Raw genomic sequence first — 115,343 nt, forward strand, 5'->3', positions numbered from 1 at the left:
ACGGCCGGGGCAGTTTTTTGCATTGCTGGCGAATCAGCGATTGCTTCACGCCGAGTACCTCTTGGACAACTCCCTGTGCTTTCGAGACTGATATCGTTGCTGCGCCGCATTCCCGCGGTGAAATGGGCGTTCACCCGGCTTAGGCCCTTGCCTCACGGCGGCAGCATCGATGTCGCGCCGATCGCGGTAAGCGATTCGCCCGCAATCGTCGCCGACATCGCAGAAGCTGTTCCGGCTCCCGACAGCATCAGCACGAGCCCGCTGCGCAGTGACACCGAGATCGCCGTTGCGGCTCCGGTCGCCGAAGATGGCGCCGCTATCTCTGTCATCCCGGAGAGCTCGTCCGCGGCGCCAACTGATATCAGCGTCGCCGATGATCCATCCTTGGAAGCACCGACAGAGGTCGAGGCGGTCGTCGTCGAAGAGGTTTCGGTCTCGTCAGTCGAGGTGGAGAGCGCGGCCGTCGATGCTCATGAGCTCGTCACCAACGATCCGCCCGCGGAGCCTGAAACCAGCGTCGCACCCGTCGTCGTAGAAGAGACACCGGTCCCGGTTGTCGAGATCGAGAGCGAGCCGGTCGGTGCACCCGAGCTCGTCAGCAGCGACCCGTCTGTGGAACTTCCGGAGATCGCTGAACCCGTCATCGTTGAAGAGGCGCGGCTGTCGCCTGTCGAGGCCGAGAGCCGGCAGGCCAACGTTTCCGAGCCCGTCGTCAGCAACGATGCATCTCCCGAACTCGCGACCGAGGTGGAGCTTGTCGTCGCAGAGGAGGCGCTGGTCTCGTCTATCGACATCGAGATCGCACCGGTTGATGCCCCCGTTCTCGCCGTCAACGACGATACCTCCTCTGACGTCGCTGATGTGGAGCCGACTGTCGTAGAGGACACGTGCGTCGCGCTTGCGGACAGCGACGTCTCGGCGGGGGAGGTCTCCGAGAGCAGCATCGACAGCGCTGCCTTCGCTGTCGTCGCAATGGAGATCGAGCCGGTCCCGGCCAACGATCCCGCCCCGATCGCAACGATCGCCGCGGAGGATTCCTCCGCCGACACGGCAAGCGCCGTCACGCATGTCGCGCCGGAGCCGATCCTCGAGTCTCCCGCTCCGGTGATCCCCAGCGCGCCGAAGACGCGCGCAAAGGTCGTGGAACCCGTCGACCGCGCCACGTTGATCCGGCAGCGCTGGACGGAGACCGGGATCAGGATGTGGAATCCGCGGCTTCACGGCGCCGGCGACGCCACGCTGAACATCCAGGGCCGCGTCGAGCTGCTGCCGCCCGCGCCCGGCGAGACCATGCCACGCTACGACAAGCTCGAATTCAGGATGCTGGACGGGCAGATCGTCTGCGAGGGCGTCGTCGTCGAGGCGCCCGCGTCGGCGGGTCAGCGCAGCTTTACCCGGCTCGCCGAGCCGCGTAACCCCGACCGGCCCCGCGAACCGGTACGGGAGCGCCGGGCCGCTCTCGCCTGACCCTTGTCCTCTGCGACCATGCCCGCCATATGCTAGGCTGACGGCTTGGACATGGGAGGCCGCATGCCCGCAAGATCATTGCGCCTGGTCGTGATCGCCGCCCTCTGCATCTCGCAAGGGGCCTTTGCGGCGTCCGGCAAACGCCCGCACCATGCGCCCGCGACCGATCGGGCCGCGCCCTACAAGGCCGACCGGCTCTCGACCTCGCGCGGCCAGACGATCCTCAACACGCCCGGCCAGACCACCGTGCTGACACGTCAGATCCTTGACGACATGAACGCGACGACCCTCCGGGACGCCATGCGCTCGACCGCCGGCGTGACGATTGGGATTGGCCGCTAGATTTCGCGCGACTTCGCGTTCAGGGGATCGGATAGCCCTTCCAGACCCACTCCAGCGCCGACGGCAGCGTTTGCGCGATCGTCGGCCGGTCGACGTGCTTGGCGTTGCGCACGAACAGGAACTGGTAGTGGTAGCCCTTCTCCGCCAGCACCTTCGCCATCAGCGCGTTCGACAGGGTCCAGTCGTGCATGCCGTCGGGAATGGTGGGGTTCGGATAGAACAGGTCCTGGTCGCCGCCGAAGAACCAGAAGCGGATCGGCTTCGCCGGCGCGGCGACGATCAGCGGCACGCCGGGCGGCTCGGCCGGCGTGAGCACGCCGGCCTTTGATATGAGGTTGGGACCGCCCGGCCCCGTCCATGCGCTGTGATATTCCCAGGCGCCGCCACGCAGCGACGGATCGTGCGGCCATTGCTGGTTGACCATCGTCGGCGAGAAGGCCAGCACGCGGCGATAGAGATCGGGATAGAACCACGCCATGGTGAAGGCCGCCACACCGCTCGAGCTCAGGCCCATGGTCGCGCGCCCGTCGGGTTTTTTGGTCAACTTGACGTCGGCGTTCTTCTCGACCAGCGGCAGCACCTCGCGCTCGACGAACTGCGCATAGTCGCCTGACACCGCATCGTATTCGCGGCCGCGCTGGCTGCCCTGCGCATCCTGCCCGCCGTTGCCGATCTGGATCGCGATCATCGGTGGCACGCGGCGCTGCGCGATCAGATTATCGAGCGTCGTGGCGAGGTCCTTGTAGGCGTTGGAGCCGCCGTCGCCGACCACGATGAACGGCGCCTCGGTGCCGCGTACATATTGCGCCGGCACGTAGACGTCGATCGTGCGTGACCAGATTCCAGGATGGCTGGTGGTGACGATCATGTGCGACTTGTCATCCGGCGCGGTGACGGTCGTCATGATCGAGGAATTGGTGCAGCCGGCGACGTCGTCGCGGATCAGGCCGGGATTGTAGATCGTGCTCTCCTTCGACGTCAGCGTGAAGGATTTTGTCGTGCCGCGTGGTACGCCTTCCTTCGCAATCGTCTCCGGCGCGGGATTGTGGGTGGGCCCGATGATGAAATTGCCCTCGGCGCCGGACGGCGGCAGCGTTCCGTCGGGTAGCTCGGTCGCGCGCGGATAGTTGGGGTTCGAGGGATCGCGCGTCGGCGGCGCCGTCTTGAAATCGAGGCCCGTCGTGTCGATGAAGAACGGTGCCGCCTTGTCGGTGGTGTTGGCCCCGGGCGGCACGGCCATGTTCTGGGTGACGCAGGCCGGCTGCGACAGTGCAATTGAAGTGAAGGAGACGACGAAAATCAGCGTCCCCGCAAGGACGGACAACGAATTGGTCATTTCAGCTCCCGGTGTCGACAAGTCTTTCTGGCTCGCCTTGACGCAAAGTATGGCGGACCGCCTGCGCGCGGTCAAACAGCAAGCGGCCGCATTCCAGCGATAGCCGCCATGCTCAAACCGAACGGCGACCGCTATTCCGTGCATGCTCATGAATTATCGCGGACACGAGGCCGTTGCTGCTGCACCTCGCACGACGTAGCTTGCGCAAGCACGTGCGTCGGCTGATCGCGCGGCCACGCGCCGTCGCCGATGTGAAAGCCAAGGTCTCGCATGGTTAGCGGATCGTAGCTGCGGGTGGCTGCGGGCAAGGTGTGCCTGAGACACGCGCCTCGGCCGCCGGATATCCTTAACACGGCCTCACCAATACACGCGGCTGGAAAATCCCGCGGCCGCGCGCAACCTGCGCTGGCTTTTCGTGCAGCCCCACCTAACGCGACCTTTACCCCCGTCGTGCAAGATCGCCGCCGTTTTGAAGGGATCCGGGGCGCGTATTGCAATGCCTGTCGTCAATTTGAAGTCTCAGCTCGCCGCCGCGATGCGGCTGTTTCGCGTGCCGGCCGACAACCCGGACCTGACGCGCGCGCAGTTCGACGCCTTCTCGAAGCAGATCCCGCTGCTCTATTTCATCCTGATGAGCAACACGATCGCGGTCGCCTATACCTATGTCAACGTGGCGCCGGACTGGCTGACGATGATCGTGCCGAGCGTGCTCACCGTGCTCGCCGCGCTTCGGACCTTCTGGTGGCTGCGCCAGCGTCATCTCGTGCGCAGCGATGCCGATATCCTGCGCAATCTGCGCGCCACCAACTGGATGACATTGCCGATCGGCGCGGGCTTCACCGCCTGGTCCTTTGCGCTGTACCCTTACGGCGATGCCTTCGCCAAGAGCCAGGTCGCCTTCTACATGGCGGTGACCGTGATCGGCTGCATCTTTTCGCTGATGCATCTGCGTTCCGCGGCGTTGATCGTGACGCTCGTCGTCGACGTTCCCTATGTGCTGTTCTTCTGGGCCACCGGCGAACCGACGCTAAAGGCGATCGCGGTCAACAACCTTCTCGTCTCCGGCGCGATGGTGACGGTGCTGTTCATCTACTACCGCGACTTCGCCGATCTCGTCTCGAGCCGCAAATCGCTGCTGGCGCAGCAGGCGGCAACGCAAGCGCTCTCGGACGAGAACTTCCGCCTCGCCAATCTCGATTCCCTCACCGAGCTGCCGAACCGCCGCCGCTTCTTCGCCGAGCTGTCGAGCGCCTTCTGCGACGCCGAGCGCAGGCGCGTTCGCGTCGCGGTGGGGATCATCGACCTCGACGGCTTCAAGCCGATCAACGACAATTACGGCCACTCGGTCGGCGATCGCGTCCTGATCGAAGCGGGGCGCCGCATCCGCGAAGTTTGCGAGGGCTTCGGCCCGCAGCGGGTGGAATTTGCCCGGCTCGGCGGCGACGAGTTCGGCCTTGTGGTGTGCGGCGATCCCGAAGATGACGATTTGATGCGGCTCGGCCAGCGCATCGGCGAACAGGTCAAGCTGCCCTACCAGCTCGACACCGCCCATACTGGGCTGTCCTGCTCGATCGGCTTCGCGCTATTCCCAAGCTCGGCAACCAGCGCCGAAGCGCTCTATGAATGCGCTGATTATTCGCTCTATCACGCCAAGCGCCATCTGCGCGGCCGCACCGTGATCTTCTCGAGCGAGCTCGAGGCCGAGATCCGCAGCCGCGGCGTCATCGAGAACTTGCTCCGCACCGCCGATTTCAGCACCGAGATGGACCTGGTGTTCCAGCCGATCGTGGACGCCATGAGCGAGCACACCGCCGGCTTCGAAGTCCTGGCGCGCTGGCACAGCCCCCGCCTCGGCCTGGTCTCACCGGCCGACTTCATTCCGGCCGCAGAGCGCATCGGCCTGATCCGGCCGCTGACGCAGGCGCTGCTGGTCCGCGCGCTCGCGACGGCAAGGACCTGGCCCGACCACATCCGCCTGTCGTTCAACCTCTCCGCTCACGATGTCTGCGCAGCCGAGGGCATTTTGCCGCTGATCTCGATCATCGAGAGGAGCGGGTTGCCGCCGCACCGGATCGACTTCGAGATCACCGAGACTGCCGTCACCTTCGACTTCGTGCGCGCGCAGCAATCGATCGCGACGCTGAAGGCCATGGGCTGCGGCATTTCACTGGACGATTTCGGCACCGGCTATTCCTCGCTGAGCCACGTGCATCGGCTGCCGCTCGACAAGATCAAGATCGACCGCAGCTTCGTCGCCGACATCAACGAAAATCCGGTGAGTCACAAGATCATCAAGTCTCTCGCCGGCCTGTGCGACGACATGGAGATCGCCTGCGTCGCCGAGGGCGTCGAAACGCGCGCCCAGCTCGACGGCCTGCGCCGCCTGGGATGCGACTTCATCCAGGGCTACTACTTCGCAAAGCCGATGTCGGGTGATGCGATTGGCGATCATCTCGCAAAGGAACACCAGCGTCTCGGCGACGCCGGCGCCAAGGTCGTGGCCTGAGAGGCCAGATCTCAATCCGCACGCGCAGCGCTGATAAATTAAATTGCTGCCTGTCAATCGTCCGCTTCACATGCGTCGAAACGCCCCCGACATGTCGGGATGCCGTGTCGGTGCTTGTCAGCGACGTCAAAACGCGCGATACTCAATTTCAAGGGGAAATGTATTAAAGATACAACTTTTTGATCTTGGTGGCCTTCAACTGGGCGCGGCGGCAAACACGGTTGTGAGTTGGCAATCGGGAGGCAGGCATGTCGTCCAATGCGTCATTTTCGGCAGGGCGCCACGCCCCGCCGCATTCCCACCTCACCGCTTCGCATGCATCACCGCCGCCCGCCGAGCCGGACGCCGGCGGCCTCATACCCATCAGCCTCTTCATCCTCAGCGACGTGCGCCTGCTCTGCGAAGGCCTCAGTTCCTGCCTGGCCCGGCAGGAATGCTTACGCATCGCCGGACACGGTGATCTTGCGACCCCGCCTGAGAAAGTCGTCGACAGCGGCGCACAGGTGCTGCTGGTCGACATAGCGACGCCGCAGGGCTTGCAGCAATCGGCGGCCTGCCGCGCGCTGGCGCCGGCGTTGAAGGTCGTCGCCATCGCGGTCGCCGAAGCCGAGCAGGACATCCTGGCCTGCGCAGAGGCTGGCGTGTCCGGCTTCGTGCTGCGCGAAGGTTCGATCAGCGACGTCGTCGCCGCCGTCCATAACGCGATGCGCGACGAGCTCGTGTGCTCGCCCAAGGTCGCCGCCGCCCTGTTCGGCCGCCTCGCGCTACTCTCTGCGCGGACCGTCACGCGAGCGCCGGCCGCCGGCGTCGACACGCTGACACCACGCGAGCACGAGATCATTCGCTTCGTCGGCGAAGGGCTTTCGAACAAGGAGATCGCACGAGCCTTGCGGATCCGCAATTCGACCGTGAAGAACCACATGCACAACGTGCTCAGCAAATTGCAGATTCGCCGGCGCGGCGAGATCAGCAAGCATCTGCACGCGAACGGCGCGGCCGCGTCTGCACCGTCGCGGATCCAGACCCGCTAGACCTTTCGGCCTAGATCCTCCGAGCCGGCATCGCGCGCGAAGCCGCCATGTCGCGGTGCATTACGCGCCCGTTTGCGTCGTCGCGGTCTCACCGCCGCGGGCATGGTCCGGACCATCAACTCCATCCTCGCTAGACCTTTTGGCTCAATCGCGCCGTCGCGCCTTGTGCAAGGCTCACCGCAAAGGTGGCCATTGCGACAGAGACGCATCCTCATTGCGGGATTTCCGAGGCTGATGACCGATCTTCTCGAGCATGTCGTCGCGAAAGATCCGGCATTGTCCGTAGTCGGGACGAGTGACGACGCCAATCTGGCAACGGAGGCACGCCGCACCCGGGCCGACGTCCTCGTGGTGGCACAGAAGGCGCCGGACGAGCGCGACAGCCTCGCGAGCCTGCTGCACAGCCGGCCGCGGATGAAGGTCGTCACCATCGTCGCAAGCGGCGAAAGCGGCGCGCTCTACGAGCTGCGGCCGCACCGCACGGCCATCACCGAGATCACGACGCAATCCCTGTCGGAAGCCATTCGGGATCCGCCCGGCCCGAGGCGCAGGCCGCGCCAGCGGCGCGCCCGCCGGCCAGGCAAGACCATCGCCGCGGTCTGACCAAGCGAGACGGACCGCCAAATCACAGGAGCCGACATGCCCTCAGCCCTTCTGCAACCCGGCGTCTATATCGAGGAAATCTCCAGCGGCGTGCGCTCGATCTCGGGCGTGGCGACGTCGATCGCGCTGTTCATCGGCTGGGCGCCGCGCGGTCCCGTTGACCGTGCCGTGCGCATCTCCAGCTTTGCCGACTATGAGCGCGCCTATGGCGGGCTCGACCGCCGCGCCAATCTCGGCTACGCCGTGCGCCAATTCTTCGACAACGGCGGCAGCGACGCCTACGTCGTGCGGATCGCGCTGTTCAATTCGGGAACGCCCGCCAGCGACGCCAAGACCGCGACCTGCGCGATCAACGATCTCGGTATCGAGGCGAGTTCGCCGGGCCTGTGGGCCAACTCCTTCAGCGTCCGACTGACGCTGCGTGCGGACGACAGCACCCGCTTCCGGCTCGATGTCATCGGCCCGTCGCCGAGCACTGACATCGTGGAGACGTTCCAGGATCTGTCGATGAACAAGGCGGATCCGCGCTACGCGCCGAGCGTCGTCAACGGCCGCTCCGCCTTCATGGACAAGCTGACCACGGCGTCAACGACGGTACCGACCCCGGCCACGAAACCATTTGCGGGCGGAGCCGATGGCACGGTCCTCTCCGCCAATGACGGCCCGTTCGTCAGCGCGATCGATCCGCTGTTCGCGACCGGCGGGATCGTCGATCGTATCGACTTGTTCAACCTGGTCTGCGTCCCAGGTCTCACCAACGTCAATTCAACGACCCAGGGCGCACTCGCCAAGCTACAGCAACGCTGCCACGTCCGCCGTGCGTTCCTGATCATCGACAGCCTCCAGAACGAGACCGTCGCCAACATGAGCGGCGCCAACGGCGAGGCCGGCCTGACCGGCTCAGACGGCAATTTCTCCGCGCTGTACTACCCGTGGGTGATGCAGGCCGATCCGCTGCAATCCGGCGTCGTGCGCGACTTTCCACCTTGCGGCTTCGTCGCCGGCGTCTACGCCCGGACCGACGCCACGCGCGGGGTCTGGAAGGCGCCGGCCGGCACCGATGCCAGCGTCAACGGCGGCGTCGGCTTCGCGTTGAGCTTGAGCGACGCCGAGAACGGCCAGCTCAATCCGATCGGCGTCAACTGCCTGCGCACACTGCCGGTCTACGGCAACGTGGTCTGGGGCGCGCGCACGCTGCACGGCCAGAACGACCGCGGCTCGGAATGGAAATACGTTCCGGTACGGCGCATGGCACTGTTTCTGGAGGAGAGCCTCTACCGTGGCACGCAATGGGTGGTGTTCGAGCCAAATGACGAACCGCTCTGGGCGCAGATCAGGCTCAACATCGGCGCCTTCATGCAGGGCCTGTTCCGGCAGGGCGCGTTCCAGGGCCGCTCGCCGCGCGAGGCCTATTTCGTCAAATGCGACCGCGAGAGCACGACGCAGGCCGACATCAATCTCGGCATCGTCAACATCATCGTCGGCTTCGCGCCGCTGAAGCCCGCCGAGTTCGTCGTCATCAAGATCCAGCAGATCGCCGGCGACATCCCAACCTGAGGCAAAGACACCTGAGGCAAGCAAATGGCACAATTCTCGGTCAATCCGCAGCGCTTCGATCCCTACAAGAACTTCAAGTTCCGCGTGAAATGGGACGGCCGTTACGTCGCCGGCATCAGCAAGGTGTCGGCGTTGAAGCGTACCACCGAGGTGGTCGAGCACCGCGAAGGCGGCGATCCCTCGACGGGACGCAAGTCGCCCGGCCGCAGCAAGTTCGAGGCGATCACACTCGATCGCGGTGTCACCCACGACACCGAGTTCGAGAAATGGGCCAACAAGGTCTGGCATTTCGGCGCGGGTCTCGGCGCCGAGGTCTCGCTGAAGGACTTCCGCAAGGACATCATCCTCGAGGTCTACAACGAGGCCGGGCAGCTCGCGCTGGCCTACAAGCTATTCCGCTGCTGGGTCTCCGAATACCAGTCGCTGCCCGATCTCGACGCCAACGCCAATGCGGTGGCGATCCAGCACATCAAGCTGGAGAACGAGGGATGGGAGCGCGATCAAGCGGTCGCCGAGCCGTCCGAGCCCACTTTCACCGATCCAGCCTGAGGCCGCCCATGCTCTCCGCCACCGCACAACGCGAGCAGGACATCCTGACGCTGTGGGACCGGGCCGCCGGCCGCGCGCAGCGCCAGCGCGACGATGCCCTGTTCGCGGCGGCGGGAGCAGCGCCGACGGACTCGATCGGCACAGGCAATGCCGCGCTGCTGGCCTTGCGCACGCGACTGTTCGGCGCGTCGTGGCGGCTGCGCGCCGCCTGCCCCACCTGTCACACCGACTGCGAGTTCACAGCGGACAGCGCAGCGCTCGCGGACGGACTCGCACCACCGGCTGACGCCGTGCCGCCGCGTATCACGAACGGGGGCCGCGAGCTGGCGCTGCGGCTGCCGACGCTTTCCGATCTTGCAAGCCTCGCCGCGACCTGCGATTCCGCCGCCGCGGCAAAACTCTTGCTCGCGCGCTGCCTCGGTGAGGCGCCGCCGGCTACGCAGGACATCCTGCACAGGGTCGAGGCCGAGCTCGAACGTTGCGATCCCGGAGCGGTGCTCAGTTTCGCGCTCGACTGCCCCGATTGCGGCCACGCCTGGCAGGCCGTGATCGACATCGCGCCGGCGCTCTGGACCGAGGTGCAGGCGGCGGCCGAGCGTACCCTGCTCGAAGTCGACGCGCTCGCGCGCGAATATGGCTGGAGCGAAGCCGAGGTGCTGGCATTGCCGCACACCCGCCGCGCCGCCTACCTGCAACTTGCGGGCACGTCATGACGGGCCTCCTGCAAAATCTCGCACGCATCGGCCGCGGCGAACCGATTCCCGGCGCAGCACGCGTTGCCCTGCCGCCGCGTTTTGCCGCCGCGCCCCGGAATGACGATGCTCCGATGCACGAGCCAAGACAGAATGAAAGGCAGACACCGGCATCCTCGCCGGCGGCATTGCCGAACATCACCGGCGCAGACGATCCCGCCACCGGGGTGCAGGCGCCGCAGCGCAGACAAAGGGAGCCGGACAACGAAGCCGCACCGTTGCGTCTCGAAGCCAAGGTCGCAGCTAGCGCACAGCGGCTTCAATCGACCGACGCGCCGTCAAGATCGCCTGTCGATGCCCCTCTGCCTGCCGCCCCGCGCGATCCGCCACGCGGCACACAGCCGCGTGACACGGTCTTGCGCGACACGCCCCGCCCCCGAAACGAGGCTGCAACACCGCCGGCGCTTCCGCTCGGCCAGACCGTGCTCGCCGGCCAGGCGCAGCGCCGGCGCGAGACACCGCCGGTGATCAAGGTGACGATCGACCGCATCGACATCCGCTCGCCGGAGCCCCCACGCACGGCACGCACCGTCAAGCCCGCACCAAAGCCGTCGGTGTCGCTATCCGACTATCTGCGCCGCCCTGGACCCGGAGGCCGCGCATGAGCTCGCCGCTCGCAATCGGCGCGGTCAGCGCAGTCCTGCGCAACCTGCTCGACAACGGGCTGATCGAGGCCGGGCGCGCGGTCGGTGGGACGGTGAACGTCAGTGCTGTTGCGCCCGACACGATCGACCTCAGCAGCGCAGAAGAGCAGCCGCGGCTCAATCTGTTCCTGCATCAGGTGACGCCGAACCCGGGCTGGCGCAACCGTTCCCTGCCGTCGCGGTCCTCGACCAGCGGCGAGCGACTGACCAACGCGCCGCTCGCGCTCGACCTGCACTATCTGCTGACGGCCTATGCGCGGGTCGACTGCCAGGCCGAGATCCTGCTCGGCTATGGCATGCATCTGTTGCACGAGCGCCCGGTGCTCGACCGCGCTGCCGTGCAGCGCGCGCTCAATCCCAATCCGCTCGACGTCGCGATGCTGCCGCCGGCGTTCCAGGCGCTCGCTGCCGCCGACCTCGCCGATCAGGCCGAGTTGATCAAGATCACGCCGGCTGTGATGGGGCCGGAGGAGATGTCACGACTATGGGCGGCCATCCAGTCGCATTACCGGCCGACGGCCGCCTATGTGGTGTCGGTGGTGCTGATCGAAGCCACGAAGCCCGCAGTCTCGCCGCTGCCGGTGCTGTCGCGCGGGATCATCGATCCCGCGACCAAGCGCGACCGCGGCGTCGTCGTCAATCCCGACACGTTGCCTCCGCTGCCGACGCTGTTTGCGGCGACGCCGCAGAACAAGCAGGCCGGCGCACGGCTCGGCGAGCCCGTGGTGCTCTCCGGCATTCGCCTCAGCGGCAGCAATTTTCATGTGCGGTTGGCGCACCCGCTATTTCCAGCTCCTTTTGAACTGGTACCCGGCGCACCCAACGACGACGGCACCGAGCTCACCGTGACGCTGCCGAACGATGCTGCCGCGCAGGCCGCGCTCGCGCCGGGGCAATGGAGCCTCACGCTGCGCCTGCTGCCGACCGGTGAAGCCAATGAGCGCGAGACCAACGCGGTGGCCCTGGTCATCGCCCCAGCACTGGTCATTGCAGCCGATGCCGGACTTTCGCTGCCCGCGGCGACCGTGCTGCGCAAGACTGCGCCGCTGCGCGTCACGGCCACCTTGTTCTCGCGGCCGCAGGTGCAGCCGCGGCAGCGCGCGAGCCTCGTCCTCGGCACGGCGGAAGCCACCGCCAAACCGCGCAGCGCGGCCACCGATCCGCTGGTGTTCGACTTCCCCGCGACGCTTCCCGCTGGGGCCTATCCGGCGCGGTTGCGCATCGACGGCGTCGACAGCCTCCTGCTCGATCTCAGCGGCGATGCGCCCGCTTTCGATGCCTCGCAAACCCTGAGCGTGCCGCCATGAACATGCACGACAGACCGCAAGCGCAGCCGGGGCTCGATTGGGCCAGCCGCAACCAGCAATGGCTGGCGGCTCAGTTCGCTGCGCTGCGCCTGCGCCTCGCACAGCAGCTGCGCGATACATCGGCCAACGCCGAGCCGCCTCCGCCGGAATGCGCCGATGATTTCGAGCCCGCGCTCGACGCGCTGACAAAGCTGTTCGGCCTGTCAGCGTTCGAGCGCGACGTCGTGCTGCTCGCGGCCGGCGTCGAGCTCGACAGTGCGCTGCGTCGCCTCGTCGGCGTGGCGATGGCGCAAGCGCCCGAAGCCATCGCGAGCACGCAGCCGACGTTCAATTTCGCCATGCAGATGCTGACTGAGCCACATTGGGATGCGCTCTCGCCGCTCCGGCCGTTGCGGCGTTGGCGCCTGATCGCATGCGAGGGCCGCGAGGCGCCGCCGCGCCGTCCGATCCAAATCGACGAGCGCGTGCTGCACTACCTGACCGGCGTCCCCGCAATGGATGCCCGCCTGATCGGGCTCGTTCGCTGCGAGCCGATCGGATCCATCGAGCCCGATACACCACAGGCGAACACGATCGCGCAGGCGCTCGGCACCGGCGCGGCCGCTCTGGCCGCCCTGGGTCACGCTCGCGGCGAGATCGAGCCGCAGCGCGACCTCGCGCGCGCGGTGCTCGCCTGCCTCGGTGCGAACGGCCTGTGGCTGCACGCCCGCGACCTGCCGCACGATCCGCGCGAACTTGCCGAGACCGCCCGTCTGCTCGACCGCGAGGCCGCCCTCTCGGATGCCGTCATCGCGCTGGAGCTCGACCGCCCGATCGAGACGGCGGATTCCGAGGCGCATGCGATGACGCTGCTCGCCCATCTGATGGGACCCGCGATCGTGCTCAACGCGCCGGAACCGCCCCGCTTGTCGCGACTGCGGCAGCGCCGTATGCTGCGGCTCGAGGTCGCCGATGCCCCGGCCGCCGCGCGGCAGGTCGCGGCCTTGCGCGGGCTTTCGCGCGAGCAGGCCGCCGCGCTGCGTCCGGCGCTGCGGCAGTTCAACGTCCCCGCCGCCGACCTGCGCCTCGTGGTCACCGAAGCCCTCGCCGAGACACAGGCCGATCCCGCTCTGCTCGGGCCGGCGGTATGGCGGCTCTGCCGCGCCGCGGTGCGCGGCGGGCTTGACGCGTTGGCTCAGCGGATCGACAGCCGCGTTGGCTTCGACGACCTGGTCGCGCCACCGGTGGTGACCGCGCAGCTCCGCGCCATCGCGAGTGAATTGCAGCACCGGCCGCGCGTCCATGGCGACTGGGGCTTTGCCGCGCATAACGGCCGCGGGCTCGGAACCGCCGCGCTGTTCGCGGGCGAATCCGGCACCGGCAAGACCTACGCGGCCGAAGCGATCGCAAGCGCGGCCGCACTTGATCTCTACCGCATCGATCTTGCGAGCGTGGTCAGCAAATATATCGGCGAGACCGAGAAAAATCTGAGCCGGCTGTTCGAGGCCGCAGAGACCAGTGGCGCCATCCTGCTGTTCGACGAGGCCGATGCGCTGTTCGGCAAGCGCAGCGAGGTGCGCGACAGCCATGACCGCTTCGCCAATATCGAGATCGCCTACCTCTTGCAGCGGATCGAGACCTATCGCGGGCTCGCGATCCTCACCACCAACATGAAGAGCGCGCTCGACCGCGCCTTCCTGCGCCGCATCCGCTACGTGGTCCAGTTCCCCTACCCTGACGCCGCCGCGCGCGAAACATTGTGGCGCATGCAGTTCCCCGCCGATGCACCGCTCGGCGAGGTGGATTTCGCAGGCCTCGCCAGGCTGCAACTGACCGGCGGCAACATCCGCGCCATCGCGCTCAACGCCGCCTTCCTGGCCGCCGCCGGCGGCGGACGGATCGAGCAGGACGCGATCAACGCCGCGGTGCGTGCCGAGTTCTCCAAGCTCGAGCGGCCTTGGCCGGGAGTCGGGCCATGAAACATGCCTGCATCGATATCCGGATTGGACATCTCGTCGTCGATGCGTCGCGACACTCCGAAGCTGCGGGACTTGCCGACGCAATCGGACAGGCCTTGCAACAGCGGCTCACGGGGTCCGCCAACGAGGCGAGCGCCGTCCATGCCGAGGCGCCGCGCGCCGTCGCCGATCGGATCGCGGCACGATTGACCACGACATCCGGCGCCGGCGCTCCGCGAGGCAAGCCATGACCGTGCATGCCGCACCAAAGGCAGTGCCGAAGCAATCCTCGCCGGCCCATGCGCCTTCGCTCGAGCTTCGTCCGGCCCGCGACCGCTTCGAGAGCGAAGCCGAGCACGCGGCCGAGAACGCCCTGCGGCCATCGCAGCCGGCTGGCCCGGCCCCGGTGCTGTCGCCGCTTCCACGCTCCACTGGCACGACGGGACCGGCCACGCCGGCCGCGGTATCCGAGGTGGTCGGATCGGCCGGCTCGCCACTCGGCGCTCCAACGCGCGAGACGATGGAACGTCAATTCCGTTCCGACTTCAGCCGTGTGCGGATCCACACCGACGCGCAGGCCGCAGCCTCAGCCCGCGCGATCCGCGCAACCGCCTACACCGCGGGCGCCCACATCGTGTTCGGCGACGGCGCATACAATCCGCAAAGCCCGCGTGGCCGGCACATTCTGGCGCACGAGCTCGCCCATGTCGTGCAGCAGCGGGGCGCGACTGTGCCGCCGGCGGCGGTGCAGCGGCTCGCCTGGTACGAATCGATCGCCGTGTTTTTCGGCGCCGAGGGCAATTTCGGCGACAAGGAGCTGCTCGCCTATCTCGACAAGATCGCCAAGTCCGCAGCGATCGAAGGCAGCTTCGACAGCGACAACAAGGCGCGTGCGATCGTCCGTCGGTGGAAAGCCGGCCAGGCCGAGTTCAAGCTCGATCCACTGCAAAAGGCGCTGTTGATCCTGGAGATGCAGGACGGCCCCACACTTGATGACGACGAGAACGCGATCCTCGACCTGCTCGAGCTGAGCGATATCGCCGCACTGAGGATCATGTTCGGTTCAGGCAAACTCAGCGTCACCGAGCTCGAATCCGACATCGACGGCGCCGAGTACAAGAGGTTGAAGCGCTTCTTCGCAACCCGCTTTCGCGGCGGACGCGACGCGCTCGCCAAGGGCGACGTCGAACCGCAGGGCGAACCGGGCAAGGGCGCGCCGACCTTCGCCTACGATACCATGGCCATCAAGATCCGGATTGCGACGGCGACAAATGACGAGGAGATCGCCGCCGTCGCGGCCGAGGTGTTCGCTCTCGATCCGCCCGTGCGAGAGAAGGCGGCACAGGAGCTCGGCCGGGAGCGCAGCGATCTGGCCCGTCGGCTCGACGACATCGGCGAGCAGGCCGAAGCCGAAAGCGACCCGGCGAAGAAGGACGCACTGATGAAGAAGGCCGGAGCCACGAAGAGGATCCTCAAGAATTACGACGTCTTCCTTCAACGTGTTTTCCGCGACGTGACGCTCATCACCGGCGCCGGCGACTTGTCAAAGACGGCCGCTCCGGGTGCCGCGCAGAAAGCCCATATTCCAAAGGCGTTGAAGCCCGACGTCAAGGTGGACTCCGGCGGCGTCGCGCTGCCGTTCGACAACTCCCCCGCAGGAAAGACGGCATATGACAACGCCATCCGCGCCATGATGCCAGATCTGATCCAGCGCTATTGGGACGAGATGGTCAAGGACAAGGGTACCACCGAGCACGGCGACCCGACGAAGGTGCATGCGCTCGCTGAATTCGAACGGATCGGCAAGGCGAGCAAGGACGAAACCGACAAGGTCTTCGGCGCCTACTACGATAAATCGAAACATCCGGAACTGAAGGCCGATACAGCCTTCACACGCGGCAGCATCCATGATCTGTTCGCCGACACCGAAGCTGATCTCGCTGGCATGGATAGCATCGAAAAGAGGAAGATGGCGAAGGCCCTCGTACTCTACTTCTTCCAGTCGGACCGCGACATACGTGCGGCCAACCGGAAATTGAACGCTTCGCCGCAGTTCGATTCCAGCAATGATCCAGTAGGCGATGAGGCGATTATCCTCGACAAGATTGCTGACGACTTCACGAGCACCGACGCGCAGGTCGACAAGCTGAACGAGATAGACCGTGGCTGGGACGCGTCCGCCAGCTTCGGCAACATCAACATCCAGATCTTCAAGAAGGATGATCCTGTCGATGACCGGGACTTCCTGTGGGACATGTTCCAGACATTGATCCACGAATACATTCACACGCTGCGGACCACGGAATACGACACGTTCGCCAACACTTTCGGGGATGGTTCCAACGAGAACAACACGCTGATCGAAGGCGTCGATTCGCTGTTCGACGAGATCGTCTGGGAAAATGTCGCGCCGAGGGTCAACGACTCCAGGCTGCGCGAGGCGGTCGAGGGCCCCGCCTATGCAAAGCTGAAGCCAATTACGGTGAAACCAGCCTCGCGCCGACGCTACGCCTCGTATGCCGAGGCCGTGAAGCTCGTCAACATCGTCGGCATCCGCAATCTTTACGCCGCCTATTTCCAGGGCGACGTCGCGAAGATCGGAGGCTGAGTTATGCCGGCCACCCCCACCGCGGCACCCGCCCTGTCAGCGCTGCAGTCCTTGGCCCGCCGTGATCTGCGCGCTTTCGCGGGCCTCGCCGAGCAGACCTCCCTCAACGACGTCGCCGCCGTATTCGATGTCGATCGATCCGCTCACGGCCATGGTCTTCTTGGCAGCGCCAGGCACCGGACCAATTGGTTCAGTGCCGCGGCCGGAGGCTTTGCACGCGGCATGCGGGTATGGGCGGAAGGCGACGTCGTCATCTTGATCGACGCGACCAATGTCGATCTCCTCGAGCCGCTGTCATCGCTGCTTGGCTGGCTCGGCGAGCCGGAGGCGAAGCTTAACTCGTTCCAGGGAACGTTCGAAGTCGAGAGCAACGAGTATGTCTATGTAAAGCGGGGTCTTACGCTCTACGTCGACCGCGCCATCGAAACGCCGCTTCGGATCGCGGCATTCACGCCATGTGGCCTGGAGCGCTATCAGCGCGACCTTCGGCTCGATCTTCGACAGAAGCGGCTGCCGCCATCGCGTGGTCCGTCGCAGGACGATTCGCCATGACCGGCCTCACCTCGTCCCCAAAACTGATCAAGGGCGGCCTCGTGGTGCTGGCGCCGGGCGGCGGCACGGTGCGACGGCAGATCGCGCTCCAGTACAATCCGGACACGCTGAGCCGCAGCTACCAGGTGCAGGGCACCGGCGGCGACGGCGCGGCCGGCGGGCGGGCGCAACCGTTCCGGCTGAAAGGGCCCGCGATCGAGACCATCAAGCTCGACGCCGAAATCGACGCCACCGACCAGCTCGCCGATCCCGACGCGCACGCCAATGCGGTCGCCTTCGGCATCGCGCCGCAGCTCGCGGTGCTCGAAGCGCTCGTCAATCCGAGCGTCGACGATCTGCTCGGCATCGCAAGCCAGGCCGATGGCGGCACGCTCGAGATCCTGCCGCCGGAGGCGCCGCTCACCTTGTTCGTCTGGAGCAAGAACCGGGTCGCACCGGTGCGCGTCGCCGAGTTCTCCATCGTCGAGGAAGCGTTCGATCCCGCGCTCAACCCGATCCGCGCAAAGGTCTCGCTCGGGCTGCATGTGATGAGCACCGACGATCTCGGCTTCACGCATCGCGGCGGCACCATCTTCCTCAACTATCTGCGCAACCGCGAGACGCTCGCCGGCCTGACCGGCTGCGCCTCGCTGGCCTCGCTTGGTCTTTCCAGTCTGCCCTGACGGAGCACATGATGTCCTCGGATCCCGTCCAGATGCTGATCGATGCCGGTGCGTTTCCGGACAACAGTTTTCCGCCGAACAGCCGCTATCATGGCGCCGCGATCGGGCGGCTCAAGCGCAGCGCGGACGATCCCGGTGTCGCCTATGTGCTGCGCCGCTTCATCCCCCAGGCGCGCGGCATCGGCATCGCCGGCGAACACATCGTCAATGCCGGCGAGCGGCCCGACACGCTCGCCTCCGCAACGCTCGGCGACCCCGAACTGTATTGGCGCATCGCCGACGCCAATGTCGTGACCGATCCGCTCGAACTCACCGACACGCCCGGTGAGCGCGTGCAGATCCCGCGCCCGAACGGGCTTTAGGGAGACGATTTTCCGATGATGCAAGGCGGCGTCCAGCTCTCGCTCCAGATCGGCCCGGCGCCGGTGCCGGCGCCGCGCGAGGTGCTGGAGACGCTGACCCATGCCAAGATCGAGATCGGATCGGGCGATGCGCAGAGCGGATTCGAGCTGACTTTCGACCTGCCGGTGCGCTCGCCGCTGCGCACCATCTTCCTGCTTGCCGGCGGCGGCGCGCTGCCGCCGCTGCTGCGCGTGGTGCTGATCGTCACCATCAACGGCACGGCCGAATCCGTCATCGACGGCATGGTCACCAATGTCGAGACGCAGCCGGGCAGCGGCGGCGTCGGCAAGCTGGTGATCAAGGGCAAGGACATGTCGGCGCTGATGGACATCATCGAGCTGCCCGGCCTGCCCTTCCCGGCGATGCCGCCCTCGGTGCGCGTGCTGGCGATCCTTGCCAAATACGCAGCGCTCGGCGTGATCCCGATGGTGATCCCGAGCGTGCTCGACATCCCGCCGATCCCGGTTCAGCAGATCCCGCAGCAGAAGGGCAGCGACTACGCCTACGTCAAGAAGCTCGCGGGCGAAGCCGGCTACGTCTTCTATCTCGAGGCCGGTCCCGCGCCCGGCGCCTCGAAGGCCTATTGGGGACCGGAAATCCGCTTCGGCGCGCCGCAGCCGGCACTCACCACCAACATGGATGCGCTCACCAATGTCGAGGAGATCTCGTTCAACTTCGACAAGGAACGCAAGGTCATGCCGATCGTGTTCTTCCAGGAGGCCAACAGCAAGGCGCCGATCCCGGTGCCGATCCCCGACATCACGCCGATGAGCCCGCCGCTCGGCGCGGTGCCGCCGCTGCCGCCGAAGATCGAGAAGCTCTCCAACACCGCGCATCTATCCGCGCCGCAGGCGCTGATGGCGGGCCTTGCCTATGCCAGCCAGCACAGCGACAGCGTGTTCGGCAGCGGCAAGCTCGACGTCGCCAGATATGGCCGCGTCCTGAAGTCGCGGCAACTGGTCGGCGTACGCGGCGCCGGCCTGCCATTCGACGGGCTCTATTACGTCAAGAACGTCACGCATGAGATCGAGCGCGGCTCCTACAAGCAATCGTTCTCGCTCGCACGCAACGCGCTGATCTCGACCGTCCCGCAGGTGCCGACATGAGCGATGCGCCCCTGTTCGGAAAGTATCGCGCGGTGGTGATCAACAATGTCGATCCCCTCCAGATCGGCCGGATCCAGGTGATGGTGCCCGACGTCGGCGCCGTGATACCGACGAGCTGGGCGATGCCTTGCCTGCCGACCGCAGGCATCAATGCCGGCTTCTTCACGGTGCCGATCATCGGCGCCGGGGTCTGGATCGAGTTCGAGCGCGGCGACCCCGACTATCCGATCTGGGTCGGGTGCTACTGGGGCAGTGCCGCGGAGGTGCCGGTGCTGGCGCACGCAGTGCCGCCCGGCGTGCCCGGCATCACCCTGCAAACCCCCTTGAAGAACGGTCTCACCATCAGCGACGTACCGGGCCCGACCGGCGGCATCCTGATGCAGACCACGACAGGCGCGATGATCTCGGTCAGCGACGTCGGCATTACCATTTCCAACGGCAAAGGTGCGGTCATCACCATGACCGGGCCGACCGTCGACGTGAATCTCGGCGCGCTCACCGTGATCTAGGAGACGCACATGCCCGCTCCCGTCTTGCATCTCGGCGCCACCGTGTTGTGCAGCCATGCCGGACAGGCGACGCCGGTCGCGCCGTTCCCGCGTGTGATGCTGTCGGGCCAGCCAGCGGTCAATCTCACCAGCCCCTATGCGATCGCGGCCTGCTCGCTCACCGGCTCGGCGCCGCCTTGCGTCACGGCGCAGATGGTGGTGGGCGCCGCGCGGGTGATGATCGGCGGCGCACCGGCCGCGACCATGATGGGGCAATCCGTCTGCACGCCGACGGGCACGCCGATGCTGCCCGTCGTGGCGCAGACGCGCGTGCTGGCAACCTGAGGGGAGGACGGCGTGAGCAGCGAACTCGATTTCCCCTATCATTTCGACGACCAGGGCCGCACGGCCGCGACCGGCCGCCCCGATCACATCCGCGACCTGATCGAGCAGGTGCTGTTCACAATGCAGGGCGAGCGGGTGATGCGGCCGGATTTCGGCGCAGGACTGCTGGCGCTGGTGTTCGAGCCCAACTCGGTGACGCTCGCCGCGACGACGCAGATGCTGGCCCAGGCCGCGCTCCACCAGCACCTGTCGCATCTGATCGCCGTCACCTCGGTCGAGGTGATCAATGACGATGCGGTGCTGCGGGTCGAGATCCGCTACGTCGTGCTGGCCGACCGCACCAGCCACGTCACGAGCTTTGCGGTTCCGGGGGGCGCGGCATGAAGCAACATTGCTGCGATCCGCGCCGGCTCGAAGTGCTCGAGGCCAAGGGCAGCGCTAACGCCATCGCCTTCATCGAGGTGCTCGACCTCGCTTCTCCGCCCGGCGCGCCACGGCAACAGACCCTGCTGGTGCGGCTGCTGCATTCCGGCTTCACGCTCTCGCCGGACAATCTGCGCATCACCGGCGGCGAGCGGATCGCGACCGTCGGCGTGGTCTGGTGCGCGCCGGCCGACGCGCTGCCGGCCGAGGCCGAACCCGGCCTGGTCGACACCGTCGACGATCTCACCCGCACGCTGGTCGTCCGGACCGACAGCGCCGGGGACTATTCGATCTACAATTTCGGCATCTTTGCCAATTCCGGCTCGGCCCTGCCGCCGGCCGGTTTCGATCCCAAGCTGTCGGCGATCGACTTCACCTTCAAGGGCGAATGTCCCTCGGACTATGACTGCGCGGACACCGCGCCGTGCCCGCCCACGCCGCGCTTGAGGCCGGAGATCGACTATCTCGCGCGCGACTATCAGGGCTTTCGCCGGTTGATGCTTGACAGGCTGAGCCTGCTGGTGCCCGGCTGGCAGGAGCGTTCGGCGGCGGATCTCGGCGTGACCCTGGTCGAGCTGCTCGCTTATGCCGCCGACAACCTCGCCTATCGCCAGGATGCGGTCGCCAACGAAGCCTATCTCGCCACCGCGCGGCAGCGCATCTCGGTGCGGCGCCATGCGAGGCTGGTCGACTATCACCTGCACGAGGGCTGCAACGCCCGCGCCTTCGTGCATTTCGACGTGAATGGGCAGAAAATCGCGCTGCCGAAGGGCACGCAGCTGCTGACCCGTGTGCCGGGCCTCGGCGCGGCGCTGACGCCGGGCTCGCGCGCGCTCAGCGATGCGATCGAAGGTGGCGCCGAGGTGTTCGAAACGGTCGCGCCAGCCGAGTTCGACCAGCAACAGAACAGTCTCACCTTTTATGCCTGGGGCAACAACGGATGCTGCCTGCCGCGCGGCACCACGCGCGCGACGCTACGCGGCCACATTGATACGTTCGCCATCGGCGACATCCTGATCTTCGAGGAGGTGATCAGCCCAACGACGTTGTCTGCCGCCGATGCCGATCCTGGCCATCGCTGCGCGGTGCGGCTGACCGAGAGGACGCTTACGAGCGATCCGTCCGGCGGGCTGTTCGACGAGCCTCCGGTCGACGGCCCGGTCGACGTCACCGAGATCGCCTGGAGCGAGGCCGACGCGCTGCCTTTCCCGCTTTGCCTGACGGTGGAGGACCGCCCCGAGCTCGCGATCAGTGTTGCGCTCGGCAATATCGTGCTCGTCGATCACGGCCGCACGCTGCTGCCCGAACAGCTCGGCGTGATGCCGCGCGCCAGCCTGAAGCAGGCATCGCGCGCGCCGGGCAATTGCTGCACCTCGTCCCCGGACGTCATGCTGCCGCCGCGCTTCCGCCCGGTGCTGGCAAACAGCCCGTTGACGCAATCCTTCGATCTCGGCGCGCCGCTCGCCGTTCCCGTCAGCAACGACAAGCCGTGGTGGGCGGCCAGCGCATTTTCGCTCTTGTCGCCGCGCGACGCCACGCCTGCCATCGTCGATCTCACGGGACAAGTCGCCGGCATCACCGAGCACTGGCTGCCGCGACGCGACCTCATCGACAGCGCCGGCAACGCGCCGCATGTCGTGGTCGAGATCGACAACCACGGCGAGGCCTTGCTGCGGTTCGGTGACGGCCTGCTCGGCAAGCGCCCGGCCGAAGACACCGCATTCACGGCGACTTACCGGATCGGCAACGGCACATCCGGAAATGTCGGCGCCGAAGCCATCGCCCACATCGTCAGCACCACGGACGGCGTGTTCGAGGCCGTACGCAATCCGCTTCCCGCATCCGGCGGCGTCGAGCCCGAGGACATTGAAGCCGCCCGCCGCGACGCCCCACAGGCGTTCCGTACCCAGGAGCGCGCGGTGACGGCGGCCGATTACGCCGCCGCCATTGAACGACGCGCCGACGTGCAGCGCGCGGCCGCAACGTTCCGCTGGACCGGAAGCTGGCACACCGTGTTCGTGACGCCCGACCGCTTCGGCGGCGGCGTAGTCGACGTGCCCTTCGCTACGCAACTGCGCAACCATCTCGAGCGGTTCAGGATGGCCGGCTACGACCTCGACGTACGACCGCCGCGCTATGTGCCGCTCGACGTCACACTGCATGTCTGCGTCAAGCCGGACTATTTCCGCGCCGATGTCGCGCAGGCCGTGCGGACGGTGCTGTCGAGCGCGGTGCTGCCCGACGGCACGCTCGGCCTGTTCCATCCCGACAATTTCACCTTCGGCGATCCCGTCTATCTCAGCCGCATCATCGCAGCCGCACAAGCGGTCGAGGGCGTCGAGGCGGTTCAGGCGGAAAAATTCCAGCGGCTGATCTCGCCGCTCGCGACCTCGCTGGATGACGAGGTGATCCCGATCGGAAGCCTCGAGATCGCGCAGCTCGCCAACAATCCGAGTTTCCGCGAGCGCGGCCGGCTCATTATTGAGGCGGGAGGCGGCAAATGACCCTACCGGTTCCAACCGTCAAGCCTCATGCCCTGCCTGCCGGCAGCGAGAGCTGCGGCTGCTGCGCCGGCATTGAAGCCGAGACGCCGCAAGGCATCTCGAACCGCTACGGCCTCTCCGCCATCGCCTACCGCGTCGGCGACTACGCCCAGTTCCGCGACAGCCTGCACGCCGCGCTGTCCTCTGCCGCGTTCGCACCGCTCGGCAAGCTGCAAAGCCGCGCCGATGACGATTTCACCATCGGCCTGATCGATGCGTTCGCCTGCGCTGCCGACGTGCTCACCTTCTACCAGGAGCGCATCGCCAACGAATCCTATCTCCGCACTGCGCTGGAGCGCGTCTCGCTCCAGGAGATGGGCCGGCTGATCGGCTACCGCCTGCGGCCCGGCGTCGCCGCCGAGACCTGGCTCGCCTTCACGCTGGAAACGCCCCCTGCGCCGCCGCCAAAGCTGTCGCCCGAGCCGGGCAGCTTCGTCACCGGCGTGCCCGCTCAAGTGTCGATCGAGATCGGCACGAAAGTGCAGAGCGTACCGGGGCCGGACGAGAAGCCGCAGACCTTCGAAACGGTCGAGCGACTGGACGCCGCACGACCGGCCTGGAATGCGATCCGGCCGTGGCTGGCGGAGACACGCCGACCGGGCAAAGGCGACACGGTCATGTACCTCGCCGGCCAGCGCAACAATCTGAAGCCGGGTGATGCGTTGTTGATCGTCGGTGACGCCTTCAATCCCGGTACGAACGACAGCAATTGCGATTTCCGCTTCATCGACAGTGTCGAGCTGCAATCGGATTTCGATCGCACCAAAATTACCTGGCAAGCCGGCCTCTCCGGGGTCACGGCCACGCAAGATTCGAAGGTCTATGCGCTGCGCAAGCGGGCAGCACCCTTCGGCCACAACGCGCCGATGTGGAAGTCGATGTCGACGGACTTTCGCAACAACTATCCGAGCGGGAGTGACGCGCCGGAGTGGCCCGACTACACGATCTCGCCGATGGGCTCGGCCCAGGGCGGCGGTTTCATTGATCTCGATACGGTCTATTCCGAGGTCCGCGCCGGCGGTTACGTCGTGCTTTCGATGGCAGCCAAGGGCTCCATCCAGGTCATCATCAAGGCCTTCGGCAAGTCGGATGTCATCCTGGATCTTGGCCCGCATCTCGACGTCTACCAGATCGCCGATGCGGACGAGACGTCGCGCGCGGAGTTCGCGCTGGCCGGCAAGGTCACCCGGCTGCAATTGCGCGGCTCCCATTACGACCGCTATCAGGACCAAGTTCGTCGCATCACAGCGTTCGTGCAGTCCGAGCAACTCGCGCTCGCGCCCTACGCCGTCGATGATGCCGCGACCGGCAACAGCATCCCGGCGGCCGTCAGTGCCGATGGCCTCATTGCAGGGCGACGGCTGATCGTACGTGGCAATCGCGTCTCCGACGGCCAAGCCGTTGTTGTGCAGGCCAACCTCGTATCCGCCCAGGCTGTCGACGCCGGCCGCTGCATGCTTCAGATCGATCCGCCGCTCGCCGGCAGCCTCGACCGCGGCAGCGTCGTCGTTCATGGCAATGTGGTGCCGGCCTCGCATGGCGAGACGGTGACTCAGATCCTCGGCTCGGGCGATGCTGCCCAGCCGTTCCAGCAATTCGAGCTGAAACAGGTGCCGCTGACCTATCGCGCCGCCGCCAATGAGAGCGGTGCCGCGAGCGAATTGACGTTGCGGGTCGGCGAGATCGCATGGCACGAGCGCGCGACGCTGTTCGGCACAGCCGCGACCAATCGCGTCTTTGCGCTCGATATTGACGAGCAAGCGCGCAATCTCGTGAAGTTCGGCGACGGCGCCAGCGGTGCGCGGCTGCCGAGCGGGCTCAACAACGTCCGCGCCACCTACCGCAAGGGCATCGGGGTCGCCGGCAATGTCCGCGCCGAGACGCTGAGCCAACTGCTGTCGCGCCCGCTCGGCCTCAAGGGCGTGAGCAACCCGTTCGCGGCCGAAGGCGGCAACGATCCGGAGCCGGCGGACGCGGCGCGTCGGAGCATGCCGCTCGGCGCCCGCACGCTCGGCCGCGTCGTGTCCGTCCTCGACTATGAGGATTTTGCCCGCGCCTTCACCGGCATTGCCAAGGCGCAGGCGCAGGTGCTGCAACTGCCGCGCGGAAAGACCATCGCCATCACGATCGCGGGGCCGCCCGGCGCTCCCGTCAATTCGACGAGCCCGGTGTGGACCAATTTGCTCGCTGCGCTGAAGGCCGGCGGCGATCCGCATGTCGCCGTCGTGCTGCTGCCCTACCAGCCCGGCACCTTCCGGATCGGATTGAAGGTCAAGCGCGATCCCGATTTCGACGCCAAGGCCGTGCTCACCGCGGTCGAGGCGGCGCTGCGTGCGCACTTCGCCTCCGACGCGCGTGAGCTCGGCCAGCCAGTGCAGCAATCCGACGTGATCGCGGCGGCACAGTCGGTACCCGGCGTCGTCGCTGTCGACCTCGTCCAGCTCTATGGCGGCACGGCGCCCTTCGCGCAGACCATTCCCTCGCGCCAGGTCCGCCTGCTCGCCTCGCGGATGCATGTCGACCAGGGCGCGGCGAAGCCGAGCGAGCTGCTGACGCTGAACCCGGCGCCGTTCGACCTCCTGGAGGAGATGGCATGAACAGCCTCACCCCCGAACGGCTCTACAGCCTGCTGCCGACGCTGCACCGGTTGCGCGACGCCGCGCTTGCGGGCGATCCCGCAAAGGCCGGTCCGCTCCAGGCTCTATTGGCTGCATTTGCGCGCGAGTTCGCCACGCTGGAAGAGTCCGTCGACCAGCTCTACGACGACCAGTTCATCGAAACCTGCGCCGAGTGGGTCACGCCCTATATCGGCGACCTCATCGGCTACCGGCCGCTGCGCGGGCTCGGCACCGAGCTGACCTCGCCGCGTGCCGAAGTCGCCGACACCATCCCCTTCCGCCGCCGCAAGGGCACCGCGCTGATGCTGGAGGAGCTGGCGCAGGACGTCACCGGCTGGCCGGCACATGCGGTCGAATTTTTCGAACAGCTCGCCACCACGCAATACATAAAGCACATCCGCCTGCATGCGCCCGCGACCTGCAATCTGCGCGATACGGCGGCACTGTTCCGGCGCGACGGCGCCTTCAACAGCATCGCGCACACCGCCGAGATGCGGCGGCCGGAAACCGGCGCCGGCCGCTACAACATTCCCAACATCGGCATCTTCCTGTGGCGGTTGTTGTCGCTGTCGCTCACGGCGGTGCCGCTGACGCCTGACGCCGGCGACGCGACCGGCCGGAAATTCCGTCTCAACCCGCTCGGCGCGGACATGCGGCTGTTTCGATTCACGCAGGCTGAGTCCGACATCTCCCATCTCGCCGAGCCGATCAATGCGCCGGAGCCGCTGTCGGTGCGGCTGATGGCCATGGCCGTGCGCGCCGCGCAGGCAACCGCACAGCCGGACGCACAGCGCGAGGACGATTATGGCGACGGCGAGAGCCTGGTGTTTTTCACGCCGGGCACCCCGCCCATCCCGGTGCCGACGGCCAAGGTGCGGGTCTGCGATCTCCGCGACATTCTCGATGGCGGCGGCAATGTCATCGGCTGGGCTCATGAGGCGCAGGTGACGGCGGGCACGATCGGTTTCGATCCCGAGCGTGGCCGCGTGCTGCTCGGCGATCCCGCCGACGGACCGCTGCTTGCGACATTCCACTACGGCACTGCGCGGCAGATCGGCGGCGGCGAATATCCGCGCGTGCCCGCCGCGGGCGATATCGGCAACGAGCAGACCGTCGGTGCCGGAGGCGCGTGGCAGGCCAAGCTCAACCTGATCAGGACCGGTGGCCGCCTCATCATCGGCGACAGCCTGACCTACAAGGAGACGCCGACCTTTGTGGTCGACGACGTAATCGGCGATGCCACGCCGCACCATGTCGTGGTCGCCGCGCATGACCAGACCCGCCCGCTGCTGGCGGCGGGCGGCGAGATCACGCTCGACATCGGCGCGCGCGGTCGCCTCACGCTCGACGGGCTCGTGATATCGGGCGGCGCGTTGCGGCTGGCGGCCTTTGCCGATGTCGAGCCGCGGGAGCTGCTGCTGCGCGATTGCACGCTGGTGCCCGGACTGACCCTGAATGGGGACGGCAGTCCGACCTCGCCGGGCGAGCCGAGCCTGATCATCGAGCATCCCTTCGCCAAAGTGACATTGGAGCGCTGCGTCGTCGGCCCGATCCGCGCCGTCACTGATGCCGAGGTAACGCTGACCGACTGCATGATCGATGCCGGCGCGCCGGCGAACGTCGCCTTTGCCGCCGATGCCGCGGGCAGCCCCGGCGCCGAACTGACGGTCGCCCAATGCACCGTCATCGGCAAGGTTCACACGAAACTGTTGAAGCTCGCCTCCGACACCATCTTCTTCGCAGAGCTTGGTCCAAAGCCCGCGGAAAAGTGGATCGCGCCGCTGCTGGTCCAGCGCCGCCAGGAAGGTTGCGTCCGCTTTTGCTACGTGCCCGCGGGTTCGATCACGCCGCGGCGCTTCCATTGCGTGCCGAATGACACGGCGCCCACGGCGCTGCCGCTGTTCACCTCGCTGCGTTATGGCGATCCCGGTTACGGGCAGCTGCGCCGCGCCACGAGCCTCACGATCCGCGCCGGCGGCGACAATGACAGCGAGATCGGCGTTCTCAACGCATTATTCCAGCCGCAGCGCGAGGCCAATCTCAGGCTGCGGCTCGATGAATATCTACGTTTCGGGCTGCACGCGGGCCTGTTCTTCGCGAGTTGACCGAGTGCATCGGAGGCTATCATGGGTGCCGACTTCTCACGCGTTCGTCTCGACCCGCTGCTCGACTTCGCCGGCGTGGAGCTGAAACAGGGCGCGGTGCTGCTGGACGGCGACGCCAACGAGCTGATGGCGATTCTCGATCGCAGGCTGCGTGCACTCGCCAGCGACATTCTCGACCGCAATACGGTGTCCTCGACGACTCCGGATGCATTCAAGCTCGGCGTTGCCGGCAATACGCTCGAGATCGGCAAGGGGCGGCTCTATGTCGACGGCCTGCTCGCGGAAAACCACGGCCTTGCCGATCCCGACAAGCGCCTGTTCGACGAACTCATGGCCGAGACAGTCTTCACCGACAAGCTGACCTATGAGACCCAGCCCTATCCGCCGGATGCAGTGCGGCCGCCGTTGCCGACGGCCGGTCGCCATCTCGTCTATCTCGACGTCTGGGAGCGCGAGCTGACCTGGCTCGAGCGGCCGGAACTGTTCGAGATCGCCGTAGGCGTCGAGACCAGCTCGCGGCTCCAGACGGTGTGGCAGGTGCGCGTGCTCGACACCGATGCCGGCGCCAACACCAGCTGCGCGACGCCCGACGAGGACATGCCGGGTTGGACCACAGTGATCGCGCCATCGACCGGCGTGCTCACGACAGGCACGTTCGACGCAGCTCCGGTGACCGACCCCTGCGAGCTGCCACCGACCGGCGGCTTCCGCGGCCTCGAGAACCAGCTCTACCGGGTCGAGATCCACGACCCCGGCCAGCCCGGCGGCACCGCGACCTTCAAATGGTCGCGCGAAAATGCCAGCGTCGGCTCGCGCGTCGCCAGCATGATCTCAGCGACCGAGCTCGAGCTCGACAGCCTCGGGCGCGACGACGTGCTACGTTTCAACACCGGCGACTGGGTCGAGATCATCGACGACCCCAGAGAGTTCTCGCAGAAGGCCGGCGAGATGCGCCGCATCACCGTCACCGAGGCGACCCGCCGCATCAGCTTCACACCGGCACTGCCGGCCCTGATGCTGCCGCCGGGATTCCCCAACAGCGATTGGCCGAAGCAGACCAATTTGCGAGTGCGCCGCTGGGATCAGAAGGGAAAGGTGTTCCGGACCGATGCCAGCGGCACGCCGGTGCAGATCGGCGATCTCGATGCCGCCGGATCGACCGGCGTAATCAAGGTGCCCGCCGCGGGCACGACAGTCCTGCTCGAGGACGGCGTCACCGTGAGCTTCGATTCGACCGGGGCAGCGGGCTGTCGTGCCTGCGACTGGTGGGCCTTCGCCGCGCGCACGGCGGATGCCAGCGTCGAGTTGCTCGACCGCGCGCCGCCGCGCGGCATCCATCACCATTATGCACGGCTCGGCATCTGGGATGTCGACGCCCAGGGCGTCACCGACTGCCGCCACCCGTGGCCGCCGAAAGGCGAAGGCCACGACTGTGCCTGCACGGCCTGCGTCACCGTCGAGCAGCACGAGAGCGGCAGCTTCACCATTCAGGACGCCGTCAACAAGGTGCGCGAGACCGGCGGCACCATCTGCCTCGGCCCCGGCCGCTACGTGCTCAAAGAGGCCGTGGCGATCAACCAGGCGAAATCGGTCCGCATCGCCGGCAAGGGCCCGGCGACGCTGCTGGTGGCGCCGACCGGCGCCTTCGCCATCCAGGACTCTTTTGCGATCGCAATCGAGGACCTCGCGATCCTTTCGCTCGCACGCGATCCCACCATCGACGTCTCGACCTGCATCGGCCTCGGCCTGACCCGTCTCGCCATCGCGGCACTCGGCACCGAGAATGCACAGCTCCCCGCGGTGGTGCTGCGCGGTGTGGTTGGCGGTGCGAAGCTCGCCGAGAACGCGATCTTCGCGCCGGTTGGGATTGTGGGCGGCGCCCTCAAGGGCGTGGAGAACGGTGCCGGCTTCCTGCTGACGGCCGCGGTGACGATCGAGGAGAACGTCCTTCTGTGCCAGCGCGGCGCGATCGCCTTCGCCGACGAGGTGCTGCATCTGCTCGCTACGCGGATTGCGCACAACGAGATCATCGGCTGCACCGACACCGCCATCACCGCGCAGGGCCTTGCGCTTCCCGGCGCCGCGCTGGCGATCGACGGCAACAGTTGCAACGTCACGGCCAACGGCATCGCCTGTGCCGCGGCGGGGCTGTGGATCGAGCGCAACCAGCTGCGCAACTGGTCGCCCGGCGACCACGTCGGCATCGGGCTGATCCCTGGGCTCGACCGCCGCAGCACCGCCACCGCGCATATCCTCGCCAACCAGATCCACGGCTTCGGCACGGCCGGAATCAAGGTGATTGCCGGGGCACAGGACCTGATCATTAAGCTCAACGCAATCGACGCCTGCGGCGCCGGGATCATGCTCGGCGGCGCGACCGACGCCGCAGCCGTCTCGATCGAGAACAACCACATTCGCAACATCGAACCGGTCTCCGAGAGCGAGAACGGCACCGTGGTCGGCATCGAGGTGATCCGCGCCGACAGCGCGACGATTGCGGGCAATCTGGTTCGCGCGATCGGCCTGACGGCGGTCAAGTCGGCGCTGCGCGCCGGCGTCGTCACCTTCGGCGTCAACCGCCCGCGGGTGAGCGGCAACGAGATCGTCGAGGTCGCGCCCGCCAAGGGGTTCGTCGGCACCAGCGCCGGCATCATGCTGCGCGCGCCGCAGACCCAGATCGAGGTCAATCACAACAGCGTGCAGCGCGACCTCACGCCGGGCGTGGACAATTCGGACGGCAACTGGTTCGCGCTCACCACGGCGGAGGTCAATCCGAAGGTGCCGTTCGGACAGGCCGGCGACAAGGTCGCGATCCGGCTCGGCGACGGGCGGATCCTCGCGCTTGGCACCGACTATGCGTTCGTCAGGGCAAGCCTTGCCGCCAACGACACCGAGGGCGCGCGCGCCGGCATCATCGGCAACATGCTGGCCGCGCGCGGACCAGCCCCCGCCGTTCTGGTCGTTGCCGGCCAGGAATGCCTGTTCAACGACAACCGGGTGGAATCCGGCAGCAAAAGCGTCGCCGTTTCACTGGAGAGCGCGGTCGCCATCATCAGCGCGAACCGGGTGCGCGGCGGCGAAAGCTCGATCCGCCTCACCGGCGCGCGGGCAGTGACCGTGATCGGCAACATCACAACCAGCAACATCATCATCCCCGGCGGCATTGCCAACACGCCGTGGGCACCACTCAACGTGATCGGCTAATTCGCGGAGATTTCGATGCGCACCTTCATCGTTGGAGACGAGGCGAAACTCAAGGCTGTCAGCGAGAAGCTGCTGCATGCCAATCTGAGCCAGGTTCGCAGCGAGGCTGCGCTGAAAGCCTTGCAGGAGGCCAATCCGCATGCCGATCTGAACAGGCTCGCGCGCGGCACTGTGCTGTTCGTGCCGGATACGCCGGGCTTCAAGGTCAGCACCACAGGCTCCGCCACCGAGGGTCCGCTCGCAGCCTTGCACGAACTCCTGGATGAGGCGCTCGGCCTCGCGCTCGAGGAGACCGCAGCCGGCAGCAACGCGCGGCTCGCGGATCAGGAGCAGACCGTCAAGGCCTTCGACGACGGCGCGGTGAAGAAAGCGATCGGCGACCCCAATGTGGGCGGCCAGATCCGCGAAAGCGTCAATGCCGTCAGGAAAGGCTTCGAGGTCGATCGCGAGCTTGCCGCACGCGCGGAAAAGAACATCACTGAGGTCGGCAAGGCCGCGATCGCAAAGCTCAACGAACTCGGCAAGCTGCTTGGATGACCTGCTCGCGTGCGGCCCTCGGAGCCGTCACACCGCGCAGTAGCGCTCCTGGATGTCCTTGTCCGCCAGCAGCGCCGCGGCGCTGCTTTGATGCACGACCTCGCCCTGGTCGATGATCACCGCGCGGTCGGCCAGCCGCAGGGCCCATTCGACGTTCTGCTCGACCAGCAGCAGTGTCTTGCCCTCGTCGCGCAGGCGGCGGAACAGCACGCCCATCTCCTCGACCAGGACGGGCATGATGCCTTCCGAGGGTTCGTCGAGCAGGATCATCTTGGGCTTTGCGATCAGCGCGCGGGCGATCGCGAGCATCTGTTGCTCGCCGCCCGAAAGCGTGACGCCCTCCTGATCGAGGCGTTCCTTCAGGCGCGGAAAGGTTTCGGCGATCTCGTCGATCGCGGCGCGCTCCTCGATCTCGCTTCCGGCCGCGACCAGACCGAGCCGCAAGTTCTCGCGCACGGAGAGACCGGGAACGATGCGGCGCTCCTCCGGCACATAGGCCAAACCGAGATGGAATCGCTGATGAGCGCGGAGCGGCAGCAGCTCCCTGCCCGCAAAGCGCACGCGGCCGGTGGCCTTCGGCATCAGACCCATCATCGAGCGCAAGGTCGTGGTCTTGCCGGCGCCGTTGCGGCCGACGAGAGCAACCACCTCGCCCTCCTTCACGTGCAGGGAAATGCCGTGCAGGATATGGCTGGCGCCATACCAGGCGTGGAGATCATCGATTTCGAGCAGCGCGGTCTCAGCCATAGCCCTCACTCTGTCCGAGGTAAACCCGTCGGACTTCCGGGTTGCTCCTGATCTCGTCGGGCGCGCCGTCCGCCAGCAGACGGCCGTGATGCAGCACCACGACACGCTTGGACAGGCCGAGCACCATCTTCATCTTGTGCTCGACCAGCAGCACCGTGCGCTTCTCCGCGAGCCGCTCGAGCAGCGCCACCATGTCCTTGGTCTCTTCCGGCCCCATGCCGGCGGTGGGCTCGTCGAGCAGGAGCAGCTCGGGCTCGGAGACCAGCGCGATCGCGATCTCCAGCGCGCGCTGCTGGCCGTGCGAGAGGAATTTTGCCAAGTCAGCGCGCCTGCCGAGCAGTCCGACCGCCTCAAGCGCCGCGTCGGCGCGCGCGTTCAGCTCCGTCAGCCGGGCGCGGTTGCGCCAGATGTCGTAGCTCACGGTCAGCGCCTGCGCCGCCACGCGCACATTCTCGTGCACGGACAAGTCCGGAAAGATGTTCGTGATCTGGTAGGAGCGCGAGATGCCCTGATGCACGAAGCGGTGCTGCGGCAGGCCGTTCAGCTCGCGCCCCCTGAAGTGCAGCGTGCCCGACGTCGGGGTCAGCGCGCCGGAGAGGATGTTAAAGAAGGTGCTCTTGCCAGCGCCGTTCGGTCCGATGATCGAGGTGAGCTGTCCCGCCGCAAAGGACACGGTAATGTCTTCGAGCGCGACGAAGCCGCCAAAACGCTTGCCGACCCCCTCGACGCGAAGCAGTTCGCCGCTCATGGCCGCGCCTTTCCGATGCCGAGCGTGTCGAGCAGCGTTCCCCAGATGCCCTTGGGCAGGAACAGCACGAACAGCACGAAGATCGCGCCGACAAAAATCTGCCAATGCGGCGTCCAAAGCGAGATGACATCCTCCAGGATCAGGAAGCTCGCGGCCCCGACGAAGGGCCCGAAGAAGCTGCGCGCGCCGCCGAGCAGCACCATCATCACGATCATGCCCGATGTCTGGTAGTGCAGAAGGTCGAGCGGTACGATCGACAGGTGCAGCGCCAGCATGCAGCCGCCAAGCGAGGAGATCGCGCCCGACAGCATGAACACGATCAGCTTGCTGCGCTCTACGTCATAGCCGCACGCCCGCGCCCGCTGCTCGTTTTCGCGGATGGCCTCGATGACGGCGCCGAACGGCGAGTTCAGGATCCGCGACTGGAACCACATCGCGAGCGCCGCGAAGGCCATCAGCACGTAATATTTGTTGACGGGGTCGAGGAAATTGACGGGGAAGCCGAACAGGCTGATGCGGTCGACGGTGAAGCCGCGCAGGCCGTTCTCGCCGCCCGTGAAGGACGAGGCCTGCAGCGCGACGTAGTAGACGAGCTGGGCCAGCGCCAGCGTCACCATGGAAAAATAGATGCCGCGGGTGCGCGTCGAGACGATGCCGATTGCGGCGGCAAGGCCGGTGCTCAGGAGGACGGCGATCGGCACCGCGGCGAACCAGGGCACGCCGTAGCGGCCGATCGCAATCCCGGTGAAGTAGGCGCCCGCGCCGAAGAACGCCGCCTGCCCGAACGACAGCAGCCCGGTGTAGCCGAACAGCAGATTGTAGCCCATCACCACGACGCCGTAGATCAGGACGTTGACGGCCAGCGCCTGGGACGGCAGCAGCCATGGCAGCACGGCCAGCACCGCGATGGAGAGCAGGACGCGCTGCTCGAGGAGCCAGCCGAAGCCGTTGGACGAGGGTTTGGCGACCGCCTCGCCGTTCGATGGTGACGTCACGCGGTCCTCCCTCTCACGCCGAACAGGCCTTGCGGGCGGATCAGCAGCACCACCGCCATCAGCGCGAACATGACGATGGTCGCCATTTCAGGGGCGAACAGCGCCACCAGGCTGATGGAGATGCCGACCATGAGGCCGGCGACGACCGCGCCGACGATCGAGCCGAGCCCGCCGATCACTGTGACGACGAAGGCCTCCGCGAGCACCAGCGAGCCCATCTCAGGATTGACGCTGCGCATGGGACCCGCCAGCACACCGCCCAGCGCGGCAAGTCCGACGCCAAGGCCAAAAATCGCAAGCCAAACTCGGCCGATATCGACGCCGAGCACCTGCATGATTGTGGGATCGCGTGCGCCCGCGCGCACAATGAGGCCGATGCGGGTCTTCTCCAGCGTCAGCCAGAGCACCAGCAGCACCACCGCCACCAGTCCGATGACGAACAGGCGGTAGCGCGGGAAGAAGCCGATGCCGAGATCGAGCACCCCGATCAGCTGCGGCGGGGTCGGAAACGGAATGCCGTCGCTGCCGAACACGATGCGCACGCCCTCGACCAGGATGTAGCTGAGGCCGAAGGTGAGCAGCAGCGGATCGTCGATCGAGCGTCCATAGAGCCTCCGGATCAGGACGAACTCGATCAGCATGCCGAAGGCGCCGATCAAGATGGGAGCGAGCAGCAATCCCCACCAGAAGCTGCCGGTGAGCGACGCCAGATACAGCCCCGCATAGGCCCCGATCATGAACAGCGCGCCGTGGGCGAAATTGACCACCCCGAGCATGCCGAACACGATCGTCAGTCCAAGCGCAGTGATCACCAGGACCGCCCCAAGGGCGATCCCGGAAAGAAGCTGCATGATGATCAGCGACAGGTCCATCGGTTGAGGCTTACGTCGCGTGGCCGAGCTCGCTGCAACTGCGCAGCATATCGTCGGAGCCGGTCTCGTTAGCGAGAATGGCGAACAAATCGTTGTCGTTCGCCATCGCGGACTTCTTCTTGGACTCCAGTACCAGCACCGACTGCACCGATTGGTGGTCGCATTTGCGGTAGTGCTGCGGGCCCTTGGTCAGATCGTATTGCAGCTTCTCGAGGGCATCGACGACCTTGTCCGTGTCGGTGCCGCCGGCGGCCTGCATGGCTGCCAGCAACGATCCGACGCCTGAATAGCCATAAGCGCCGTAATCGGTCGGGATCGCACCGCTATTGGCGGCCTTGAACGCGGCGTTGAAGGCTGCTGCCGACTTGCTCTGCGGCTCGAGTCCCCAGTAATAGTTCGCACCGCCGACCACGCCCTCGAACACTTCAGGGCCGACCGCGAGCCGCTGGTTGTGCAGGATGACGGGCACGACGATCTTCATCTGCTGCTTGACACCGAAATCCACCGCCTGCTTGATCGCGTTGGCCTGGTCGCGGCCGAAATTGGAAATGCAGAGCACGTCCGGCCGCATCGACATCAGGCGCGGCATGAAGGTGGAATAGTCGGCCGCGCCGAACGGATGAAGAATTTCGCCGACGGTATCGGCGCCGATCGCCGTCTGCGCGCGCTTGAAGCCACGCAGCATCTCGTGACCATAGGCGTAGTCCGCAACGAGATGGGCGACCTTCATGCCCTTCTTCAGGGTCTGCCGCGCCACCGCAGCGGTCGTCATGTGCGGGTTCAGCGCCTCGTGGAACGTATACTTACTGAAATCCTTGGCCTCGTTGATGGTGTCGGACTGGCTGATCGACACGTAGATCACGCCGCGGGCGCGGGTGACCTCGTTGACGGCGAGCTGCACCGCGCTGGAAAGCGCGCCCACCACGGCGTGGACCTTGTCCTTCTCGATCAGCTCAAGCGTCCGGGTCGCGGCCTCGCCGGCATTGAGCTTGTCGTCGCGGACCAAAAGCTCGACCTTGCGGCCGCCGATGCCGCCCTTGTCGTTGACGAGCTTGACGGCAAGCTCGGCGCATTTGACCTGATCGCGCGCCTCAGCGGCGAACGGTCCGGTCAGCGGCGTCGGGAAGCCAATGCGAATCGTCTCCTCCGCGGCGCGGCCGAGCCGCGGCATGGCGAGCAGGGCGGCGCCGGCGGAGAGGCCAGCGAGCGCGGTGCGGCGGGATATTGTCGAGGTCGAACCGGACTTGGGCATGATTTCCTCCAACTGTCTTTTTTTAGAAGCGTTTCAGGGCTTTCAGGACTTTTATGGGCGTGATCGGGATCGAATTGATCGTCGCGCCGAACGGCGTGAGCGCGTCGTTGACGGCGTTGAGAACGCAGGCGGATGCCGCCGCCGTGCCGGCCTCGCCAACCCCCTTGGCTCCGAGCACGGTGTCGGCGGTCGGCGTCTCGACATGGCCGATGACGATGTCTGGCATCTCCATCGGCATCGGCACGAGGTAGTCGGCGAGCGAGCCGTTCATGAGCTGGCCGGTCTCGCTGTAGCGGCATTCCTCGAACAGCGCCGCACCCAGCCCCTGCACGATGCCGCCGCGAAGCTGCTCGTCCACCAGCATCGGATTGATGACGCGGCCGCAATCCTCGACGATGAAGTGCTTCAGCACCTTGATGAAGCCGGTCTCGACATCGACCTCCAGCGAACAGCCCTGGATGCCGTTGGTGAAGGCAAAGGGATAGCCCTGTGGCGCGAAATGATGGCTGACGGTGAGCTGCGCCTGCGTACCGGGCGGCAAGGTGTCGGAGCGGAAATAGGCGATCCGCGCGATCTCGGAGATAGGCAACCGCTTGTTCCGGGTCACGGCGTCGACGACCTCGCCATCAATGATGTCGAGTGCCGAGGACTGCTCCTGGAGGATCAGCGCGGCAATCTCCAGAATATTGCGCTTGAGCACGCGCGTGGCCTGCAGCGCGGTCTCACCGCCGATGCCGGCGCCACGGCAGGCCCAGGTCGCGCCGCCATGCGGCGTCACCTCGGTATCTCCCGTGATGACCTTGACGTGTTCCTGCGCAAGGCCGAGCTGATCGGCCACGATCTGGCTGATGATCGCCTCGGTACCCTGCCCCTGCTCGGTGACCGAGATCAGGCAGCGGACCTCGCCCGACGGCGTCAGGCTGAGGATCGCGCCGTCCTGCGACGAGATGCGCGCGCCGCCGACGCCGTAGAAGGCCGGGCTGGGATTGGTGATCTCGACGAAGGCCGCAATGCCGATGCCGCGATAGATGCCGCGCTTGCGCAAATCGGCCTGCTCGGCGCGCAACGCCTCATAACCCATCATCTCGTGCAGGCGCTTCAGGCAGGCCTGATGCGACAGCGCCTCGAAGCGATAGCCGGTCGGCGAGGTCTGCGGATAGGCATCGTCAGCGATAACGTTCTGCGCGCGGATGACGAAGGGATCGAGGCCGACCTTGGCCGCCGCCATGTCCACCAGCCGCTCGGTGACGGCGCAGGCGATGGGATGGCCGACGGCGCGGTACTGGCTGGTCTGCACCTTGTTCTGGAAGATCACCTCCAGTGTGGCGCGATAGTTCTTGAAACGATAGGGCGCGCCGATCAGGCGGATCACCTGGTTGCCCTCGACCACGCTGGTGCGCGGATAGGTCGAGAACGCCCCGATCGCGGTCAGGTCCAGCACGTCCATCGCCAGAATCTCGCCCTTGGCATCGAGCGCCATGCGGGCGCGGACGCGATGGTCGCGGGCGTGGATGTCGGAGACGAAGGACTCGATGCGGTCGGCGACGTATTTGACGGGACGGCCGAGCAGGATCGACAGGCCGACCACCGCCATGTCCTCGTGATAGACATGCAGCTTCATCCCGAAGGAGCCGCCGATGTCGGTCGCGATCACGCGAACGCGGGCCTCGGGGATACCGTAGTGGCGCGAATAGAGATCCTGGAACTGGTAGGGCGTTTGCGTCGCGTGATGCACGGTCAGCGCACCGGCGGCGGGATCGTAGTCGGCGACGATGGCGCGAGGCTCCAGCGTCACCGCAGTGTGGCGGCCGAAGGAGAACTCTTCTTCCACCACGTGCGCGGCCTGTGCAAATGCGTCATCGACCGTGCCGTTGTCGAGCTGGCTGCGGAAGCAGGTGTTATTTGCGGTGCCCGGATTGATCAGCGGTCCACCGGCCTCTCGCGCGCTGTCGATATCGACCACGACGGGAAGATCCTCATAGTCGATCTCGATCAGCTCCAGCGCATCTTCCGCGATTGCCCGGCTCTCGGCGACGACGGCCACCACAGCCTGCCCGGCCCAGACCACGCGGTCGAGCGGCAATGGCAATTGCGGAGCCGACGTCATGCCCTTGAAGTGATCGAGCGTGCCGGTCCAGGGCGTGCAGATCTTTGCGAGGTCCTCGCCGGTGGCAATGAGATGCACGCCTTCGAGTGCGCGTGCCTGCTCGGTATTGATGGCGACGATCTTCGCGTGCGCATGCGGACTGCGCAGGAAGGCGGCATGGAGCATACGCGGCAAGCGAAGGTCGCTGATATAGCGTCCGCGCCCGGCAAGCAGCCGCTTGGCGTTCGGGCGCGGCACGGAGCGGCCGATATAGGAATTCGGGCGGTCGAGCGAGGTCAGCGGCGCGCTCATGTCGCGCCTCCGCTTTCTTTGCGCGCTTTGGCCACCGCGTCGATGGCGTCCACGATCGCCTCATAGCCGGTGCAGCGGCAGTAATTACCAGACAGCGCGTCGCGGATTTCGTCGCGGCTGGGCCGCGCGATCTGCGAGAGCAACTCGTGCGCATTGACCAGCATACCCGGCGTGCAGAAGCCGCATTGCAGCGCGTTGCGGCGATGGAATTCGGCCTGGAGATCGGCAATCACGCCGCTCTCGGTAAGACCTTCGATGGTATTGATCTTGGCACCATCGGCCTGCACTGCAAAAATAAGGCAGGAGTGCACAGCGCGGCCGTCGAGCTGCACCAGGCAGGCGCCGCAGGCCCCCATCTCGCAGCCCGCATGCGTGCCGGTCAGTTCGAGCGCGTTGCGCAGGCAATCGACCAGCGTCTCGCGCGGCGCCACCTCGCAGGCGACCTTGCGGCGATTGACGACGAAGCGGACCCGCACGGTCTCGTCGGGGTCGTCCAAAAGGGTTTCGTCAAAACCGCTCATGCGCCCTCACCCAGACGTCCGAGCAGGCGGCCGAGCAACACGCGGGCGAGATGCAGCCGCATCGCCGGCGGCACCTCGTCGCTGTCGGGCGGGGCGAGATCGCTTTCGAGCGCCGCTTGCGCGGCGGCGATACGTTCAGGATCCAGGTTCGAGCCGATCAGGGTTGCCTCAGCGCCCTTCACCCGCGTCGGTGTATTGCCGACCGAGAAGAAGGAAATGCGGATGTCGTCGATGCGTTCGGCTGTGAAAGTCGCAAGCATGCCGCACCCGACCAGAGCATAGTCCCCGCGCCGGCGCGCCAGCTCGTCGAACGCAAAACGCTGATCGGCCTTGAACAGCGGAACGTAGATCGCGGTGATCAGCTCACCGGGCTGCAGTGCGGTCTCGAACAGCTCGACGAAGAAGTCGTCCGCTTTCACACGCCGGCTGCCGGAAGGGCCGGCGATCTCGATCTCGGCATCGAGCGCCAGGGTCATCGCCGGAAATTCGGAGGCAGGATCGGCGAGCGCGACGCTGCCGCCAATGGTGCCGCGGTTGCGGATCGCGGGATGGGCGACAAAAGGCGCAGCAGCATGCAGCAGCGGCGCGAACTCGGCGATTAGCGGCTCGCTCAGCATCTCGCAATGGCGCGTCAGCGCGCCGATGCGCAAGTAACCGCCTTCGCGCCGGACGCCGCGCAGCTCTTCGATGTGGGTGATATCGATCAGCAACCGCGGCGCCTGCAGACGCAGCGACAACGCCGGCACGAGGCTCTGGCCCCCGGCAATGAAGCGCGCGTCATCGCCGGCGCGGGCATGAGCATCCAGCGCCTGGTCGATCGTCGCAGCACGAAAATAGCTGAAAGCCCTCGCCTTCACCGCCGTTTCCTCGAGATCCGTCGGCTCATCAGCCGGGATGCCAGATTTGTAACCATCTGGTCTCAAAATCCTGACATGCCGCCGGAAGGCGGTCAACAGGAAATGACCATTTGGTCACAAATGCACCTTTAGGCTAAGAAGGCAGCCTGAGATTGCTAAACAGCGACGAAATGGCCCGAAAAGCGCAGAAACCAGCGAAGCGACCGGTCCGGAAGCGGACGGACACAGGCAGCAAGTCCGCGCCAAAGCGCCGCAACATGCGTGCGGCCGACCGCGAGCGTGCGATCGTGGACGAGGCGATCCGCTTCTTCGCCGAGCATGGCTTCGAGGGCCAGACCCGCGAACTCGCCAAACGCATGGGCATCACGCATTCGGCGATCTATCGCCACTTCCCGAGCAAGGAGGCGCTGATCGAACGGGTCTACCAGGAGGTCTATCTCAGCCGCTGGTCGCCCGATTGGGGGCCGATGATCCGCGACCGAACCTTGCCGCTCGAGGCGCGGCTGACGCGCTTCTATCTCGATTATGTCGAACGCGTGTTCGAGTACAATTGGGTCCGGATCTTCGTCTTCTCCGGCATGAAGTCGTTCGGAATCACCGGCCGTTATCTCGACATTGTCCGCCGCGAGATCATCGAGCCCGCGGCGGCCGAGCTGCGCCACGACCTGAAGCTGCCCGACGCGAAATCCCATCCGCTCAGCGAACGCGAGACCGAGCTGTTCTGGGGCCTGCACGGCCGCATCTTCTATCTCGCCATCCGCAAGTTCATCTACGAGACGCCGATCCCGCCCGATCTCGACGCGATCGTCCGCGACGCCGTCCAGACCTTCATGGACGGCGCGAAGATGACGATGCCGAAGCTGCTGGTGAGCGGCTAGTTACTTCGCAAGGCTTGGCAGATCGAGGCCCTTGTCACGGGCACAATCGATCGCAGTCTCATAGCCCGCATCGGCATGGCGCATGACGCCGCTGGCGGGATCGTTCCAGAGCACACGCTCAATGCGCTTCGCGGCTTCCGGCGTGCCGTCGGCGACGATCACCATGCCCGCATGCTGCGAGTAGCCGATGCCGACGCCGCCGCCATGATGCAGCGAGACCCAGGTCGCGCCGCTGGCGCAATTGAGCAGTGCGTTGAGCAGCGGCCAGTCGGACACAGCGTCCGATCCGTCCTTCATCGCCTCGGTCTCGCGGTTGGGGCTCGCCACCGAGCCGCTGTCGAGATGATCGCGGCCGATCACGATTGGCGCCTTCAGTTCGCCACGTGCCACCATCTCGTTGAAGGCAAGGCCCAGGCGATCTCGGTCGCCGAGGCCGACCCAGCAGATCCGCGCCGGCAGGCCCTGGAACTTGATCCGCTCCTTGGCCATATCGAGCCAGTTGTGCAGATGCTTGTCGTCAGGCATCAGCTCCTTGACCTTGGCGTCGGTCTTGAAGATGTCCTCGGGATCGCCCGACAGCGCAGCCCAGCGGAACGGCCCGACGCCTCGGCAGAACAAGGGACGGATATAGGCGGGAACGAAGCCCGGAAAATCGAAGGCGTTCTTCAGGCCCATGTCCTGCGCCATCTGGCGAATGTTGTTGCCGTAGTCGAGCGTCGGAATGCCCTGCGCATGGAAATCCAGCATGGCCTGGACATGCTCGACCATCGACGTTTTTGAGGCGCGCTCCACCGCCTTCGGATCGGAGGCGCGCTTGGTTTCCCAATCGGCGAGCGTCCAGCCCTTTGGCAAGTAGCCGTTGATCGGATCATGCGCGCTGGTCTGGTCGGTGACGATGTCAGGCTTGACGCCGCGGCGTACCAGCTCCGGAAAGATCTCCGCGGCGTTGCCAAGCAGGCCAACCGAGACCGCCTTCTTCGTCTTCGCGGCATCTTCCATGATCGCCAGCGCCTCGTCGAGCGTTGTAGCCTGTCGATCGAGATAGCCGGTACGCAGTCGCATCTCGATGCGGCTCGGCTGGCATTCGACCGCGAGCATCGAGGCGCCCGCCATGGTCGCGGCCAGCGGTTGCGCGCCGCCCATGCCGCCGAGACCGGCGGTGAGAATCCATCTTCCCGCGAGGCTGCCGCCATAGTGGCGCCGGCCGACCTCGACGAAGGTCTCGTAGGTGCCCTGCACGATGCCCTGGCTGCCGATATAGATCCAGGAGCCCGCCGTCATCTGGCCGTACATCATCAGGCCCTTGCGATCGAGCTCGTTGAAATGGTCGAGCGTCGCCCAATGCGGCACAATGTTGGAGTTCGCGATCAGGACACGCGGAGCGTCGGCATGGGTGCGGAACACGCCGACCGGCTTGCCGGACTGGATCAGCAGCGTCTCGTCATTCTCGAGCTTGCGCAAGGCCGCCGTGATGCGGTCAAAGCTCTCCCAGTCGCGCGCGGCGCGGCCAATGCCGCCGTAGACGACGAGCTCGCTCGGACGCTCCGCGACATCAGGATCGAGATTGTTCATCAGCATGCGCAGGGGCGCTTCCGTCAGCCAGCTCTTGGCGCTGATGTCGCTGCCGCGGGGGGCGCGGATGGTGCGGTCATTGTCCAGTCGGCGGTTCATGCGGAGCACCTCTTTAGTCAAGTCTCGGGAACGGATCGGTTGGAAGCGCCGCGATCGCCACGGCCGGTAGCGCATCGGCTTCGATCAGCGCAGCCGCCCTGGCGAGATCGCCGGCCATGTAGCGGTCGGCGGCGAGCGCGGGCACATGCTCGCGAAGCGCAGCGATGACGGCAACGAGTGGGGCGCTGGTCGCATGCGGCGCGCGCAGCGTGATTCCCTGCGCGGCAACCAGAAGTTCGATGCCGAGGATGGCGGCGAGATTGTCGGCCATATCCGAGAGGCGACGCGCGGCGTGCGCGGCCATCGAAACATGGTCTTCCTGGTTGGCGCTGGTCGGAGTCGAGTCGATCGAGCAGGCAGCCGCACGCTGCTTGTTCTCGGCGTAGAGCGCGGCGGCCGTGACCTCGGCGATCATGAAGCCGGAATTGATGCCGGGGTCGGGCGTCAGAAACGGCGGCAGACCGAAATTGAGCGCGGGATCGACCAGCGTCGCGATCCGCCGCTCGCTGATCGCACCGATTTCCGACAGCGCCAGCGCGATCGTATCGGCGGCAAAGGCGACCGGCTCGGCGTGGAAATTGCCACCGGAAACGATCTCGCCGGTCTCGACCAGGACGAGCGGATTGTCGGTGACGGCGTTGGCTTCGACGATCAGCGTGCGCGCGGCCTGCGTGATCAGGTCGAGCGCAGCGCCCGCGACCTGCGGCTGGCACCGCAGGCAATAGGGATCCTGCACGCGCTCGTCACCTTCGAGATGCGACAACCTGATATCGCTGCCGTCGAGCAACGCGGTCAACGTCGCGCCGGCAGCGATCTGCCCTGCGTGACCGCGCAACGCCTGAATCTCGGGACGGAACGGCGCCGTCGAGGCCATTGCCGCATCGACCGACAGCGCGCCGGTCACGAGCGCGGCGCGAGCCAGGCGAAACGCGCGCAGCACGCCGGAGATAGCGTAGGCGGTCGAGAACTGCGTCCCGTTGATCAGCGCGAGCCCCTCCTTGGGGCCCAGCGTCAGCGGCACAAGTCCCGCGACGGCGAGTGCCTCACGGCCGGAGACAGTCTTGCCATCGACGATCGCCTGCCCCTCGCCGATCATCACCGCCGTCATGTGCGCGAGCGGCGCAAGATCGCCGGAGGCGCCGACCGAGCCTTGCTGCGGCACCAGCGGATAGACGTCCTGCGCCAGCATGGCCTGCAACTGCTCGATCACCTCGCGGCGCACGCCGGAGGCACCACGCCCAAGCGAAACGATCTTCAGCGCCATCATCAGCCGTACGATCGGCTCCGGCGTGGCCGGGCCGACGCCGCAGCAATGCGAGACGATGAGATTGCGCTGGAGCAGCGCGGTCTGGTCGGGCGGAATGCGCTTCGAGGCCAGTTTTCCAAACCCGGTGTTGATGCCGTAGACCGGCGCGGCGCCGTGTGCTGCCTTTGCGACGATCTCCGCGGCCGCCTCGACGCGCGGCCAGAATGACGGATCGAGCACGACAGCGGCGCCTTTGAGCACGCGCGCGAGATCGTCGAGGCTGACCGTTCCCGGCTTGACGACGATCGCTGCGCCCTGTTCCGTCACTGTCCCCTCCACACCCGGCGATGCAGCGGATTGAAGCCGATGCGGTAGACGAGCTCTGCAGGCCGCTCGATGTCCCAGATCGCGAGATCGCACCACTTCCCAGCTTCCAGCGTGCCGGTTTCATTGAGCACGCCGAGCGCACGCGCGCCTTCGCGGGTAACACCAGCGAGGCATTCAGCCACCGTCATCCGGAACAGCGTCGCGCCCATGTTCATCGTGAGCAGGAGCGATGTCAGCGGCGAGCTCCCGGGATTGCAGTCGGTCGCGAGCGCAATGTGGACGCCGTGCTTGCGGAACGCCTCGACCGGCGGCTTTTGCGTCTCGCGAATGAAATAGAAGGCGCCGGGCAGCAGCACGGCGACCGTTCCGGCCTTCGCCATCGCGGCAGCGCCGGCCTCGTCGGTGTGCTCGAGATGATCGGCGGAGAGCGCCGAGAATTTTGCGGCGAGCGCAGCGCCGCCGAGATTCGACAGCTGGTCGGCATGGAGCTTGACCGGCAGCCCAAGCGCCCTCGCCGTCTCGAACACCCGCGCGGTCTGCTCGGCCGAAAACGCGATACCTTCCATGAAGGCGTCGACGGCATCGGCAAGACCGGCCTTTGCGACGGCCGGCAGCACCTCGTGACACACGAGATCGATGTAGCGATCCTTGTCACCGCCGGCCTCCACAGGCAGCGCATGCGCCCCGAGAAAGGAGGTGCGGATCGCAACCGGCCGCTGACGGCCGAGGATGCGGGCCGCTGAGAGCTGCCGCATCTCGGTCTCGACATCGAGGCCGTAACCGGACTTGATCTCGATGGTGGTGACGCCCTCGCCGATCAGCGCATCGAGTCGCGACAGCGCGCTGGCAACGAGCTCGGCCTCGCTCGCCTCGCGTGTCGCGGCGACTGTCGAGACAATGCCGCCACCGGCGCGCGCGATTTCCTCGTAGCTTGCGCCCTTCAGGCGCAGCTCGAATTCGTGCGCGCGGTTGCCGCCGTAGACGAGATGGGTATGGCAATCGACGAGGCCGGGCGTGATCCAACGCCCCTCGCAATCGATCCGCTTGATCGCGTCCGCATCACCAGGAAAATCCGCCGCCGCGCCCGCATAGACGATATGGCCGCCGCGCGTGGCGATCACGCCATGCTCGATCTCGCCGAGATCGGAACGGTCGGCCCGCATCGTGGCGAGCCGGGCGTTGTGCCAGATCCGGTCGAAGCGCTCTGCCATGCAATGGTCCCTTCGTGGGATGCTTGACTTATATGTCTAGACATATAATCGTGGGGCGGTTCTGTCCAGCCGGCGTGTAATCATGACCCGACTGCATTTCGCCTCCGCGCTCCTGCCTTCGGGCTGGGCCAATGACGTGCAGATGGTGATCACCGCCGGCGCGATCGCCGAGGTGACGCCCGGCGTGGCGCCGGCCGCCGGCGACGAGCGTCATGGAATTGCGCTTCCGGGGTTGGCGAGCCTGCACAGCCACGCATTCCAGCGCGGCATGGCGGGGCTGGCCGAACTGCGCGGCGATAGCACCGATACGTTCTGGACCTGGCGCGACACGATGTATCGCTTCGCGCTGGCGATGACGCCGGACGACGTCGCCGCCGTTGCGACGCTGCTGTATGTCGAGATGCTCGAACAGGGCTTTACCCGCGTCGGCGAATTCCACTACCTCCACCACGATCGCGACGGCTCTCCTTATGCCGACCTCGCGGAAATGGCGGCCCGCATTGCACAGGCCGCCGAAGCTTCCGGCATTGCGCTGACGCTGCTGCCGAGTTTTTATGCGCATGGCTCCTTCGGCGGCGCCGCACCGCATGCCGGACAACGCCGCTTCATCTGCTCGGTCGATCAGTTCGCCGCGCTGATGGCAGCGTCACGCAAGGCGATCGCAAGCTTACCGGGCGCCAATATCGGCATCGCGCCGCACAGCCTGCGTGCGGTGACGCCGGACGAACTCGCGGCGATCATTCCGCTCGCCGATGGCGGGCCGGTGCATATCCATGCCGCCGAGCAGGTGAAGGAAGTCGACGATTGCCTGGCCTGGTCGGGACGACGGCCGGTGCAATGGCTGCTGGAGCACGCGCCGGTCGATCAACGCTGGTGTCTCATCCACGCGACCCACACGACGGATGCGGAAGTGACCGCATTCGCCAGGACTGGCGCGGTGGCGGGTCTCTGCCCCATCACCGAGGCCAGTCTCGGCGACGGCATCTTTCCGGCGCGCGAATTCGTCGATGCCGGCGGTGCGTTCGGTGTGGGCACCGACTCCAACGTGCTGGTCGGCGCAGCCGACGAGCTGCGTCAGCTCGAATATGGCCAGCGTCTGAAGCATCGCGAGCGCAACGTGCTCTCCGGTGGTGCAGGCCGCTCGACGGGACGTACGCTGTTCGATCATACCCTCGCCGGCGGCGCGCGCGCGCTGGCACAGGCGACGGCTGGCCTCGGGCCCGGCGCACGCGCCGACATCGTCACGCTCGACACCGCACATCCCTCGCTCGCGGGACGTTTGCGCGACGCCGCCATCAACGGTTGGATTTTTGCCGGAGGGACAGGCGCGATCGATTGCGTCTGGGCTGGCGGCCACAAGGTTGTCGAAAGCGGACGTCACAGACTGCGACAGTCCGCGCGCGAGGGCTTCAACGCGGCAGTGCGGAGGCTCGTCGCATGAGCCTGGCCACCAATGCCGCCGACCAGCCGACGCTCTACAAGCGCATCCGCGCCGATATCGAGAAGCGCATCCTGACCGGCGAGTGGCCGCCCGGGCATCGCATCCCGTTCGAGCACGAACTGGTCGCACGTTACGGCTGCTCGCGCATGACGGTGAACAAGGCGCTGTCGGAGCTCGCGCAAGCAGATCTGATCGAACGGCGGCGGCGCGCCGGCTCCTTCGTACGCCGGCCGCAGCATCTGTCGGCGGTGCTGAAGATCGCAGATATTCGCGCCGAGATCACCGCGCTTGGCCGCGGCTACGGCTACGAGCTGATCGGGCGCAAGCTTCGCGCGGCGACCGCCGCCGACCGCGAGCGTCTTGGCGTCAAGAAGGCCGGAAAGGTGGTTGCGATCACCTGCCGGCACAGCGCCGACAAGGTGCCGTTTGCCGTCGAGGACCGACTGATCGATCTGTCCTCCGTACCGGATGCAGCGACCGCGGATTTCTCGCGCGAACCGCCCGGCTCGTGGCTGCTTCATCATGTCCCATGGACGGAAGCCGAGCATACGATCAGCGCCATCGTTGCGGACGACCGCACGGCGGCAGCGCTCGACATCGCCGTCGGCGCGCCTTGCCTCGTGATCGACCGCTATACCTGGCGCAGCGCGCGCACCATCACCGCAGTGCGCCTGCTCTATCCCGGTGACTCTCACCGCCTTGTCGCCCGATTCAAGGGAGGCTGAGAGAACGATGTCGGCACAAATCGTGCAACGCTTCGGGCAACGGTCCATCAGGACCGAATGATCAACAGGGACGTCAATCTATCGATCGGCAAGAGGACGACAATCATGCGTAGTTCGACAATTTTTGCGACAATCATTGCCCTCGCGGCCTCCACTCCCGTGCTCGCCGACGACGTCAAGGTCGGCATCGGCATCTCCGGATGGACCGGCTTCGCGCCGCTCACGCTGGCGAAGGAGGCTGGGATCTTCAAGAAGAACGGTCTTGACGTGACGATCAAAAAGATCCCGCAGAAGGACCGCCACCTCGCGATCGCCTCCGGCGACGTCCAGTGCGCGGCAACGACCGTTGAGACCTGGATCTCCTGGAACGCCAATGGCGTTGCGACCAAGCAGATCTTCCAGCTCGACAAGAGCTATGGCGCCGACGGCATGGCCGTGCGCAACGATCTCGCATCGATCAAGGACCTCAAGGGCAAGACCGTCGCGGCTTCCGCGCCCGGCACCTCGCCCTATTTCGCGCTGGCCTGGATGCTCAAGAAGAACGGACTCTCGGTGAAGGATGTCACCGTCGTGAACCTCGAGCCTGCTGCAGCCGCGCAGGCCTTCGTCTCCGGCCAGAACGACGCCGCAATGACCTATGAGCCCTATCTGTCGACGGTTCGCGCCGCGCCCGACAAGGGCAAGATCATTGCGACCACGCTCGACTATCCGATGGTCATGGACACCTTTGGCTGCACGCCGAAGTTCCTCACCGAGAACCCGAAGGCCGCCAAGGCGCTCGCCGACAGCTATTTCGAGGCGCTCGACATGATCGCCAAGGACCAGGCCAAGGCCTATGAGATCATGGGTGCCGATGTGAAGCAGACCGGCGAGGCGTTCGGCAACTCGGCAAAATATCTGCGCTGGCAGGACAAGGCCGCGAACCAGAAGTTCTTTGCCGGCGATTTCCTGACCTTCAACAAGGAGGCCGCCGACCTCCTGCTCGAGATCGGCATCATCAAGGCCGCGCCGAAGGTCGAGGACCTCTTCGACGCGAGCTACATCAAGTAAACCCTTCAGGAGCTGCCGGCCCCGTCTCGCGGCGGGGCCGGAAAACTCGTTCACCGCCCGGATAGATCGTTGATGCGTCCCCTGGATCCCGTGACATCGAAGCAGCGCGTGGCTTACGGCCTCGCGTTCTTCGTGCTGTTCGTCGCCCTCTGGTCGTGGGCAACGCTCGGCGGCCATGTGTCGAAGACCTTTCTCGCCAACCCGCTGACCATGATGCAGGAAGGCTATGACCTGCTCGCCAAGCAGGGCTTCCTGTTCGACATCGGCATGACGATCTGGCGCGTCGTCGGCGGCTTCGCGCTCGCTGCGATCATCGCGGTTCCGCTCGGCGTGCTGATGGGCGCCTACAAGCCGGTCGAAGCGTTCCTCGAACCGTTCGTCTCCTTTGCTCGCTATTTGCCTGCCTCGGCCTTTATCCCGCTGCTGATCCTGTGGGCCGGCATCGGCGAATTACAGAAGCTGCTCGTCATCTTCATCGGCGCGGTGTTCCAGATCATCCTGATGATCGCCGTCACCGTGGGCACCACGCGGCGCGATCTGGTCGAGGCGGCCTATACGCTCGGGGCCAGCGACCGCGGCATCATCCGCCGGGTGCTGCTGCCCTCCTCCGCACCCGAGATCGCGGAGATTCTGCGGCTGGTGCTGGGCTGGGCCTGGACCTATGTCATCGTCGCCGAGCTGATTGGCTCGTCCTCGGGCATCGGCCACATGATCACCGACAGCCAGGCGCTGCTCAACACCGGCCAGATCATCTTCGGCATCATCGTGATCGGAGTGATCGGTCTCCTCTCGGACTTCATGTTCAAGGCGTTCAACGCCTGGCTGTTTCCGTGGAGGCTCGCATGACCACGCTGAAGATCGAACAGGTCTCGCGAACCTTCCCCGCGCGCCACGGCAACGCGCCGACCAGGGCGCTGGAGCCGACCGATCTCACCATCGGCAACAACGATTTCGTCACCATCCTCGGCCCCTCCGGCTGCGGCAAGTCCACGCTGCTTCGCATCGTCGCCGGTCTCGACCGGCCGACCAGCGGGCGCGTCACGCTCGACGGGCGCGAGGTGACCGGCCCGGGCGCCGATCGCGGCATGGTGTTCCAGTCCTACACGCTGTTTCCCTGGCTGAGCGTGCGCGAGAACATCGCCTTCGGCCTGCGCGAGCGCGGCGTGCCCGAGGCGGAGCGCAACAAGATCGCCGATGCCTTCATCCGCCAGGTCGGGTTGTCCGGCTTCGAGAACCACTGGCCGAAGCAGCTCTCCGGCGGCATGCAGCAGCGCACCGCGATCGCCCGCGCGCTCGCCAACGATCCGAAGATTCTCTTGCTCGACGAGCCCTTCGGCGCGCTGGACAACCAGACCCGTGCCCTGATGCAGGAGATGCTGCTGGGCATCTGGGAGCGCGACCAGAAGACCGTGCTGTTCGTCACCCACGACATCGAGGAAGCTATCTTCCTCGGCAGCCGCGTCATCGTGATGAGCGCGCGCCCCGGCCGCATCAAGGCCGAGATCAATGTGGACCTGCCGCATCCGCGCTCCTACAAGATCAAGACCACGCCCGAATTCGTCCAGCTGAAGGAACGGCTGGTCGAGGAGATCCGCACCGAGGCGCTGAAGGTTGCCGAACATGCCTGACACCAAGCCGCGTGCCGATGGGCAACGCGTTCTCGCCGATCTCAATGCGCTCCGTGCCATCGGCGCCTACAAGACCGGCGTGCACAAGCCGACCTTCTCCGAGCCGCACAAGCAGTCGCTCGACTGGCTGGTGCAGAAGCTGCCCGACGCCGGCCTTACCGCCGCGATCGACGGCATCGGCAATGTGTTCGGCACCAGCACGAAGCCGGGGCCGAAGCTGCTGGCGGGATCGCATCTGGAAAGCCAGAACTACGCCGGCTGGCTGGATGGCCCGCTCGGCGTCATCTACGCGCTCGAAGCGGCCCGCGTGCTCAATGCCGACCCGTCCGTGAAGGGTGCGGTCGAAATTGCCGCCTGGTGCGACGAGGAAGGACACTTTGGGCACTTCCTCGGCTCGCGCTCCTATGTCGGACAGGTGACCGAGGCCGACATCGATGCCGCCCGCGACCGCACCAGCGGCCGCACCATGCGCGACGCACTCGCCGACATGGGGCTCTCGGGCCGCGCGCGCGTCGCCGCCGAGCCGGGACGCCACATCGGATATCTGGAGGCGCATATCGAGCAGGGCGACACGCTCGAAAGCGGCAAGCTCGCGATCGGCGTGGTGACCTCCATCGTCGGCATCTGGCAGTACCGGATCAATTTCGTCGGCGAGCAGAACCATGCCGGCACCACCCGCATGGCGGCGCGGAAAGATGCCGGCCTCGCGCTGGCCAAGTTCTGCGTCGCGATCGACGAGCGGTTCCCAGGCGCCTGTGGCACGCGCACGGTCTGGACCACCGGCCGCATCACGCTCGATCCCGGCGCGCCGAGCATCATTCCCGGCGGCGCCGAGATGCTGTTCCAGATCCGCGACGACAATCCGGCGGTCATCGCGCGGCTGGAGGAGCTGCTGCGCACCATGGCGGAAGAGGCCAACGCGAAGGGCCCTTGCACCGTCACCGTGGAGAAGATTCGCACCGGCGCGCCCGCGATGATGAACGCCGGCTTCCAGGACGCCATCGAAGCCGCGAGCAAGGCCATTGCCAGCGGACGATCCATTCGCATGCCCAGCGGCGCCGGCCACGATGCGCAGTTGCTTGCCACCGTCATGCCCGCGGGCATGCTGTTCGTGCCGTCGATCGGCGGCATCAGCCACCACTGGACCGAGAACACCGCCGACGCCGACATCGTCACGGGCGCGCAGGTCTTCGTCGACGCCTGCCGGCGGCTCCTCGGTGGTTAGAACGACGTGCCGCCGCATCTGAACTCCTGGACGATGTCGTACTTGCCCTTCGTGATCGGCACGGCATAGCCGAAGCGCAGCGTTCAACCACACCCGCCTCTGGAATGCTGGGTCGTCCGCCTTCGCGGGCGATGACAGCGCGTGTTGCAGACACACCTTCGCATCCTCGCAGCGCATTTCGCCCGAGCTTTGCTTGATCTCTCCACCCTCGAAGCCAAGAGGGCGCAGGGAAGGCCGGGTGCTGACCTCGCACCCGCGGTCCGCTGCGCGAAGATGTAGCGCAAGGAAACCGCACCGCAGCATACAGGTGGTGCCAATCACTCGGCCTTCCCTGCGCAGTGGTTGGACGGCTTATGCCGTGCTCTCCCGGGAGCCGAGTTCCTTCTGGCCTCCCTCGTCCTTGCGAAAGTCGCCGACACCGCGCCGGTTGACGCGACTGTCGCATCCGCAAAGGCTTGACCGTAGCAACGACGGCCAGGACCACACGGTTTTGCCGCACGCACGGCCCGCCATTTCGCCGCAGTTTTTCCAGCCCTGTCGACGGAGCCGGAAACTTGCAGACGAGACGAACCTGACAGCGCCGCTCATCCGGCACGAAGTTTTGGGCTCACGGAGAGCAATCCGCCCTGCCCTTGACCTCTCGCGCCCGACGCTGTCGCGTCCACCGCAAGCCCGGCTCGCGACAGTGACGACACAAGATCGCCCCTCTTGGTGAGCCAGGATGGACGACACATACGTCATTTCCGAATTTCGGTAAAGTGGAATATTCTTGCAGGCGCGGCTTGACACCGGCGCAACTCGGCATGACCCGGTGTTTTGCCCGACGGCCGGGCCCGGCGGCGCGCTCGCGAATATCGTCCCGAACGCGACACACTTCGGAACCCAGGTTGACGTCGCGCCGTTGTTGAGCACAGTCTGCGACAATTCGAGCATGCCTCGGACATAAAGGCGCGGCAATCTCAGGGCTTGTCGATCGCCCCGCCCCTGCTTCCCCGGAGTTCCCATGCATTCTGCCGACCGGCCGGCAACGCGCCTCGCGACGCGGCTCGCCTTTCTCGTCGCGGGCTTCGGCATCGCGTGCTGGGCGCCGCTGGTGCCGTTCGCAAAGACGCGGCTCGGCGTCGATGACGGCGTTCTTGGACTGCTCCTGCTCAGCCTCGGCATCGGCTCGGTCGTCGCGATGCTTCTGACCGGAGTCATGAGCGCGCGCTACGGCAGCAAGCCGATCATCATTGCGGGCGGGCTCGGTCTGGCGCTGGTGCTGCCCCTGCTGGCGATCGCGAGCTCGCCGGCAACGCTGGCGCTGGCCCTGTTCGCCTTCGGCGCCGCGCTCGGCTCCATCGACGTCGCCATGAACATCCACGCGGTCGAGGTGGAGCGCGACGCGGGCCGCCCGCTGATGTCCGGCTTCCACGCGCTGTTCAGCATCGGCGGCTTCGCGGGATCCGCCTTGATGACTGCGCTGCTCTCGTTGCAACTCGGCGCGCTCGCCTGCACGCTGATCTGCTCCGTGCTGATGCTGGTCGCGATGCTGGCGGCCTGGCCGCGCTTGCTTCGTTCGGTGCAGGTGCAGGACGGACCGCTCTTCGTGCTGCCGCATGGCTCCGTGCTCCTGCTGGCGCTGCTCGCCGCCATCACTTTCCTCGTCGAGGGCGCGATGCTCGATTGGGGCGCGCTGCTCGTCATCGGCGCCGGCCTCGTCTCGGAAGTGCAAGGCGGGATCGGCTACACCGTGTTCTCGATCGCGATGACCGCGGGGCGGCTCGGCGGCGACGCCGTCGTCGCACGCATCGGGGATCGCGCGACATTGTTCTGGGGCAGCATCATTGCGATCGCGGGCTTCGTAGTCCTGCTCAGGGCGCCCGTAGCGGCGGTCGCCATCGGCGGCTTCCTGCTGATCGGCCTCGGTGCATCGAACCTTGTGCCGGTGCTGTTCCGCCGGGCGGCCAGGCAGACCGTGATGCCCACGGGGCTCGCCGTCGCCGCCATCACGACCGCAGGCTACGCGGGCATCCTCATCGGTCCCGCCGGCGTCGGCTTCGTCGCACGGCTTGGCGGATTGCCGACAGCGTTCTGGCTGCTGGCCGCGCTGATGTGTCTCGTCGCGCTGTCGGCGCGCATGGTCACGGCGGAGGGCCGGCAGACGTCGCGCGTGGAGGCCTGAGCGGCCTCACAAATTGCTCAGCCCGATCGACTTGATCACGGGCGCCAGGCTTGCCGTCGTCGCGTCGATGATGCGCTGGAATTTGTCGGGACTCGAATCGATGTCGGGCTCGATGCCCTGGGCACGGTAGTTTGCCTGCATCGCCGGATCGGCCATCGCGACCAGCGTCGCCTGCGCGATCCGGTCGATGATCGCATCGTCGGTGTGCCTCGGTGCGAAGATGCCGAACCAGCCCTCATAGCGGAGATCCGGCATGCCGGATTCGACCGCGGTCGGAATCTCCGGCGCGCCGCTCAACCGCTTTTCGCTGGTGACCGCCAGCAGCCTGACCTTCCCGGCCTCGCCCAGTTGCTTCAACTGGTCGGACATGACGCCGATGACGAGCGATATCTGGCCACCGGCGAGGTCGTTGGTCGCCTGCGAAATGCCCCGATACGGCACGTGGACGATGTCCAGCGCGCCGGCCTGCTGCTTGAAGGATTCGCCGACCAGATGGTTGCCAGTGCCGATGCCTGGTGTCCCGTAGGACAGTTTTCCCGGATTGTCCCTAGCGTAGACGATCAGCTCACGCAGATCCGCGGCAGGCACCGACGGGTGGACCGCGAAAACCAGCGCGGTGCTGATCAAGCGATAGATGGCGCGAAAATCGTCGACCGAATAGCCGGGATTTTTCGAGGTCAGGGGAATGATGACCTGCGTGCTGCCGTTGCCGAGCAGCAACGAATAGCCGTCGGGCTCCTCGCGCGCGACCGTCGCAGCCCCGATCGCGCCGCCCGCACCACCGATATATTCCACGAAGGTCGGCCCAAGCAGCGATGACATCTTGTCCACCCAGGGACGTCCGATCTGGTCCCCCGCTCCGCCGGCTCCGTACGGAAGCACGAGGCGAATGGGACGAGACGGATAATCAGCGGTTTGTCCGCTGCGCGGGATGGCCGCCAGCGCCGCTGCGCCCGATAGCGCATGGACGAATCGTCGCCGCGAGAAGGAAGCCATGTTCGAATTCCGGAAGTCGGTGGTCACTGTCGAGGCGGGACCGGCTCCCGAACCATCCAGTCTCAGCAATCTGCTACCGCCGTCAATGCGCCATCCGGGTAAGAGCACCGGTGTCATTGCTTTGTCATGTCAACGTAACCCTTTACTTCTTAAGGGTTATTTCGGCAGACCGACCGATCGAAGCCATGCGCGCAGGGCTACCAGCTCTGCCCACTGCTTTCGGCCAGTTTACTGTACGCCTCGTTCTGATAGACCAAAAAGTAATACATTTTGACTCCCGTTGCGGGGGCAATGGCGCGTGCCAGATCGTACCGAAGACTCGGCCATTTCTTTTGGGCCATTTCGACTATTTCCGAAGTCGCGGCTCTTGGAGAAGGAGGGCTCGCCGCTTCACGTCGGCGGCCGCGCGCTCGATATTCTGATCTTCCTCGCCGAGCGCCCCGGCGAGGTCATCGACAAGAGAGAGCTGGTCAAGCGCATCTGGGCCGACGTCAATGTCGACGAGGGCAGCCTGCGCTTCCACGTCGCGGCACTGCGCAAGGCGCTGGGCGATACCGGCAAGTCGGCCCGTTATGTCGTCAATGTGCCCGGCCGCGGCTACTGCTTTGTCGCCTCGCTCGCTCACGCGGCCCTGCCGGCCGCTCAGCCCGCCGTGAATATCGCACCTCCCCGTTCCCTTCCCTCGCCGCTCTCGAAAATGGTCGGACGGGAGGAGATCGTCGAGAAGATATCGAACGGGCTTTCGCTGCATCGCTTCATGACGGTGGTCGGCCCCGGCGGCATCGGCAAGACCGCCGTCGCCGTCACCGTCGGGCATCGCAGATCGGCGGATTTCGGCGGGCGCGTATTCTTCGTCGACTTCGGTCCACTGAGGGATGCCAGCCACATCGCGACCACCATCGCCTCCGCACTGGGACTGACCATCAGCGCGGAGGATCCGACGCCGGCCCTGCTGACATTTCTGAAGACCGGCCCAGCCCTGCTGATCTTCGACAGCTGCGAGCATGTGCTGGATGCGTTGGCACCGCTCGTCGAGCGCATCGTTCGCGACGCACCGCAGCTTCGCGTTCTCGCTACCAGCCGCGAGTCGTTCCGGAGCGACGGCGAAAGGATTTTCCGCCTGTTCCCGCTGGATTGCCCGCCGGAGCGCGAGGACCTGGGTGTCGCCGAGGTCCTCGCTTACCCCGCGGCCCAGCTCTTCGTGGAGCGCATTGCGCAGAGCTCGGGTCCGTTCCAGCTCAGTGCGGAAGAAGCGCCGCTCGTCGCGAGCATTTGCCGGCGCCTCGACGGCATTGCGCTCGCAATCGAGCTCGCGGCCGGCCGTGTCAATGCGTACGGCATCGCCGGCACGGCGTCGCTGCTCGACAGCCGCTTCTCGTTGCAGTGGCGGGGTCGGCGCACCGCCGTGCCACGACACCAGACGCTCGCGGCGGCGCTCGACTGGAGCTACGATCTGCTACCTCCCGCCGAGAGTGCCACGCTGCGACGCCTGTCGGTCTTTGCCGGGCCCTTCGCGCCGGAGGCGGCTGCCGCGGTGGCTGCCGGCGACGGCCTCGGCACGTCCGAAACGCTGGAGGCGATCGACAGCCTCGTCACCAAATCGCTGATCTCGCCATCCGGCTCGCGAACGCTGCGCTACCGCCTGCTCGACACCACGCGCACCTATGCGCATGGAAAGCTGAACGAGCTCGGCGAGACCAGTCAGTTCGCGCGCCGTCATGGAGAGCATTTTCGCGACTTCTTCGAGCGCGCGGAGGCCGATACATCGACGCCGCTGCCGGAATGGCTGAGCATCTATGGCGCGGAGCTGGACAATGTGCGCGCCGCATTGAACTGGGCCTTCGGGCCCGACGGTGACGCTGCACTCGGGATCGCGCTGACGGCGGCTGCCGTCACGCTGTGGGTCCGCCTGTCCCTGTTCGCCGAATGCCGCGAGCGCGCCAAGACGGCGCTCACCGCGCTCGGCGACAGCGGCGGCGACGATCGCATTCGCATGCAACTCCTGTCGGCGCTCGGCTGGTCGCTGATGTATGGCGAGGGCCGCGCCCGCGAGGCGCGTCCGATCCTCGAGACGACCCTGGAGCTGGCTGACAGGCTCGACGACAAGGACTTCCGGCTGCGCGCGCTCTGGGGCTTGTGCATCGACCAGTTCAACAACGGACAGTTCGGCAAGGCCCGTGCGCTCGCCGACCGGTTTGCGAATGCAGCGGCGAACTCGTCGGACAGGACCGACCTCATGCTGGGCGACCGGCTGATGGCGGTGGCGCTGCATTATCTCGGCGATCAGAACGACGCACGGCTCCGCATCGAGCGCGTGAACGCGTCGCTGCACGTGCTGGCGGAGAAGCCGAAGATCTTCCCGCTCGACCTCAGGATATCGACGCAATATTTCCGGGCCCGCATCCTGTGGCTTCAGGGCCTCGCCGATCAGGCCCAGGCGCTCGCCGCCCGAAACATCGAGGAAGGTCGCGCCAACGGCCACGCGCTGACTTTCTGTAGCGTGCTGGGGCAAGCCGCCTGCCCGATCGCCTTCTGGTCCGGCGATTTCGAGGCCGCGGAGCGCCACGGCGCCGAGCTGCTCGAACACACCGAGCGCCACGCCATTCGGCTGTGGGGCCTGTGGGCACGGGCCTTCAACGCGGCGGTCGTCGTAAGGCGTGGCGACGTCGCAACCGGCCTGCCGCTGCTGCGCGAAGAGCTCAATCGCGCCGGCGATGCGCGTTTCCTGCCGCGCTTTCTTCCTCTGCTCGGCGAACTCGCCGCATGTTCCGGCGAGGCCCACCAGGTCGACCGTGGCCTCGACGTGATCGAGGACGTCCTGACGCGCTGCAACGACCGGCAGGAGCTGTGGTATCTGCCGGAACTGATGCGCATCAAGGGCGAGTTGTTGCTCAAGAGCCCGCGGCATGCGGGGGACGCCGAGGCGCGCTTTCGCGAGGCCATGGAGATTGCCAACCAGCAGGGCGCGCGATTCTGGGAGCTGCGCGGTGCGATCAGCCTCGCGCGGTTCATGATCGGAGCCGGCCAGAGTGCTGAGGCCCTGGCAATTCTCGAACGTGCATGCGGGGCGTTCAGCGAGGGCGCCGGCATCGCCGATATCCGCAGCGCACGCGATTTGATCGCGCAACTCCGGACTTGACGAGGCCGGCCGAAGGCCTTCGGCCTTCGTACCACACCGCTCGCTTCATCCTGCCCGCGGAATAAATCCGGGCACGCCGGTCTCTACCACGGTGTTGAACCGGACATTCGTCGTGATGTGGTCCCGCATCTCCCGCATGGCGTCTTCAGGCAGCGTCGAAATATCGAAGTTCTCCTCGATACGCCGAGGATTGGTCGAGGTCGTCAGGAAAGCCGTGCCGCGCTGGACGGCCCAGGCCAGGGCGACTTGAGCCGGCGTCTTGTGCAGGCGCTCCGCGATGGCGGTGATCACGGGGTCAGCGAGGAGGTTCGGCTTCATGGCGTGTCCCAGCGCGGCAAACGCCTGCAGGACAATTCCATGCTCGCGACAGAAGTCGAGCAGCTCCCATTCGGGCAGGTACGGATGCGATTCGACCTGCACCATGGCAGGCCTGATCCGCGCGACCTCGACGATCTCGCGCAGCTTCTCCAAGGTGATGTCCGATAGCCCGATCGACTTGCAGTGCCCCTCTTCGACGAGGCGCTCCAGCGCCCCCCATGTCTCCGCCAACGTCACGCCTGAATCGTAGATCACATGGCCACTCTCGTCCCTCGGGTCCTGCTCGTCGCCGGGTTGAAAGGCGAAGGGGGTATGGATGATGTAGCAATCGATCTCGTCGAGTTGCAGCCGCCGGCGACTGGCGTCGAAGGCAGGCCTGACCCGCTCCGGCCGATGATTGGTATTCCATAGCTTCGTCGTAACGAACAGGTCCTGGCGCCGAAGCGTGCCCGCCTTGAACGCATCCTGCATCGCCTCGCCGACGGCCGCTTCGTTGCGATAGCGCTCGGCACAATCGAGATGTCGAAATCCGGCCTCCAATGCAGCCCTGGTGGCCTGCCTCGTCACGAGCGGATCGGGAATGAGCGTGCCAAATCCGACTGCGGGAATCGTCACGGACTCATGCGTGGGAATTCTCGTGTAACGAAGTGAATCGGAGGTCGTCATGGTGATACTCCTTGTTGACTGCTAGCCGCGCGATGCGGACGAAGCGATCGAGGTTGCGGACACAACGTCATTTCACGACTCTCCGGCGCTAGCCGGCGGGGCGCGGCTTACGAAGAAAGAACACCAGCGGGATCACGACGAGCATGGCGAACATCAGGATCTCGAACTGATCGATGACCGCAACCGTGGCCGCCTGGCGCGTGACCATGCCGTTGAGGGCGGCGAGACCTGACTTCCCGATCGGGCCCGTGACATTCGCCGCGACACGATAAGGCGTGAGATGCTTGGCGAGCGCGATATGCACGGCCTGGGTGTTGGCATAGAAGAAGAGCTGGACCACCGCGATGCCGATGGTGCTACCGTAAAGGCGCGACAGGTTGATCAGCGCACTGCCTTCAGGGCGAAGCTTCGGATCGAGCGTTCCGAACGCGGCCCTCACCAGCGCCGGCAACAACATGCCGAGACCAGCGCCCTGGAGGAAACCTGCTTCGACGACCGGCCGCCAATCCATCGCCGGCGAATAGCCGAGCATCAGCCAGTTGGCATAGACCACCAGCGCCATGCCCCCCATGAGGAACGGCCGGTAGTCGACCTGTCCCGGAACCAGGCTCGTCAGCACCAGCGCTCCCACCAGCGCCACGCCGCGCGGAATGCTCATGTAGCCGGTGGTGTCGACAGGGTAGTTGAGCAACTCCTCCAGCATCGGGGACGTCAACGCCAATGTCGGCAGCAGGACGAAGCCGAGCGCAAAGGAGATCACCGTCGAGAGGACGAGATTGCGATCCCTGAACAGCGCCGTGCGGAGAAAATGCTCCTTCTTCGTCAGAACGTGCACGATGAAGAGATAGAAGCCCAGGACCGAGGCGATCGCTTCGACCCAGATCTCCGTCGAGGCGAACCATTCGAGGCGCTCGCCGCGATCCAGCAGCATCTGCAGCCCGATCATGCCGGCGGAGAAGGTCGTCAGGCCGAAGACGTCGAAGGGCTGGCTCCGCTCTGCCCGCTTCTCGCCCAGCAACAGGGCCATCGTCAGGGCGATGAAGGCCGTCATGGGCAGGCTGACATAGAAGATCGACGGCCAACCGTAATATTCGCTGAGCCAGCCACCAAGAGCGGGGCCGGTGCTGATGCCGAGCAGCGAGCAGACCGTCAATGCCAGGCCCATGCGCGCTTGCCGCACCGTCGGCGTCGCCTCGAGCAGAATCGCCAATGAGAGCGGCGCAAGTGGTCCGCTCGCCGCGCCCTGGAGAATCCGCGCCAGCACGAACTGGATCGACGTCGTCGCCAGCGTGTCGAGGACAAGACCAAGCGTGAAGACGGCAAGGGCTGCCTGATAGACCGCCTTGCGGCCAAAGCGTCCCGCGAGCCATTGGGTTATCGACATGGTCACGGCGCTTGCGGCGATATACGAGGAGAACACCCAGCCGACCTCGTCATTGGCCATCGAGAGCGTGGCCTGGATGTGCGGCAGCGCGGCGTTCGGTATCGAAATGTTGACGGCCTGCATGTAGGTCGCCATCAGGGCGGCCGCCGAGATTGCATGATGACCGCCGGTCGCGGTCGATCGGAGGGTCGTACTCATTTGACCTCCGTCGCAAGCGCAGGCTGGAGCAGATGCAGCCAGTTGCGACGATGGCCGGTGTCGACCCGCGCCGTCACGCTGATGCCGGAGAACAGTGGCCGGGCCGAATCGGGATCGTCGAGCTCGAGGCGCACCGGCAGCCGCTGGACGACCTTGACCCAGTTCCCGGTCGCATTCTCCGGTGGCAGGATCGAGAAGTCCGACCCGGTGCCGGGACTCATGCTGACGATATGCGCCCTGAATTTTCGATCCGGATAGGCGTCGACGTCGATCGTCGCCTCCTGGCCCGGCCGCATGTGGGTCAGGCCCGTCTCACGAAAATTCGCCTCGATCCAGACGTCCCGGCTCGACATCAGTGAGAACGTGGGCGCGCCTGCGTTGACGAAACCGCCGATCTGCAGATCGTCGACCTTGGTCACGATACCGTCGTCGGGTGCCCTCACCGTGGCGTAGGAGAGATCGAGCCGCGCGCGATCGAGCAGCGCCCTGGCCGCGCGGACTGTCGGGTGGCGGTTGACATCGATGTCGGGGTCGCCGTTGAGCGCGACGACCGTATTGGCGATCTGCTGTTCGATCGATGCCATCCGATGGCGCGCGACCTTGAGATCGGTCTCGGCCCGCTCGTAGACCGCACGCGGCGTGAAGTCGGAGGCGACCAGCATCCTCTTGCGGTCGAACTCGCGCTCGTCGAAAGAGGCCGAGTCCTTCGCCGATTGCAGTTCCGCCTGCTGCTGGCGGTAGGTTGCCTTGAGGGAGTCGATCTGGAGCCGCGCGCTGCCGAGCCGGGCTTCGGCCTGATCGACGGCGATCTGGTAGGGCTCCGGGTCAATTCGAAACAGGACCTGGCCCTGCCGGACGCGCTCATTGTCGCGCACGGCGATCTCGACCGCCTGGCCCGACACCCGCGCGTTGATGGTGACTTTCGCGGCGCGCACGAACGCATCGTCGGTCGAGACATATTGTTCCTGCGCCAGATACATGAAGGCGCCGAACACGGCAGCCGCGGCGGGCACCACGAGCATCAGGGGCCGGCGCAGCCGCCTGGCAATATCCGCTCCGAACAACGGCGCAGCAGCCTCGCTCCCGCGGAAGCTGCGATCGCCCAGCCAGCCGGCGATTGGCGCAAAGTTCAAACCCATCGTCCTCGTCCTATCTCATTTACTAACGTTCGTTACAAATATTGTACCTCGATGCGGCGATCAAGCCGCGCGGCCATTGATTTTTATAACGATCCATACAAATATACGTGTGGAACATGGCAACCAGGTTCGGACGACATGGCACGGAAAAAGAGCGAGACGGGGCCGGCGCGCCGGGGACGGCCACCCGCCTACGACACTGAGACGGCCCTCAAGCGGGCCACGGAAACGTTCTGGAGGACGGGCTATTCCGGCACGTCCCTGGACAAGGTCGCGGCCGCGACCGGCATGAGCCCACCGAGCCTCTACGCGGTGTTCGGCAACAAGCACGCGCTCTATCTCGAGGCGTTGGCGCGCTATTGGGAGATCAGCCTTGCGGCAACGCGCGAGGCTCTCGCAGGGGACCATCCCTTGGACGAAGCGCTGATGCTGGCCTATGACGCGGCGCTGTCGATCTACTTTTCCGGCAAGGGATCAGCGCGCGGCTGCTTCGTGGTCGGTACCGCGGTGACCGAAGTCGCCGAGGATGCGGCGATCCGCAGCAGCGTTGCGACGGGGCTGCGGGCGATCGATGCCGATTTCGAGGCCCGCTTCCGCCTGGCCCAAGACAAGGGCGAGCTGGATCGCGAGGCCGATCCGGCTGCGCTTGCGATCCTTGCAGCCGCCACGATGCAGACGATCGCCATTCGCGCACGGGCCGGCGCACGCCGCGCCGATCTGAGGGAGATTGCCCGCAAGGCGGTAGCTGTGATCTGCCGACGCCGGCCGGAGGCGCGTTGAGCCGCGAGGAATTCTCGTGATCGTACGATGAGGGGAGTTCGCACATTTGCACTCCTCGTCAAAAGGCCCTCGGCGGCCGTACGTGACAATCCGCCTAGCCTCCCACGGCGGCCGCGCGCCTTGGCAGCTTCCAGTCGGGCCGGATGAAGTGGCAGGTGTAGCCATCGGGATAGCGCTCGAGATAATCCTGATGCTCCGGCTCGGCTTCCCAGAACTCCGCTGCGGGCGCGACCTCGGTCACCACCTTGCCGGGCCAGAGACCTGACGCCTCGACATCGGCGATGGTGTCTTCGGCAACTCTCTTCTGCTCGTTACTCGTATAGAAGATTGCCGAGCGGTAACTCGTGCCCAGATCATTGCCCTGGCGATTGAGCGTGGTGGGATCGTGGATCTGGAAGAAGAACTCCAGCATGGTCCGGAAGCTCGTCTTGGCGGGATTGAAGATGATCTCGATCGCCTCGACGTGGCCCTCGTGATTGCGATAGGTGGCGTTCTTCACATGCCCGCCGGTGTAACCGACACGGGTGGAGATCACCCCCGGTTGCCTGCGGATCAGATCCTGCATGCCCCAGAAGCAGCCTCCGGCCAAAACTGCGCGTTCTGTCGTCATCTGATACTCCATTCGTTTCGTCGAGACAGTCAGCGCTTGTCCGCTGCCGGATGCAAGCGCGGGTCATCATGGTCATCGTGATATTCGAGGCCCAGCGGCCCGATGGCGGAGACCTGTGTGACGTATTCACCGGACTTCGCCCAGTGAAAATGCCAGGTCTCGCCGGGCAGCACGATGACGCTGCCCGGCGGATAGGCTTTCACCTGGTCGCCATCAAAACGTTCGCCGAGGCCGATGTAGAACACACCCGACATGACCGTGTAGATGCGATCTTCCGGATGCTTGTGCGGCATCAGCTTCGTGCCCCCGGGCACCTTCACCCGGACCACGTAAGGTCCGGGTTCGCTGGGATGGCCGACCATCACGGCCAGCCGCGCGCCCGGCGGGAACGCAGGGAACGGTTGCCAAGCGATATCCTCGGGCAAAATCGCCCGGAACCTGTCTTCATCCGGCTGATGCTGGCGAGGCGGATCTTGGCGAGACAGATCTTGGCGAGGCATGGCACCGCTCCCTGTGTTGGATCAGGTCAATTTGGCGTCGAGCGTGATCGCGGCGTTGAGCACCTTCGACACCGGACAGTTCTTCTCGGCCTCGCCGGCGATCTTGGCGAAACCTGCGTCGTCAAGGTTCGGCACCTTGGCGCGAAGTGTCAGTGCCGACTTGCTGATCTTGAAGCCTTTGCCTTCCGGCTCGAGCGTGATGGCGGCTTCCGTCGACAGCTCGTCCGGCGTGAAGCCGGCGAGCTGAAGGCCGAAGGCCAGTGCCATGGTAAAGCAACCGGCATGGGCCGCGGCGATCAACTCCTCGGGATTGGTGCCCTTCTCGTTCTCGAAGCGGGTCTTGAACGAATAGGGCGTCCCGGCGAGCACGCCGGATTCGCTCGACAGATGGCCGGTGCCGTCGCGACCGGTGCCCTTCCAGACTGCTGTTGCCTTGCGGATCATCTCAATTCTCCTTGCTGGTTTTCAGGTTGGTTTTTAGCACCGGCGCTCGGTAGCGGAGGAAAGCGACATTGGCACGACCGCCTGTCACCCCTCCAACCGGCCGAACGCCACAGCGGTTCCGTTAGCCGCTGATTTGACCCACATGGAAGCCAAGCCGGTTCTCGACGTCGCCAGCGCGGTGGAAACCGCGCGCCATCAGCGCCTTGATGCGGGTCTGGCTGGCGGGACGGCCGAGCGCGGCCAGGAATGCGTCCCACTCCGGCTTGATCTCGTCATCCGGCGGCAGGCTCGCAACATCGACGAGACGCTTGGTCTCTGCGATCGCCTCCTTGTCGAACGACGCAATGCGCATGGCGAGCGCCTCGACGAAGCCGTCGAGCTCGGCATCCGGCAGCGAACGGTTCACGTAGCCGTAACGCTCGGCGAGATCGCCGTGGATGTCATCGGCACCGAGCAACACTTCGAGCGCACGGCCTCGGCCCATCAACCGCGGCAACCGGGCCATCGGCCCGCCGCCGGGCACGAGTCCCGCGCCGACCTCCCATTGCGACAGGATCGCCTTCTCGCGGCTGGCAAAGCGCATGTCGCTCGCCAGCGCGAGCTCGCTGCCGACCCCGGTCGCACGGCCCCGGATCGAGGCAATGGAGACGACCGGCGCGCGGCTGAGGCGCACCAGCATGTCGGGCAGCGCCTGCAGGCCAGTCGGCCCGGGCGGAACGCGAAGCGAGTCCTCAAGCGGCGCCAGAAAGTCGTAATGCGTGATGAAGAAGCCTTCGACGGCGCTGTCGAATACGACGACCTTCACGTCCGGATCGGTCTCAATTGCGGTGATGATGTCGTTGAGCAGCGGAAGGTGCTTTGGGCCGAAGATGTTCACCGGCGGCATGTCGAAGGTGACGCGCCAGTATGTCGGCAGGCGACGCTCCAGGCGAATGTCCTCGGTGGTGAAGATCTGTACGGGGCGGTTCATTGTTGGCACTCCTGGTATGGTGTGTTCGAAAAGGGACGCACGGCAGCGCGCGTCCCCTGCTCGGTTCAGATCGACTGGCGCAGCGGGCGGAACGCGGTGCGCATTTCCGCAGAGAACAGTGCGGGCTGCTCCCAGGCTGCGAAGTGGCCGCCCTTGTCGAGGCGGTTGTAGTGCATCAGCTTCGGATAGGCCTTCTCGGCCCAGCTGCGCGGCGCGGCATAGATCTCGTCAGGGAACACGCTGACGGCGACCGGGATCCTGATGTGCTTGGGTTCGAAGAACACCAGCTTGTTCTCCCAGTAGAGCCGCGCCGACGACACCGCGGTGTTGGTGAGCCAGTAGAGCGTGATGTTGTCGATCACGTCGTCCCGTGACAGGCCTTCGGTCTTGCCGTCGAACACCCGCGCAATCATCGCAGCACTGCGTGCGTCGTGATCAAGCATCCAGGACGCAAGGCCGGCCGGCGAGTCGACCAGGCCATAGAGCGTCTGCGGCCGGTTCGACATCTCGATCGCATAGCCGAGGCCGTGCTTGTAGAAATCGTCGAGCTGGTCGTAGGCAATGCGCTCGTCGGCCGAGAGGTTTGACGGCCGCGTCCCGCCGGGCTGAAGCGCCTTGGCGATGTCGTCGGGAACGGTGGCGGGCATGTTGGTGTGAATGCCGAGCAGTTCCGGCGGTGCGATCACCGCCATCTGCTCGGTGACGGCATTGCCCCAATCGCCGCCCTGCGCCACGTAGCGGTTGTAGCCGAGGCGCTTCATCAGCACGATCCAGGCCCGCGCGATGCGCTGGGGATCCCAGCCGAGCTCCGTCGGCTTGCCGGAGAAGCCGTGGCCGGGAAGCGAGGGGATCACCAGGTCGAATGCATCCGCGGCCTTCGCGCCATGCGCGGTGGGGTCGGTGAGCGGGCCGACGATCTTCATCTGTTCGATGATCGAGCCCGGCCAGCCATGCGTGACGACCATCGGCAGCGCGTTCTCGCGGCGGGAGCGGATGTGAATGAAGTGGATGTCGACGCCGTCGATCTCGGTGACGAATTGCGGCAAGGCGTTCAGCCGCGCTTCCATCTTCCGCCAGTCGTAGTCGTTCTGCCAGTACCGCACGAGCTGCTGAAGCGTGGTGAGCTGCACGCCCTGTGATTGGTCAGCGACAATCTCGCGATCGGGCCAGCGTGTCGCCGCGAGGCGGCGGCGGAGGTCAAGCAGATCTTCCTCGGGCACGCTGACGCGGAACGGGCGGATGGGGCCGCTTGCAGCGGCCTTTGCCGGATGCAGCGGCAGCAGGCTCGCCACGCTGGCGGCAACCGCGGTCATTGCGGCCTGGCTCAGCAATTGACGGCGGTCGGGATTGAGAATGTCGGCTCGTGCTTGCGTTGTCATGGCAGATCTCCCCTGCTTTGGTCGGTGACGCCAACCGAATTCGAAATCGACGCGTCGTTTCGTCGTGAAGAGAGATTGGCGTAGGTCCTGGCAATTAGCTCGTTATCGGTTGTTAGGCCGCGTTAGCCGTTGCGAGTCCGCGGGATGCAAGAGAGCGAGCGACGATGACGATACGCGCGATGCAGAAGCAACACGGCGCGCGACGAGTTCAATCGGCGCGCGCCCTGGCTGTGAATTCAGGAGATAGGTTCACTACAACTCAGGAGGGCAGCGGTTGACCGGCCTGCTCGCGGACGATGTAGTCGGCGTACCAGTCCGCCCAGTTCTCGTCGTGTCCGCCGGTGCGCTTCTCGTGCTCACCATGCGCGACAGCGGCACGTCGCAGGGTTGCGGCCAGATCGGCCGTTGAGGCAAACGTCGTGCCGTCACCCGCGATGCGTCCAGGCAGTCGCGTCGTGACCTCCTGGAACAGCCAGCCATTGCCGTCGGGGTCGCTGAATGAGGCAAACGAGCTGTAGCTGCCGCGCTTCGGGTCAGCACCGCTGACCCGGACGCTGCCGAACAGATACGGCTCGTCCGGACCGGCGTGAACGTCGCCCGCACCATGGAATGGTGCGCTCACCGCGATGCCACGGTCGAGCAGATCCTGTCGCGCCGCCGCCAGATCGGAGACGATCAGGTACAGCCCGCGCGCCGAACCCGGCGCTGCCGGTGTGACGTTCTTGCCGAAGATCACAGAACAGGCCGAACCCGGCGGCGTGAACTGGATCACGCGCCATTCGTCACCTGAGGCAAAATCGGCGTCCAATCGCCAGCCGAGGCGCGTGTAGAACGCCTTGGCGCGGTCGACATCCGACACGGGGATGACGACGATCTCTAGCTTCAGATCAACGCCACGCGATGTCGAAGACGTGTTCGGAGACCTCGCCGCGGCGTCGGGGTCGATTTCGGTGGTGGCCATGTCGAACTCCCTGAGTTGAAATTGAAGCGAGCTTCAAGCGGCCGTGGGCATCACGATCGTCACGCGTGTGCCGCCCTGGCTCGCCTCGCCCTGCAACCGCGCGTCGATACTGCGTGCGAGCCCTTTAAGGATGCGGCTGCCGGTGCCCTGAAGCGGACCGGTCGCGCCGATGCCGTTGTCAGCCACCGTGCAGAGCCAGGCGCCGTCGCGGTTGGCCATTTCGATCCGGATCAGCGCATCGTTCCTGTTCGGGAAGGCATGTTTGGCGGCATTCGTGACCAGCTCCGTCAGCATCAACGCCAGCCGATGACACTGCGATGCCGGCAGCGCCCCGCTCTCGATCGCGGCCTCGCAGCGGATGCTGGCCGGTTCCAGCACTGCCTCGGAGAGCGCCTCGCACAGGTTTTCGAAGAAGGTCTCGACGGAGACGGCGGACAGACTGTCGCTGTCGGACAAGAGCTGATAGAGCCTGCCGAACGCGACGATGCGCTGCTCGAACCGGTCCACCGCGCCCGACATGTCCCTGGTGCCCGGTCGCGAGAAGTCGCGGCGGACTGACGCACCCAGCAGCGTCAGCGTGTTCTTCATCCGATGGTGGGATTCCCGCAGCACGAGTTCCCAATCACGCGACTGATCATCAAGGCTGGCAATGTGCTGAGAACGAACGAAATGGTCGCTCGTCTCCAAGCCGATAGCGGACATGATAGCCTCCCCGTTGGACCTAGGACCTAACTCGAAGCCTATACTGGATGCGTCGCGCGCGTTTTGCTCGTTAGACGTTGCAAGATTTTGTTATGATAGGCGGCATCACAAGTTGGCGGCCTGACCGTCCTCTCGACGGTCAAGCACGCTGACGGGTCGTCCCGATCGCTTCCCAAGCCGCTCGCGTTTAAGCGAAATTTGTCACGCATCATCCCGGTGCGGCCGAATGACTTGCCGCGCGATTTCGCCACTTTCGACCAGTTTACTCATGACCTCGTTCTGCTAGATCAGGATGCGGACAACAGCCCCTTCACTGGATTCATTGGCGCGTGGTGGACACTAACGACCAGGATGCGGCGATTTCCTTCGGGCCATTCCGGCTGTACGCAAGGTCGCGCCTGCTCGAGAAGGACGGCGCTCCGCTTCACCTCGGCGGCCGCGCACTCGATATTCTCATTTTTCTCGTCGAGCGCGCCGGCGAGGTCATCGACAAGCGTGAGTTGATCAAGCGCGTCTGGGCCGACGTGACGGTCGATGAAGGCAGCCTGCGCTTCCACATCACGACGCTACGCAAGGCCCTGGGGGATGCCGGTGAAGGCTCCCGCTATGTCGTCAACGTGCCCGGCCGTGGCTATTGCTTCGCGAGCCCGCTGGTCCGGTCCGAATCGTCGGAGACGCGGACAGGCCCGGCCGTCCCGTCGCCTCACATACTCCCGCCACCGCTTGCCAGGATGATCGGACGAGACGACGCGGTCGAGCGGATTTCCACCGAGCTTGCGCAGCATCGCTTCGTGACAATTGTCGGCCCCGGCGGGATTGGCAAGACTTCAGTCGCGCTCGCCGTCGCGCATCGCGAGCTCCAGGCCTTCGACGGTCAGGTCAACTTCGTTGATTTCGGCGCGCTGACGGATGCCAGGCTCGTTCCAAGCACCATCGCCGCCACGCTCGGCCTGACCGTCAATTCCGAGGACCCGATGCCGGGCCTGCTGACGGTGCTGCGCAACCGCCGGATGCTGCTGATCTTCGACAGCTGTGAGCACATCATCGACGAGCTCGCCCCGCTGGCCGAGCACATCGTCCAGGAAGCGCCCGAGCTGCACATTCTCGCCACCAGCCGCGAATCCTTTCGCACCGAAGGCGAACGCGTCCACCGGTTGTTTCCGCTGGACTGCCCGCCCCAGCGCGACGGGCTCGGCATCGCCGACATCCTTGCCTATCCCGCAAGCCAGCTCTTCGTAGAACGCATTGCCGAGAGCCTGGGCGAATTCGAACTGAGCGAGGAGGATGCACCGCTTGTCGCCGAGATCTGCCGGCGACTGGACGGCATCGCGCTCGCGATCGAGCTCGCCGCCGGACGCGTGAACGCCTATGGCATTGCCGGAACCGCCTCGCTGCTCGACAGCCGCTTCGCGCTGCTGTGGCGGGGACGCCGCACCGCGATCCCGCGGCACCAGACCCTGAGCGCGGCGCTCGCCTGGAGCTATGATCTGTTGCCGGCAGCCGAGAGCGCGACGCTGCGCGGTTTGTCGGTGTTCGTCGGGCCATTCACGATGGAGGCCGCGCTCGCCGTTGCGTTCAGCCAGGGCATCAGCGAGCCCGAGGCGGTCGAGGCGATCTCGAACCTGCTCTCCAAATCGCTGATCGCAACCTCACCCGCGGAGCGGCGGCTGCGCTATCGTCTGCTCGACACCACCCGCGCCTTCGTCGGCGCGAAGCTCGTCGAGAACGGCGAAGCGCCCCGTGTCGCGCGCGCTCACGCCGAATATTTCCGCGACTTCCTGCGCGACATCGCGCTCAAATCCTCGGGCATGCAGACCGCGGGCGGCTTCCTTCCCTATGCCGACCATTTGCCCAATGTCAGGGCCGCGCTGACCTGGAGCTTTTCGGATAGCGCCAACCGAACGATCGGCGTGGATCTGGCGGCTTCGGCGGCCCAGTTTTTCCTCGAACTGACATTGCTGACAGAGTGCTATCGCTGGACGAAGCAGGCGCTTGTCTCTCTCGATACGAATTCGATCGACCGCCGCCAGGAGATGACGTTGCAGGCCGCGCTCGGCGTCTCCGTGATGTTCACGCAGGGCAATACCGAAGCGGTCCGGTCGGCGTTCACACGCAGTCTTCAGCTTGCGCGGGATCTCGAGGATCTGCACTGGCAGCTCTGGCTGCTGCGCGGATTGCACATCTACCTGACCAGGGTCGGGGATTTTCATGGCGCGCTCGGCACCGGCGAGCAGGGCGAGAGCGTTGCGCGCAAGCTGAATGATCCGGCCGCCGCGCTGAACGTGGAATGGATGCTGGGCGTCGCGCACCATCTGATCGGCAATCAGGACAAGGCCGTGCAGTTCTGCGAGAGCGCAATGGTGCACAATCCCGGCTCGCAGCGGCTGAACATCGGGCATCTCGGTTATGACGACCGCATCGTCGCGCTGGTCGCTCTGGCGCGCGGGCTCTGGCTCACCGGCCGGCCCGATCGCGCGATTGAGGCGGCGAGATACACTGTTCGCGAGGCCGAACTGCTGGAACAACCGCTCACCCTCGGCATCTCCCTGATCTGGACGATCTACGTGTCCCTCTGGGTTGGCGACTGGGCCAATGCCGAAATCCTGATCGAGCGGCTGATCGACCATTCGGCGCGGCACTTCCTCGGTCCCTATCACGCCGTCGGCATCGGCCAGAAGGGCGAGCTCATGCTTCGCCGCGGCGACACCGCCGGCGGGATCGAGCATCTTCGCCGCAGCCAGGCCACGCTGTACGCGACGCGGCACCGGATCATGACGACGGTGTTTGCGACGGCGCTGGCGGAGGGCCTCGTGGCGGAGAACCAGCCGGACGAGGCCCTGCGCACGATCAATGATGCCATTGCGCAGATTCCAGATCATGGCGAATCCTTCGACATGCCGGAGATGCTCCGGGTCAAGGGCGACATCCTCGTCCGGTCGGGAAACACCGCGGAGGCCGAGCGCTGCTTCCGGAAATCGCTCGATCTGTCGCGCCGGCAGTGCGCGCTCGGCTGGGAGCTGCGGGGGGCGATCAGCCTCGGCCGGGTCTGGCGCCAGGCCGGACAAGCGGGCGAAGCACGCGCTCTGCTCGCCCCGCTCGTCGCGCGATACCAAGAAGGCCTCCAGACCCGCGATCTCGTGGCCGCGAGGGAGCTCCTGAGCGCGCTGAATTGACAGTATCTTCAACGGGATACCGTCCAAGCACCTGCTCGCAAGTCCTAACAACTTCTAACACGCCAAGCCGCATCCGCCCCGCCATGGTGGTGGCACTTCACGGTGGATATGGCGGGATATGGCGCTTCTTGACGATGTAATTGATGCCAGCGGCGGTATGGCCCGATGGAATAGCTTGACCCGATTCACGCTCCACCTTTCCGTCGGCGGCTCGTTGTTCTCCAGCGCCGGACATGCCAGCGAATTCAAGGACGTGACTGCGGAGGGCTCGACCCGCGCCCAGTCGGTCCGCTTCACCGGCATCACCGGGGGTGAACACTCCGGCTGCTTTCAGCCCGACGCGATCACGATCGAGAGCCTCGAGGGTGAGGTCCTGCGCACTTGGGATAATCCGAGCCCTGCATTTCCCGAGACCGGCTCTCCTGCGCTCGCGGACGAACTGCACCTCGTCTTCTTCTGCGGCGTTGCGATCTGGAATTATCTGACCAACCCATTTCTGCTCGCCCATCCCGACGTCGTCACGGAAGAGCTTCCGCCGTGGCGCGAAAACGCTGACACGTGGCGTCGGCTGCGCGCGCAGTTCCCGCCGAACCTGATCACGCTCGCGCCCGAGCAGATCTTCTACTTCGACGAGAACGCGCTGCAACGGCGGACGGATCACGATCTGTTCGGAAACAAGGTCGCACATTATTCCTGGGCCCATGACAGCTTCGGCGGCATCGTCGTGCCGACATTGCGGCGTGTGCAGACGCTGCGGCCTGATGGAAGCGTGATCGCCAGGCCCGTGCTGATGGACGTCGAGATCTTCGACGCCGTGTTCGAGTAGCGGTGGCGACGCGAGAGCTGGAACCGTTCACTGCTCTCAACGCCTAACAATACATAACGAGCTAACACGCGGCCTTGGGTGCAACATTGGGCTCACGAGCAACGAACAAGCGTCGTGCTCGAACGAGACCGAGGCCGGCGCACCTCCAGCACGAGGGAATGCGTCATTGCAGCGAACGCACTCAAGGAGATCGTCATGAAGATTCTTATGGTTATCACCTCCCACAACCAGCTCGGCAACACCGGACGCAAGACGGGGTTCTGGCTCGAGGAGCTCGCCGCCCCCTACTACGTGTTCAAGAATTCCGGCGCGGAGATCACGCTGGCTTCGCCCAAGGGCGGCCGGCCGCCACTCGATCCCAAGAGCAACGAGCCCGAGTTCCGCACTGACCTGACGCTACGCTTCGAGGCGGACGCTGCCGCTGAAGCCCAGCTCGACAAGACGGTGCGCCTCGACAGCGTCAAGCAGGAAGACTTCGACACGCTGTTCTATCCCGGCGGTCACGGCCCGATGTGGGACCTCGCCGAAGACAAGGACTCGGTCAAGCTGATCGAATCCTTCCTCGCCGCCGGCAAGACCATCGCGGTGGTGTGTCACTCGACCGGTGCGCTGCGCCACGTCAAGACGCCCGATGGGAAGCCTTTGGTCGAGGGCAAGGAGGTGACCGGCTTCACCAACGGCGAGGAAGAGGACGTGGGCCTGACCCATGTCGTGCCGTTCCTCGTAGAGGACGAGATGTTGAAGCTCGGCGCGGTCTTCTCGAAAACGGCGAACTGGGGCGTACACGTCGTCAGCGCGGGCCAGCTCATCACGGGACAGAATCCGCACTCCTCCGGCCCGGCCGCGCAGACGCTGCTCGCCGCCCTGGCCAAAAAGGCGAAGTCGGCCGCATAAGTCAGGCTCGCATCGGAGCGGTGCGCATCAATGAGCACCGCTCCGGCACTGACCGGACACATCGAGGACGATGACGAAAGCTTTACGCCGGAGCTTACGAATGTGATCCGGCGAGCGGAAGCTGCCGCGCACAACAGTGATCACGGTGGCAGCGTGCCGCTCAATCCCGTCAGAGCGGTTGCCGGCGCATGACGCGCCGGCACCTCTCGACGCGACACGCCCACATCGGAGCGATGACATGAACATTCCAGCCACCCTCGCCCTTGCAGCCGCCCTCGCCTGCACAACCGTGCAGGCCTCAGCACAGGATCTGCGGTCGAGCCGACGCTCGATCAGCTATCACACGATCGATATCGGGGGTCTCAATATCTTCTACCGCGAGGCCGGGCCCGCCGACGCGCCGACCGTGCTGCTGCTGCACGGCTTTCCCTCCTCGTCGCGGATGTGGGAACCCCTGCTGCCGCTGCTCGCCGACAAATATCACCTGATCGCGCCTGATTATCCCGGCTTCGGAAACAGCAGCGCGCCGCCGCCGTCCGATTTCACCTACACTTTTGACAACATCGCCGGCGTGATGGGCGAGCTGACGAACAAGCTCGGCCTGACCAACTACGTGCTGTTCATGCAGGACTATGGCGGCCCGGTCGGCTTCCGCATGGCGCTGGCGCATCCCGAGCGCGTTCGCGCCATCATGATCCAGAACGCAGTGTCCCATGAACAGGGACTGAGCCCGCTCTGGGAAGCGCGTCGCAAATACTGGGCTGATCCGGCGCATGAGCTCGAGGCGCTCAAGGCCAACTTCACATCCTTGGCCGCCACACGCCAGCGGCACCTCGGCTCCAGCCCGCACCCCGAGCGCTACGACCCCGATAGCTGGACCGACGAATACGCGTTCCTGACGCGTCCGGGCCAGGCCGAGATCCAGACCACGCTGTTCCTGGATTACCGGACCAACGTCGCCTCCTATCCGAAATGGCAGGAGTGGCTGCGCAAGACGCGGCCGCCGACGCTGGTGGTCTGGGGCAAATACGATCCGTCCTTCGCCGTCGCCGGCGCTTCGGCCTATCGCGACGATGTGCCGGATGCGGATGTCCACATCCTCGAAGCCGGCCATTTCGCGCTCGACGAGGCGACCGACGAGATCGCCACGCTGGTCCGCGACTTCCTTGCGCGTCTGGACGGGCACAAGGGCTGACGGCGACTTGCACAATGCACCGACCACAGGAGGCACACATGCCCGACAACATCAACCACGAACGACGTCGTTTCGTCGGCAGGGCTGCGATGACACTCGCCGCGACCCAGCTTGCGCTGAGCACGACGGCTACGGCGAAGCCGGCGAAGTCCGCCACCGTCGTCAAGCCCGGCGCCAACACGGCGTTCGCGTCCCTGAAGCAGATCGACGCCGGCCTCCTCAACGTCGGCTATGCCGAGGCGGGCCCCGCGGATGGCCCGCCCGTGATCCTGCTGCATGGCTGGCCCTATGACATCTACGCCTTCGTCGATATCGCACCGCTGCTCGCCGCGGCCGGGCGTCGCGTGATCGTGCCTTACCTGCGCGGCTACGGCAGCACGCGCTTCCTCTCCGACTCGACGATGCGGAACGGGCAGCCGGCGGCGATCGCGGCCGACATCGTCGCCCTGATGGACGCGCTCAGAATCGACAAGGCGACGATTGCCGGCTTCGACTGGGGTGCGCGCACCGCCAACATCATCGCGGCGCTCCGGCCGGAGCGGGTCAAGGCGATGGTGTCGGTGAGCGGCTACCTGATCGGCAGCCAGCAGGCCGGCAAGATGCCGCTGCCGCCGAACGCCGAGCTGCAATGGTGGTACCAGTTCTATTTCGCGACCGAGCGCGGCCGCGAGGGCTCCGACAAGTACCGCCACGATTTCTCGAAGCTGATCTGGCAGCTCGCTTCGCCCCAATGGCATTTCGACGATGCCACCTTCGACCGCAGCGCGAAGGCGTTCGACAATCCGGACCATGTGGCGATCGTGATCCACAACTACCGCTGGCGGCTGGGCCTCGCCGAAGGCGAAGCGAAATACGCCGACGACGAGGCGAGATTGGCGCAAGCCCCCGTGATCGCCGTGCCCACCATCACCATGGAGGGTGACGCCAACGGGGCACCGCATCCAGAACCGTCCGCTTACGCGAAGAAATTCTCCGGGCGCTATTCGCACCGGACCATCAAGGGCGGTATCGGCCACAATCTGCCGCAAGAGGCGCCGAAGGCCTTTGCCGACGCGGTGCTGGACGTCATGGCCGAAGCCTAGGCGCCGGGCCTGCCAACGGCACTTAACAACGCTTAACGGGCGGCCGTCTGCGCGCGGGGGTATCTCTATTAGGGCGACACCACCGATGCGAGAGGAAACGGCCGGATGATTCCGCTGCTGGCGAATGCGATCGAAGCCCATGGCGGGCTCGATCGATGGAATGCCCACGAGCGACTCACCGCCACGATCGTGACCGGCGGCGACCTCTGGATATTGAAGGGCGTCGATCAGGACCAGGCGCCGCGCACGATGCGGATCGAGCTGCATCGTGAGCGGGCATCCGTGGAGCCGTTCGGCAAGCCCGGCCAGCGCACCGACTTCAGCCCGGAGCGGATCGCCATCGTGGCTGCGGACGGCCGCATCGTCGCGGAGCGCAACAATCCGCGCGCCGCGTTCGCGCGGCACGATATGCGCACGCATTGGGATCCGCTGCATCGCGCCTATTTCAACGGCTACGCACTCTGGACCTACATGACTGCGCCGTTCCTGCTGGCGGCGGATGGGTTCGAGGTCCGGGAGATCGCGCCCTGGCGCGAGGGCGCGGAGGTCTGGCGCGGATTGCGGGCGACGTTCCCGGCCGTGATCGCAAGACACAGCGCCGAGCAGGATTTTTATTTTGGCCCCGACATGCTGATCCGCCGGCATGATTACCGGATCGAGATCGCCGGCAATTTTCCGGCAGCTCAGTACGTGTCCGATCCCGTCACCGTTGACGGCTTCAAGCTTCCGAGCCGCCGGCGCATCTATCTGCGCGGCGACGATCTGATGCCGCTGCGTGACGAGCTGATGGTGTCGATCGATCTCGCGAATTTCCGGTTCGACTGAGCCTTGTCAGGCAGATGCCTCGTCCAGCAGGAGCCGCGCTGCCTTCAAATCCGCCGTCTCGAATCCTTCCGAGAACCGCGCATAGGTTGCGGCGAGATCGTCGAGCGGATTCTTGATGCCCTGGCGAAGCCGAAGCGCCGCAAGCGACATCTCCGTCCGCAATCGCCAGGACAGCGCGCCCTGCTGCTCCGCCAGCGCGAGCGATGCGGCAAAGCTCGCTTCGGCGGCACCGAGATCACCGGTCCGCGCCTCGAGGTCGCCGCGCCGGCGCAGGAGCTCGGGCATGTCGAAACCTCCGCCGCCCTGCTCGACGCGGGCGATCGTCTCGTGCAGGACTTGCAGCCCTTCCGTCAATCGTCCCAGCGCCGCCAGTCCTTGCGACAGGTCTGCGGCGAACGCGGATGCGTAGAGCTCGTAGCGATCCGCATGCAGGCGCGGCAGCGCGCTCCGCAGCAGATCGACACCGCCGGCCAGCTCGCCGTGGGCGATCATGGTCTGCGCGCGAAAGCCGGTCGCGACGGCTTCGTACGGCGCGAGCCCGTGCAAATTCGTATGGGTCGCGAGGCGTCCCGTCATCGTCTCGACGGCGGCCCAGTCGCCGACCCAGCCGAACACCGAGGATGACCAGCACAGCGCGATGCAATGCATCACCACGTCGCGCGGCGCGGCGGCGCCGACGAGCGGGCGGACGCAATCGAGTGCGCGGTCGGGAAAGCCACGCAGCCACAGCACCCGCGCGAGCGGAATCTGCGGCGTGCGCGAATAGGCGAAATGCCCGGGCTCCGTCCCGCGCAGCGCGGCGTCGTCGCGCACGCCTTCGTCGAGATGGGCCTGCGCCTCGGCCTGGTCGCCGGCGAGATGATAGGACACGCCGAGCAGCGCCTTGCTGCCTGCGATCCCCGCGGTGTCGCCGATCTGGCGGGCGATGCGCTCGGCCTGGCGTGCGGTCGGCACGAGATGCCTGTAGTCGCCCGTGCGGCGATAGAACATGTTCAGCCGCGACAGCAGCCTGAACGCATTGGCGTGATCGTCGAGCGATTCCGCGATCTCCAGCCCGCGCCGGAGTGCGGCCTCGGCCTGCTCGCTGTTGCGCTCCGTGAACATGAAGGCGTGGCCGAGCGTCGACTGCAGCTCGAGTTCCCATTTGCCGCCCTGGTTGGCATCGTCGAGCATCGCGAGCGCGCGGCCCGACCAGATGCGCGCCTCGTTCAGCAGATTGAGCTCGACGAACAGCCTTGCGGCGCTGCCGGCGAGCGGCACGCGCAAGGCGGCACCGTCGTGGTTGGCAAAACTCCATTCCAACGCCGCACGGGCATCTGCGAGCAGGCTCGCGCGCCTCTGCAGGCGCGAAGCCGGATCGCCGCCCTGCTCCGCCATGCCGGCTTCGAGCGTGCGCTGAACATAGGCCGTGTGACGGCGCGCGATCGCCGCCGCTTCGCCTGCGTCGACCAGCTTCTGCATGGCATAGGCGCGCGTGGCATCCAGCAGGCGATAGCGCCGCGATGCGCCATCGGGCTGCGCCGACACCAGCGACTTGGCCACGAGCTGCTCCAGCGCATCGACGACGCGATCGGCCGCGGCACCCTCATCCGCGGCGACTGCGATCGCCCCCTTGAGCGTGAAGGGGCCGGCGAAGATGGCGAGTCGCTGAAGCACTGTGCGTTCGCTCTCGCCGATCAGGCCGAAGCTCCAGTCGAGCGTCGCGCCGAGCGTCTGCTGCCGTGGCGGCGCCGTTCGCCGTCCGCGCCATTCGAGCTTGAGCCTGGAGTCGAGCAGCGCGGCCATCTCCCGCAATCCGTAGACGCCGACGCGCACGGCGGCGAGCTCGATCGCGAGCGCGATGCCGTCGAGCTTGCCGCAGATCTCGGCCAGGACGTCGGCATCGTCGTCCGTGATATCGCCGCGATGGCCCGCGGCCGCGGCACGATCGATGAACAGCTGCGCGGCCGGATAATCCAGCACCTCGCCGGCGCTGAGGCGCACCCCTTGCGGCGGGCCGGCCAGCGGAACGAGCTCGAAGATCTGCTCGCCTTCCACCAGCAGCGACTCGCGGCTGGTGGCGAGAATGGCGATGCCCGGCGCCTCGCGATAGATGTTTTCGGCCAGACGCGCGACCTCGTCGATGACGTGCTCGCAGCTGTCGAGGATGAGAAGCAGCCGCCGTCCGCGCAGAAAATTGACGATGCTGCCTGAGGGATCATCGTGATGCACGACGAGGCCCAGAGCGGCGGCAACCGTGCTCGCGACCAGCGTGGCGTCCTTCAGTGGGCCGAATTCGAGGAAATGAACGTGGCCCTCGAATGCCTGCCACATGTCATGCGCGAGCGCGGTCGCAACCGTGGTCTTGCCGATGCCGCCCGGTCCTCGCAGCGTGACGAAGCGGTCGCTCAGCAGACGCGCCGACAACTCGGGCAACACGTCGTCCCGACCGATCATCCGGTCCAGCCGGTGTGGCAAGGCCGCAGGCGGCACCGTTCTTTCAGGTGCACGCGGCGCGAGTGCCGGAGCGGCGTTGCGCTCGCTACGTTGCACAGGCGCGACGAAGCAATAGCCGCGGCTCGGGACGTTGGTGATGTAGCGGGCCCCGTCCTTGCCGTCGCCAAGCACCTTGCGCAGCTCCGCGACATGGACGCGCAGGCTGATCTCCTCGACCGCGAGGCCGGACCACGCGTAGCTCAGAATCTCGTTCTTCGGCACCACTTCGCCGGCACGGCTGAGGAGCAGGCGCAGAATGTCCATCGCGCGGCTGCCGAGCTTGACCGGCGCTCCGTCCCTCTCGAGCAACCGCGACCGCAGCGAAAACGGTCCAAACGAGACTGCGTCGAAATCAAGGCTCGCCCCGGCGCCATTGCCGGGCGAGCGATGTCCTGCCGGGGGTTCGGTCACTTCTGACTCATCTTGACGGCCATTTCATTCAAATGCGCGGCGACTATACCCGCCGTCGATGCGCGGTCCAGCGAGGCACCGCGCCGGCCTCATACCGGCACATCGATCGCAGCACGATGTTCTGCAATGCCCTCACACCGCACCGATCTGCGCAAATAATTGAAAAGCTGGACAAAATCAAACGTCCTGCGGCGGGCTGTCACACTACAGGCGCTCGCACAAAATCTAACACCTCCTAATCATCACTAACGGGCTTCTTGCCTGGCTCACGCCTATCCTCTGATCGTGGAAAGCACTGAGAGTTGGCCGATCGCTGCAAGCGGCGACGAGGCCAGGAGAGGACGAGCGATGTTCAATGACTTGCAAGCAGCGCATGCCTGGATCGAATTTCCCACCAGCCGGTGTGATCGCGAGGCTTCGCACGGGATGCGAGCAATCGCGCAGGAAAGCGGATGGCGCAAGATCGACCGCGGCCTGGACGCGGACATCACGATTTCGCGATGGGAGGATTCTCGGACCACCTCGTCGCACGAAGCGACGACGCCGGCGGACCGCTATTTCGTCGCCATCGCCCTGAAGACCGCTCGGGTAAAGCTGACGCGGGACCGTCAGATCATCTTCGACGGCACCATGCCCGCGGGCACGCTGTACGTCAGTGCGCCATCGAAGCTTCTCGGCGTGCAATTCCAGTCGCCCAGCGCTTTCCTGCACTTCCACATCTCCACCGATCATTTTTCGGCGGCGCGACCGGCGACCGAGGGCCTCAACGACCTCGTCCTGCTGCGCGACCCGCTCGCAGCCGAGCTCGCGAAGGCACTGACCGAGCATGGCGATACCGCGGACCAGCAGTTCGCGCGCTGCATCGGCGAGACCCTTGCGATGCATCTGACTCGGCTCGAGCTGCCACGCTCAAAAGTCAATGCCTTGCCGAAATGGCGGCTACGCCGCGTCGAGCAATATATAGCCGATCACTTTGATCGCTGCATCAGCCTGTCAGAGCTCGCCAATGTCGCGGGCCTCTCGAGGATGCATTTCGCGGCACAGTTCCGCGCCGCGACCGGCTACCGTCCACGCGAATATCTGCTCAATCATCGCGTCGAGCATGCGAAGACCTTGCTCACGACGACCGAGCGGCCGCTGGCGGAGATCGCGCTTGCCGTCGGCTTCAGCACCCAGGCGCATTTCTCGACCGTGTTCAAGCGCATCAGTGGCGAGTCACCGGCACGCTGGCGTCTGGCCAGCAGGGCTGTTCTGCCTGCTACGGAGGCGCTTCCGCGGCGGCGACCTGCCGCGGACATGGACTGGATGGTCGGCGCTGCCGCGTAGTTCGTGCGCCGGCAGGTGAATTGGGATCGAGGAATCTGGAATCAGGGGACTTGGAATCAAGCGACTTAGGATCAAGCCACTTGGGATCACGCCACCTGCACTTCGACCGGTTTGCGATTTCTTTGGCGTGAGTGCCCTGCCACTCGCGCCGGCTCGAGCCCTTTCCCTCCCGGGTCTGCGAGCCACTCGGGGCCGTCCCTGCGCCCACACAGGACGGCCCCGTTTTCTTCCCGTCGGGAATCACCCATGCGCGCCGGTGTGGCACTCGTACAGGACCCAGACCCGTCGCTCGGCCTGCGGTTGCGATCTCGTCGTATTCATCGCAGAGCTCATGCACACGCCGCGCCTCGCGCGCGAGCTGCTTGTTGTCGTGCGAGTGTGTGCGTGGCCGCTGGATCGATTTTTCAGCTAACGAGCTAATTCGAAGGCTGCTTTGGGATCTCTGAATTTTCCCGAACCGTCCGAATAACATCCGCGAATTGCCGCGCGTTCGGAGCGAACAGCTTAAGGCCTTGTCGCTGCAGATCGGAGCCGGAGCTCGTGTCCAGGTACTTCTTGAACAGATGTACGTCCAGAACGAACTCAGGAATGGAACCGACCAAGGATATGATGCTCGAAGCAATAGGCGGCAAGGCCAGCGTACAACATAGCGACGGATCAGCCCGGCCGCCGCTCCGCGCCTCAATCTGAGCCCGCATACGTGCCGACAGCGTCCATGACAAAGGCGCCTGAAATTCATGATCGAAGAGTTGATAGCCGTGCACGAACTTGAATCCGGCCGCCAACGCGTCGGCCTGGCGGAGACTGCGCGCGGTCCTCACGGCTTCGAACGTCGTGATCGGCGCGACAAGCTCTGATTGGGCACCCCGCTCCCCCTCTAACTGCAATGCTGCATTCGAATGCCCGAACGAAATCAGATGAAGTTCGAGATTTGATACGAGGGTTTTGGTATCCTCGGCCGCCTGCAGCTGCTTGATGATCTCGATAGCCGTGGCGATGCCGCTGTTGTCCCAGAAGCCGCCGTCGATCAATTGAAGCCCGGTGGTCTCCCGCAATGTTGCGTCGGCGGCCACAATCCTCTTGTCTGCGTACAACACGCCGGGCGGCGTTACATAGGGAAACCGCGCGCTCAGTATTGCTGCCGTCAGAAGCGACAATTGAAGATTGGGGCGATATTCGAGAATGTTGAAATAGGCCGGCCGCGAATACTCGCTCGAACGAATCCCAGCGGTGACCATGCGCTGAACAAGCCTCAGCCGCTCCGGGTCTTTCTCGGTTTGTTGCGTGAGCCGGCCCCAAACGAGGGCGAACAGGTCGGAGAACGCACCCGCGGTACGCTTGTCTGTCATATATAGCTGCGAAATCAGGGTCGACTTTCCATAGTTCGCGCTGGTTGTGTTCAAGAACAGCGCTGGAGTGACGCCCGAGGCAGACCATGACGAATAGAACTGTGTTGAGCTGTCGTCTCCGTTCGAGCCCGTCACGGCATTGATCGCGTTCTTGACGGCAAGCTCGAGCGTGTTTGCCCGGTCCGGGGCAAGATGCAGTTGCGGAATGGCGAGAGTTGGCGCATCAAAGAAAACTCCGCTCGCAACGACCGGGGTCACCAAATCGTACTCAAAGAACTCGCGGACGGATTTCTCCAGCTTGCCGTCACTGACCGGAGCAGCGGAGCACCCGTCCCCGAGCGGTTCAGATCGACGCAACAGTTCGCTGAAGATGCTCGCCCCCAGACTTCCACCGGAGACGCCGCTGATCGCGAAGACGTGGTCCTTGAGTTTCGGACAGCTGTCATAGAGGCGAGCAAGAGAGAGTGCCGTGTGATAGGCTGCGTACTGACCGCCTCCCTGCGCTGCTACGATGAAGATCGGATATTTCCGCCCTTGCTCACTCGATCCTACCGAAACATGACGCTGTTCCAGCCAGCTGCGGAAAGCAGGAACAAGGCTCGGCACCTTACGATTTTGAACGGTGCTCTCGATTGCTGCGGGTGTTTCCGGCTTTGCGTCGCCGATGTCCACGACGCTGTAGGGAAATTCAGGAGATGAACCGCCAATGAATTGGCACAGCAGAACTATCACAAGGAGCCACGCAGTGGCCCCATAAACGATACCGTTCAACCAAACGAGGGCCTCACCAAGCAACAACAGACATACGAGAAGCAGCAGGATGATTCCGACGCCACCGATGAAGAGGGTTGCACCAATCACGTCGTACCAAAGCCAAAAATAGAGCGCGAGCGCACAACCGCCGGCCAACACCAGAATGGCCAGTGTTTTCCTGACGGAAGCAACTCGCTGCTTTTGATTTATCGGAATCAGGGCCATGATCGCCTGAATCACGGTGGTAACTATGACAACGGAGGCAGCCAGCCAGATTACCCACGACCCGCCAGCGGCCTGGCCCGCGGCATCGATCAGCAAATAGCCGAGAGCAAAGGCCGGCATGACGAGAATGATCAACCGCGCCAATCGTTCGATGACCGATGGTGCCGGAGAGAGCGCAGTGCCATTTGCACGTGAAATGACTCTCCGAAATAGCAGAATAGCGAAGATCAGATACAGCCCGATGCAGAGCAAGAATTGTGCGATCAATCGCCAACCGAGATTGTCGCGCGCAAACTCCGCCGTATACAGGAAGTAGTCCGAGAGCGGGGAGAATTTGACAAGATGGTAGCTGAAGTAAGCCGCCAAGCAAACCAAGCAGACGACAAACGGAAAGCTTCCTCGTGGCGGAGCCGCAGCTGCTGGAATCGACATGTTCAAAATCTGTATTTGTAATACGAAAGAAGTCTTCGTTCGCATCAGCCCCCGCGCAATTCGCAGGGATCAACGTGGAAACATATCAACGGAGCGCCGGATCAAAACGGGCGCAGTGTGACAGTGTACTCCTGTTCGACCTTACAATCCAGAGGTGCAGGGGCGCATCCTGGACGCTCTTGCGAAATGGTGGGCGTGCAAACAGATTTCGTGGAACCACGGCCGATGCGTTTTAAAGATGCGCTTCGGTGAGATCGCCACAAGTCTCGTCCTTGCAGGCATTTGCGTCGGCCCCGGACATTTGCGCTATCTTTTTTGATGCGGCGCATCAGCGGCCCTTCGGCAGGGCGCCTGGCAGAGTTACGCGTAGCCGGCGACAACGCCCTCCAAACGAGAGGGCGCCTTCCTCTACACCGGATCGAACGCGCGGATCGGCGGCAGATTGCCGGTGAACTTCTCCACCTCGACCGTCGTGAGCTGGCCGGTGCAGCCCTGCGCGAAGGACGAGGTGCCGATGTCGCGGGTGAGCACGTTGGGATTGCCGTGAACGCAGAGCGGCGCTTCGTCCTCGGGGTCCATCGGGTCGTACCACGCGCCGGTCGGAAGCTGCACGACGCCGGCCGCGATGCCGTCGGTGACGTGGACGGCGGCGAGACAGGCGCCGCGCTCGTTGAACAGGCGGATGATGTCGCCATCCCTGATGCCGCGCGCATCCGCATCGTGCGGGTTCATGCGCGCAACCTCGCGGCCGCGATGTTTTGCGGCAAGCGAGTGTCCACCGAAATCGAGCTGACTGTGCAGGCGCGTCACCGGCTGGTTGGCGACGAGGAAGCACGGCGCGCCGGGCTTCGGCATGTCGGTCTTGTCGAGCCAGACCGGATGGCCGGGGCAATCGGCATCGCCGTGCGCAGCGATCTTGGCTGAATAGATCTCGATGCGCCCGCTCGGCGTCGGCAGCGGATGATTGGCCGGATCCTCGCGAAAGCTGCGCAGCCGGCCGCCGTCGTCGGGCTGTTGCGGCACGACCAGGCTGCCGCGCCGCCAGAATTCGTCGAAATCAGGCGCCTCGAGGCCACGCGCTTGAAGCGAGGCGCGAGTCGGCTCGTACAGATGTTCGAGCCACTGCCGCGACGTGCGCCCTTCGGTGAAAGGTTCGCGCGCACCCAGGCGCTCGGCGAGATCGGCAAAGATGTCGTAATCGTCACGCGCAAGGCCGAAGGGTTCCGCGATCTGGTGCATCGCGACCATCAGGGGATCGTTGGTCGAATAGCCGATGTCCTCGCGCTCCAGCGTCATGGTCGAGGGCAGCACGATGTCCGCGTGCCGCGCCGTCGCGGTCCAGGCGAGCTCGTGCACGACGAACGTATCGAGCTGCGCAAAAGCCTTGCGCAAGCGGTTGATGTCCTGATGGTGATGGAAGGGATTGCCGCCGGCCCAGTAGACGAGGCGGATGTCCGGATAGGTACGCGTCTCGCCATTGTAGCGATAGTTCGTGCCGGGATTGAGCAGCATGTCGGCGATGCGCGCGACCGGAATGAAATCGCGCACGCCGTTGCGGCCCTGCCCCAGTGTCGGTCCCGGCACGTCGTTGACGCGGCGGCCGTAATAGCCGATCGCGCCGAGCGAATAGGCGTAGCCGCCGCCGGGCAGGCCGATCTGGCCGAGCGCCGCTGCGAGCACCATGCCCATCCACACCGGCTGCTCGCCATGCTCGGCGCGCTGGAGCGAATGCGAAACGGTGATCAGCGCACGCTTTCCGGCGGCGCGGCGCGCGAGCTTTCGGATCGCGTCCGCATCGACACCGCAAATCGCGGCGGCCCATTCGGCATGCTTGGCCTGCCCGTCGCTCTCGCCATTGAGATAGCGCAGGAACGCGGGCCAGCCTTCGGTGTAGCGATCGAGGAAGGCTTGGTCGTGCAGACCTTCGCTCACAAGTGTGTGGACGATGCCGAGCATCAGGGCGGTGTCGGTGCCGGGCCGGCACGTCATCCATTCGGCGCCGGCCTCGACGGGAAGATCGTCGCGCAGCGGGCTGACCAGGATGAACGCGCAGCCGCGCCGGCGCGCGGCTTCCATGGCGCCGCGCTCGACATGCTTGCTGATCGAGCCGCCGGCCACCATGGAGTTCTTCAGCGCCATGCCGCCGAACGCCAGCACGATGTCGGTGTTCTCGGCAATCTGCTCCCAGGTGACGTTGCGCTTGGTGATGTCCTCGTAGCCGGCGAGAATTTGCGGCAGCAGCACCGAGGATGCGCCCGAAGAGTAAGTGTTCACCGAGCGCACATAGCCGCCCATTGCGATGTTGAGGAAGCGATGCACCTGGCTCTGGGCATGATGGAATCGGCCCGCGCTCGACCAGCCGTAGGAGCCGCCGAACACGGCGCCGGGGCCGCGCGTGTCGCGGATGCGGCCGAGCTCGTCGCCGAGCAGATCGAGCGCCTTCTCCCAACTGACGGAGACGAACTCGTCGCGGCCGCGGCGATCGTCCGGGCCGGGTCCGCGCTCGAGCCAGCCGCGACGGATCGCCGGCTGGGCGATGCGCGCCTGATGCCGCAGCGCGCCGGGGAAATTGCCGATGATGCCGTTCGGATCGGGGTCGCCCGCATAGGCCCTGACCTCTAGCCCGGCTTCGCTTTGACGCGCGGAAAACACGCCCCAATGCGAGGTGTGGGGCTTGAAGCCGTCAGACAGGTCGAGGCCGGGGTCGGGAAAGCCAATCGTATCGTCCATCGTCTGATCCTTGTTCCGCGCGGCACGGGCCCAGCCGCTGCCGCGTCGATTCCGGTGGCAGTATACCGATCCGCTTCCCGATGTCGTCGGGATCAGGGCCGTCGGAAACGCCGGGCTCCCGCGCGCAAGTACAGCTTGGTCACCGTCCGACCGCACGACGAGCGGCGATTCTTAAGCCAATTTATCTTTTATTTTCAATATCTTGTTGGATGACCTTCGGGACGCCGGTCGCGAAATCTCTTCAAACGACATCGACATGGAAATGTGCGATATGCCGCCCATCCCCACAGCAGCATCGGTCTCATCATGATCCAGCGCGTCTTGCCCTACGAAGGACTCCTCCACGAAGTGGTCGAGCATAATGGCGTGCTCTACATCGGCGGGATCGTCCCCGAGGACACCAGCCTCGATATGTCGGGCCAGGCCAACGACGTCCTCGGGCAGCTGGCGCGCCTGTTGAAGACGCTCGGCTCCGATCTCGCCAACGTCTTGCAGGTGACCATCTTCATGACCAACCTGAAGGAGAAGGCGGAGTTCAATGCGGCCTGGAAGGCGCACTTTGCGGAAGCTCACCTGCCGGCGCGCGCTGCGATCGGCGTGGCCGATCTCGGTCCGGGCGTCAAACTCGAGATGACTGCCATCGCGGCCCGGTAACCCCAGGCTCGAGGCGCTCACTTCCAGGCGATCGTGATCGCACTGATGTTGGAGGCGAGCTCAAGTCCGGCCTTCGGGCCTTGCAGCACGATCGTCACGCCCTTTTCGTTGCGCAGATGGGCGCCGTTGACGCCGCCGACGAGTGCGAAGCCGCCGCCGACGGAGCTATAGCTGCCGACGAAGTCGCCGACATCGCGAATGCCTGATGCCCGGCCATCAAATCTGCCGACGGTCGCACCGGCCGTGATGCCGACGCTCAAGCCGGAGACCTTGAAGGGATAGTTCCGACCACGGTAGTTCAGCACACCACTGCCGGTGCCGCCTCCGACCAGCAGGCCAGCCTTGACGAACCTCACCTGGACATGGCCGCTCGCTTGCGCGAACGACGGCGTGGCCGGCATCGCGAGCAGGAGCACCACGAGCGCCGTAAAGCCGATTGCGATCGCGCGCCGCATGCGTTCCGGTTTATGGCTTCGCGGCATCGACCTTCTTCCAGGTCTGGTCGGGATCGAACAGCGTGGTGCGCTCGGCGATGACCGCCGTGCGGTTGCCGAGGTCCTTCTGGTAGACGGTGCCGGCATGATTGACGAGAAAGGTCATCACGCCGGAATTGCCGTATTCGGCGGGCCAGGCGATCAGTCCGAAGCCCCCGATCATCTTGCCTTTGACGACGTAGTTGAGCGCGCCACCGGGCGCGTCGGAACCCTGGCCTTTCAGTATTCGGAAGTAGTAGCCGTGATAAGGCGCGGGTCCCTCGCCTGTGCCTTGCTTGTAGCCTTCGGCCGAGGCCTCCGCGACCAGCGCGCCGAGCGGGCTCGGATCACTGTCGTCACGCCAGAACAGGCCGTCCTTCTTGCCGGGCGTGGAAAGGAAGCGTTGCGCGTAGACACCGGCGCCCTCGCCGCGATCCTTGTCGGCGTATTCATTCTGGGCATCGACATAGGCGAGCGCGGTCTGGATCGCGTCGAGCTCGTTGCGGCCGATGCGGCGGCGAAGCACCTCGATCCGCCCCTCGTCGGTGTCGAACGCCCAGCCTGTCTTGGTGTTGAGCAGCGGAATCGGGAACGGGAAATCGTCCGGCCCCAGTATCAAGGTCGCGGTCTTGTTGCCCTCCGCCTTGATGCCGTGCTTGGCGTCGTACATCGACGTGAAGCGCTGACGGATGTCGTTGTCGGCGACCTCGTCACCGGACGAGACGATATCCTCGGCGGCCCTGCCGAGCACCTTCAGAATGTCGCCCGGCCCGCTTTTGACTGCGGCCGCGAGCGCGGCGGCCGCATCCTCCGGTGTCTTGTAGGATTGCTGTGCCTGTGCCGCCGAGCCAAGCATGGCGAGCGCCACCACGCCCGCCAGGATCGCGCGATGGAGCGATTTCAGGCCGATCATGGCGTCACCTCCGCAGGGATCTTCGCGCCGTCGGCGAGCCAATCGCGGTAGGTGCGGAATGTCAGGCCAAGCTTTTCATAATAGACGCGCAGATAACCATCGCTGCCGCGCGTCACGGCGTCAGGCATCACCTGCTCCACCTCCTGCGCCATCACGCCGACATAGGCCTTGTCGCTGCCGATGTAGCTGAAGCGATAATAGCCGAGGCCGTTAGAGAGATGGCCGAGCAGCGTGATGTCGTGCTTCAGCGCGATGTCGGAGCGCCGGCCACCGCCGCCACCGCCGCGGCCTCCTCCTCCGCCTCCACCACGGAAGCCGCCACCACCACCACCATGCATGGCCATTCCGCCGCCGCCGCCGCGCCCGGCATAGCCCCCGCCGCCACCACCGCGCGGCATGCTCGCCATGCTGGAGCGTCCGCGCGCCGATGCTGCGGCCGCCGCCCGACCGGAGGAGACGTTCATCGCGCCGCCGCGATTGCCGCCACCGCCACGATTGGCGGCAGCGCCGCCGCCGGCACGGTTGGCAGCCTTTGCACGATCACCACCGCCCTTACCTGCATTCTTGCCTGCATTCTTGGCGCGATCTCCACCACCCTTGGCACGATCTCCCGCGCCAGCGCGATCGCCGCCGCCGGGCCGGTCGCCGCGATTGCCGGCACGATCACCGCGATCACCAGCACGATCTCCTGCACGATCACCCGGACCGCCACGATCACCGGCACGGTCGCCGGCGCGATCTCCCGCCCGATCTCCCGCACCCTGGTTCGGACGCAGCACCTGGTTTCCATCGCGGCCGCGGAAGTCCATCCGGTCCGACGCGCCAGCCCTGATATTGTTGTTCCCGAAGTGCTGCTGAACATTGACGTTGTTGTAGCGCACCCCCTGGCGATGCGCCGGATTGTGCTGCCAGCCGTTGTTGATGTTGGTGGTGCGACGGTTGACGTAGACGTTGCGGTTACCCCAGTTGGCGCCGCCGCCCCAGTAATTGCCCCAGCGCCCGATCGCCCAGGCCGTGCCGAAGGCGAGGCCAGCAGCGACCACGCCAGCACCGATATAGGATGGATAGCCGAAATAATACGGCTGATAGTCCGCATAGGGCCAGGTGCCATAGACCGTCGCCGGATCGTAATAGGGGACGTACATCGTCTCCGGATCGGCCTGCTGGATGACGACGACCTGCCTGCCTTCCTGGCTCTGGACGCTGACCTTCTGCTGCTTGGTGGTGACCAGCTTCTTGTTGTCATAGGCCTTGTTGCGCAGACGCTGGATCGCATCCATCACGTCGGGCTGCTGCGCAAGAAAGGCATCGCCGAGCTTCTGGGTCCAGTCGAGCTTGTCGCTCATCATGGAGAGAACATCGGCCGTGCTTGCGAGCGCCTTGACGCTGTCGTCCCAGCCCTGCTTGTCGACCTCCGCCTTCAGCGCGTCGCCCTTCAGGCTCTTGTGGTCCTTCAGCCAGCGGTCGGCCTGCACCACCTCGAGCGGATAGGTCGAGGCAGCCAGCAGATTGGCAAGCAGCTCATCGGGATAGAGTGCGATCGGCGCGACCAGGGCCTCGAGCTGCTCGGGCTTCAGAACCTCGGCGGCCGGTGCCGGCGGACTTGCCGGCTGCGCCTGCGTGCTCGGGGCCGCCGGCTTGTCGGCGGTCTGAGCAGTCGCGACGACCGGGATCGCAACCACGAGCGCAAGCGCCAACAGGGTCTTGCCGCAGCGAAACATGCCATCCTCCATCGAACTTTCCGACCACCAAGATCGGGCCGCGGTACTGGCGTTTATTGATCAAGATCAACGAAGGACGGCTTCGCCGCCTTGTTGCGGCGCGAGAGCAATGCCGGGCTGCCGGATCGCTCAACGTCCGCGCTAGTGGATGATCGGGAGCCTGATCGTGAACAGCGCGCCGCCCGACGGCTGGTTCTCGGCGGCTATGGTGCCGTGATGGGCCTCGACGATGGTCTTGACGATTGCAAGCCCCATACCCATGCCCTGAGGCTTGGTCGTGAAGAATGGATTGAAGATGTTCGCGAGGTCGCCGACCGCAATGCCCGAACCCGTGTCGGCGATCCGGATCTCGGCGTGGCCCCCGGCGCGCCCGGTCGATACGCTGACCTCGCGCTTCTTCATGTCCGCGTCGGAGACCGCATCCAACGCATTGATTATCAGATTGAGCACGACCTGCTGCAGCTGCACGGGATCGCCCTTGACGTGCAGCTCCGCAGCGGCCGGCGCGTAAGCCAGCGTGATCCGGCGCCCGTCGGCGAGCGCTGTCACCAGACCAATTGCTTCCCGCACCGTGTCGTTCAGTTCGGTGTCCTTGATTTCAAACGGCCGCTTCTTCAGGACGCTGCGAAGCCTGCGGATGACCTCGGACGCCCGCTGATCGTCGCGCCTGATGTCGGCTAGAATCTGGCGGATCTCGTTGATGTCGGGTGAAGTGGCTTTGAGCATGAGCTCCGCCGTCTCGGCATTGGTCAGAATGGACCCGAGCGGCTGGTTCAGCTCGTGGGCAATCGACGTCGTCAACTCGCCGACGGCCGAATAGCGATTGGCGTGGGCGAGTTCGGTCAGGCGCTGTCGCGACTCGATCTCGGCCAATTGACGGCGATGGCGCTCGTGCAGAAGCCCGCCGATGAAGCCGGCCTGTATCAGAATCACGGCCGCGATCAGCAGCATCTGCCAGCTATAGCGATCCCAGAGGGTCGGTTCACGAAACAGGATCTCGCTGCCCGGCGGCAGATTGCTCTCGCTGATCCCCCAGCGCTGCAACTCCCGCCAATCATATTTCGGCGTCCCGAATCCGATCGGCTCGTATTTGATGCGGGCCGGCTTCTCGCCGCCGAGGATACGGATCGCGGCACTGACGGTCTTCGAACTGGTTTCGGCGACGGAGTGCATGGGCCCGCCGACGCTGGCGTCGCCGAAGAAAGGTTCCTGATACGAGAAGATCGGCGCGTTCGCGACAGCATGCAGCCTGTGCAGCGCGATATCGCCCTCGTGGACAATGCCGGCGGCATCGACCAACATCAGCCCCCAGAACAGCGCGGAATGAGGCGGAAGCGCCGATGCGCGCTTCAGGATCTCCTCAAACGGCAGGTCCGAGTACCAGACGAGGTCGAGCCGGCCTTCCAGCGGCTTCAACTCCCGCTTCACCTCCTCAATCCAGAATTTCTCGAGGGGCGAGGCACCGACCACAATGGCAACCGTCTTGGTATCGGGCAAGAGCTTGAGAATGTTCTCGAAGGCCGCCACGAAATCATTGCGGACGGACACGACCACGTCATTGTCGGTGAGATCCAGGCGGTTCACCAGCCGCTGTTCGACCACGGTCAGCACCGTCGGCGCTTCCGGAAAGAGCTTCGCACGGTATCTCTGCACGAACCGCGCCGCGGGTGCACCGATGCTCAGCACGATGTCGGGCGGCTTGCCCTGGTAGAGCGAACCGAGATATTCGACGAAGGGCGCTTCGGGGCCCGCAGTGTTGAAGCGCGCGCTGAGCAACGCGTGCTCCTGGACGTCGAGCGGCCAGGGCGATTGCCGCTCGAGCTCGACCTTGATGCTCCGCGCGTATTCACTCCAGGGGCGAAACTCGCGGCCGAAGGAGTGCAGGATCAGCACGCGCTTTGGCTCGCTGCGCGCAGCCGAGCCGGGCTCAGCGGCTCGCGCGGGCCCGGACAGCATGCACGCGGCGAGCAACAAGCCGAGACCCAACAGCGTGGCAGCAACCAGCCACTGCTTGACCGACGCCATGGTCATGCGCCCGTTCCCCTTCGCCTCAACCGCTCTCCGGCGCCTCCGGACCACAATTCTAGCGGCAAATGGGCCGCTTCGACAGTGCCGAGGACGCAGTCAAGCTGCACGCAGGACGGGGCGAAACGATCCAATCTGGCACGTCAGTGCCCGCTCAGCACCAGCGTCTGGATCGGCAGCAGCAACGCCTGTATGCGCAGCAGCAGGGCATGGACCAGGCCGACGCCGTCGACGACGTGCAGCGCGATCTTCCGGCTGGTCGGCGTGTCCTTGGCGGAAATCTCTTCGTGATTGCTGGTGTAGGCGTTGACGATGCAGCTCGAGCCCGGCGTCACGCCCTCGAGGCCGCCTTTGTAGAGCGGCTCCAGGAACACCAGGATCGTGCCGGGCCGAACGGCGTTCTGCGCTTCCAGCAACTGCTCGCCGGAGCGGAACTGGCCGGTGGCGATGTAGTCCTGCACCGTCGTGATCACCATCGGGATGATGACCCACGGCTTCGAGATGCAGGTCGCCTCCGCCACCATGCCGGTCTTCATCACCTGGGCCTCGATCTGACCGAAGCCGGCCTGAAGGACCGATCGGCCGGCCTCCGTCGGAATCAGGATTCCCGCCGGCCGCATCAACTGGTTGACGACGTCGCCGGGGCGCACAAGGAACTGCTCGACGCGCCCGTCGACGCCGGCGCGGACTAGTGTCTTGTCGAGATCGACCTGGGCCTGATCAAGCGTCGCCTCGGCACTCGCCTTCTGCGCTGGAAGCGAGGTCGAAACCTGCAAGGCCGCCGACTGCCGCGCGGCCGTCGCGGCATCGATGCCGGACTGGCGCTGGTCGACCAGCACCTGGAGCTTTTCGATATCGCGCTGCGGCACGATGCCGGGATTGCGGCGCTGCAGCTCGGTCTTGACGTCGAGCTCGTCCTTGGCCTGCTGGTAATTCGCCTTCGCTTCGCCGATCTGCGCCTCGGCCTTGGCCACGTCAGCTTGTGCCGTCTGCATGGCGGCATCGACTTCGGCAATCTTGCGCCTGGCGGTCTCAAATGCGGCCTGCTGCTTCGAGGCGTCGAGCGTGAACAGCACGTCGCCCTTCTTCACCGGCGCGCTGAAGCCGAACTTGACCTCGGCCACGCGGCCCGAGCCTTCGGGCAAGATCGGCACGGTGCGGAAATAAAGCGTCGCGTTGGATGTCGACGGATGGAAATAGAAGATCATGGTGATCAGCGACACCGTCAGCATCAGGCAGCCGGTAATGCCCCAGCGCAGCTCGTACCAGATGGAGAAGAAGGTGATCTCCTTGCCAAAGCGCTTGCCCTGGACGTAGCGGCGGTAGAGATAGTCGGGCAGGATCGTCAGCAGCGAGCAGAACATCAGCTCAAACATGGCTGTGCTCCTTCTCCTTCGCGGGCCCCGGCTTTTCCGTTGGAGGCGGCGTCTCGCCACCTGTCGGTCGTGGGCTGGCCTGCTTGGCGGCGTCGCTGTCTTCGGGCGTCGCATCCGCGATCTTCTCCACGGAATCGGCGATGCTGCGCAGCGGACCGCCGAAGTCGGGAATGTCGATCATGGCCAGCAGCAGGCCTGCGATCCAGAAGATGTGCATGTGCGTGAAGAGCGAGATCAGGCCGAGCACGGCTACGAATTCGAATTGCAGTTTCTGCGACTTGTGCGCCATTCGCTCAGGCAGGCTGTGCAGTTTCCAATAAAGAGTACCGACCCAGAGCACGGTGCCGATCAGGAAAATTCCCATCACGACCATCAGCGGATCCGCCCCGCTTCCCGGTGCGAGATAGAACGGTAGATGATGCGGGGCCATCGGATGAAGCTGATCGCTCAACGTTCTCTCCTCGTCAGGCGCGTTTCCACTTGAATGCGTCGAATGCAGTGTCGGTATCGGGTGGCGCAATTGCTTGATTTGGATCAACGGGCCTGGAACGGCCCCACCTAGCCTCGCCTGAAAGTTGACGTGCAACAACAGGAGCCGCCTGCCATGCCCGGCATCGATGATCTCATCCCCAGCGCCACGCAGATCCGGAAAGAAGCAGCCCTCAAGGAGGCAGAGAAGGCCGACGAATATGCGCGCCTTGCCGCCGCCGCCGAAGCCGAGAAACACGCCCTCATTGAACGCCTCAGCAAGCCTTCTGGCAAGACCGAGGACGAGAAGATCAAGCTCGCCTCGACGATCATCCAGCGTGCGGTGCGGAACGGCTTGACCGAAGTTCTGGTCTATCGCTTCCCCAACACGCTGTGCACCGACAAGGGTCGCGCCATCAATCAGATGGAAGCGGGCTGGGAGAACACCCTGACCGGGATTCCGAAGGAAATCTTCCAGCTCTGGAGCGATTACCTGAAACCGCGCGGCTATCGCATCGCCTATCAGATCATCGATTTTCCAGGCGGTGTGCCCGGCGACATCGGGGTGACCATTTCCTGGGGTGATTGAGCATGGCCAAGGACGCGCCCGTGGAGCGGATGAAGCGGAAGGACTATGAGAAGGAGCTCGAAAAACTCCAGGTCGAGTTGTGTCACCTTCAGGAATGGGTCAGAGCCCAGAAACTGAAGGTGATCATCATCTTCGAGGGGCGCGACGCGGCCGGTAAGGGCGGGACCATCAAGGCGCTGACCGAAAAGGTGAGCCCGCGCGTGTTCCGTGTCTGCGCCCTGCCCGCGCCCTCCGACCGGCAGAAATCCCAGTTGTTCCTGCAGCGCTATATCGAGCAATTCCCGGCCGGCGGTGAGATCGTGATATTCGACCGCAGCTGGTACAACCGCGCCGGCGTTGAGTACGTCATGGGCTTCTGCTCGCCGACCGAACACAAGCGCTTCCTGGAATTGTGTCCGCTGGTCGAGAAATTCGCCGTGGACGCCGGCATCGTCCTGATCAAGCTCTGGCTCGAGGTCGGGATGGAGGAGCAGGAGCTCCGCTTCAAGGCGCGTATCGAGGATCCGCTGCGGCAGTGGAAGCTGAGCCCGATGGACACCGAGTCGTTCGGGCGCTGGTACGATTACTCGCGCGCGCGTGACACGATGTTCGAGGCGACCGACACGAAGCATGCACCGTGGCGACTGATCCGCTCCGACGACAAGCGGCGAGCGCGGCTCAACGTCATCTCGCACATCCTGAGAACGATCCCTTACAAGAAGGTCAAGCGGGAGAAGGTCAAGCTGCCGCCGCGGTCCGACAAGGGACGTTACAACGACCAGGCGAGCCTGCGCGGCCTGAAGTTCGTCGAGGAACGCTACTGAAACGCGAAACGGGCTGCGATGACGCAGCCCGTTTAGCTTGAGTGCCCTCCCGGGCCTATTTCAGCCGGATCGTGACGCCGCCAACCGCAGCCGATACTTCCGCGCCGACCCTCGGTCCACTGAGCTGAAGGATCACGCCATTGCCGTTCTGCAACTGCACGGCTCCGGCTCCCGCGGCGACGGCGCCGCCGGCTCCGCCCGCCGCGTAAGAGCCTTCGATCGACTGCGGACCCCTCAGATTGAGGGCGCGGCCGACAAACCTGGTCGTCGAAGCTCCGATCGTGAAGCCGACGCTCATGCCTGACACGGTGAAGGGATATTGTTTGCCCCGCAACACCAAAACACCCTCGCCGCCGCCGACGCCGACGATGAAGCCGCCCTTGGTGAAGACGACGGCGACCTGGCCGGTCTCGGCACGTGACGGCGTGCTGAAGCCGGCCGCGGCGGCGAACGAGATGATCAAGGAGGCGGCGATGGCAGATTTCCTCATGACGTTCATTCCCCTTCTTGGTTGTTGCAACGGACTATTGTGCCAGGATCATCGCGAAATAGCCGAACACGGTGAGCAGGATGCCCGATACGGCGTAGGCGACCGGGAAGCCGATCCATGGCACGGAGCTCTGGATTTCGACTGCGGCTTCACGACACGGCCCGGAATGCGACCGGGCGCCGGCAACGCCGCCCATCAGCACCGCCGGATTGATCTTGAAGACGTGGTAACCGATCGCCCAGACGATGAACGGCGGGATCGTGCAAGCGATGAAACCAGCGAGGAAGATCTTCAAGGCGACCGCACCGGTGAGCTGTGCCAGCAGACCAGCGCCGGCATTGACGCCGACGATCGCGACGAAGACCACGAGACCGAGATCCTCCAGCACATTGCGCGCGGCGTTCGGCGTGTTGCCGAAGAAACGCAAGCGCGACACGATCGAGGACACGATGACGCCCGAGAGCAAGAGACCACCGGCGTTGCCGAGGCCGATCTTGGCGCCGAAGGCCGGGAATTCGATCATGCCGATCAGGAAGCCGATGATCATGCCGACCGCCAGCGTCAGCAGGTCGGTCGAGGTGTTGGTGCGCGCGATGCGCCCCCACATCTCGCCGAGATCGTTGACCGCGGACTTCAGACCGACCACGGAGACGATGTCCATCCGCTCCAGCTTGGTCTTGAGACCCGCCGGAATCTGGACACCTCCACGCTCGACCTTGGTCACCTGCAACTGGCCGGCGATTGCGGTGTCGCGGAAGGACTCGAAGGTGCGTCCCACCATGTCCTTGTTGGTGACGAGGATGTCCGCCTGGTCCATGGGGATGCCGAGCGTCTTGGCGTCCGCAACCTCCGGACCGATCAGGCCCATTTTCTCCGTGAGATGCTCGGTCGCACCGCCCAGCGCGACGATGTCGCCCTTTTGCAAGACGAGGTCAGCATCGGCGCCTTGCGGCTCACCGTTCCGCCCGACATTGACGATGCGGTATTCCGGATTCACGGTACGGAATTTTGCGATGCTCATGCCGACCGTCGCGGGATTTTCCAGCCGGTAGGCCCGCAGGGCGAACTGGCGATAACCGGTCAGGCCGCCGCCCTCGAGATCCTTGACACCAAATTCCCGCTCATACTGCTTGGCGGCGGCCGTGGCGTCGACACCCCACCAGCGCGGCAGATATTTGCAGATCAGGATGATGCCGACGGTGCCCCAGATGTAAGTGATGCCGTAGGACAACGCGATCATCCCGGAGGCGTCCTCGGGCTTCATGCCCTCGGGCAGCTTGACGACACCGGAGGTGACGGCCTGCTCGGCCGAACCGATCGCAGCCGACATGGTCTGGGACCCCGCCAGCATGCCACCGGCGGCGCCGATCGGCAGCGCGAACAACTTCGTACAGATGACGACGAGCGCGAGGCCAAGAACACTCGACACCACGGCCAGGATGCAGAATTTCAGCCCGTCGCCCCTCAGGCTGTTGATGAAGGACGGACCGACGCGCAAGCCCACGCCGTACATGAAGAGATAGTAGAACAGGCTCTTGGCGAAATTGTTCAGCTCGAGCTTCACACCATAGGTGGATGCCCAGACCGACAAGCCGGCGCCCACCACGATGGCACCGGCAACCATCCCGAGGCCATAGCCCTTGATGCTGGCTCGCCCGATATAGACGGCAAGACCAACGACGAAGAACAACAGCAGAAACGGATTCTGCTGCAGGAAGGTGAAAAAGCCTTGCATGTTCGTCCCCTTTTTACGAAGCGGCCTTCAGCTTCGGCTGCGCGCCGGGCTTGGGCTTGCCGATCTTCGCCAAGGCTTCGGCGCGCACGAGCTTGAGGCCTTCCTTGGCGTCGTAGCCATGGATCTCCTTCACATCGAGCTTGCGCATGAAGTCGATGGTCTCCTGGGTGATGACTTGACCCGGCACCATGATCGGGAAGCCCGGCGGATAGGGAATCACGAAGCTGGCGGAGACGAGGTCGGGGCCGGCTTTCAGGCGGCGGTCGATCTCGGGATCGGCGAGCCTGATATATTCGCATCCCGCCGCGTCGTAGGCCGCGTAGAATCCGCTGCGGATGTCACCCTCATTGGTCTTGCTGCCGGCATCGCCACGGAAGCTCTGGTGGAAGTGCGAGAAATTCGGCAAATCAGGCACGTCGGTCATCAGGCTCTTCACCCGTGCCTCGAAGGTCTTCTTCGCATTGGCACCGCCTCGGGCGAGGCCGCGATCCACCTCGCCCGCAATCTCGGCCAAAACCCTGACAAGATGCGCCACGTCGCTGCGGGTGTTGTTGATGTTGGACTGGAGCAGCACCGAATTGCGCGAGGTCTTGTTGACCTGGATGTTGTAGTCGTTCGCCAGGATGCCCTTGAACTGGGTGCCGTCGTAACCGGCGGTGCCGCACACCAGTGTCATGCGGGTCGGATCGAGACAGAACTCATCCTCGTCCAGGCTCTTCAGAGCGCTCGCCCAGTTCGCGCCGACGGCCAGATAATCGGTGAAGCCGCTCTGGCGATATTGCGCCGGCACCATGGCGTCGGCGCCGAGAATGCGGAAATATTTCGAGAGCAGCGGATTGGTGTTGACGGCGTGACGGATGGCGAGCGCGATCTCGATCGCATTGGCCACCAGACCATACCCTTCCAGCTCCATCTGGCGCCGCGAGACGTCGAGGCTCGCGATCAACTGCTGGTTCGGACTCGTGGAGGCATGGGTAAAGACGGCCTCCTTGAACTGCTGCTCGACCGTGTGGAATTCGACGTCCTTGACCGAGAGCATCGAGCCCTGACGGATCGCCGACATCGACTTGTGGGTCGAATTGGTCTGATACACGCGCAAGCGGATCTGGCGCGGATCGGGGATCAGCCGGGTCTTGAGCAGCACCTCGTTCGATGGATTCTTACCGAGCGTGGCTTGTTGGGCTTCATAAGCTGCGACCGATCTCGGATCGCGCATCCAGGCCTCGATCTCATTGGCGGCGCCCATCGCGGTGCGCCGCCGCAGGAACGGCGAGAAGCGCGCAAAGCCGAACCAGGCCTCGTCCCACAGGAAGATCAGATCGGGCTTGATCGCGAGGCACTCCTCCATCACCCGGCGGGTGTTGTAGATGTGGCCGTCGAAGGTGCAGTTGGTCAGGTCCAGCAGCTTGACGCGATCGAGCCGGCCATCGGCCTTGGCGTTCAGCAAGGCCTGCTTGATGGTCTTCAGCGGCACGGCGCCGTACATCGAATATTCCGTCATCGGGAAGGCTTCGACATAGAGCGGCTGCGCGCCGGCCAGCACCATGCCGTAATGATGCGACTTGTGACAATTGCGGTCGACGATCGCGATGTCGCCCGGCGCGAGCAGCGCCTGCACCGCCATCTTGTTCGAGGTGGAGGTTCCGTTGGTGACGAAGAAGACGCGATCGGCGCCAAGCGCGCGTGCTGCCTTGTCCTGCGCCTTCTTGATGTTGCCGGTCGGCTCCAGCAGACTATCCAGGCCGCCGGTGGTCGCGCTGCTTTCGGCCAGGAACAGGTTCAGGCCGTAGAACTCGCCCATGTCGCGGATCCAGTCCGACTTGAAGACCGATTTGCCGCGCGCGATCGGCAGCGCATGGAACGTTCCGATCGGACGCTGTGCATATTTCTTCAGATTGTCGAAGAACGGCGTGTCGTAGCGATCCTGCACCCCTTCCAGGATCGAGAGATGCAGCTCGAGCAGTTCCTCGACCGAATAGAAGATGCGGCGGACGACATCGGCCTCGGGATTTCCGGCCATCGCCTCAACGTCGCGATTGGACATCAAATAGAGGTCGAGCTCGGGGCGGACCCGCTTGATGACGTGGGCAAGCCGTAGCGCCGAAGCATCGGCCTCGTCGTTCAATCCGGCCGCCGAGGTCATCGTGCGGAGCACCGGCGCGTCATGGCGTGAGCGCAGCGAAAAGCCCTCATTGATGACGACGGCTGCGAGATTGGGATTCAGGATGGCGGCGCAGAACGCGTCTTCGAGGCTGCCGACGATAACGGGCTCATAGACGAATGGATCCACCGGCCGCCGCAGCTTGCGCCATTCGTTGGCGAGCGCGGGCCAGTTGCCGGACGAGAGGCCGGTGACGATCAGTGTCTCGAAATAGGGACGGCGCGCACCATGCTGCCCGGACATTTGGGGCACCAGATCGGGGGTGTCACCGTTGCCGTCGTCATTGGCGCTCCCGTCACCGGCATGTTGGCGAAACGACCTCGTCGTCAAGGCCTGCATCATCCGTGTCGCAAGGGCGAGTGAGCCCGCCGCATCGCCGGCCGCGGCCGCGTCCCGCAGCACCGCCATGAGGTGAAGGCCGGGATAGCCGTGAAATTCCTCCGTTATGGAGAGATCGGCCAGCGCAGCGTCATATTTCGCGCGATCCCCGCCACGCACCCACGCCTTTGCGGCCTCCACCAGATCGCGCCAGTTGTCCGCCCGTCCGCCGGGCCCGGAGAAGAACTGATCGATGCGCTTTTGCGCGGGCTTGGCTTCTTTGGACATGCGGCTCTCCCGATCCCATAGGCAAAGGTGATGCGGGATCGTGAGTGCGGGGCCGGTCGCTCCATTGATCCAAGTCAACGGTCGCGCATTCTGATCGACCGGACGGACAGGACGATGCGCTCTGCATCGCAATACCGGGGCGTCAGACCGTTCGTTGAGCGGTGTTGGCTGGATCGTCGCCCAGGACGCTGTCGAGCGACCGCAGCCACTGGCCGCTGTCGGTTTTCTCCGCCAGCCCTTCGGCGCGCAGCAGGTCGCGCAGCTGCGCATGCGCGCCGACGATGCAGAAGATGACTTCGCGGGCGGCCAGTTCGTCATAGAGCTCGTGCAGCATGCGCGCGCCGGCCAGATCGATATAAGGCGAGGCCGAAAGATCGCAGGCCACCAGCCGGATGCCTGGCGACCTCCGGAGCGCGATCAGGACCGTCTCCAGGATCGTCTCGGCATTGATGTAGAGCAGCGATGCCTCGGGGCGGAATGCGATGACACCAGCCAGCGGCTCGACGTCCTCGTGCCTGGCGCTGTCGGAATAGCGGCCGCTGCCGGGCAATCGGCCAAGGAACGCGACATTCGGCCGCGAGGCGCGCGCCAGCAGCAGGAAGATCGACGCAATCGCTGCCAGCAGGACGCCCTGGAGAATGCCAAGCAGCAGCACCGATACCAAGGCAATCGCCGCCGCGTAGAAGTCGATCCGGCTGACCCGCCACATCCGCAGCAGCGCACGCACGTCCACGAGCTTATAGACCGCGGCAAAGACGATGGCTGCGAGCACCGCCTTGGGCAGGTTGGTCAAGAGACCGGTAAAGAACAGAAGGCACAGCCCGAGCGTCACGGAGCAAATCACCAGCGCCAGCGGCGTCCGTGCACCGGCGCTGTCGTTGACGGCCGATTGCGACAGGCCGCCTGCGACGGGATAGCCATGGCCAAAGGCGGCCGCGAGGTTCGCGGCGCCAAGACCCAAAAACTCCTGCCGCACGTCGAGGGGATAGCCGTGCCTGGCGGCAAAGCTGCGGGCGGCCGAAACCCCTTCGATGTAGGCGAGCAGGACGCATCCGGCGGCGAGCGGGAAGAGATCGTCGAACTCTAGCAGCCCGAATGTCGGCAGCCCCGGTGTCGGCAACCCTTCCGGTATCTTCCCGGTGACGGGCACACCGAGGGCCGGAAGGCCGAACAGCGTCGCCACCACGATCGCAAGCGCCACGATCGTGATGCCGACCGGTTTGCCCGGCAGAAACCGTTCGCCAAGCAGGAGCAGCAGCAGCGCAACTGCGCCGATCCCCAGCACGAGGACATCGACATGCCCAAGTTGCCCTGCCAGCTTGATCGCGCGGTCGAAAAAGTTGTGGCCGCCGCCGGCGACCCCGAACAGGCTCGGCAACTGGCTCATGATGATGGTGAGCCCGGCACCAGCCTTGAAGCCAACCAGAATGCTGTCGCTGACAAGGCGGACGAGCACGCTGAGCTTGAACAGCCAGGCGATGAAGCACAGCACCGCCACCGCGAAGGCCGCCAGGCTTGCGATCTGCGCATAGCGCATCGCATCCCCGCCGGCCAGCGCGCCGACGGTACCGGCGATCATCAGCGAGATCGCCGAAGTCGGGCCGATCGCGAGCTGGCGTGACGACCCGAGCAGAGCGTAGCCGATGCCGCCGAGCATGTAGCCGTAGACACCGACCTGCGGTGCGAGACCGGCGAGCGCCGCATAAGCCAGCGAGACCGGGATGGCGTAAGCGGCGAGCGTCACACCGGCGACGGCGTCGAAGGGCAACCATTCGCGCCGGTAGCCGGCAAGCCAGGAGGCCGGAGGAAAGAACCGGGTCCATCCGGGTTCGGACGGCGCGCTCACCGCACCACCTCCTGATGCGGCACCTCGCACCGCAACAGCACGATCAGCAGCACGATCACGGGAACGCCGAGCGCGAGATCCGGGATGCCTTTGGTGGCAAGGGCCCCGACAGCGGCGCCAAGGCCGAACACCGCGCACAGGCCGACGAAGATGCCCGAACGGCGCAGCGTTCGCGGCGGCGCGCCTCCGGACGCAGCCGCGAAAATGTTTTCGATCGCCTGGCGCATGTTGCCGGTGATCATCACCGTGCTACAGACCACACCCTCGACCTTTGTGAAGATCGCGGTCTGCATCGCGGCAACGAGCGAAATGCCGAGCGTACCGGCGATATCCGGCAGCCGATTGTGCAGAATGCCGATCGCGATCAGGAGCAGAATCTCGATCAGCGTGCTGATCGCGCTGGCCCGTTCGCCGGCAGCGCGGCGCAGCCAGGCGGCGATCACGATGCCGACCGCAAAGGCCAGCATCGGCGGCACGAAGTGAAACGCCATCGCCCAGTTTCCGGCGGTCGCATAGACCCAGAGAAAGATCAGGTTGGCGGTCTGGGCATTGGCCATCACGCCGTGGATGATCCAGGTATAGGCATCGATATAGCCGCCGGCGAAGGCCAGCAGGAGGACGATCTCGACCGTCTCATCGCGGCGTACCGCATCGGCTACGACATCCAGAGTGCTCATGCTGACAATGCGGGCCGTCGCAGGTTCTGCATGCGCGCATAGGCGGCGCCCTGCCGCCGGCAAGGCTTGATCTGGATCAAGCAATCTCCCCTCCCCGCAAATCAAATCGGCCAAAGCACCGGGGGAATTGCGACCATGGAAACCGTCAGGTGGATCATCTCCACCGCTCCGGAAATCTTCCTGCTGCTGGCCATTGCGATCGGCAGCCTCCTCGGCCGGATCAAGATTCGCGGCTTCTCGATCGGAACGACCGCCTGTGTGCTGATCGTCGCCGTTCTGATCGGGCAACTCGGGAGCTTTGCTTTTCCGCCGATCCTCAGGGCCATCCTGTTCAGCCTCTTCGTGTTCACCATCGGCTACCGCTCCGGCCCGGAATTCTTTGCTTCCTTAAGCTTTCGGACCCTGTCGCAGGTTGTCCTGGCGCTGGTGATCGGAGCCACCGGCCTCGTCATCGTGCTCGTCTTCGCTCATGTCTTCGAGCTCGATACCGGAACTGCGGCGGGGCTGACCGCCGGCGCGCTGACCCAGTCCTCGGTGATTGGCACCGCGTCGGGCGCGCTGGCGCAACTCGGCCTGCCAAAGGCGGCGCTGGAGCAGCAGGAGGCCAATATCGCGGCCGGCTATGCCGTGACCTACGTGCTCGGCTACATCCTGACGCTGTTGTTCGTCCCGTTCGTCGCGCCCATCCTGATGCGGGTCGATCTCAAGGCGGAGGCTGCGAAGCTCGAAGCCGAGCTGGCCGGCGGCGCGCCACCGAGGACCGAAAACCTGTCCTATCGCAAATTCCAGGCGCGTGCCTATCGCGTCTCGACCGGCGCGGGCTCCACGATCGCGGCTATCGAAGCCGAGATCGGCAGCCGCACCGTCGTGGAGCGGATCGTACGCGCCGGAGCAGACATCAAGCCGCAGCATGACATCCGGCTCGAAGCCGGCGACGACATCGTGATTGCCGGCCCCACCACGGCAATCGTGGCGGCCAAGCCCCTCCTCGGCGTCGAAATCGACGCCGGCGAACTCCTGCGCAACCTGCCCGGCAACGTGACAGAGGTCCTCGTGGAAAACCGCAGGCTGCACGGCCGTTCGATCCGGGACATCGCCGAGCGGCTCGGCGACGATGCGCGCGGCGTGTTCCTGCGCTCCCTGACCCGCATGGGCCGCGAGGTGCCGCTCGGCCCCGACACGCGCGTCTATATCGGCGACATCATGACGCTGGTCGGCAGCACCGGCAACATCGCGCGGGCGACAACGCAGGTCGGACACGCCCTCAACGCGTCCGACCGGACCGATATTGCTTTCCTCACCGCAGGCATTGCCGTCGGTCTGTTGGCCGGCCTTGCAAGTTTCAAAGTCGGTGCCGTCGCGCTGACGCTCGGCGGCGGAGGCGGCGCGCTGATCTCCGGCCTCGTCTGCGGCTGGCTGCGGTCGCGAAACCCGACCATGGGCGCGCTGCCACCGGCGGCGCAACAGACGCTGAGCGATCTGGGGCTTGGCGGCTTCATCGCGGCGATCGGGCTCGGCAACGGCCTCGCCGCCTGGACAGCCATTCAGGCGCACGGCCTCCTGCTGGTCGGCATGGGCATCGTCGTCACGCTGATCCCGCTGACGGCCGGGACCCTGTTCGCCCGCTACGTGCTCCGCATGAACCCGGTCGTGACCTGCGGCGCGCTCGCCGGTGCCATGACGGTCGACGCCGCCGTGACAGGCGCGTGCGACGTCGCCGAGAGCAAGACGCCGGTGCTCGGTGTCGCCGTGCCCTACGCGGTCGGCAACGTGTTGCTGACGGTGCTGGGCCCGATCGTCGTTGCCGCTACGTATACGGGTTGAACGAGATCGCGATGCGCTCGCTTCTGGCTGTAACGCTCCGATCCCTGGCGACCACCCTGCTCGTTCTGGCCTCGCTCTCCGCCCCAACGCGGGCTGAGGACGAGGTCCGACTCCAGGAGGAGATCTGGGCCTTGCCGCTGCCGTTGCCGATGTTCGCCTATCTGGTGCGCCCCGTCGGCGACGGCCCTTTCCCTCTGGTGATCATGAACCACGGCGTCTCTCTCAATCCAACCGACCGGAGCTTCTTCCCGCTGGTGGAATTCCGCGACGCTGCAAAGTGGTTCGCCAAGCGCGGCTATCTCGTGGTCGCACCGGTCGGCAGCGGCTATGGCGCCGCAGCCATCGACATTCCCGAGCGCGCGCTCTACGGGCCATTCTTTTCCAAGGTCGGAAAGTGCACGAACCCCAACTTCCATGATGCGGGCCTCGCGGTCGCCAAGGTCGATCTCTGGATCATCGACTACATGGCCGCCGAGAAACGGATCATTCCAAAGGACGTGATCGTGGTCGGCCAGTCCGCCGGAGGCTGGGCTTCCATCGCCTTGTCCAGCGTGAACCCACCACAGGTGAAGGCCATCATCACCTTCGCCGCCGGCCGCGGCGGGCGGGTCGGCGGCAAGCCGAATAACAATTGTGCACCCGACAAGCTGGTCGAGGCGACCGCGGATTTCGGCAGCACGTCGCGGGTGCCGATGCTGTGGATCTACATCGAGAACGACACGTTTTTCGGCCCCGACCTGTCGAAGCGCATGCATGCAGCATTCACGGCGGCTGGCGGCCGCGCCGAGTATCATCTGATGCCGCCGTTCGGCGGCGAGGGCCATTTCTTCATCGGCTCGCCGGACGCGATCCCGCTGTGGTCGCCGCTAGTGGCGAACTTCCTCGACGCGCAGAGATAAAATTCAGGTTCGGAGGCACATCATGCCAAGTCCCCGCAATTGTCTCTCCGGCCTGCTGGTCGTCGCGGTCGCCGGAAGCGCGACATGTGCCGGCATCGCCGCGCCTAAATCCGCGCAGGCCGATAAACCCGCCGAGGTCGCGACGCGCGGCCAACGCGAGGCAAAGGACATCGTCTACGGAGACTGGCAGAAGCTCTGCTTCAAGGCAGGCGGTGCGCCGACGTTGTGCCGGACCTCAATCACCGGCAAGTTTCCAACCGGCCAGACGGCCGTGCGCGTGGACCTGATCGAGCGCGAAGGCACTCCCTCGGCACGGCTGCAACTCTTCGTGCCCGTCGGCATGTACCTGCAACAGCCGGCGAAGCTGACCGTCGACCAGGGCAGCCCTCTCCGCATCCCTTACAGCTGGTGCCTGACCAACGCCTGCATTGCGGCCGACGTCGCGCCTCCCGCGATCATCAAGGAAATGGAGTCAGGGAAGACACTTGCCCTCGAGGTCGTCGATTCAAACCTTCTGGCATTGACGACCTCGGTGCCGCTGGCGCAGTTCGCGTCCGTCCACAAGGGCGCACCGGCCAGGACGCTGGAGCAATATGTCGACGAATGAGCGGCCATGCTGCGTTACGCAGCCGACGCACGCGCCACCGACTCGATCAGGGACTCCGCCGTGAACGGCTTGACCAGATAAGCAATGCATCCGGATGCGACCGCCGCCGCGCGGTTCGCCGAGCTGTCATTTCCGGTGATGTAGATCACCGGTGCGGTGACACCCTCCTCGGCCAGTTGCCGGCGCAGGTCGATGCCGGACCTTCCGTTCAGGTCGATATCGAGAACGATGCAGATCGCCTTGTCGAAGCTGCCGTGATGAAGCAGGGCGCCAGCAGAGTCGAAGAGCGTCGCGGTAAAGCCATGCTCGCGGAGCAGTCTGTTCACGCTGGTCCGGATGGACGGATCGTCATCGACGACAAAAACAGAGTCACGCTCTGGCAAGGAGTGCCCCTTCGAGACGAATGACTGATCACGGCGGCGCCGGCGCCATATTTGCCTGGGCTACTTGCGTGTCAGGCAAAGCGCCGCATTCGCCGCCCTGCATGGCAGCACCGCACCAACGAATTTCATATTGTCTCTTGGGGAAGTCACACCGCGGAAACTGTGCCGTGACGACAAATCAGCTAATCGTCGCTCGTATCGAGCATTCCAAGCCGTTCCGCGATCGAAACGAGCTCCGCCAGCGAACGAACCTGCATCTTCTCCATCACCTGGTGGCGGTGCGCCTTCACGGTGCGCTCGGTGGTTCCGAGCTCATGCGCGATCTGCTTGTTGATCCTGCCGCGGACGATGAGATCGAACACCTGACGCTCGCGATGCGTCAATGCGGCGAGGTGAATGCGGAAGGTCTCGAGCCTGCCGCGATGCGCCTGCGCGGTGTGCTGGCGCACCATCGCGCGCTCAATCGCAGCGATCAACTGCTCGGAGGATACCGGCTTGGTCAGGAAATCCTCCGCGCCGGCCTTGATGGCCTGCACCGTGGTTGGCGTGTCGGCGTGTCCGGTCAGGAATATGATTGGCAGCGTCGAGCCCGACGCGACCAATCGGGTCTGCAAGTCGGGGCCGCTCAGCCCCGGTATCCACACGTCGAGCAGGATGCATCCCGGCTGCGCGTCATCAGGCGCCGCATCCAGTAAATCCTGCGCCGATGCGTAGGTCGCAACGTCGTAGCCCGCGAGCTTCAACCGGCGCGCGATCGCCGTCCGGAAGGAATCGTCGTCGTCCACCACGTGAACAAGGCCGGGCACGCATCACCTCTTGCTGAATTCCGACAGCTTCTCAATCCGCGCAGCAACCTCCCAACAGGCGTCCACGCTGTCCCTTGGTACAATGAACCTTGGGACAATGGATGAGAATGCCGCCTTAGTCGTAAATCAACTTCGACGGGAGTGGGACGGCGCGGCGCATTCCCAGCGGCGAGACTTTTCGTCTGCCAGACCAATTCGGCGATGAGCTGAGGAGTTGGCCTATGTTCGTTCGCATTACGGCGGATTCGACGCCGCGTCCCAACTCCCTTCGTGACCTCGGCATGACCAGTGATTCAAATGCGCTCGTCAGTTTAAGCCAATTTACCTATAAAAAGGGCAGCGAAATCTACGGGGAGAGAGAGCCCGCCGAATATGTCTATCAGGTGACGTCCGGTGCGGTGCGAAGCTACAAGCTGCTGTCGGACGGCCGCAGGCAGATTGGCGCCTTTCACCTCGCCGGCGACATTTTTGGCCTGGAGAACGGCAACGAGCACCGCTTCACCACGGAAGCGATCGTCGACACCACGGTGCGCCTGGTCAGACGGCAAAGCCTCGAAATGGTGGCCGAAAGCGATGCGATGGTGGCCAGAAACCTCCTCAGCATGACCACCAACAACCTCCAGCATGCGGAAGACCACATGCTGCTGCTGGGCCGCAAGACCTCGCTGGAGCGGGTCGCGGCGTTCCTGCTCGAGATGGACGGGCGGTTGACGGCGTCCGGCGTCATGGCGCTGCCGATGTCGCGGCGCGATATCGCCGATTACCTCGGCCTGACGCTGGAGACGGTATCCCGCGCGCTGTCACGGCTCCATGAGCTCGGCGCCCTCGGCTTCGTCGGCAACACCCAGCGTCAGATCGTGCTGCTGGATCGGCACCAGCTTGCAAGCCTCGACCTGCAGCCTTGAGCGGGCCGACACCGGCGAATGGCACAAACTGCACATCACACCGGTACCGTCCGATGCTAGCCTCTTCCGATGTGGAACGAGACCGCATTTCGGATCGCAGTCGTTTTGTTCGGGACGCTGCCGGTGGCGTTCACGGCCATGATCCTTTTCCTGGGGTGAGTTCGGCTCCGACCGAAGCCTCCATCGGTATCAGGATCATTTAAGGCCAGGCGCCTGGGTTACACCGAGGTGCTCGAGAGTCTTGCGCAAGACCTCGAACAGGATGGCGGCCGACCAGCCGAAAAGCAGGACACCATTCATAGCAGTCAACGGGCCGATGAGGCGCCATTCGCGCACCGGCGTGATATCGCCGTAGCCAAGCGTGGTGTAGTTGACGAAGGCGAAATAGAGCGCATCACTGCCCGGTGCGGCGGCCTGAACGACTTCATACATCAGAGCCCACACCAGAACCTCCAATGTATGCGCGACCTGCAACACCACGGCTGTCGCGACCATGACACCCATCAGGTGCACTCTTGGTCTTTTTGTTTGCCGCAAACCCGCGCCGCGGGCGATCCCGACCGCGACGATGGTCACCAGAGCATGGATTCCGATATTGATCACGCTGACCAGCGTACCGACGAGGAATTGAAGAAGCATCGAGCGCCGCCAATCCTTTTCAGCTTTCCGGGAAGCTGCCTCAACGTGGCGACGGCCCGTTCAACAAGAGCGCCAACGTGTGCCGCGCGATGGTCAATTCATCGTCGGACGGGAGCACGTAGAGGGGGATACGACTATCGCGGCGCGAGATCAGCCGTGCGTTATGGGCGTTGGCCTTCGCATCCAGTATAGCACCGAGCCGCCGCACCGTCGTCACCCGGATTGGTGAACAGAAATACGTCGCCGGGATCGATTTCGCCCGCGGAATAGTCCGACGGCGATGCGCCAAAAGCATAGAATCCATTCGTGCTTTCGACGCTGCGGCCTTCCTTCAGCGCGCACATCGAGCTGGTGTCGTCGAGGCACGCAACGATCACGCGGCGCGCGGCAATCTCGGGGGCCTCAAGCGTCAGAGCTCGTGCGATCGACTCGTAGCAAAGACCGTGAGCCCCGTAACGCCTTGCGTCACCTGCGCAGAGTTGATGCGCAATAGGATAGCTGCCGTTCTCCACGACCTTGCCAAGATGGAATGCAGTATCGAAGCAGGCGACTTGCGGTAGCGCCGGATGATTGGCCTGCATGATACGGATTGGCGCAAGATTGTACGGTTGAAGCAGCGGCGCGAGTGCAGTCAGCCGTTCCAGACGCGCCATCACGGCGTCATCGATCAGGGCCGGCCGGGCGTCATCCGGTCCTCCCTGAGCGACGCGATGCCCCACGGCCAACGGCTGGATTCCCAATTCGTCCCGCAGCCAGCTATCGACAACCGCGCATGCCGCCGGGATATCATCGACGTCGTCGTTCTGATAGGTGCGGTGCGCCAACGGATCGCCGTTCGCTCTGCTCGCCCTGAGGCGCGGATGGCGGCCGAGCCCGTCAAGCCGTCCCTTGATTTGCCGTTCCAGCCTCCCCTCGCCTCGTACGGAGAAGAGCTGGAAGTTCACGCCTCCTGCATTCGCATCGATGGCAAGGATCGCATCCATGGCGGTCAGTCGACGGCCGTCATCGCCGGGGACGTTTGCCCGAATGCGCAATCCCGCTGCGACGTTTGATGGGCCATCGACATGCCTGAGGTCAGATCTGCCTACGCCCAATCAGGGCGCATCGGGAGTCGAGAGGATTGACTTAGGTCAAAGGTGATGCGTGCGGAGATTCAGGTCTCTTCCGGCCTTTTCGGCGCAGCGGCGCGGTCGTTTCGGATCCAGGCCGCCGAGAGTTCCCAGGCGACCGACAGGATGATCGGCCCGATGAAGAGGCCGATGATTCCGTGCGCGAGCGTTCCGCCGATCACCCCGATCAGGATCACGATCGTCGGCGTGGTCAGGCCGCGCCCCATGACGATGGGTTTCAGGATGTTGTCGAGGATGCCGACGGCGCCGAGGAAGACGGTCAGGAGCACCGCGGTGGTCACGTCCTTGTCCATCCAGATCCAGACGACCACGGGGAAGAGAACGAGGAAGGGGCCGATCTGCACGATCGACAGCAACAGGACGAGGAATGCCAGCAGGCCGGCACTCGGGGCGCCTGCGAGCTTGAAGCCGATGCCGGCCAGTAGCGACTGCACGATTGCGACACCGATGATGCCCTGCGACACCGCGCGGATGGTCGCGCCGGCGAGCTCCAGAAAATGCTCGCTCTGCTCCGGTACGACCCGGAACAGGAAGCCGCGCACCGCGTCGACGAGCTGCGGACCGTAGGGAAAGAGGAAGCCGGCGACGAATACCGACAGCAGGAACTGGAGCGTGCCGACACCGGCATCACCGGCGAGCGACAGCATCATCCCGGCAAGCGGTTTCAGATACGGCATCACCTCGCTCAGCGCCGCGCGAATATTGCTGTTGGCCTGGGTCCAGAGATCGTAGAGCTGGGTGCCGATCAGCGGCCAGCTCTTGATCTGTTCGGGCGCCTCCGTAAGCGTGAGATCGCCGCTGCTGATCTGGCCCGCGAGATCCTTGATCCCGTCGACTGCGCTCATGCCGAGCCAGGCCGCAGGACCAATGACGATGCCCAGCGTAACCAGCGTGAGAACGAAAGCGGCGGTGCGCGGGCGGCCCCCGAGGCGTTTGGCGAGCCAGCCGAAGACTGGATAGAACGCCACCGCGAGCACCGCACTCCAGGCCAGGATTGGCACGAAGGGGCGGATGATGAGGAAAGTCCACAGGATCAGCAGCGCCAGCAATCCGAGCCGGATCACGAGCTGGATGACTCCGTCGATGGACCGATGCTGGCGAAGAGTGTTCAAGGCCTGTGTCCGGGCAGCGCTCCTGCTGGAAGCCTAGCGGCCCCTATCCCGCGGCGGGCTTGATACAGATCAATGGCGCGCCCAATGCTCGCGCCAATACACGCTAGTCTACGACGAGCACGTCATCGACCTGTGTCATCGGATCTGCGCGCTGCAGCGCTCGGACAAGACAGGCTTTGGTCTGCCGCCTGAAATCAAACGGCCCTAGGCCACGCCGCGGAGTCCCTCAGCGGAACAGGCTCGTCTTCCATCTAGTGCCTGGGATTGAGGGCATCATTCAGGCCGTCACCCATCAGGTTGAAGCCGATGACGAGCGCAATGATCGCGAGCCCGGGCCAGAAGGCCATCCATGGCGCCTCGCCGAGAAATTGCCTGGCAACGTCAAGCATGGCGCCCCATGAGGGGGCCGGAGGAAGCTGGCCAAGCCCCAGAAAGGCCAGGCTCGCCTCGGCGAGAACTGCGATCGCCATGGTCAGCGTCGCCTGCACAATCGTCGGCGCAAGCACGTTCGGCAGCACCTGTCCGGTCAGGATGGCGAGATGGCCGAGGCCCTGGGACCGGGCCGCCGCGATGTAATCCTCGGTGCAAACAACCAGCGTCTCGGCACGCGCAACACGAACGAAAACCGGTACCGCGGAAATGCCGATGGCAATCATCGCATTTTGCAAGCTGGGGCCCAGGAACGCGGCGAGCGCAATCGCCAGCACCAGAAAGGGGCAAGCGAGCAGCGCATCGGCGAAGCGCGAGATCACCATGTCGGTGAGGCCGCCGAAATAGCCGGCCATGAGACCAAACGGGAGGCCGATCAGCACCGCGACCGTCACGGAGACGATGCCGGCGGCAAGCGAGGCTTGCGTGCCGAAGATCACGCGCGAGAGCACGTCCCGACCGAGATCGTCGGTGCCGAACCAATGTGCCGCACTGGGTGCCGCGCGAATCGCCATCCAGTCCGGCGAGTTTGGATCGTACGGCGCAATCCACGAGGCAAACACCGCCAGCACGACGAAGAACAGGATGATCGTGGCCCCGATGACGGCGGATGGTTCGCGCAACAGGCGACGAATCTCCGAAGGAGCGGCGGCGCGTGCCTGACTTGCGACCGGCACCGTCTCAATCGAGCTCATGATCTGAGCCTCGGATTGAGCAGCACATAAGCCACGTCGGCAATCAGGCTCATCAGGAGGAATACGGCTGCTGTGCAGAGCACGACCGCCTGAACCACGGCATAATCGCGGCTGAACACGCCGTCGACGACCATCTTGCCGAACCCCGGGATGGAAAAGACCTGTTCCGTCAACACCGCGCCGGCCAGCAGTTCGCCAAATTGCAGTGTGCCCAGCGTGACCACGGGGATCAGCGCGTTCGGCAGCGCATGACGCAGCACGATGGTGCTTTCGCGGACGCCCTTCGCGCGGGCGGTGCGCACGTAGTCCTGCTTCATCGCCTCGATCATCGCGCCGCGGACATGGCGCATCATGATCGCAGCGGTGCCCGTGCCGAGCACCAAAGCGGGCATCAGCATCGAAAGCAGGTTGCCTCCCACGCTCTCGGACGGCGGAACGAAACCTCCGGCCGGAAGCCAGCCGAGATTCACCGAGAACAGAAGGATCAGCATGATCCCCAGCCAGAAATGCGGGATCGACAGTCCGGCAAGCCAGAACAGACTGGCGCCGTAGTCGAAGGGCGTCCCGCGCCCCAGCGCCGCGAAGATCCCGATCGGCAACCCGACGAGCAGCGCGACCAGCATCGACAGCATCGCGAGCTCAGCGGTCACCGGCAATTTTTCCGCCAGCATGGTGCCGATCGGTAATCGGGTGCGTACCGAAGTGCCGAAGTCACCGTGCACCAGGGCTTTCAGCCAGACGGCGTATTGCACCGGGATCGGATCATTGAAGCGATACTTCTGCCGAAGATATTCAACGACTTCGGGATTACGCTCTTCTCCGGCGAGCGCCAGCGCAGGATCGCCGGGCAGCAGTTTCTGCAGACCGAACACCATCATCGACACCAGCAACAGGGTCGGCAGCAGGACGGCAAGCCGGCGCAGAAGCAAGCTCTTCATCGGGGCAGACTGGTCCTCACCAGGGCGAGCGCATCGGCGGGCGCGAGGCGTTGCGCATCAATTCACAGGCCTGACACCGACCAGACGCAACAGACCGTCCGGCACCATGACGATGCCGCTGACCGATTTGCGGGCCGCAAAGAACCAGTTCGGGTGATGGAGGGGAATCGACGAGAGCGCCGTCAGGTAAATGTCCGTCGCTTTGGCGTAGAGTGCCTTGCGCTTGGCTTCGTCAGCCTCGCCCCGGGCCTGGTTCAGGATCGCATCGAGATCCTTGTTGCAGTACTTGTTGACGTTCTGGGAGCCCGCGCAACTGAAAAAGGCGACCAGCGTCGGGTCCGGGTCAGCGCGGCCGCTCCAGTTGCCGATATAGGCTTCGAAATTGCCGTTCATGTAGCGCTCGATGGCAGTGGTCGTTTCCATGGGCAGCAGCTTGACGTCGAAACCGGCCTCGCCCGCCATCGACTGTATGATCTGTGCGACCCGGGAATCGCCGGCCGTATTCTCGTACTGGATCTCGACCGGCACGCGAGTCATCCCGGCGGCGGCAATCATTGCCTTGGCCTTGGCAACATCGCGAGCCGGCGCCTTGCGCGCGCTATCGTAGAACGGAGATGACGGCGGGATCATCTGGTTATCCGCCAGGAACTCGCCGTTGAAGGCGACGCGGTTGATGACATTGCGATCGATCGCCAGCTCAAAGGCCTGACGCAGCGTCGAGTTCTTGCCGAGTGGCGTATCGGCCTTCGCGCCCGCACCGACATTGAACATCAGATGCGAGACGGCAAGTCCCTGGCCGGAATGCAGGGCGAGGTTGGGATCGTCGCGTACGGTCTTGAGATCGGTCGGCGCGATACGCTCCGCGAGATCGAGATCGCCCGCCCGGACACGCGACAACCGCACGGTCGAGTCGGGAACGTAGTAGTAGACGACCTCGTCATAGCCGACCCGTGCAGCGTTCCAGTAGCCGGGATATTTCTTGACGCGAATGAGGTCGCGCGACTTGCGCTCGGCAAATTGATACGGACCGGCACAGACCGGCGCGGCTGCAAATTCCCCGGCTTTCTCCGTGGCGGCCTTGGGCGAGACCATCATGCCGGCACGATCGCTGAGATTGGCAAGCAGCGGCACGAACGGCTCCGACAGGTTGAACTTCACCTTGTCCGCGGCAAGCGCTTCGACGCTCGCGACCGGCGCCAGCTCGGCCTTGCGCTTGGAATCCGGCATGGACTTCATGCGCTCGATATTGAACTTGACTGCCGCTGCATCGAACGCGGTGCCATCGTGGAACGTGACGTTCTGGCGCAGCGTAAACGTGATCGACTTGCCGTCCGCGGACCACTCCCATGCCTCCGCCAGCTGCGGCACGATCTTGAGGTCGGGGGAGATATCGACAAGCTTGTCGCACAGCGCCGCAAACACGAAGCGGCCGGAGTAAGTGCCGCTGAGTGCCGGGTCGAGCGCATCGGGATCGTCCTGAATGCCGACCCGCAATGTCGCGGCACTCGCCGAGACAAGGCCCGATGCGATCATCAGAATTGCCGCCAACGCCGTGCCCGTCCGCTTCATACGGAATTCCTTTCGTCGCACGCCTATCCCAAGGCTTCCAAGGCTCTGCTGTTGAAGGTCAAGACAAGCACGACTGAACCTATTTGTAAACATCTCGAACAAATCACCCTAGGATATAGAACTAAATTACAACGTATCGCTTTTGAAGGCGAAAAATCCTTGCACCACGCCCCTTGACGGCAGATCAGGCGAGGTATTAGTTCGGCATATTGACTAATTGGATTGAGGCCCATGCCAGACGCCCCCTCATCGCCCGTTGCGCGACAGCAATCCGTGCGCCTTGTGGTAGAGCGCCTGCTGCGCGATCGCTCGGTATCGCGCGCCGAAATCGCCCGCAGCACGGGCCTGTCCAAGCAGACCATCTCCGAAGTGATGCGTGATCTCGAGCGCGACGGCTGGGTCCATGAGGACGGTCAGATTCAGGGCAGTGTGGGGAGAAGCGCCGTCACCTATGCGCTCCGGCCGGACGCCGCCTTCGTGTTGGGTATCGACCTTGGAGGCACGAAACTGCACGTCGCACTTGCCGATCTGCACGGTGAGATCGTCGCCGAGAGCATCGAGCCGACATCCGGCGACGGCGGCGCTGCCGTGGTCGCACAGATCGATCGCATGAAGGATGCCCTGCTTCAGCGTGCGTCCGTATCGGCGCAACGATTGCGCGGCGGCGTGATGGGAAGTCCGGGAATGGTCGACCCAGCGTCGGGCAGCATCGTCATCGCGCCCAATATCCCCGGACTGGATAGCCTGGACGTGAGGGCCGCGCTGCGCGAACGGCTCGGAATCGACGTCGCCATCGAAAATGACGTCAATCTCGCCGCAATCGGGGAGCACTGGCGCGGCAACAGCCGCAAGGCGCGCAGTTTCGCCTTCATCGCAGTCGGCACCGGCATTGGCATGGGCATCTTTTCGAACGGCTATCTCGTGCGCGGCGCACGCGGGGCGGCCGGCGAGATAGCCTACCTGCCGCTTGGGGGCGATCCCTACGATGCGCGCGGTCTTCGGTTCGGCACCCTGGAAACCGCGATCGGCAGCGCCGGCATTGTCGAACGCTATATCGCGCTCGGCGGCGCGCCCGGCAGTACCGTGCGCGATGTCTTCGATCGGCTCGTGGTCGAGGAGGCAGCGCGAGTGACGATCGACGAGATCGGCCGGATCCTCACGACCGCGATCCTGGCGGTGCACAGCATCCTCGATTCGGAAATCATCATCATGGGCGGCAGCATCGGCGCACGGCCCGAGTTGAAGGTCCGGATCGATGAACATCTGGCGCGCTGCATGCGCGAGCCTGTTCGTATCGAGCTCAGCGCGCTCGGCAATCGCGCCACGCTGATCGGCGCGATCGGCAGCGCGATCGACCTCGTGCATCGCTCGTTGTTTGGCATCGGCAAGGATGCGGGCCCGCTGGCCC

96 protein-coding genes (2 of these 96 cut by a window edge) are annotated in these 115,343 nt (G+C 65.1%); 51 read left to right on the forward strand and 45 right to left on the reverse strand.

The features are described 5' to 3' along the window. Positions 1–1,467, forward strand: partial view of a hypothetical protein gene (locus IVB46_RS37110; protein ID WP_346016154.1) — the 3' portion only. The gene continues 69 nt to the left of window position 1, outside the view; the window shows 1,467 of its 1,536 coding nt (coding positions 70–1,536); the start codon falls outside the window, past its left edge; the stop codon is at positions 1,465–1,467. A gap of 63 nt (positions 1,468–1,530) precedes the next feature. Beyond that, positions 1,531–1,809 carry a Plug domain-containing protein gene (locus tag IVB46_RS37115; RefSeq protein WP_247303494.1) on the forward strand — a complete coding sequence of 93 codons (279 nt, stop codon included), beginning with the start codon at positions 1,531–1,533 and terminating at the stop codon, positions 1,807–1,809. Between the two features lie 19 nt (positions 1,810–1,828). On the opposite strand, the gene IVB46_RS37120 is transcribed toward IVB46_RS37115, so the two are convergent. Then, positions 1,829–3,145: an alpha/beta hydrolase-fold protein gene (locus IVB46_RS37120; protein ID WP_247303496.1), complete on the reverse strand. Its 1,317-nt coding sequence runs from the start codon at positions 3,143–3,145 to the stop codon at positions 1,829–1,831. Between the two features lie 496 nt (positions 3,146–3,641). On the opposite strand from IVB46_RS37120, the gene IVB46_RS37125 reads away from it, so the two are divergent. The 23 genes from IVB46_RS37125 (at position 3,642) to IVB46_RS37235 (ending at position 31,624) form a co-directional block, all read left to right on the forward strand. Further along, positions 3,642–5,651, forward strand: coding sequence for an EAL domain-containing protein (locus IVB46_RS37125; protein ID WP_247303498.1), 2,010 nt, complete (start codon positions 3,642–3,644; stop codon positions 5,649–5,651). A 248-nt stretch (positions 5,652–5,899) separates the two neighbouring features. After that, positions 5,900–6,682, forward strand: a complete 783-nt coding sequence (locus tag IVB46_RS37130) for a response regulator transcription factor (protein WP_247303500.1) — start codon at positions 5,900–5,902, stop codon at positions 6,680–6,682. 234 nt (positions 6,683–6,916) lie between these two features. Continuing rightward, the gene (locus tag IVB46_RS37135; RefSeq protein WP_085405637.1) at positions 6,917–7,285 is read left to right on the forward strand and encodes a hypothetical protein; all 369 of its coding nucleotides are present in this window, start codon (positions 6,917–6,919) and stop codon (positions 7,283–7,285) included. A gap of 36 nt (positions 7,286–7,321) precedes the next feature. Next, on the forward strand, positions 7,322–8,842 hold the full coding sequence (locus tag IVB46_RS37140) for a phage tail sheath subtilisin-like domain-containing protein (RefSeq protein WP_247303502.1): 1,521 nt from the start codon (positions 7,322–7,324) through the stop codon (positions 8,840–8,842). Positions 8,843–8,866: 24 nt separating this feature from the next. After that, positions 8,867–9,391, forward strand: coding sequence for a phage tail protein (locus tag IVB46_RS37145; RefSeq protein WP_071911630.1), 525 nt, complete (start codon positions 8,867–8,869; stop codon positions 9,389–9,391). Between the two features lie 8 nt (positions 9,392–9,399). Continuing rightward, complete coding sequence (locus IVB46_RS37150; protein ID WP_247303503.1) at positions 9,400–10,104, forward strand: hypothetical protein; 705 nt, start codon at positions 9,400–9,402, stop codon at positions 10,102–10,104. Further along, positions 10,101–10,748: a hypothetical protein gene (locus IVB46_RS37155; RefSeq protein ID WP_247344762.1), complete on the forward strand. Its 648-nt coding sequence runs from the start codon at positions 10,101–10,103 to the stop codon at positions 10,746–10,748. The genes IVB46_RS37150 and IVB46_RS37155 overlap by 4 nt, the downstream gene beginning before the upstream one ends. Continuing rightward, complete coding sequence (locus tag IVB46_RS37160; RefSeq protein ID WP_247303507.1) at positions 10,745–12,094, forward strand: DUF4255 domain-containing protein; 1,350 nt, start codon at positions 10,745–10,747, stop codon at positions 12,092–12,094. Before IVB46_RS37155 ends, IVB46_RS37160 begins: the two co-directional genes overlap by 4 nt. Beyond that, the gene (locus IVB46_RS37165; protein ID WP_247303509.1) at positions 12,091–14,052 is read left to right on the forward strand and encodes an ATP-binding protein; all 1,962 of its coding nucleotides are present in this window, start codon (positions 12,091–12,093) and stop codon (positions 14,050–14,052) included. The genes IVB46_RS37160 and IVB46_RS37165 overlap by 4 nt, the downstream gene beginning before the upstream one ends. Beyond that, positions 14,049–14,282 carry a hypothetical protein gene (locus tag IVB46_RS37170; RefSeq protein WP_247303511.1) on the forward strand — a complete coding sequence of 78 codons (234 nt, stop codon included), beginning with the start codon at positions 14,049–14,051 and terminating at the stop codon, positions 14,280–14,282. Before IVB46_RS37165 ends, IVB46_RS37170 begins: the two co-directional genes overlap by 4 nt. Further along, on the forward strand, positions 14,279–16,639 hold the full coding sequence (locus tag IVB46_RS37175) for a DUF4157 domain-containing protein (protein WP_247303513.1): 2,361 nt from the start codon (positions 14,279–14,281) through the stop codon (positions 16,637–16,639). The genes IVB46_RS37170 and IVB46_RS37175 overlap by 4 nt, the downstream gene beginning before the upstream one ends. Before the next feature lie 3 nt (positions 16,640–16,642). Next, positions 16,643–17,191, forward strand: coding sequence for a hypothetical protein (locus IVB46_RS37180; protein ID WP_247303515.1), 549 nt, complete (start codon positions 16,643–16,645; stop codon positions 17,189–17,191). Continuing rightward, complete coding sequence (locus IVB46_RS37185) at positions 17,188–17,853, forward strand: hypothetical protein (RefSeq protein WP_247303517.1); 666 nt, start codon at positions 17,188–17,190, stop codon at positions 17,851–17,853. Before IVB46_RS37180 ends, IVB46_RS37185 begins: the two co-directional genes overlap by 4 nt. 11 nt (positions 17,854–17,864) lie before the next feature. Next, on the forward strand, positions 17,865–18,215 hold the full coding sequence (locus tag IVB46_RS37190; RefSeq protein WP_247344766.1) for a Base plate wedge protein 53: 351 nt from the start codon (positions 17,865–17,867) through the stop codon (positions 18,213–18,215). Between the two features lie 15 nt (positions 18,216–18,230). After that, a complete protein-coding gene (locus IVB46_RS37195) occupies positions 18,231–19,361 on the forward strand; it encodes a hypothetical protein (protein ID WP_247303520.1) in 1,131 nt (376 codons plus the stop codon). After that, positions 19,358–19,870 (forward strand): phage baseplate assembly protein V, encoded by a 513-nt coding sequence (locus IVB46_RS37200; protein ID WP_247303522.1) that lies wholly within the window; start codon positions 19,358–19,360, stop codon positions 19,868–19,870. Before IVB46_RS37195 ends, IVB46_RS37200 begins: the two co-directional genes overlap by 4 nt. 9 nt (positions 19,871–19,879) lie before the next feature. Beyond that, positions 19,880–20,194, forward strand: a complete 315-nt coding sequence (locus IVB46_RS37205) for a hypothetical protein (protein ID WP_247303523.1) — start codon at positions 19,880–19,882, stop codon at positions 20,192–20,194. A 12-nt stretch (positions 20,195–20,206) separates the two neighbouring features. After that, a complete protein-coding gene (locus IVB46_RS37210; protein WP_247303526.1) occupies positions 20,207–20,578 on the forward strand; it encodes a GPW/gp25 family protein in 372 nt (123 codons plus the stop codon). After that, positions 20,575–23,121 (forward strand): putative baseplate assembly protein, encoded by a 2,547-nt coding sequence (locus IVB46_RS37215; RefSeq protein WP_247344770.1) that lies wholly within the window; start codon positions 20,575–20,577, stop codon positions 23,119–23,121. Before IVB46_RS37210 ends, IVB46_RS37215 begins: the two co-directional genes overlap by 4 nt. Continuing rightward, entirely contained in the window at positions 23,118–25,757 is a 2,640-nt protein-coding gene (locus IVB46_RS37220; protein ID WP_247303530.1) for a putative baseplate assembly protein, read from the forward strand. Before IVB46_RS37215 ends, IVB46_RS37220 begins: the two co-directional genes overlap by 4 nt. Then, a complete protein-coding gene (locus IVB46_RS37225; RefSeq protein ID WP_247303532.1) occupies positions 25,754–27,883 on the forward strand; it encodes a YmfQ family protein in 2,130 nt (709 codons plus the stop codon). The genes IVB46_RS37220 and IVB46_RS37225 overlap by 4 nt, the downstream gene beginning before the upstream one ends. A gap of 21 nt (positions 27,884–27,904) precedes the next feature. Further along, positions 27,905–31,087: a DUF6519 domain-containing protein gene (locus IVB46_RS37230; protein WP_247344773.1), complete on the forward strand. Its 3,183-nt coding sequence runs from the start codon at positions 27,905–27,907 to the stop codon at positions 31,085–31,087. A 15-nt stretch (positions 31,088–31,102) separates the two neighbouring features. Further along, entirely contained in the window at positions 31,103–31,624 is a 522-nt protein-coding gene (locus IVB46_RS37235) for a hypothetical protein (RefSeq protein ID WP_247303537.1), read from the forward strand. Between the two features lie 27 nt (positions 31,625–31,651). On the opposite strand, the gene IVB46_RS37240 is transcribed toward IVB46_RS37235, so the two are convergent. From IVB46_RS37240 to IVB46_RS37275, 8 genes are read right to left on the reverse strand one after another with little or no spacing between them, the layout of a single operon-like run. Continuing rightward, positions 31,652–32,371, reverse strand: a complete 720-nt coding sequence (locus IVB46_RS37240) for an ABC transporter ATP-binding protein (protein WP_063981945.1) — start codon at positions 32,369–32,371, stop codon at positions 31,652–31,654. Then, positions 32,364–33,119 (reverse strand): ABC transporter ATP-binding protein, encoded by a 756-nt coding sequence (locus tag IVB46_RS37245; RefSeq protein ID WP_247303539.1) that lies wholly within the window; start codon positions 33,117–33,119, stop codon positions 32,364–32,366. The genes IVB46_RS37240 and IVB46_RS37245 overlap by 8 nt, the downstream gene beginning before the upstream one ends. Next, the gene (locus IVB46_RS37250) at positions 33,116–34,114 is read right to left on the reverse strand and encodes a branched-chain amino acid ABC transporter permease (RefSeq protein WP_247303541.1); all 999 of its coding nucleotides are present in this window, start codon (positions 34,112–34,114) and stop codon (positions 33,116–33,118) included. Before IVB46_RS37250 ends, IVB46_RS37245 begins: the two co-directional genes overlap by 4 nt. After that, the gene (locus tag IVB46_RS37255; RefSeq protein ID WP_247303543.1) at positions 34,111–34,986 is read right to left on the reverse strand and encodes a branched-chain amino acid ABC transporter permease; all 876 of its coding nucleotides are present in this window, start codon (positions 34,984–34,986) and stop codon (positions 34,111–34,113) included. Before IVB46_RS37255 ends, IVB46_RS37250 begins: the two co-directional genes overlap by 4 nt. Before the next feature lie 10 nt (positions 34,987–34,996). Then, complete coding sequence (locus IVB46_RS37260; protein ID WP_247303545.1) at positions 34,997–36,238, reverse strand: ABC transporter substrate-binding protein; 1,242 nt, start codon at positions 36,236–36,238, stop codon at positions 34,997–34,999. Positions 36,239–36,260: 22 nt separating this feature from the next. Beyond that, complete coding sequence (locus tag IVB46_RS37265; RefSeq protein ID WP_247303547.1) at positions 36,261–38,636, reverse strand: xanthine dehydrogenase family protein molybdopterin-binding subunit; 2,376 nt, start codon at positions 38,634–38,636, stop codon at positions 36,261–36,263. After that, positions 38,633–39,157, reverse strand: a complete 525-nt coding sequence (locus IVB46_RS37270) for a (2Fe-2S)-binding protein (protein ID WP_247303549.1) — start codon at positions 39,155–39,157, stop codon at positions 38,633–38,635. Before IVB46_RS37270 ends, IVB46_RS37265 begins: the two co-directional genes overlap by 4 nt. After that, positions 39,154–40,014 carry a xanthine dehydrogenase family protein subunit M gene (locus tag IVB46_RS37275; RefSeq protein ID WP_247303551.1) on the reverse strand — a complete coding sequence of 287 codons (861 nt, stop codon included), beginning with the start codon at positions 40,012–40,014 and terminating at the stop codon, positions 39,154–39,156. The genes IVB46_RS37270 and IVB46_RS37275 overlap by 4 nt, the downstream gene beginning before the upstream one ends. A 257-nt stretch (positions 40,015–40,271) precedes the next feature. Between IVB46_RS37275 and IVB46_RS37280 the strand changes: the two genes are divergently transcribed. Beyond that, on the forward strand, positions 40,272–40,892 hold the full coding sequence (locus tag IVB46_RS37280) for a TetR/AcrR family transcriptional regulator (protein ID WP_028170512.1): 621 nt from the start codon (positions 40,272–40,274) through the stop codon (positions 40,890–40,892). On the opposite strand, the gene hutU is transcribed toward IVB46_RS37280, so the two are convergent. From hutU to hutI, 3 genes are read right to left on the reverse strand one after another with little or no spacing between them, the layout of a single operon-like run. Further along, positions 40,893–42,563: a urocanate hydratase gene (gene hutU / locus IVB46_RS37285; RefSeq protein ID WP_247303553.1), complete on the reverse strand. Its 1,671-nt coding sequence runs from the start codon at positions 42,561–42,563 to the stop codon at positions 40,893–40,895. 13 nt (positions 42,564–42,576) lie between these two features. Beyond that, positions 42,577–44,136, reverse strand: a complete 1,560-nt coding sequence (hutH, locus tag IVB46_RS37290) for a histidine ammonia-lyase (protein WP_247303555.1) — start codon at positions 44,134–44,136, stop codon at positions 42,577–42,579. Beyond that, on the reverse strand, positions 44,133–45,347 hold the full coding sequence (hutI, locus tag IVB46_RS37295) for an imidazolonepropionase (RefSeq protein WP_247303558.1): 1,215 nt from the start codon (positions 45,345–45,347) through the stop codon (positions 44,133–44,135). The genes hutH and hutI overlap by 4 nt, the downstream gene beginning before the upstream one ends. 82 nt (positions 45,348–45,429) lie before the next feature. Between hutI and IVB46_RS37300 the strand changes: the two genes are divergently transcribed. The 7 genes from IVB46_RS37300 (at position 45,430) to IVB46_RS37330 (ending at position 53,580) form a co-directional block, all read left to right on the forward strand. Then, positions 45,430–46,788, forward strand: coding sequence for a formimidoylglutamate deiminase (locus IVB46_RS37300; protein WP_247303560.1), 1,359 nt, complete (start codon positions 45,430–45,432; stop codon positions 46,786–46,788). Beyond that, positions 46,785–47,513: a histidine utilization repressor gene (hutC, locus tag IVB46_RS37305; RefSeq protein ID WP_247303562.1), complete on the forward strand. Its 729-nt coding sequence runs from the start codon at positions 46,785–46,787 to the stop codon at positions 47,511–47,513. The genes IVB46_RS37300 and hutC overlap by 4 nt, the downstream gene beginning before the upstream one ends. A gap of 105 nt (positions 47,514–47,618) precedes the next feature. Then, positions 47,619–48,563: an ABC transporter substrate-binding protein gene (locus IVB46_RS37310; protein ID WP_166100596.1), complete on the forward strand. Its 945-nt coding sequence runs from the start codon at positions 47,619–47,621 to the stop codon at positions 48,561–48,563. Positions 48,564–48,635: 72 nt separating this feature from the next. Further along, entirely contained in the window at positions 48,636–49,409 is a 774-nt protein-coding gene (locus IVB46_RS37315) for an ABC transporter permease (protein WP_085405609.1), read from the forward strand. After that, positions 49,406–50,191: an ABC transporter ATP-binding protein gene (locus IVB46_RS37320; protein WP_063981932.1), complete on the forward strand. Its 786-nt coding sequence runs from the start codon at positions 49,406–49,408 to the stop codon at positions 50,189–50,191. Before IVB46_RS37315 ends, IVB46_RS37320 begins: the two co-directional genes overlap by 4 nt. After that, positions 50,184–51,416, forward strand: a complete 1,233-nt coding sequence (locus tag IVB46_RS37325; protein ID WP_247303564.1) for a Zn-dependent hydrolase — start codon at positions 50,184–50,186, stop codon at positions 51,414–51,416. Before IVB46_RS37320 ends, IVB46_RS37325 begins: the two co-directional genes overlap by 8 nt. Before the next feature lie 1,003 nt (positions 51,417–52,419). Beyond that, positions 52,420–53,580: an MFS transporter gene (locus IVB46_RS37330; protein ID WP_247344817.1), complete on the forward strand. Its 1,161-nt coding sequence runs from the start codon at positions 52,420–52,422 to the stop codon at positions 53,578–53,580. 6 nt (positions 53,581–53,586) lie between these two features. Here IVB46_RS37330 and IVB46_RS37335 read toward each other — a convergent pair whose 3' ends face one another. After that, positions 53,587–54,576, reverse strand: coding sequence for a tripartite tricarboxylate transporter substrate binding protein (locus IVB46_RS37335; RefSeq protein ID WP_166100599.1), 990 nt, complete (start codon positions 54,574–54,576; stop codon positions 53,587–53,589). A gap of 298 nt (positions 54,577–54,874) precedes the next feature. Between IVB46_RS37335 and IVB46_RS37340 the strand changes: the two genes are divergently transcribed. Next, positions 54,875–57,715, forward strand: coding sequence for a winged helix-turn-helix domain-containing protein (locus IVB46_RS37340; RefSeq protein WP_247303566.1), 2,841 nt, complete (start codon positions 54,875–54,877; stop codon positions 57,713–57,715). A 45-nt stretch (positions 57,716–57,760) separates the two neighbouring features. Here IVB46_RS37340 and IVB46_RS37345 read toward each other — a convergent pair whose 3' ends face one another. From IVB46_RS37345 to IVB46_RS37355, 3 genes are all read right to left on the reverse strand, one after another. Further along, complete coding sequence (locus IVB46_RS37345) at positions 57,761–58,699, reverse strand: aldo/keto reductase (RefSeq protein WP_247303568.1); 939 nt, start codon at positions 58,697–58,699, stop codon at positions 57,761–57,763. An 88-nt stretch (positions 58,700–58,787) separates the two neighbouring features. Then, positions 58,788–60,281, reverse strand: coding sequence for an MDR family MFS transporter (locus IVB46_RS37350; RefSeq protein WP_247303571.1), 1,494 nt, complete (start codon positions 60,279–60,281; stop codon positions 58,788–58,790). Further along, positions 60,278–61,420: an HlyD family secretion protein gene (locus IVB46_RS37355; protein WP_247303572.1), complete on the reverse strand. Its 1,143-nt coding sequence runs from the start codon at positions 61,418–61,420 to the stop codon at positions 60,278–60,280. The genes IVB46_RS37350 and IVB46_RS37355 overlap by 4 nt, the downstream gene beginning before the upstream one ends. A 138-nt stretch (positions 61,421–61,558) precedes the next feature. Here IVB46_RS37355 and IVB46_RS37360 point away from each other — a divergent pair, with 138 nt between their 5' ends. Further along, positions 61,559–62,200, forward strand: a complete 642-nt coding sequence (locus IVB46_RS37360) for a TetR/AcrR family transcriptional regulator (RefSeq protein WP_247303574.1) — start codon at positions 61,559–61,561, stop codon at positions 62,198–62,200. A 94-nt stretch (positions 62,201–62,294) separates the two neighbouring features. Here IVB46_RS37360 and msrA read toward each other — a convergent pair whose 3' ends face one another. The 7 genes from msrA to IVB46_RS37395 form a co-directional block, all read right to left on the reverse strand. Further along, a complete protein-coding gene (msrA, locus tag IVB46_RS37365; RefSeq protein ID WP_247303576.1) occupies positions 62,295–62,810 on the reverse strand; it encodes a peptide-methionine (S)-S-oxide reductase MsrA in 516 nt (171 codons plus the stop codon). Positions 62,811–62,839: 29 nt separating this feature from the next. Next, positions 62,840–63,310, reverse strand: coding sequence for a cupin domain-containing protein (locus IVB46_RS37370; RefSeq protein ID WP_148312198.1), 471 nt, complete (start codon positions 63,308–63,310; stop codon positions 62,840–62,842). 21 nt (positions 63,311–63,331) lie between these two features. Continuing rightward, positions 63,332–63,754: an OsmC family protein gene (locus IVB46_RS37375; protein WP_014493564.1), complete on the reverse strand. Its 423-nt coding sequence runs from the start codon at positions 63,752–63,754 to the stop codon at positions 63,332–63,334. A gap of 121 nt (positions 63,755–63,875) precedes the next feature. Continuing rightward, the gene (locus IVB46_RS37380) at positions 63,876–64,724 is read right to left on the reverse strand and encodes an enoyl-CoA hydratase/isomerase family protein (RefSeq protein WP_071911496.1); all 849 of its coding nucleotides are present in this window, start codon (positions 64,722–64,724) and stop codon (positions 63,876–63,878) included. A 65-nt stretch (positions 64,725–64,789) separates the two neighbouring features. Then, a complete protein-coding gene (locus IVB46_RS37385; protein ID WP_247303578.1) occupies positions 64,790–66,103 on the reverse strand; it encodes an epoxide hydrolase family protein in 1,314 nt (437 codons plus the stop codon). A 259-nt stretch (positions 66,104–66,362) separates the two neighbouring features. Beyond that, a complete protein-coding gene (locus tag IVB46_RS37390; protein ID WP_247344820.1) occupies positions 66,363–67,064 on the reverse strand; it encodes a VOC family protein in 702 nt (233 codons plus the stop codon). A gap of 33 nt (positions 67,065–67,097) precedes the next feature. After that, positions 67,098–67,766, reverse strand: a complete 669-nt coding sequence (locus tag IVB46_RS37395; RefSeq protein WP_247303582.1) for a sensor histidine kinase — start codon at positions 67,764–67,766, stop codon at positions 67,098–67,100. Positions 67,767–68,095: 329 nt separating this feature from the next. Here IVB46_RS37395 and IVB46_RS37400 point away from each other — a divergent pair, with 329 nt between their 5' ends. The 7 genes from IVB46_RS37400 (at position 68,096) to IVB46_RS37430 (ending at position 75,761) form a co-directional block, all read left to right on the forward strand. Next, on the forward strand, positions 68,096–70,939 hold the full coding sequence (locus tag IVB46_RS37400; RefSeq protein WP_247303592.1) for a winged helix-turn-helix domain-containing protein: 2,844 nt from the start codon (positions 68,096–68,098) through the stop codon (positions 70,937–70,939). Positions 70,940–71,057: 118 nt separating this feature from the next. Continuing rightward, positions 71,058–71,765, forward strand: a complete 708-nt coding sequence (locus tag IVB46_RS37405; RefSeq protein ID WP_346016155.1) for a hypothetical protein — start codon at positions 71,058–71,060, stop codon at positions 71,763–71,765. Between the two features lie 195 nt (positions 71,766–71,960). Then, positions 71,961–72,659 carry a type 1 glutamine amidotransferase domain-containing protein gene (locus IVB46_RS37410; RefSeq protein WP_247303597.1) on the forward strand — a complete coding sequence of 233 codons (699 nt, stop codon included), beginning with the start codon at positions 71,961–71,963 and terminating at the stop codon, positions 72,657–72,659. 30 nt (positions 72,660–72,689) lie between these two features. Next, positions 72,690–72,851 (forward strand): hypothetical protein, encoded by a 162-nt coding sequence (locus IVB46_RS37415; RefSeq protein ID WP_161495871.1) that lies wholly within the window; start codon positions 72,690–72,692, stop codon positions 72,849–72,851. A gap of 46 nt (positions 72,852–72,897) precedes the next feature. Continuing rightward, positions 72,898–73,854, forward strand: a complete 957-nt coding sequence (locus IVB46_RS37420) for an alpha/beta hydrolase (RefSeq protein ID WP_247303599.1) — start codon at positions 72,898–72,900, stop codon at positions 73,852–73,854. Between the two features lie 38 nt (positions 73,855–73,892). Then, positions 73,893–74,936: an alpha/beta hydrolase gene (locus tag IVB46_RS37425; RefSeq protein WP_247303601.1), complete on the forward strand. Its 1,044-nt coding sequence runs from the start codon at positions 73,893–73,895 to the stop codon at positions 74,934–74,936. Positions 74,937–75,041: 105 nt separating this feature from the next. Beyond that, on the forward strand, positions 75,042–75,761 hold the full coding sequence (locus IVB46_RS37430; protein ID WP_247344823.1) for a hypothetical protein: 720 nt from the start codon (positions 75,042–75,044) through the stop codon (positions 75,759–75,761). 6 nt (positions 75,762–75,767) lie between these two features. Here the strand turns inward: IVB46_RS37430 and IVB46_RS37435 are convergent, their stop codons facing one another. Then, complete coding sequence (locus IVB46_RS37435; RefSeq protein WP_247344826.1) at positions 75,768–78,647, reverse strand: winged helix-turn-helix domain-containing protein; 2,880 nt, start codon at positions 78,645–78,647, stop codon at positions 75,768–75,770. Between the two features lie 348 nt (positions 78,648–78,995). On the opposite strand from IVB46_RS37435, the gene IVB46_RS37440 reads away from it, so the two are divergent. Continuing rightward, positions 78,996–79,973 (forward strand): AraC family transcriptional regulator, encoded by a 978-nt coding sequence (locus IVB46_RS37440; protein ID WP_247303606.1) that lies wholly within the window; start codon positions 78,996–78,998, stop codon positions 79,971–79,973. 416 nt (positions 79,974–80,389) lie between these two features. On the opposite strand, the gene IVB46_RS37445 is transcribed toward IVB46_RS37440, so the two are convergent. Together IVB46_RS37445 and IVB46_RS37450 are read right to left on the reverse strand one after the other, a co-directional pair. Beyond that, positions 80,390–82,732 (reverse strand): hypothetical protein, encoded by a 2,343-nt coding sequence (locus tag IVB46_RS37445; protein ID WP_247303608.1) that lies wholly within the window; start codon positions 82,730–82,732, stop codon positions 80,390–80,392. Positions 82,733–83,140: 408 nt separating this feature from the next. Further along, a complete protein-coding gene (locus tag IVB46_RS37450) occupies positions 83,141–85,462 on the reverse strand; it encodes a molybdopterin guanine dinucleotide-containing S/N-oxide reductase (RefSeq protein ID WP_247303610.1) in 2,322 nt (773 codons plus the stop codon). 306 nt (positions 85,463–85,768) lie between these two features. On the opposite strand from IVB46_RS37450, the gene IVB46_RS37455 reads away from it, so the two are divergent. Then, a complete protein-coding gene (locus IVB46_RS37455; RefSeq protein ID WP_039157651.1) occupies positions 85,769–86,116 on the forward strand; it encodes a RidA family protein in 348 nt (115 codons plus the stop codon). Between the two features lie 17 nt (positions 86,117–86,133). Here the strand turns inward: IVB46_RS37455 and IVB46_RS37460 are convergent, their stop codons facing one another. The 6 genes from IVB46_RS37460 to IVB46_RS37485 form a co-directional block, all read right to left on the reverse strand. Then, a complete protein-coding gene (locus tag IVB46_RS37460; RefSeq protein WP_247303611.1) occupies positions 86,134–86,598 on the reverse strand; it encodes a hypothetical protein in 465 nt (154 codons plus the stop codon). After that, a complete protein-coding gene (locus tag IVB46_RS37465) occupies positions 86,582–87,502 on the reverse strand; it encodes a DUF2950 domain-containing protein (protein ID WP_247303613.1) in 921 nt (306 codons plus the stop codon). The genes IVB46_RS37460 and IVB46_RS37465 overlap by 17 nt, the downstream gene beginning before the upstream one ends. After that, complete coding sequence (locus IVB46_RS37470) at positions 87,499–89,223, reverse strand: DUF3300 domain-containing protein (RefSeq protein ID WP_166353315.1); 1,725 nt, start codon at positions 89,221–89,223, stop codon at positions 87,499–87,501. The genes IVB46_RS37465 and IVB46_RS37470 overlap by 4 nt, the downstream gene beginning before the upstream one ends. Before the next feature lie 141 nt (positions 89,224–89,364). Further along, positions 89,365–91,254 (reverse strand): ATP-binding protein, encoded by a 1,890-nt coding sequence (locus tag IVB46_RS37475; RefSeq protein WP_247303615.1) that lies wholly within the window; start codon positions 91,252–91,254, stop codon positions 89,365–89,367. A 137-nt stretch (positions 91,255–91,391) separates the two neighbouring features. After that, positions 91,392–92,624 (reverse strand): biotin/lipoyl-binding protein, encoded by a 1,233-nt coding sequence (locus tag IVB46_RS37480; protein ID WP_208087983.1) that lies wholly within the window; start codon positions 92,622–92,624, stop codon positions 91,392–91,394. Next, positions 92,617–93,054 (reverse strand): hypothetical protein, encoded by a 438-nt coding sequence (locus IVB46_RS37485; RefSeq protein WP_247304745.1) that lies wholly within the window; start codon positions 93,052–93,054, stop codon positions 92,617–92,619. The genes IVB46_RS37480 and IVB46_RS37485 overlap by 8 nt, the downstream gene beginning before the upstream one ends. Positions 93,055–93,228: 174 nt before the next feature. On the opposite strand from IVB46_RS37485, the gene IVB46_RS37490 reads away from it, so the two are divergent. Both IVB46_RS37490 and ppk2 read left to right on the forward strand, forming a co-directional pair. Further along, positions 93,229–93,681, forward strand: coding sequence for a hypothetical protein (locus IVB46_RS37490; RefSeq protein WP_166343343.1), 453 nt, complete (start codon positions 93,229–93,231; stop codon positions 93,679–93,681). Positions 93,682–93,683: 2 nt separating this feature from the next. Further along, entirely contained in the window at positions 93,684–94,484 is an 801-nt protein-coding gene (gene ppk2 / locus IVB46_RS37495; RefSeq protein WP_071911459.1) for a polyphosphate kinase 2, read from the forward strand. A 55-nt stretch (positions 94,485–94,539) separates the two neighbouring features. On the opposite strand, the gene IVB46_RS37500 is transcribed toward ppk2, so the two are convergent. From IVB46_RS37500 to IVB46_RS37520, 5 genes are all read right to left on the reverse strand, one after another. Next, the gene (locus IVB46_RS37500) at positions 94,540–94,974 is read right to left on the reverse strand and encodes a hypothetical protein (protein WP_208087984.1); all 435 of its coding nucleotides are present in this window, start codon (positions 94,972–94,974) and stop codon (positions 94,540–94,542) included. Between the two features lie 34 nt (positions 94,975–95,008). Next, positions 95,009–96,709, reverse strand: coding sequence for a transporter (locus IVB46_RS37505; protein WP_247303618.1), 1,701 nt, complete (start codon positions 96,707–96,709; stop codon positions 95,009–95,011). Positions 96,710–96,722: 13 nt separating this feature from the next. Continuing rightward, on the reverse strand, positions 96,723–99,476 hold the full coding sequence (locus IVB46_RS37510) for a decarboxylase (protein WP_247344829.1): 2,754 nt from the start codon (positions 99,474–99,476) through the stop codon (positions 96,723–96,725). Positions 99,477–99,618: 142 nt separating this feature from the next. Then, positions 99,619–101,322, reverse strand: a complete 1,704-nt coding sequence (locus IVB46_RS37515; RefSeq protein WP_247303620.1) for a SulP family inorganic anion transporter — start codon at positions 101,320–101,322, stop codon at positions 99,619–99,621. Next, the gene (locus tag IVB46_RS37520; RefSeq protein WP_247303621.1) at positions 101,319–101,999 is read right to left on the reverse strand and encodes a YoaK family protein; all 681 of its coding nucleotides are present in this window, start codon (positions 101,997–101,999) and stop codon (positions 101,319–101,321) included. The genes IVB46_RS37515 and IVB46_RS37520 overlap by 4 nt, the downstream gene beginning before the upstream one ends. A gap of 135 nt (positions 102,000–102,134) precedes the next feature. Between IVB46_RS37520 and IVB46_RS37525 the strand changes: the two genes are divergently transcribed. The 3 genes from IVB46_RS37525 to IVB46_RS37535 are packed head-to-tail and all read left to right on the forward strand — an operon-like array spanning position 102,135 to position 105,329. Next, positions 102,135–103,823, forward strand: a complete 1,689-nt coding sequence (locus IVB46_RS37525; protein WP_247303623.1) for a transporter — start codon at positions 102,135–102,137, stop codon at positions 103,821–103,823. 11 nt (positions 103,824–103,834) lie between these two features. Beyond that, entirely contained in the window at positions 103,835–104,722 is an 888-nt protein-coding gene (locus tag IVB46_RS37530; protein ID WP_247303625.1) for a dienelactone hydrolase family protein, read from the forward strand. Positions 104,723–104,744: 22 nt separating this feature from the next. Next, complete coding sequence (locus IVB46_RS37535) at positions 104,745–105,329, forward strand: invasion associated locus B family protein (protein WP_063981855.1); 585 nt, start codon at positions 104,745–104,747, stop codon at positions 105,327–105,329. A gap of 14 nt (positions 105,330–105,343) precedes the next feature. Here IVB46_RS37535 and IVB46_RS37540 read toward each other — a convergent pair whose 3' ends face one another. Together IVB46_RS37540 and IVB46_RS37545 are read right to left on the reverse strand one after the other, a co-directional pair. Continuing rightward, on the reverse strand, positions 105,344–105,712 hold the full coding sequence (locus IVB46_RS37540; protein ID WP_247303627.1) for a response regulator: 369 nt from the start codon (positions 105,710–105,712) through the stop codon (positions 105,344–105,346). Between the two features lie 182 nt (positions 105,713–105,894). Next, entirely contained in the window at positions 105,895–106,518 is a 624-nt protein-coding gene (locus tag IVB46_RS37545; RefSeq protein ID WP_247303629.1) for a response regulator, read from the reverse strand. 221 nt (positions 106,519–106,739) lie between these two features. On the opposite strand from IVB46_RS37545, the gene IVB46_RS37550 reads away from it, so the two are divergent. Beyond that, a complete protein-coding gene (locus IVB46_RS37550; RefSeq protein WP_166100662.1) occupies positions 106,740–107,423 on the forward strand; it encodes a helix-turn-helix domain-containing protein in 684 nt (227 codons plus the stop codon). 195 nt (positions 107,424–107,618) lie between these two features. Here the strand turns inward: IVB46_RS37550 and IVB46_RS37555 are convergent, their stop codons facing one another. From IVB46_RS37555 to IVB46_RS37580, 6 genes are all read right to left on the reverse strand, one after another. Continuing rightward, positions 107,619–108,062, reverse strand: a complete 444-nt coding sequence (locus IVB46_RS37555; RefSeq protein WP_028149195.1) for a potassium channel family protein — start codon at positions 108,060–108,062, stop codon at positions 107,619–107,621. A gap of 161 nt (positions 108,063–108,223) precedes the next feature. Then, positions 108,224–109,045, reverse strand: coding sequence for an acetate kinase (locus IVB46_RS37560; RefSeq protein WP_346016156.1), 822 nt, complete (start codon positions 109,043–109,045; stop codon positions 108,224–108,226). A 170-nt stretch (positions 109,046–109,215) separates the two neighbouring features. Further along, on the reverse strand, positions 109,216–110,304 hold the full coding sequence (locus IVB46_RS37565) for an AI-2E family transporter (RefSeq protein WP_247303630.1): 1,089 nt from the start codon (positions 110,302–110,304) through the stop codon (positions 109,216–109,218). Positions 110,305–110,555: 251 nt separating this feature from the next. Next, positions 110,556–111,428: an ABC transporter permease gene (locus IVB46_RS37570; protein WP_166100671.1), complete on the reverse strand. Its 873-nt coding sequence runs from the start codon at positions 111,426–111,428 to the stop codon at positions 110,556–110,558. Further along, positions 111,425–112,366 carry an ABC transporter permease gene (locus IVB46_RS37575; RefSeq protein WP_247344833.1) on the reverse strand — a complete coding sequence of 314 codons (942 nt, stop codon included), beginning with the start codon at positions 112,364–112,366 and terminating at the stop codon, positions 111,425–111,427. The genes IVB46_RS37570 and IVB46_RS37575 overlap by 4 nt, the downstream gene beginning before the upstream one ends. 57 nt (positions 112,367–112,423) lie before the next feature. Next, entirely contained in the window at positions 112,424–113,935 is a 1,512-nt protein-coding gene (locus tag IVB46_RS37580) for an ABC transporter substrate-binding protein (protein WP_247303632.1), read from the reverse strand. 231 nt (positions 113,936–114,166) lie between these two features. Between IVB46_RS37580 and IVB46_RS37585 the strand changes: the two genes are divergently transcribed. Beyond that, a protein-coding gene (locus IVB46_RS37585; protein ID WP_247303634.1) for an ROK family transcriptional regulator crosses the window boundary here: on the forward strand, positions 114,167–115,343 show its 5' portion. It continues 32 nt past the right edge of the window; the window shows 1,177 of its 1,209 coding nt (coding positions 1–1,177); it begins with the start codon at positions 114,167–114,169; its stop codon lies beyond the right edge, outside the window.

This window comes from Bradyrhizobium sp. 61, from assembly GCF_023073075.1.
Classification (GTDB): domain Bacteria; phylum Pseudomonadota; class Alphaproteobacteria; order Rhizobiales; family Xanthobacteraceae; genus Bradyrhizobium; species Bradyrhizobium barranii.

What these genes read in the sequence shown, in the direction of transcription:
- IVB46_RS37115 (WP_247303494.1), top strand. Translation starts at nt 1,531, where the DNA reads ATGCCCGCAAGATCATTGCGCCTGGTCGTGATCGCCGCCCTCTGCATC.
- IVB46_RS37120 (WP_247303496.1), bottom strand. Translation starts at nt 3,145, where the DNA reads ATGACCAATTCGTTGTCCGTCCTTGCGGGGACGCTGATTTTCGTCGTC.
- IVB46_RS37125 (WP_247303498.1), top strand. Translation starts at nt 3,642, where the DNA reads ATGCCTGTCGTCAATTTGAAGTCTCAGCTCGCCGCCGCGATGCGGCTG.
- IVB46_RS37130 (WP_247303500.1), top strand. Translation starts at nt 5,900, where the DNA reads ATGTCGTCCAATGCGTCATTTTCGGCAGGGCGCCACGCCCCGCCGCAT.
- IVB46_RS37135 (WP_085405637.1), top strand. Translation starts at nt 6,917, where the DNA reads ATGACCGATCTTCTCGAGCATGTCGTCGCGAAAGATCCGGCATTGTCC.
- IVB46_RS37140 (WP_247303502.1), top strand. Translation starts at nt 7,322, where the DNA reads ATGCCCTCAGCCCTTCTGCAACCCGGCGTCTATATCGAGGAAATCTCC.
- IVB46_RS37145 (WP_071911630.1), top strand. Translation starts at nt 8,867, where the DNA reads ATGGCACAATTCTCGGTCAATCCGCAGCGCTTCGATCCCTACAAGAAC.
- IVB46_RS37150 (WP_247303503.1), top strand. Translation starts at nt 9,400, where the DNA reads ATGCTCTCCGCCACCGCACAACGCGAGCAGGACATCCTGACGCTGTGG.
- IVB46_RS37155 (WP_247344762.1), top strand. Translation starts at nt 10,101, where the DNA reads ATGACGGGCCTCCTGCAAAATCTCGCACGCATCGGCCGCGGCGAACCG.
- IVB46_RS37160 (WP_247303507.1), top strand. Translation starts at nt 10,745, where the DNA reads ATGAGCTCGCCGCTCGCAATCGGCGCGGTCAGCGCAGTCCTGCGCAAC.
- IVB46_RS37165 (WP_247303509.1), top strand. Translation starts at nt 12,091, where the DNA reads ATGAACATGCACGACAGACCGCAAGCGCAGCCGGGGCTCGATTGGGCC.
- IVB46_RS37170 (WP_247303511.1), top strand. Translation starts at nt 14,049, where the DNA reads ATGAAACATGCCTGCATCGATATCCGGATTGGACATCTCGTCGTCGAT.
- IVB46_RS37175 (WP_247303513.1), top strand. Translation starts at nt 14,279, where the DNA reads ATGACCGTGCATGCCGCACCAAAGGCAGTGCCGAAGCAATCCTCGCCG.
- IVB46_RS37180 (WP_247303515.1), top strand. Translation starts at nt 16,643, where the DNA reads ATGCCGGCCACCCCCACCGCGGCACCCGCCCTGTCAGCGCTGCAGTCC.
- IVB46_RS37185 (WP_247303517.1), top strand. Translation starts at nt 17,188, where the DNA reads ATGACCGGCCTCACCTCGTCCCCAAAACTGATCAAGGGCGGCCTCGTG.
- IVB46_RS37190 (WP_247344766.1), top strand. Translation starts at nt 17,865, where the DNA reads ATGTCCTCGGATCCCGTCCAGATGCTGATCGATGCCGGTGCGTTTCCG.
- IVB46_RS37195 (WP_247303520.1), top strand. Translation starts at nt 18,231, where the DNA reads ATGATGCAAGGCGGCGTCCAGCTCTCGCTCCAGATCGGCCCGGCGCCG.
- IVB46_RS37200 (WP_247303522.1), top strand. Translation starts at nt 19,358, where the DNA reads ATGAGCGATGCGCCCCTGTTCGGAAAGTATCGCGCGGTGGTGATCAAC.
- IVB46_RS37205 (WP_247303523.1), top strand. Translation starts at nt 19,880, where the DNA reads ATGCCCGCTCCCGTCTTGCATCTCGGCGCCACCGTGTTGTGCAGCCAT.
- IVB46_RS37215 (WP_247344770.1), top strand. Translation starts at nt 20,575, where the DNA reads ATGAAGCAACATTGCTGCGATCCGCGCCGGCTCGAAGTGCTCGAGGCC.
- IVB46_RS37220 (WP_247303530.1), top strand. Translation starts at nt 23,118, where the DNA reads ATGACCCTACCGGTTCCAACCGTCAAGCCTCATGCCCTGCCTGCCGGC.
- IVB46_RS37225 (WP_247303532.1), top strand. Translation starts at nt 25,754, where the DNA reads ATGAACAGCCTCACCCCCGAACGGCTCTACAGCCTGCTGCCGACGCTG.
- IVB46_RS37230 (WP_247344773.1), top strand. Translation starts at nt 27,905, where the DNA reads ATGGGTGCCGACTTCTCACGCGTTCGTCTCGACCCGCTGCTCGACTTC.
- IVB46_RS37235 (WP_247303537.1), top strand. Translation starts at nt 31,103, where the DNA reads ATGCGCACCTTCATCGTTGGAGACGAGGCGAAACTCAAGGCTGTCAGC.
- IVB46_RS37240 (WP_063981945.1), bottom strand. Translation starts at nt 32,371, where the DNA reads ATGGCTGAGACCGCGCTGCTCGAAATCGATGATCTCCACGCCTGGTAT.
- IVB46_RS37245 (WP_247303539.1), bottom strand. Translation starts at nt 33,119, where the DNA reads ATGAGCGGCGAACTGCTTCGCGTCGAGGGGGTCGGCAAGCGTTTTGGC.
- IVB46_RS37255 (WP_247303543.1), bottom strand. Translation starts at nt 34,986, where the DNA reads ATGGACCTGTCGCTGATCATCATGCAGCTTCTTTCCGGGATCGCCCTT.
- IVB46_RS37260 (WP_247303545.1), bottom strand. Translation starts at nt 36,238, where the DNA reads ATGCCCAAGTCCGGTTCGACCTCGACAATATCCCGCCGCACCGCGCTC.
- IVB46_RS37265 (WP_247303547.1), bottom strand. Translation starts at nt 38,636, where the DNA reads ATGAGCGCGCCGCTGACCTCGCTCGACCGCCCGAATTCCTATATCGGC.
- IVB46_RS37270 (WP_247303549.1), bottom strand. Translation starts at nt 39,157, where the DNA reads ATGAGCGGTTTTGACGAAACCCTTTTGGACGACCCCGACGAGACCGTG.
- IVB46_RS37280 (WP_028170512.1), top strand. Translation starts at nt 40,272, where the DNA reads ATGCGTGCGGCCGACCGCGAGCGTGCGATCGTGGACGAGGCGATCCGC.
- hutU (WP_247303553.1), bottom strand. Translation starts at nt 42,563, where the DNA reads ATGAACCGCCGACTGGACAATGACCGCACCATCCGCGCCCCCCGCGGC.
- hutI (WP_247303558.1), bottom strand. Translation starts at nt 45,347, where the DNA reads ATGGCAGAGCGCTTCGACCGGATCTGGCACAACGCCCGGCTCGCCACG.
- IVB46_RS37300 (WP_247303560.1), top strand. Translation starts at nt 45,430, where the DNA reads ATGACCCGACTGCATTTCGCCTCCGCGCTCCTGCCTTCGGGCTGGGCC.
- hutC (WP_247303562.1), top strand. Translation starts at nt 46,785, where the DNA reads ATGAGCCTGGCCACCAATGCCGCCGACCAGCCGACGCTCTACAAGCGC.
- IVB46_RS37310 (WP_166100596.1), top strand. Translation starts at nt 47,619, where the DNA reads ATGCGTAGTTCGACAATTTTTGCGACAATCATTGCCCTCGCGGCCTCC.
- IVB46_RS37315 (WP_085405609.1), top strand. Translation starts at nt 48,636, where the DNA reads ATGCGTCCCCTGGATCCCGTGACATCGAAGCAGCGCGTGGCTTACGGC.
- IVB46_RS37320 (WP_063981932.1), top strand. Translation starts at nt 49,406, where the DNA reads ATGACCACGCTGAAGATCGAACAGGTCTCGCGAACCTTCCCCGCGCGC.
- IVB46_RS37325 (WP_247303564.1), top strand. Translation starts at nt 50,184, where the DNA reads ATGCCTGACACCAAGCCGCGTGCCGATGGGCAACGCGTTCTCGCCGAT.
- IVB46_RS37330 (WP_247344817.1), top strand. Translation starts at nt 52,420, where the DNA reads ATGCATTCTGCCGACCGGCCGGCAACGCGCCTCGCGACGCGGCTCGCC.
- IVB46_RS37335 (WP_166100599.1), bottom strand. Translation starts at nt 54,576, where the DNA reads ATGGCTTCCTTCTCGCGGCGACGATTCGTCCATGCGCTATCGGGCGCA.
- IVB46_RS37345 (WP_247303568.1), bottom strand. Translation starts at nt 58,699, where the DNA reads ATGACGACCTCCGATTCACTTCGTTACACGAGAATTCCCACGCATGAG.
- IVB46_RS37350 (WP_247303571.1), bottom strand. Translation starts at nt 60,281, where the DNA reads ATGAGTACGACCCTCCGATCGACCGCGACCGGCGGTCATCATGCAATC.
- IVB46_RS37355 (WP_247303572.1), bottom strand. Translation starts at nt 61,420, where the DNA reads ATGGGTTTGAACTTTGCGCCAATCGCCGGCTGGCTGGGCGATCGCAGC.
- IVB46_RS37360 (WP_247303574.1), top strand. Translation starts at nt 61,559, where the DNA reads ATGGCACGGAAAAAGAGCGAGACGGGGCCGGCGCGCCGGGGACGGCCA.
- msrA (WP_247303576.1), bottom strand. Translation starts at nt 62,810, where the DNA reads ATGACGACAGAACGCGCAGTTTTGGCCGGAGGCTGCTTCTGGGGCATG.
- IVB46_RS37370 (WP_148312198.1), bottom strand. Translation starts at nt 63,310, where the DNA reads ATGCCTCGCCAAGATCTGTCTCGCCAAGATCCGCCTCGCCAGCATCAG.
- IVB46_RS37375 (WP_014493564.1), bottom strand. Translation starts at nt 63,754, where the DNA reads ATGATCCGCAAGGCAACAGCAGTCTGGAAGGGCACCGGTCGCGACGGC.
- IVB46_RS37380 (WP_071911496.1), bottom strand. Translation starts at nt 64,724, where the DNA reads ATGAACCGCCCCGTACAGATCTTCACCACCGAGGACATTCGCCTGGAG.
- IVB46_RS37385 (WP_247303578.1), bottom strand. Translation starts at nt 66,103, where the DNA reads ATGACAACGCAAGCACGAGCCGACATTCTCAATCCCGACCGCCGTCAA.
- IVB46_RS37390 (WP_247344820.1), bottom strand. Translation starts at nt 67,064, where the DNA reads ATGGCCACCACCGAAATCGACCCCGACGCCGCGGCGAGGTCTCCGAAC.
- IVB46_RS37395 (WP_247303582.1), bottom strand. Translation starts at nt 67,766, where the DNA reads ATGTCCGCTATCGGCTTGGAGACGAGCGACCATTTCGTTCGTTCTCAG.
- IVB46_RS37405 (WP_346016155.1), top strand. Translation starts at nt 71,058, where the DNA reads ATGGCGCTTCTTGACGATGTAATTGATGCCAGCGGCGGTATGGCCCGA.
- IVB46_RS37410 (WP_247303597.1), top strand. Translation starts at nt 71,961, where the DNA reads ATGAAGATTCTTATGGTTATCACCTCCCACAACCAGCTCGGCAACACC.
- IVB46_RS37415 (WP_161495871.1), top strand. Translation starts at nt 72,690, where the DNA reads ATGAGCACCGCTCCGGCACTGACCGGACACATCGAGGACGATGACGAA.
- IVB46_RS37420 (WP_247303599.1), top strand. Translation starts at nt 72,898, where the DNA reads ATGAACATTCCAGCCACCCTCGCCCTTGCAGCCGCCCTCGCCTGCACA.
- IVB46_RS37425 (WP_247303601.1), top strand. Translation starts at nt 73,893, where the DNA reads ATGCCCGACAACATCAACCACGAACGACGTCGTTTCGTCGGCAGGGCT.
- IVB46_RS37430 (WP_247344823.1), top strand. Translation starts at nt 75,042, where the DNA reads ATGATTCCGCTGCTGGCGAATGCGATCGAAGCCCATGGCGGGCTCGAT.
- IVB46_RS37440 (WP_247303606.1), top strand. Translation starts at nt 78,996, where the DNA reads ATGTTCAATGACTTGCAAGCAGCGCATGCCTGGATCGAATTTCCCACC.
- IVB46_RS37445 (WP_247303608.1), bottom strand. Translation starts at nt 82,732, where the DNA reads ATGTCGATTCCAGCAGCTGCGGCTCCGCCACGAGGAAGCTTTCCGTTT.
- IVB46_RS37450 (WP_247303610.1), bottom strand. Translation starts at nt 85,462, where the DNA reads ATGGACGATACGATTGGCTTTCCCGACCCCGGCCTCGACCTGTCTGAC.
- IVB46_RS37455 (WP_039157651.1), top strand. Translation starts at nt 85,769, where the DNA reads ATGATCCAGCGCGTCTTGCCCTACGAAGGACTCCTCCACGAAGTGGTC.
- IVB46_RS37460 (WP_247303611.1), bottom strand. Translation starts at nt 86,598, where the DNA reads ATGCCGCGAAGCCATAAACCGGAACGCATGCGGCGCGCGATCGCAATC.
- IVB46_RS37465 (WP_247303613.1), bottom strand. Translation starts at nt 87,502, where the DNA reads ATGATCGGCCTGAAATCGCTCCATCGCGCGATCCTGGCGGGCGTGGTG.
- IVB46_RS37470 (WP_166353315.1), bottom strand. Translation starts at nt 89,223, where the DNA reads ATGTTTCGCTGCGGCAAGACCCTGTTGGCGCTTGCGCTCGTGGTTGCG.
- IVB46_RS37475 (WP_247303615.1), bottom strand. Translation starts at nt 91,254, where the DNA reads ATGACCATGGCGTCGGTCAAGCAGTGGCTGGTTGCTGCCACGCTGTTG.
- IVB46_RS37480 (WP_208087983.1), bottom strand. Translation starts at nt 92,624, where the DNA reads ATGTTTGAGCTGATGTTCTGCTCGCTGCTGACGATCCTGCCCGACTAT.
- IVB46_RS37485 (WP_247304745.1), bottom strand. Translation starts at nt 93,054, where the DNA reads ATGGCCCCGCATCATCTACCGTTCTATCTCGCACCGGGAAGCGGGGCG.
- IVB46_RS37490 (WP_166343343.1), top strand. Translation starts at nt 93,229, where the DNA reads ATGCCCGGCATCGATGATCTCATCCCCAGCGCCACGCAGATCCGGAAA.
- ppk2 (WP_071911459.1), top strand. Translation starts at nt 93,684, where the DNA reads ATGGCCAAGGACGCGCCCGTGGAGCGGATGAAGCGGAAGGACTATGAG.
- IVB46_RS37500 (WP_208087984.1), bottom strand. Translation starts at nt 94,974, where the DNA reads ATGAGGAAATCTGCCATCGCCGCCTCCTTGATCATCTCGTTCGCCGCC.
- IVB46_RS37505 (WP_247303618.1), bottom strand. Translation starts at nt 96,709, where the DNA reads ATGCAAGGCTTTTTCACCTTCCTGCAGCAGAATCCGTTTCTGCTGTTG.
- IVB46_RS37510 (WP_247344829.1), bottom strand. Translation starts at nt 99,476, where the DNA reads ATGTCCAAAGAAGCCAAGCCCGCGCAAAAGCGCATCGATCAGTTCTTC.
- IVB46_RS37520 (WP_247303621.1), bottom strand. Translation starts at nt 101,999, where the DNA reads ATGAGCACTCTGGATGTCGTAGCCGATGCGGTACGCCGCGATGAGACG.
- IVB46_RS37525 (WP_247303623.1), top strand. Translation starts at nt 102,135, where the DNA reads ATGGAAACCGTCAGGTGGATCATCTCCACCGCTCCGGAAATCTTCCTG.
- IVB46_RS37530 (WP_247303625.1), top strand. Translation starts at nt 103,835, where the DNA reads ATGCGCTCGCTTCTGGCTGTAACGCTCCGATCCCTGGCGACCACCCTG.
- IVB46_RS37535 (WP_063981855.1), top strand. Translation starts at nt 104,745, where the DNA reads ATGCCAAGTCCCCGCAATTGTCTCTCCGGCCTGCTGGTCGTCGCGGTC.
- IVB46_RS37550 (WP_166100662.1), top strand. Translation starts at nt 106,740, where the DNA reads ATGTTCGTTCGCATTACGGCGGATTCGACGCCGCGTCCCAACTCCCTT.
- IVB46_RS37555 (WP_028149195.1), bottom strand. Translation starts at nt 108,062, where the DNA reads ATGCTTCTTCAATTCCTCGTCGGTACGCTGGTCAGCGTGATCAATATC.
- IVB46_RS37560 (WP_346016156.1), bottom strand. Translation starts at nt 109,045, where the DNA reads ATGGATGCGATCCTTGCCATCGATGCGAATGCAGGAGGCGTGAACTTC.
- IVB46_RS37570 (WP_166100671.1), bottom strand. Translation starts at nt 111,428, where the DNA reads ATGAGCTCGATTGAGACGGTGCCGGTCGCAAGTCAGGCACGCGCCGCC.
- IVB46_RS37575 (WP_247344833.1), bottom strand. Translation starts at nt 112,366, where the DNA reads ATGAAGAGCTTGCTTCTGCGCCGGCTTGCCGTCCTGCTGCCGACCCTG.
- IVB46_RS37580 (WP_247303632.1), bottom strand. Translation starts at nt 113,935, where the DNA reads ATGAAGCGGACGGGCACGGCGTTGGCGGCAATTCTGATGATCGCATCG.